85 protein-coding genes and 6 tRNA genes are annotated in these 98569 nt (G+C 44.5%); 55 read left to right on the top strand and 36 right to left on the bottom strand.

Annotation, left to right across the window (positions count from 1 at the left end; translation table 11 throughout):
* Positions 1-580: 580 nt before the first annotated feature.
* Positions 581-1393 carry an AraC family transcriptional regulator gene (locus BB427_RS22970; protein WP_039491539.1) on the bottom strand — a complete coding sequence of 271 codons (813 nt, stop codon included), beginning with the start codon at positions 1391-1393 and terminating at the stop codon, positions 581-583.
* 80 nt (positions 1394-1473) lie between these two features.
* Here BB427_RS22970 and BB427_RS22965 point away from each other — a divergent pair, with 80 nt between their 5' ends.
* On the top strand, positions 1474-2646 hold the full coding sequence (locus BB427_RS22965; RefSeq protein ID WP_069023504.1) for an MFS transporter: 1173 nt from the start codon (positions 1474-1476) through the stop codon (positions 2644-2646).
* Positions 2647-2680: 34 nt separating this feature from the next.
* Here BB427_RS22965 and BB427_RS22960 read toward each other — a convergent pair whose 3' ends face one another.
* Positions 2681-3334 carry an XRE family transcriptional regulator gene (locus BB427_RS22960; RefSeq protein ID WP_010604302.1) on the bottom strand — a complete coding sequence of 218 codons (654 nt, stop codon included), beginning with the start codon at positions 3332-3334 and terminating at the stop codon, positions 2681-2683.
* A 272-nt stretch (positions 3335-3606) separates the two neighbouring features.
* Here BB427_RS22960 and BB427_RS22955 point away from each other — a divergent pair, with 272 nt between their 5' ends.
* Positions 3607-5019, top strand: a complete 1413-nt coding sequence (locus tag BB427_RS22955; protein WP_045989492.1) for a glycosyl hydrolase family 18 protein — start codon at positions 3607-3609, stop codon at positions 5017-5019.
* 125 nt (positions 5020-5144) lie between these two features.
* On the opposite strand, the gene BB427_RS22950 is transcribed toward BB427_RS22955, so the two are convergent.
* The gene (locus BB427_RS22950; RefSeq protein ID WP_010374359.1) at positions 5145-5345 is read right to left on the bottom strand and encodes a hypothetical protein; all 201 of its coding nucleotides are present in this window, start codon (positions 5343-5345) and stop codon (positions 5145-5147) included.
* Positions 5346-5460: 115 nt separating this feature from the next.
* On the bottom strand, positions 5461-7494 hold the full coding sequence (locus BB427_RS22945) for a glycoside hydrolase family 97 protein (RefSeq protein ID WP_069023508.1): 2034 nt from the start codon (positions 7492-7494) through the stop codon (positions 5461-5463).
* Positions 7495-7695: 201 nt separating this feature from the next.
* Here BB427_RS22945 and BB427_RS22940 point away from each other — a divergent pair, with 201 nt between their 5' ends.
* Together BB427_RS22940 and BB427_RS22935 are read left to right on the top strand one after the other, a co-directional pair.
* A complete protein-coding gene (locus BB427_RS22940; RefSeq protein WP_069023502.1) occupies positions 7696-8343 on the top strand; it encodes a methylamine utilization protein in 648 nt (215 codons plus the stop codon).
* The gene (locus BB427_RS22935; protein ID WP_069023501.1) at positions 8324-9565 is read left to right on the top strand and encodes a hypothetical protein; all 1242 of its coding nucleotides are present in this window, start codon (positions 8324-8326) and stop codon (positions 9563-9565) included. The genes BB427_RS22940 and BB427_RS22935 overlap by 20 nt, the downstream gene beginning before the upstream one ends.
* 50 nt (positions 9566-9615) lie before the next feature.
* Here BB427_RS22935 and sthA read toward each other — a convergent pair whose 3' ends face one another.
* Both sthA and BB427_RS22925 read right to left on the bottom strand, forming a co-directional pair.
* On the bottom strand, positions 9616-11052 hold the full coding sequence (sthA, locus tag BB427_RS22930) for a Si-specific NAD(P)(+) transhydrogenase (protein ID WP_069023499.1): 1437 nt from the start codon (positions 11050-11052) through the stop codon (positions 9616-9618).
* A gap of 35 nt (positions 11053-11087) precedes the next feature.
* Positions 11088-12215, bottom strand: coding sequence for an acyl-CoA desaturase (locus tag BB427_RS22925; protein WP_010374369.1), 1128 nt, complete (start codon positions 12213-12215; stop codon positions 11088-11090).
* A gap of 125 nt (positions 12216-12340) precedes the next feature.
* On the opposite strand from BB427_RS22925, the gene fabR reads away from it, so the two are divergent.
* The 6 genes from fabR (at position 12341) to BB427_RS22895 (ending at position 18657) form a co-directional block, all read left to right on the top strand.
* Positions 12341-12964, top strand: a complete 624-nt coding sequence (fabR, locus tag BB427_RS22920) for an HTH-type transcriptional repressor FabR (RefSeq protein WP_010374371.1) — start codon at positions 12341-12343, stop codon at positions 12962-12964.
* Between the two features lie 376 nt (positions 12965-13340).
* Positions 13341-14888, top strand: coding sequence for a 2-isopropylmalate synthase (gene leuA, locus BB427_RS22915; RefSeq protein WP_069023497.1), 1548 nt, complete (start codon positions 13341-13343; stop codon positions 14886-14888).
* Positions 14885-15961, top strand: coding sequence for a 3-isopropylmalate dehydrogenase (gene leuB, locus BB427_RS22910; RefSeq protein ID WP_010604310.1), 1077 nt, complete (start codon positions 14885-14887; stop codon positions 15959-15961). Before leuA ends, leuB begins: the two co-directional genes overlap by 4 nt.
* 15 nt (positions 15962-15976) lie before the next feature.
* Entirely contained in the window at positions 15977-17380 is a 1404-nt protein-coding gene (leuC, locus tag BB427_RS22905; protein ID WP_069023495.1) for a 3-isopropylmalate dehydratase large subunit, read from the top strand.
* Positions 17377-17976 carry a 3-isopropylmalate dehydratase small subunit gene (gene leuD / locus BB427_RS22900; protein WP_069023493.1) on the top strand — a complete coding sequence of 200 codons (600 nt, stop codon included), beginning with the start codon at positions 17377-17379 and terminating at the stop codon, positions 17974-17976. Before leuC ends, leuD begins: the two co-directional genes overlap by 4 nt.
* An 87-nt stretch (positions 17977-18063) precedes the next feature.
* Positions 18064-18657, top strand: a complete 594-nt coding sequence (locus tag BB427_RS22895; protein ID WP_069023491.1) for a hypothetical protein — start codon at positions 18064-18066, stop codon at positions 18655-18657.
* A 211-nt stretch (positions 18658-18868) separates the two neighbouring features.
* Here the strand turns inward: BB427_RS22895 and BB427_RS22890 are convergent, their stop codons facing one another.
* Positions 18869-19243, bottom strand: a complete 375-nt coding sequence (locus BB427_RS22890) for a hypothetical protein (protein ID WP_039494777.1) — start codon at positions 19241-19243, stop codon at positions 18869-18871.
* Between the two features lie 54 nt (positions 19244-19297).
* On the opposite strand from BB427_RS22890, the gene BB427_RS22885 reads away from it, so the two are divergent.
* The gene (locus BB427_RS22885; protein WP_069023489.1) at positions 19298-19747 is read left to right on the top strand and encodes a TerB family tellurite resistance protein; all 450 of its coding nucleotides are present in this window, start codon (positions 19298-19300) and stop codon (positions 19745-19747) included.
* Here the strand turns inward: BB427_RS22885 and BB427_RS22880 are convergent.
* Complete coding sequence (locus BB427_RS22880; RefSeq protein ID WP_069023487.1) at positions 19744-20277, bottom strand: RNA polymerase sigma factor; 534 nt, start codon at positions 20275-20277, stop codon at positions 19744-19746. The two genes, BB427_RS22885 and BB427_RS22880, sit on opposite strands and share 4 nt — an antisense overlap.
* A gap of 349 nt (positions 20278-20626) precedes the next feature.
* On the opposite strand from BB427_RS22880, the gene BB427_RS22875 reads away from it, so the two are divergent.
* The 8 genes from BB427_RS22875 to BB427_RS22840 are packed head-to-tail and all read left to right on the top strand — an operon-like array spanning position 20627 to position 33075.
* Complete coding sequence (locus tag BB427_RS22875) at positions 20627-22279, top strand: (2,3-dihydroxybenzoyl)adenylate synthase (protein ID WP_069023485.1); 1653 nt, start codon at positions 20627-20629, stop codon at positions 22277-22279.
* Positions 22280-22298: 19 nt separating this feature from the next.
* A complete protein-coding gene (locus BB427_RS22870; RefSeq protein ID WP_069023484.1) occupies positions 22299-23183 on the top strand; it encodes an isochorismatase family protein in 885 nt (294 codons plus the stop codon).
* Positions 23180-27511 carry a non-ribosomal peptide synthetase gene (locus tag BB427_RS22865; RefSeq protein WP_069023482.1) on the top strand — a complete coding sequence of 1444 codons (4332 nt, stop codon included), beginning with the start codon at positions 23180-23182 and terminating at the stop codon, positions 27509-27511. The genes BB427_RS22870 and BB427_RS22865 overlap by 4 nt, the downstream gene beginning before the upstream one ends.
* Positions 27508-28329: a siderophore-interacting protein gene (locus tag BB427_RS22860; protein ID WP_045989420.1), complete on the top strand. Its 822-nt coding sequence runs from the start codon at positions 27508-27510 to the stop codon at positions 28327-28329. The genes BB427_RS22865 and BB427_RS22860 overlap by 4 nt, the downstream gene beginning before the upstream one ends.
* Entirely contained in the window at positions 28330-29103 is a 774-nt protein-coding gene (dhbA, locus tag BB427_RS22855) for a 2,3-dihydro-2,3-dihydroxybenzoate dehydrogenase (protein ID WP_039494764.1), read from the top strand.
* Between the two features lie 14 nt (positions 29104-29117).
* Positions 29118-30371, top strand: a complete 1254-nt coding sequence (locus tag BB427_RS22850) for an aspartate aminotransferase family protein (protein WP_052258272.1) — start codon at positions 29118-29120, stop codon at positions 30369-30371.
* Positions 30371-31903, top strand: coding sequence for an amidohydrolase family protein (locus BB427_RS22845; RefSeq protein WP_052258270.1), 1533 nt, complete (start codon positions 30371-30373; stop codon positions 31901-31903). Before BB427_RS22850 ends, BB427_RS22845 begins: the two co-directional genes overlap by 1 nt.
* Positions 31900-33075 carry an MFS transporter gene (locus BB427_RS22840; protein ID WP_045989418.1) on the top strand — a complete coding sequence of 392 codons (1176 nt, stop codon included), beginning with the start codon at positions 31900-31902 and terminating at the stop codon, positions 33073-33075. The genes BB427_RS22845 and BB427_RS22840 overlap by 4 nt, the downstream gene beginning before the upstream one ends.
* 5 nt (positions 33076-33080) lie before the next feature.
* On the opposite strand, the gene BB427_RS22835 is transcribed toward BB427_RS22840, so the two are convergent.
* Positions 33081-34055 carry a helix-turn-helix domain-containing protein gene (locus BB427_RS22835; protein WP_045989417.1) on the bottom strand — a complete coding sequence of 325 codons (975 nt, stop codon included), beginning with the start codon at positions 34053-34055 and terminating at the stop codon, positions 33081-33083.
* A 133-nt stretch (positions 34056-34188) separates the two neighbouring features.
* On the opposite strand from BB427_RS22835, the gene BB427_RS22830 reads away from it, so the two are divergent.
* Entirely contained in the window at positions 34189-36333 is a 2145-nt protein-coding gene (locus BB427_RS22830; RefSeq protein ID WP_069023480.1) for a TonB-dependent receptor domain-containing protein, read from the top strand.
* A 102-nt stretch (positions 36334-36435) separates the two neighbouring features.
* Here the strand turns inward: BB427_RS22830 and BB427_RS22825 are convergent, their stop codons facing one another.
* A complete protein-coding gene (locus tag BB427_RS22825; protein ID WP_052702673.1) occupies positions 36436-37656 on the bottom strand; it encodes an isochorismate synthase in 1221 nt (406 codons plus the stop codon).
* Between the two features lie 201 nt (positions 37657-37857).
* Here BB427_RS22825 and BB427_RS22820 point away from each other — a divergent pair, with 201 nt between their 5' ends.
* The 7 genes from BB427_RS22820 (at position 37858) to BB427_RS22790 (ending at position 47993) form a co-directional block, all read left to right on the top strand.
* The gene (locus BB427_RS22820; protein ID WP_069023478.1) at positions 37858-38538 is read left to right on the top strand and encodes a DNA-3-methyladenine glycosylase I; all 681 of its coding nucleotides are present in this window, start codon (positions 37858-37860) and stop codon (positions 38536-38538) included.
* Positions 38522-39976 (top strand): protein adenylyltransferase SelO, encoded by a 1455-nt coding sequence (locus BB427_RS24275; protein ID WP_254663691.1) that lies wholly within the window; start codon positions 38522-38524, stop codon positions 39974-39976. Before BB427_RS22820 ends, BB427_RS24275 begins: the two co-directional genes overlap by 17 nt.
* Positions 39977-41755, top strand: coding sequence for an ABC transporter ATP-binding protein (locus BB427_RS24270; RefSeq protein ID WP_069023474.1), 1779 nt, complete (start codon positions 39977-39979; stop codon positions 41753-41755).
* Between the two features lie 151 nt (positions 41756-41906).
* Positions 41907-42962, top strand: a complete 1056-nt coding sequence (locus tag BB427_RS22805; protein ID WP_069023473.1) for an OmpA family protein — start codon at positions 41907-41909, stop codon at positions 42960-42962.
* A gap of 311 nt (positions 42963-43273) precedes the next feature.
* On the top strand, positions 43274-45871 hold the full coding sequence (gene acnB / locus BB427_RS22800; RefSeq protein ID WP_045965778.1) for a bifunctional aconitate hydratase 2/2-methylisocitrate dehydratase: 2598 nt from the start codon (positions 43274-43276) through the stop codon (positions 45869-45871).
* Between the two features lie 244 nt (positions 45872-46115).
* Complete coding sequence (locus BB427_RS22795) at positions 46116-46748, top strand: 2OG-Fe dioxygenase family protein (protein ID WP_069023471.1); 633 nt, start codon at positions 46116-46118, stop codon at positions 46746-46748.
* Between the two features lie 9 nt (positions 46749-46757).
* Entirely contained in the window at positions 46758-47993 is a 1236-nt protein-coding gene (locus tag BB427_RS22790) for a cysteine desulfurase-like protein (RefSeq protein WP_069023469.1), read from the top strand.
* Between the two features lie 33 nt (positions 47994-48026).
* On the opposite strand, the gene BB427_RS22785 is transcribed toward BB427_RS22790, so the two are convergent.
* From BB427_RS22785 to glnA, 5 genes are all read right to left on the bottom strand, one after another.
* Positions 48027-48488, bottom strand: a complete 462-nt coding sequence (locus tag BB427_RS22785) for a cyclic nucleotide-binding domain-containing protein (protein WP_010374445.1) — start codon at positions 48486-48488, stop codon at positions 48027-48029.
* A gap of 22 nt (positions 48489-48510) precedes the next feature.
* Positions 48511-49908, bottom strand: coding sequence for a nitrogen regulation protein NR(I) (gene ntrC, locus BB427_RS22780; RefSeq protein ID WP_069023467.1), 1398 nt, complete (start codon positions 49906-49908; stop codon positions 48511-48513).
* Positions 49905-50987, bottom strand: a complete 1083-nt coding sequence (gene glnL, locus BB427_RS22775) for a nitrogen regulation protein NR(II) (protein WP_039494750.1) — start codon at positions 50985-50987, stop codon at positions 49905-49907. The genes ntrC and glnL overlap by 4 nt, the downstream gene beginning before the upstream one ends.
* Positions 50988-51534: 547 nt before the next feature.
* Entirely contained in the window at positions 51535-52041 is a 507-nt protein-coding gene (locus tag BB427_RS22765; RefSeq protein ID WP_069023464.1) for a DUF4124 domain-containing protein, read from the bottom strand.
* 266 nt (positions 52042-52307) lie between these two features.
* On the bottom strand, positions 52308-53714 hold the full coding sequence (gene glnA, locus BB427_RS22760) for a glutamate--ammonia ligase (protein ID WP_069023462.1): 1407 nt from the start codon (positions 53712-53714) through the stop codon (positions 52308-52310).
* A gap of 596 nt (positions 53715-54310) precedes the next feature.
* Between glnA and typA the strand changes: the two genes are divergently transcribed.
* Entirely contained in the window at positions 54311-56131 is a 1821-nt protein-coding gene (typA, locus tag BB427_RS22755; protein ID WP_069023460.1) for a translational GTPase TypA, read from the top strand.
* 106 nt (positions 56132-56237) lie between these two features.
* Here typA and BB427_RS22750 read toward each other — a convergent pair whose 3' ends face one another.
* From BB427_RS22750 to BB427_RS22730, 5 genes are all read right to left on the bottom strand, one after another.
* Positions 56238-57086, bottom strand: a complete 849-nt coding sequence (locus BB427_RS22750) for a CZB domain-containing protein (RefSeq protein WP_039494743.1) — start codon at positions 57084-57086, stop codon at positions 56238-56240.
* Between the two features lie 41 nt (positions 57087-57127).
* Entirely contained in the window at positions 57128-58132 is a 1005-nt protein-coding gene (locus tag BB427_RS22745) for an ABC transporter substrate-binding protein (RefSeq protein ID WP_254663690.1), read from the bottom strand.
* A gap of 73 nt (positions 58133-58205) precedes the next feature.
* Entirely contained in the window at positions 58206-60275 is a 2070-nt protein-coding gene (locus BB427_RS22740) for a GNAT family N-acetyltransferase (protein WP_069023456.1), read from the bottom strand.
* Positions 60253-62418, bottom strand: coding sequence for a DNA helicase II (gene uvrD, locus BB427_RS22735; protein ID WP_069023454.1), 2166 nt, complete (start codon positions 62416-62418; stop codon positions 60253-60255). The genes BB427_RS22740 and uvrD overlap by 23 nt, the downstream gene beginning before the upstream one ends.
* Before the next feature lie 145 nt (positions 62419-62563).
* On the bottom strand, positions 62564-63508 hold the full coding sequence (locus BB427_RS22730) for a chemotaxis protein CheV (RefSeq protein ID WP_010374479.1): 945 nt from the start codon (positions 63506-63508) through the stop codon (positions 62564-62566).
* A gap of 122 nt (positions 63509-63630) precedes the next feature.
* Here BB427_RS22730 and BB427_RS22725 point away from each other — a divergent pair, with 122 nt between their 5' ends.
* Positions 63631-64710, top strand: a complete 1080-nt coding sequence (locus BB427_RS22725; RefSeq protein WP_017219340.1) for a potassium channel family protein — start codon at positions 63631-63633, stop codon at positions 64708-64710.
* On the top strand, positions 64710-64892 hold the full coding sequence (locus BB427_RS22720) for a hypothetical protein (RefSeq protein WP_010374482.1): 183 nt from the start codon (positions 64710-64712) through the stop codon (positions 64890-64892). Before BB427_RS22725 ends, BB427_RS22720 begins: the two co-directional genes overlap by 1 nt.
* On the opposite strand, the gene BB427_RS22715 is transcribed toward BB427_RS22720, so the two are convergent.
* Positions 64889-65350, bottom strand: a complete 462-nt coding sequence (locus BB427_RS22715; protein ID WP_069023452.1) for an EVE domain-containing protein — start codon at positions 65348-65350, stop codon at positions 64889-64891. The genes BB427_RS22720 and BB427_RS22715 overlap by 4 nt on opposite strands.
* 153 nt (positions 65351-65503) lie before the next feature.
* On the opposite strand from BB427_RS22715, the gene tesB reads away from it, so the two are divergent.
* From tesB to BB427_RS22695, 4 genes are all read left to right on the top strand, one after another.
* On the top strand, positions 65504-66361 hold the full coding sequence (tesB, locus tag BB427_RS22710; RefSeq protein WP_010374484.1) for an acyl-CoA thioesterase II: 858 nt from the start codon (positions 65504-65506) through the stop codon (positions 66359-66361).
* Between the two features lie 334 nt (positions 66362-66695).
* Positions 66696-67364, top strand: a complete 669-nt coding sequence (locus BB427_RS22705) for a CsgG/HfaB family protein (protein ID WP_069023450.1) — start codon at positions 66696-66698, stop codon at positions 67362-67364.
* A gap of 36 nt (positions 67365-67400) precedes the next feature.
* On the top strand, positions 67401-67745 hold the full coding sequence (locus BB427_RS22700; protein WP_017219344.1) for a DUF4810 domain-containing protein: 345 nt from the start codon (positions 67401-67403) through the stop codon (positions 67743-67745).
* A gap of 1 nt (position 67746) precedes the next feature.
* Positions 67747-68403: a DUF799 domain-containing protein gene (locus BB427_RS22695; RefSeq protein ID WP_069023448.1), complete on the top strand. Its 657-nt coding sequence runs from the start codon at positions 67747-67749 to the stop codon at positions 68401-68403.
* A gap of 4 nt (positions 68404-68407) precedes the next feature.
* Here the strand turns inward: BB427_RS22695 and BB427_RS22690 are convergent, their stop codons facing one another.
* Positions 68408-70252, bottom strand: a complete 1845-nt coding sequence (locus BB427_RS22690; RefSeq protein WP_240701578.1) for an Lnb N-terminal periplasmic domain-containing protein — start codon at positions 70250-70252, stop codon at positions 68408-68410.
* A 9-nt stretch (positions 70253-70261) separates the two neighbouring features.
* Positions 70262-70732, bottom strand: coding sequence for a DUF3015 family protein (locus BB427_RS22685; protein ID WP_069023445.1), 471 nt, complete (start codon positions 70730-70732; stop codon positions 70262-70264).
* A 180-nt stretch (positions 70733-70912) separates the two neighbouring features.
* Here BB427_RS22685 and BB427_RS22680 point away from each other — a divergent pair, with 180 nt between their 5' ends.
* Positions 70913-71713: a VOC family protein gene (locus tag BB427_RS22680; protein ID WP_069023443.1), complete on the top strand. Its 801-nt coding sequence runs from the start codon at positions 70913-70915 to the stop codon at positions 71711-71713.
* Here the strand turns inward: BB427_RS22680 and BB427_RS22675 are convergent.
* The gene (locus BB427_RS22675; protein ID WP_069023441.1) at positions 71710-72438 is read right to left on the bottom strand and encodes a transporter substrate-binding domain-containing protein; all 729 of its coding nucleotides are present in this window, start codon (positions 72436-72438) and stop codon (positions 71710-71712) included. The two genes, BB427_RS22680 and BB427_RS22675, sit on opposite strands and share 4 nt — an antisense overlap.
* A gap of 157 nt (positions 72439-72595) precedes the next feature.
* On the opposite strand from BB427_RS22675, the gene BB427_RS22670 reads away from it, so the two are divergent.
* From BB427_RS22670 to BB427_RS22660, 3 genes are all read left to right on the top strand, one after another.
* Positions 72596-73261: an SDR family oxidoreductase gene (locus BB427_RS22670; RefSeq protein ID WP_010607904.1), complete on the top strand. Its 666-nt coding sequence runs from the start codon at positions 72596-72598 to the stop codon at positions 73259-73261.
* An 87-nt stretch (positions 73262-73348) separates the two neighbouring features.
* Entirely contained in the window at positions 73349-73717 is a 369-nt protein-coding gene (locus tag BB427_RS22665; protein ID WP_069023440.1) for a hypothetical protein, read from the top strand.
* Positions 73718-76051 (top strand): fatty acid cis/trans isomerase, encoded by a 2334-nt coding sequence (locus BB427_RS22660; protein ID WP_069023438.1) that lies wholly within the window; start codon positions 73718-73720, stop codon positions 76049-76051.
* 38 nt (positions 76052-76089) lie between these two features.
* Here the strand turns inward: BB427_RS22660 and BB427_RS22655 are convergent, their stop codons facing one another.
* Positions 76090-76716 (bottom strand): peroxiredoxin-like family protein, encoded by a 627-nt coding sequence (locus tag BB427_RS22655; protein ID WP_069023437.1) that lies wholly within the window; start codon positions 76714-76716, stop codon positions 76090-76092.
* A gap of 114 nt (positions 76717-76830) precedes the next feature.
* On the opposite strand from BB427_RS22655, the gene BB427_RS22650 reads away from it, so the two are divergent.
* The gene (locus BB427_RS22650; RefSeq protein ID WP_017219351.1) at positions 76831-77451 is read left to right on the top strand and encodes a dUTP diphosphatase; all 621 of its coding nucleotides are present in this window, start codon (positions 76831-76833) and stop codon (positions 77449-77451) included.
* On the opposite strand, the gene yrfG is transcribed toward BB427_RS22650, so the two are convergent.
* A complete protein-coding gene (gene yrfG / locus BB427_RS22645; protein ID WP_045989426.1) occupies positions 77448-78107 on the bottom strand; it encodes a GMP/IMP nucleotidase in 660 nt (219 codons plus the stop codon). The two genes, BB427_RS22650 and yrfG, sit on opposite strands and share 4 nt — an antisense overlap.
* A 61-nt stretch (positions 78108-78168) precedes the next feature.
* Here yrfG and nudE point away from each other — a divergent pair, with 61 nt between their 5' ends.
* From nudE to BB427_RS22620, 5 genes are all read left to right on the top strand, one after another.
* Positions 78169-78732: an ADP compounds hydrolase NudE gene (gene nudE, locus BB427_RS22640; protein WP_017219353.1), complete on the top strand. Its 564-nt coding sequence runs from the start codon at positions 78169-78171 to the stop codon at positions 78730-78732.
* A gap of 1 nt (position 78733) precedes the next feature.
* Positions 78734-79537: a 3'(2'),5'-bisphosphate nucleotidase CysQ gene (gene cysQ / locus BB427_RS22635; protein WP_069023435.1), complete on the top strand. Its 804-nt coding sequence runs from the start codon at positions 78734-78736 to the stop codon at positions 79535-79537.
* 135 nt (positions 79538-79672) lie between these two features.
* A tRNA-Met gene (locus BB427_RS22630) sits at positions 79673-79749 on the top strand.
* A gap of 165 nt (positions 79750-79914) precedes the next feature.
* Positions 79915-79991 (top strand) — tRNA-Met (locus tag BB427_RS22625).
* 973 nt (positions 79992-80964) lie between these two features.
* Complete coding sequence (locus BB427_RS22620) at positions 80965-82554, top strand: methyl-accepting chemotaxis protein (RefSeq protein ID WP_069023433.1); 1590 nt, start codon at positions 80965-80967, stop codon at positions 82552-82554.
* Positions 82555-82608: 54 nt separating this feature from the next.
* Here BB427_RS22620 and BB427_RS22615 read toward each other — a convergent pair whose 3' ends face one another.
* The 6 genes from BB427_RS22615 to BB427_RS22595 form a co-directional block, all read right to left on the bottom strand.
* The gene (locus BB427_RS22615; protein ID WP_039494707.1) at positions 82609-83793 is read right to left on the bottom strand and encodes a dipeptidase; all 1185 of its coding nucleotides are present in this window, start codon (positions 83791-83793) and stop codon (positions 82609-82611) included.
* Positions 83794-83898: 105 nt separating this feature from the next.
* Positions 83899-84144, bottom strand: coding sequence for a YheU family protein (locus tag BB427_RS22610; RefSeq protein ID WP_010607914.1), 246 nt, complete (start codon positions 84142-84144; stop codon positions 83899-83901).
* Between the two features lies 1 nt (position 84145).
* Positions 84146-85153, bottom strand: a complete 1008-nt coding sequence (locus tag BB427_RS22605) for a hydrolase (RefSeq protein ID WP_069023432.1) — start codon at positions 85151-85153, stop codon at positions 84146-84148.
* Between the two features lie 247 nt (positions 85154-85400).
* The gene (locus BB427_RS24570) at positions 85401-85547 is read right to left on the bottom strand and encodes a hypothetical protein (protein WP_010374526.1); all 147 of its coding nucleotides are present in this window, start codon (positions 85545-85547) and stop codon (positions 85401-85403) included.
* Positions 85548-85720: 173 nt separating this feature from the next.
* Positions 85721-86170, bottom strand: coding sequence for a TIGR02444 family protein (locus tag BB427_RS22600; RefSeq protein WP_069023430.1), 450 nt, complete (start codon positions 86168-86170; stop codon positions 85721-85723).
* Positions 86164-88092, bottom strand: a complete 1929-nt coding sequence (locus BB427_RS22595) for an ATP-binding cassette domain-containing protein (protein WP_069023428.1) — start codon at positions 88090-88092, stop codon at positions 86164-86166. Before BB427_RS22595 ends, BB427_RS22600 begins: the two co-directional genes overlap by 7 nt.
* A gap of 130 nt (positions 88093-88222) precedes the next feature.
* Between BB427_RS22595 and BB427_RS22590 the strand changes: the two genes are divergently transcribed.
* Positions 88223-88423, top strand: coding sequence for a YheV family putative zinc ribbon protein (locus tag BB427_RS22590; protein WP_010374531.1), 201 nt, complete (start codon positions 88223-88225; stop codon positions 88421-88423).
* A gap of 28 nt (positions 88424-88451) precedes the next feature.
* Here the strand turns inward: BB427_RS22590 and BB427_RS22585 are convergent, their stop codons facing one another.
* A complete protein-coding gene (locus BB427_RS22585; protein ID WP_010374533.1) occupies positions 88452-88664 on the bottom strand; it encodes a SlyX family protein in 213 nt (70 codons plus the stop codon).
* Positions 88661-89674: a WD40 repeat domain-containing protein gene (locus BB427_RS22580; RefSeq protein WP_069023426.1), complete on the bottom strand. Its 1014-nt coding sequence runs from the start codon at positions 89672-89674 to the stop codon at positions 88661-88663. Before BB427_RS22580 ends, BB427_RS22585 begins: the two co-directional genes overlap by 4 nt.
* Before the next feature lie 268 nt (positions 89675-89942).
* On the opposite strand from BB427_RS22580, the gene fkpA reads away from it, so the two are divergent.
* Complete coding sequence (fkpA, locus tag BB427_RS22575) at positions 89943-90695, top strand: FKBP-type peptidyl-prolyl cis-trans isomerase (RefSeq protein WP_026001096.1); 753 nt, start codon at positions 89943-89945, stop codon at positions 90693-90695.
* Positions 90696-90771: 76 nt separating this feature from the next.
* Here fkpA and BB427_RS22570 read toward each other — a convergent pair whose 3' ends face one another.
* Positions 90772-91242 carry an Rsd/AlgQ family anti-sigma factor gene (locus BB427_RS22570; protein WP_010607921.1) on the bottom strand — a complete coding sequence of 157 codons (471 nt, stop codon included), beginning with the start codon at positions 91240-91242 and terminating at the stop codon, positions 90772-90774.
* A gap of 466 nt (positions 91243-91708) precedes the next feature.
* On the opposite strand from BB427_RS22570, the gene hemE reads away from it, so the two are divergent.
* Positions 91709-92773 carry a uroporphyrinogen decarboxylase gene (hemE, locus tag BB427_RS22565; protein WP_010374544.1) on the top strand — a complete coding sequence of 355 codons (1065 nt, stop codon included), beginning with the start codon at positions 91709-91711 and terminating at the stop codon, positions 92771-92773.
* 233 nt (positions 92774-93006) lie between these two features.
* On the opposite strand, the gene BB427_RS22560 is transcribed toward hemE, so the two are convergent.
* Complete coding sequence (locus tag BB427_RS22560) at positions 93007-94854, bottom strand: M1 family metallopeptidase (RefSeq protein ID WP_083229924.1); 1848 nt, start codon at positions 94852-94854, stop codon at positions 93007-93009.
* 180 nt (positions 94855-95034) lie between these two features.
* On the opposite strand from BB427_RS22560, the gene murB reads away from it, so the two are divergent.
* From murB to BB427_RS24025, 8 genes are all read left to right on the top strand, one after another.
* Positions 95035-96054, top strand: a complete 1020-nt coding sequence (gene murB, locus BB427_RS22555) for a UDP-N-acetylmuramate dehydrogenase (RefSeq protein WP_069023424.1) — start codon at positions 95035-95037, stop codon at positions 96052-96054.
* Positions 96041-97033, top strand: a complete 993-nt coding sequence (gene birA, locus BB427_RS22550; RefSeq protein ID WP_069023422.1) for a bifunctional biotin--[acetyl-CoA-carboxylase] ligase/biotin operon repressor BirA — start codon at positions 96041-96043, stop codon at positions 97031-97033. The genes murB and birA overlap by 14 nt, the downstream gene beginning before the upstream one ends.
* Positions 97030-97722, top strand: a complete 693-nt coding sequence (locus BB427_RS22545; protein WP_069023420.1) for a type III pantothenate kinase — start codon at positions 97030-97032, stop codon at positions 97720-97722. The genes birA and BB427_RS22545 overlap by 4 nt, the downstream gene beginning before the upstream one ends.
* A 124-nt stretch (positions 97723-97846) precedes the next feature.
* Positions 97847-97922, top strand: a tRNA-Thr gene (locus BB427_RS22540).
* Positions 97923-97970: 48 nt separating this feature from the next.
* Positions 97971-98055, top strand: a tRNA-Tyr gene (locus BB427_RS22535).
* A gap of 44 nt (positions 98056-98099) precedes the next feature.
* Positions 98100-98174 (top strand) — tRNA-Gly (locus BB427_RS22530).
* Positions 98175-98187: 13 nt separating this feature from the next.
* Positions 98188-98263: transfer RNA gene (locus BB427_RS22525), tRNA-Thr, on the top strand.
* A gap of 137 nt (positions 98264-98400) precedes the next feature.
* On the top strand, positions 98401-98569 hold a 169-nt coding region (locus BB427_RS24025), incomplete at its 3' end, for a GTP-binding protein (protein ID WP_254663692.1).

The raw sequence follows: 98569 nt of genomic DNA, 5'->3' as shown, positions 1-98569 counted from the left end.
AATAAGAGAAACCCGTTGCAGTAATGCAGCGGGTTTTTTGCTATTTGGGGTATAGAGATTTGATATATAGAAACCCTCACAAGCCAATCAACACATCGCGAGGTTTTCTAAACCTAAGTAAATGCGCTCCCACTCCCACCACAACATAAGCACAGTGCAACATGGTAGGAGGTTTACCCACCGATGGCTTGCAATTAAGGTTTCCAGTCGATGATAGTGTGGATTACCCATGTGACTCTCTATTTAAAAAATGAGAACATCCCACTTCGTAGCGAGCCAGGGCCAAATAAGAGGTTGATGAAAAGCGTTCATCCATGAACTTCATCGACATTCGAACATCCATGTACATCAAAACCCGTTGCAGTAATGCGACGGGTTTTTAGCTATTTGAGGTATAGAGATTTGAGATATAAAACCTCGCAAGCCAATCAACACATCGCGAGGTTTTCTAAACCTAAGTAAATGCGCTCCCACTCCCACCACAGTATAAGCACAGTGCAACATGCTGGGAGGCGGTTCACCCGCCGATTTGTGCATTTATAATATTTAGTGGGAAAGTATTTATTGATCCCAAATTACCTTACTTTTTAATGTACTGTCCCGGTGGTTTGCCAAAGACTTTTTTAAACGCATTGCTAAATGCGGCGGTAGATTCAAAACCCAAATATTCAGCTGCTTGTTGCTGAGAATATCCATCTTTCAACAGCTCAATTGCTTTGATAGCTCTTAATTTCTGGCGCCAATCACTGAACCCCATCATAAAGCATTTGTGGAATAAGCGGTTGAGTGTCCGGGTTGATGCACCGACTTGATCACTCCAGGCCTCCAAGCTTATTTTGCATCCTGGATTTGTATGTAGCTCGGTAACAATGGGTAAGATCCGAGCATCCTGTGCACTTGGAATAAAAAAGTGGCACGTTGTAGCTGATGTTAATCTATCAATAAAGACCGTAATAAATCGCTCTGTTTTTTCATCTAAGTGATACTCTTCCTGCCAAGTACAGATCTCCAGTATAAATTGCTTCAGTAGTTCATCTACCGCAATTAGCTTCGCTTTATTCCCTAGCAACTCGGTGTATTTATTGTCGATATAGACACTACGAAAATCTCCACCGTAGCGACAATACGTCTCATGCGGAAGGCCCGGAGGTAGCCACAAAGCTTGGTCGGGAGGGATCACGAAAGTGCCTTCAGGAGTTACAATTGTGATGACTCCATTGCTTGTATATGCAAGCTGCCCCCACTCATGTTGGTGCCGTTGAACATGCTCCCACTCCGCTTTTTTTACCGCTCTTGGCAGGATTGGCCGGCCAAGGGTTGGCTTTAAGAAGCGCTTATATTTGGGCTGAATACGCCAAGGAGAAGTTGTCTGTTTTGATAAAGAACTTGGCATAATTATGTATATCAGAAATTAATGTGTGGCCATATTATAGCCATAACTTTTTAATAGTTGTGCTTTATGTGGAGATAATCATGAAGAATGCTTCTCAAGGATGGCAAAGTCCTTTTAATTTCTTAGTGCTTGCTACCGTAGTTATGGCCGTTACGTTTGCAGGCTGGATGGCCATGCTCAATAACTTTGCGATTGAAGCCGTAAGCTTCAATGGCGCTAATATGGGAATGTTGCAATCCCTGCGTGAGATCCCCGGGTTTTTAGCGTTTACAGCGGTATTTGTTTTATTGGTGTTAAAGGAGCAAACCTTCGCACTGATCAGTTTATGTTTGCTGTCGCTTGGCGTCGCCATTACCGGCTTGTTGCCTACTATTTATGGTTTGTATGCAACTACAGTGTTAATGTCGATAGGTTTTCACTATTTCGAGACGCTGAATCAATCTCTCAGTTTACAATGGTTCAATAAAGATGAGGCACCGGCCAAACTAGGTATCTTGCTCTCTATTAAATCCATCGCTTCTCTGATCACCTATGCGGTAATATGGCTGGGTTTTAGCTACTTCTCCGCAGACTATCAGTGGATGTATCTGCTTATTGGAGGGGTTGGCTTTATCATTGCGCTATTTATGTTTATCGGCTTTCCAACCTTTGAAATGCATACTACGCAGCATAAAAAGCTCATTTTGAGAAAAGAGTACAGCCTATATTACGCCTTGATTTTCTTCTCGGGCGCGAGAAGACAAATATTTATGGTGTTTGCGGGTTTCTTAATGGTGGAAAAATTTGGTTTTGATGTTGCACAGATCACCGCGCTTTATATGTTGAATCATTTGATAAACATATTTATCGCCCCCAAAATTGGTCAAATGATTGGGCATATTGGTGAGCGTAAAACACTGACAATCGAATATGTGGGACTCATTTTTGTATTTATTGGTTATGCATTGGTAGAGTCAGCAAGCTTTGCAGCAGCGCTTTATGTCATCGACCATCTGTTTTTTGCGATGGCCATTGCACTCAAAACTTATTTTCAAAAAATTGCACGGCCAGAAGATATCGCAGCAACAGCTGGGGTTAGCTTTACTATTAACCATATTGCAGCAGTAGTGATCCCAGCAAGCTTTGGCTTAGTATGGTTATACGATCAATCCTTAGTGTTTTACTTTGGTGCTGCACTTGCGGTGTGCTCATTGGTGTTGAGTCAATTTGTGAATACAGCCAATGTGCAGGAAAAGCTGGCTAAATCCGTGTGATGCTCCAGCATCACACGAATAGTGACAGTGCAGTTTAGATACTGCGACCACACCAAACCACACGCCCTGCAATGCCGTGACTGTCGGCATTATCAGCGGTGATCTCCCAGCTCGGGTAATCAGGGTTATCACTGATCACTTTGAGCTGAGAGTGCTTTTGTTGCACTCGCTTAGCCATGAGACCCTCTTCTGTTTGAATGATATAAACCGCATCTTTACTGGGTTGATTCTGTGAAAGGTCAACGAGTACCATGTCGCCGTCTAGCAACGTGGGCTGCATACTATCACCACGGATAGAGACAAAGGCGAGCTTCTCTGAATACACGCCAAGATGGGAGTTTAGCCAACGACGGTTGAGTGCAAACTGCTCGGTAACTTCTTCATGACCAATTACACTGCCCATACCTGCACTGGCCTCAATATCAAGTTTAGGTATGAGGGTAAGTTCATCTTTAAGCTGACCTTGTGGTTTATCTAAGGGTTGTTCACCGGTAAGTAACCAGTTCAGATCAACGGCAAATAGGCTATAAAGGTGCTCAAGATATATCATTGAAGGGCGACTTAAGCCGCGACAAATACGGTAAATATGGGAAGGGGATTTACCTGTTAACTGGGCAAATTGGCGCTTATTGCCGCCTGCAAATTGCTCGACTAAGGTTACAAATCGTCTTGAAAATGCCGTACTCATCTCTTAATTATTCTCTTTATAGCGCCTAAACCCGCAAGCATACTGAGCTAAGCCTTATCTGTACAGTCTCGCTGCACTAGTTGGACATTTTATAAACGAGCATAATCAAGGACGAATAATGGCCTAAAGAGAGGGGTTATTTCATTAGACTAAGGTCGTAGTGAGTTGGGTTGTACGAAATTTGTCCATGCTGGTAGGCTAGAATCGCAAGTTAACATTTATTTAAACTCGGCACGACTTGCTTTAGCCGACATACAACATGGAAAAAGGTAATGAAATATACAAATTTATTAATTGCACTTCCGCTCTTGGGCGCGATGGAAGTTGCACTGGCGGTTGACTGTAGCAACTTAACACAATGGCAATCACAGCAGGTATATACAGGTGGCGACGCGGTCACCTATCAGTCAGCTAAATACACCGCGAAATGGTGGACACAAAACCAAAACCCAGCGCAAAACTCCAATACTTATGATGTCTGGCAAGCCAATGGCAGTTGTGATCCGGTAACGCCTGTGCCTTTAGTTTCGGTCACCTCTCCAAGCAGTAACGCACGAGTGTTAGTGGGTTCATCAGTTAGCCTAGCGGCGGCGGTAAGCCATCCGCAAAACACGGCAATCGACAGTGTTGAATTCTATCTCGATGGCACGCTTGTCGCCTCTGACAACAGTGCGCCTTATGAGGTGATGTGGCAAGCGCAGGGACTAGGTAATCGCGCATTAACTGTCTATGCAACTGATGTGTCTGGGGCACGAGGTGAATCGAGTGCGGTGAACTTCAGTGTCGTGTCTGACGAGGTTCCTCCTGGCGATCCTAATTTTAAAATTGTCGGCTATTTCCCAAGCTGGCAGGGAGCCGTGAGTGATATTCAGTTTGATAAACTCACCCATATCAATTACTCATTTTTACTACCTAATGCAGATGGTACACTGAGACCGCTTGAAAATTTAAGCAAAATGACAGCGCTAGTAAATTCGGCTCACGCCAACAATGTAAAAGTGGGGATTGCCATTGGTGGCTGGAACGGGGGCGACGACAGTGCATTTGAGACATTCGCCAGTTCACAGCAAGGCAGAGCCCGTTTCGTGCAAGAGGTCATTGCGTTTGTAGAGCAGCATAATCTAGATGGCGTTGATATGGATTGGGAATATCCAGATCCCGGTGCTTCGGCAAATAACTATGCATTACTGATGAAGGAACTAAGCGTTGAGTTACGCGCCAGAGGTAAATTCTTGACGGCAGCTGTGGTGGCGCTTGGCTATACCGGTGGTGGCGTGTTGGAATCTGTATTCCAAGATATCGACTTTTTAAATTTGATGGCGTACGACGCGAACAATACTGATCATGCTTCTATGCAATACGCCAAAGACTCAATAGCTTACTGGCAAGGTCGTGGGCTCAGTAAAGAAAAAACCGTATTAGGCGTACCATTTTATGCAAGACCTACTTGGAAAGCGTATCGCACCTTACTACAAGAGAACCCTGCCAATGCCTGTCGCGATAGTGATGGTAGCAGCTACTACAATGGTATCCCGACGATCCGTGCAAAAACGCAGTACGCTAAGCTCAATGCCGGAGGCATTATGAATTGGGAGCTATCTCATGACAGTAATGGCCCTGCGTCGCTATTAACGGCGAAATGGGAAGTTGCTAATGGTGTAACACCAAGCTATCAATGTCAGTAAATTATTACTTATAACTCAGCTCGGCGGCGAGTGAGAGCTGGCCGTTGAGCATATAGAGAGTTTGACTGAGAAATAGGCTAACTACATATTTTTATAATATCTAGCCTATATATGGTGGGAACTGATTATAAACAGCGCTCCATTACGCTGCAGGTAACAGCTGGCGAACTTGGACGTTGACACCAGTAATCGTTATTAGTCGTTTCACACATAACGCCGGTTTCTGGTCCTCTACCACCGGCTGCTTGCGGTGTGAGTTTTACGGCAAGTTGACTCTGTTGATAGTCTAATTGTTTTAGTTTTTTCTTTGCTAGGGTAAGTTTCATATTATTTTCCTTTGAAATAAGAATGTCTTAATAGACTATTTTACCCTACTGTATAGTTTATTAAATGTACAGAACAAAGCGGTGACTACCCAGCTGTTGGGTAGTCACCTTATGTTTAAAGCGCTTTAAAACGAATAGCAACGCCGCCGCCAGCAGCCAGTTTTAATATCAGCTTGTCGGCACTTGTTACCTTTTTACGGTAAATATTCATTTCATACGGGTTTTGTTTCCATTCGGCTTTATTACCGTCCGCGTAGATTTGCGCTTCAAAGGTTTTACCTGACTCAAGGAAATCTAAAGTAATAGGAATTTCTCTCGCTTCCTCATCAGTTACTGCGCCCAAGAACCAATCGTTACCACTATATTGTTTATGCTTGCGCTCCTTTCTGGCAAAGACAACATAATCACCCACTTCTCCTGCAAGTGCGATACTGTGCTCCCAGTCGGTGGGTACGTCTTTGATAAATTGGAAGGCGTCTGGCTTAGCGAGGTAATTTTCTGGTAAATCGGCCGCCATTTGAATTGGACTATAAAGCACAACATAAAGCGCTAATTGTTTGGCGAGAGTGGTTTGTGGGCGGTTGGTTTTATCGCCAAGGCCGTTAAAGCCCATGTCAAAAATACCCGGAGTAAAGTCCATAGGGCCTGCTAACATGCGGGTAAAGGCGAGCATTGGCACATGCTCTGGTGGGTTTGGTGGCGTGCCCCATGCGTTGAACTCTTGCCCTCTAGCCCCTTCTCTCGCAATCCAGTTTGGATAGGTACGGCGCAGGCCGGTATCTTTGATTGGTTCATGCGTGTTAATACTGATCTTGTGTTTGGCCGCGAGTTTGACGTTGTCTAAGTACTCATTTGCCATAAATTGACCGTCGTGCCATTCGAATCTGGCATTGCCCTCGGCATCAATGCGTTTGATGTTGCCGCCATCGGCTACGTAACCGGTTTTAACTTGGCGAACGCCTGCTTTTTCGTAGAGTGCGAAAGCCGCCTCCATTTGATTGCGATAGTTGCTGACGTTACCAGACGTCTCGTGATGACCTATTAAGCGTGCACCTACTTTTTCTCCGTGCTTGGCTATTTCATCAATATTAAAGTCAGCATAGGCCTCGGTAAAGCTAAAGACATCACCGTTGAAGAACCAGTCGCCATCCCAGCCTATGTTCCAACCTTCAACCAACACGCCATCAAAGCCATGGTCAGCGGCAAAGCTCAAATATTCTTTAGTACGCGCCGTAGTCGCTCCATGCTTATCGCCGCTGCCCCAGGTATTTTTGTTGATGTGCATGCCCCACCAAATGCCGATGTATTTACCCGGCTCAACCCAAGATACATCACCGAGCTTATTTGGTTCGTTGAGGTTTAAAATAAGGTGAGAGTTCAACAAGTCGGTGGCTTCATCGCCTATTTGCAGGGTGCGCCAAGGTGTATTGAACTTACCATTGGTTTTTACTGCAACGCCATCTGACCAAGGTGTTAGATCAGCAACAAATGTTCCCGGGCGACGCTGGTTTAAGGTCATGCCCGCATAGTCAATTAGGGCCGCTTCATGCACACTGATATGAACCCCGTCTTGATTCTTTAAGGTAAATGGGGTGTGCACATGTGGGGCATCGTGCAGTGGTGTGGTGTTGTATACATATTCATAGCGATTCCAGCCACGAGCAGGGATCCACCACGCGGTACTTTTATCACTTTGTGCAAAGGCGAATTCGGTTAATTCTCTGGTGATATAAAGCGCTTGATTTTGAGCAACCTCATAGCGAAAGCCGACACCGTCATCAAATACTTTTACACGCACAGTATATTGCGGCGACTTGTCTGTCTGCTTAGCAAAGGTGACAGCAAGCTCATTGTGCTTATCTTGGATCACTCGGGCTTCGCCCCAAGGCTGTTGCCAACTGCTATCGACGCTATTACGCTGATGTGTGGTGATACTTAAGCCATCGCGCATCGATGCAGCTGTTGCGAAATCAAAACCAAGTTTAGACGGTTGAATAATGGTTTTGTCGTTAAAGCTGACATGGTAGGTCGGCTGGCTATTCTCATCACTCAAGGTAAAAGTGATTTTTCCATCTGGCGAACTCACAGCTAAAGATGCGGCAAAGCTCGTAGTCGTAAACAAGCTTAATCCGATCAGGGAAAGTGACATGGGGCGCATAGTTTTTCCTTTTTGTTGTCGGCACGAAAATTCGTGTTCTTTTGCACATAAGCTAAGCTTACTGTTGTATGCTAACGTTCACGTAAAAGTTGCATACGTATTCATGCTGTAAATGCGATGAATGTAATAATTATTCCGCTCGGTCTAGTGTAGACAAGCTAAGAAAAATAATAAGGATAGGTTGAACTGCTTATGCTAAACCTAACAACTTTTGGGCGTATTGCTGTTGTGATGGCAATGCTACAAGCCGGTCTAGTCAATGCCCTTGAAGTGCAAATTGTCGATGCTGATAAACAGCCACTCGCGAATGCCGCGGTGTGGTTGCAAGGAGATGGCTTTGATAACAAAAGAACGACGCTAGATTATAAAATGGAGCAAAAGGATAAAGCGTTTGTGCCCCATATCTTGATGGTGCAAGCTGGCACACAAGTCTCGTTTCCAAATTTAGATCCCATTCTGCACCACGTCTATTCGTTCTCTGCTGCAAAGCCGTTCGAGCTTAAGTTGTATCGCGATGACCCGAAACAAGTATTATTTGATCAAACCGGTGTGGTTGAGCTTGGCTGCAATATTCACGATTGGATGCTGGGTTATATCGTAGTTGTAGATAGCCCATTATTTGCGGTAACGGATAGCAGCGGCAAAGTATCAATCGACCTAGGTGCTCAGCAAGCCAGCGCACTAAAGCTGAATGTATGGCATGAAAGATTTGAAAATATAGATAAAATAGAACAGCATCCGCTCTCCGTCGTGAACAACACTCAAGCAATTACCTATCAAATTAAGCAAACACTGGTTGCTCCACTTCAGGATTTCTCCGATGGCTTCGATGATTACTAAGCTAAGCGCCGCTTTGGCATTATTCGCCATAGGGCAAGCAGGTGCCGTTGAGATTTCTGGACAAGGGCAACTGCAAACGACCTGGCAGCATGATGATAATCGTAAAGCTTGGTATCAGCCTGGGTGGGGCGTTACGCGTTTTGGGAAAGGGGAGTCAGACATTACGCTTAGTCGAGGCGCTATTGATTGGCGTGCAGATTTTGCCAGCGCTTGGTCTTTGCACGGGGTAACACAGTATGTGCCAGACCCAGATGACAAGCTTGGTTTTACAGAACTGTATTTGCAATATCGAACACTACCCAAAAATGGCAGTCGCTTTATTGTTCGAGCTGGCGGCTTTTATCCGAAGTTCTCTATTGAGAACCCAGATATTGGCTGGTCATCACCCTATACATACCAGTATTCGGCCATCAATGCTTGGATAGGGGAGGAAGTGCGGGTATTTGGCGCTGAAGTCGCGATTGAGCAGCCGCAGACTCGTCGTAGCCGAGGTCAGGGATTCAAAGGTGTGTTTGGTGTTTTTAAGGGTAATGATCCGGCTGGCACTTTACTCGCATGGCGAGGCTTTACTGTGCATGATAGGCAGTCGGTGTTTAACGAAAGTCTCCCCTTTGCTGCGGTAGAGTCGTTGAACACACCGCAGCTACAACATCAAGCACAGCATGTTGAACCGTTTTCTGAAGTAGATGGCCGATTTGGTTATTATGTTGGGTATCATCGCGACTTTTCAAACCGCAGTGAGATCAATGTCTATTGGTACGATAATAATGGCGATCCAAGTAAGATCAACTACCGAACCGGTCAGTATGCGTGGGACACTAAATTTATTAGTGCAGCTTGGCGTTACAAGTTAACACCGCAGACGCATATACTCGCACAAGGCATGCTGGGTAATACCGCCATGGGTGTCAATCGCGGCGTCGATAATGACTTTAATAGTTGGTTTCTGCTACTCACACATCAGCGCGATGAGTGGCGCTTTTCCATGCGGGGGGAGCAGTTCAAAGTCATCGACAAAGATGATTGGCAGTTCGACCCAAATCAAAGTGATGGCCATGCACTGACCGCTACAGTGAAGTATCGAATTGATAGCAATTGGCTGGTGGGCGGTGAGTTTTTGAGCCTGACAACCACAGTTGCAAATCGCGAGGCCTTTAACGGAAAGCCCAAGCAAAGCGATAATGTGTGGCGGCTCAGCGCGGAGTATCGTTTTAATTTATAACAATAAGCGTGACGCCCAAGGTGTCACGCTTATTCATGCCATACGATACGTTAGTCCAGTAGACGATTAATGCCGTTTAAGGCTGCAACGCGATAGGCTTCGGCCATTGTTGGATAGTTAAAGGTCGTATTGATAAAGTACTCGATGTTATTACCCGCTCCTTTTTGTTCCATAATGGCTTGGCCGATATGGATGATCTCGGATGCACGTTCACCAAAGCAGTGAATACCTAATATCTCTTTGGTTTCTGCATGGAACAAAATTTTCAAGCTACCGACTTCAGTGCCGGTGATCTGTGCACGAGCCAAATGTTTAAACTGGGCACGGCCCACTTCATAGGGAATGCGCGCAGCGGTAAGCTCTTGCTCGGTTTTACCAACAGAGCTCATTTCTGGAATGGTATAAATGCCGGTAGGGATATCGGTGATCAAACGATCATCACAGGCACCATGCACAATTGCATTGGCCGCAATACGCCCTTGATCGAACGCTGCACTGGCTAGGCTTGGATAGCCAATCACGTCTCCTACAGCGAAAATATTATCCACTTCCGTTTGATAGTGCTCATTGACTTTAAGCTGACCGCGGCTATCAGCCTTTAGACCTACGCTAGCAAGGTTGAGTGTTTCGGTATTACCGGAGCGGCCATTGGCCCATAAAATGCAGTCTGCGCGTACTTTCTTGCCAGACTGTAGATGCACAATAACCCCTTTGTCATGAGTCTCTACTTTCGCAAACTCTTCGTTATGGCGAATAACAATACCATTATTCCAAAAATGGTAACTGAGTGCGTCAGAGATCTCGGCATCCATAAAGGCCAATAAGCGGTCGCGGGTGTTGATGAGGTCTACCTTTGCGCCCAGTCCTTTAAAGATTGATGCATATTCACAGCCTATGACCCCCGCGCCGTATATCAATACGCGCTGAGGATTATGCTCAAGGCTTAAAATAGTGTCGCTGTCGTAGACTCGAGGGTGGTTAAAATCAACGCCTGGTGGGCGGTATGGACGCGAGCCTGTGGCTATTACAATGGTTTTAGCGGTGAGTAGCTCTTGCGAACCATCTTGGTGAATGACTTGTACTGTATGCGCGTCAACAAAGCTGGCATCGCCTTGAAATAAGTGAATGCGGTTACGACCATAAAAGCTAGAACGCAATGTTGACTGTTTTGAGATCACATCACTGGCATGGTGCAAAATATCTTGAAAGGTATGGCGCTGCGGGCGCTCAGTAAAACGGTAAAGTGGATTCGCTTTATACTCAATTAAACGACTGACAGAATGGCGAAGCGCTTTTGAGGGAATGGTGCCCCAGTGAACGCAGCCACCGCCAACCGCATGCTGGCGTTCGATAACCGCGACTTTTTTACCACTTTTAGAGAGGTTCATGGCGGCGCCTTCGCCGCCAGGTCCGGTGCCTATAATAATGGCATCGTATTGATAGGATTGTGGAACAGTTTCGGTTTTTTCTGCAGCTTTTTTGCTCACGGCCTCACCCCTTTAGTTATTGAGGCCGCTGAACATTATGCCGTTTTCAGTAGCCTCGAATTTAGTGCAATCCAAGCTTGTTTTTGGCTTTCCCAAGCTTGTTCTAGCTCTTTATATTGTTGCATCAGTGCGGAATGTTCGCACTGTGCAAGTACTGCTTCCTTCTTCGCTTCGAGTACCTGTTTTTGCACAGTACAGTAGTTTTGAAGCTTTTTAAGAAGTAAATCATACTCTTGTTGTAACAATGTAAGCTTATCTTGCGCCAAAGGCAATTTTGCGAGACTGACTTTAGTCTTATTCAACAAGGTCTCCGCCTTGGCTTTTTCAATGCGTTCAACCGGAGTGCGTTTTAGCTTACTGGCAAGGCCTAGTGCTGCAAAAGTACGGATCAGCCATTTAGTTGGGTCATAGTGATACCAACGAATGCCATTACGGTAGTCGCTGGCAAAAATATGATGAAAGTTATGGTAGCCTTCACCGTAAGTGAAAAGAGCTAGCAAACCATTGTCTCGCGCGGTATTTTTTTCGGTGTAAGGACGACTACCCCAAATGTGCGCCAGTGAATTGATAAAGAAAGTAAAATGTTGACTGAGTACGAGTCTGAGTACGCCTGCAAGTAACAACATACCAAACACATTTCCGAGTAATAAACCTAGCACTAACGGGATGCCGATATTCGTAAGTAACACCAATTTCATATAGTGCTTGTGTTGCCACATCACGATAGGGTTACGTTGTAAGTCTCTGGCGTTATTATAATCACCGTAAGTCTCGCCTTGATAATCTCTCAGCATCCAACCGATATGGCTATACCAGAAGCCTCGTGTTGCAGCGTATGGATCTTTTACCGGGTCGTCGACTTGGCCGTGGTGCACACGGTGATCGCTACTCCAATGTAATATACTGTTTTGTAACGCGAATGCGCCACCCAACGCAAAAATAACTTGAATCACAGGATGGGCGTCATAGGCTTTATGTGCCCATAAGCGGTGATACCCAGCGGTGATAGACAGACCGGCGTAAAACATACAGGCAACAAAAGCTACCCAGTGGCTGGTGGTATAGCCGTATTCAAAGCCATACCAAGGCACCAAAGTGATCGCAGCTAAAAACGATAAGCTAAAGAACAGCACATTGGTCCATAAAATGGGTGGTTTTTTCATCAATTAATCTCAAAATCTAATTTCAGCGTACAACTGTACGCTAAAATAGTATTTCATTCTTGCTGCGTCAAGGTTTAGACTGCGGTTTATTGTTCTTATTTTTCGAAGCGAATTGGGGAAAGTCCATGGCTGGTGTACGCGCCCAACAAAAACAGAAGACCCGTCAAGCGCTTATCGAAGCGGCATTTAATCAACTAAGTGCTGAGCATAGTTTCTCGAATTTAAGCCTGCGTGAAGTCGCACGAGAGGCGGGTATCGCACCTACTTCGTTTTATCGTCATTTTAAGGATATGAACGAGCTCGGGCTGACTATGGTAGATGAAGCGGGTTTAACCTTGCGACAATTAATGCGCCAAGCAAGACGTCGCATCGCTAAAGGTGGTAGCGTGATCAATACTTCTGTGCACACCTTCATGGAATTTATTGAGCAGTCGAGCAACCAGTTTCGTTTATTACTGCGTGAACGTTCGGGTACTTCGCCTGCGTTTCGTGCCGCCGTTGCTAGAGAAATCAAACATTTTATCTTAGAGCTTGCTCATTACCTTGAAACAGAAACGGGAGTAGATACCCATCACGCCCACATGCAGGCTGAAGCAATGGTCACCTTAGTATTTAGCTCTGGTGCTGAGGCTTTGGATCAAGACCCCCCTCAACGCGCTGAACTGACCGAGCGTTTGAAGTGGCAGTTGCGGTATATCGCAAAAGGTGCCTCTGGTTATGCAAAACATCCAGAACCAATAAAAAAATAGCCTAAATTGGCTATTTTTTTATTGGTAATTAAAATTCAAAATTACCCTGCTCACTTCATATCCTATCTGTGTTCACTCTTATTATTGAAATATATTTTCTAAAGCTGGCATTTTTTTAATTTAAATTACCAATAAATTGAGGTTTAAACTCTATTTTTGGGATAATTTATGCTTGATTGTCGCTTTTGAAGCATGTTAAAACATAACCAATTCATCAACAGGAACACTTAGCTCAATGAAAATGACTGCGCGTATTTCACTCCTTCTTAACCTCCTACTGGTAAACCAGAGGGGTGGGGTGTAATTGCGCGAATTGAGCGACATTTACTGTAGACACCCCGCACTTGCGGGGTTTTTTTTGGCTGAGGATAAGGGTATGCAAGATAAAGTCTGGATTTTCGATACAACATTAAGGGACGGTGAGCAGGCGTTAAAAGCCAGCTTAACAGAAGAAGATAAAATACAGCTGGCGCATACCATTAGTCGTCTCAATGTGGATGTTATGGAAGTGGGTTTTCCAGTATCAAGTCCGGCTGATTTTCGTGCGGTACAACGCATTGCTGCTGAGGTAAAAGGTCCGGCGATTTGTGGCCTTGCGCGTGCGGTTAGTAAAGATATCGACGCGTGTGGTGAAGCCCTTAAAGGCGCTGAACAGCGCCGCATTCACACCTTTATCGCAACCAGCCCTCTGCACCTAGAACATAAGTTAAGAATGAGTCTAGATGATGCGACTAACATGGCGATTAAGGCCATTACTCAAGCTAGAAAGTACACTGATGATGTTGAGTTTTCATGTGAAGACGCCGGCCGTACGCCACACTCTGATCTGTGTCGTATTGTTGAAGCGGCGATTGATGCCGGTGCATCTACGATTAATTTGCCTGATACCGTAGGTTATGTCACACCAGACGAATATGCAGCGATGATTTACCATATTCGTAATAATGTGCCTAACATCGACAAAGCCAGACTAAGTGTCCATTGTCACAACGATTTAGGACTTGCGGTGGCAAACTCAATCGCGGCGGTACAAGCCGGTGCAAGACAAATCGAATGTACCATCAATGGTATTGGTGAGCGTGCAGGTAACTGCTCACTAGAAGAAGTGGCGATGATCATGAAGATGCGCCAAGACCACCTAAAAGTATACACAGATATTCGTAGCGAAGAGATTTATCGCGCGTCGCGCCAAGTTGCTAAAATCTGCAATATGCCGGTGCAGCCAAACAAGGCAATTGTGGGTGAAAATGCCTTTGCACATAGCTCGGGTATTCACCAAGACGGCGTCTTAAAAGCACAAAACACCTATGAAATCATGGCACCAGAAACCGTTGGCGTGCCGAGTAATCAGTTAAATATGACTTCACGCTCTGGCCGGCATGTTATCGAGCATCGTCTTACCGAGCTTGGCTATCAGAAATCGGATTATGATATGGATAGCCTGTATGAAAGCTTCTTGGCGTTAGCCGATCAAAAGGGCACGGTTTACGACTATGACCTTGAAGCGATGATTTATTTCAACCAAATCAAAGATAAAGACGAGCGCTACCAATTACAGTTCGTCAATGCATCTTCTAACTCTCAATCTATCGCGAGCGCGACTGTGGGGATTGCCTTGAATGGTGAGCTTAAGCAAGAAGCGGCAACCGGCAACGGTCCTGTGGAAGCGGCGTTTGTAGCTATCGAGCGTATCACTGGCATGGCGGTGGAAGTGGTGGAATATAACCTTGATGCGACGGGTAAAGGAGCAAGTTCACTGGGCCAAGTCGATATTATTGCCAAGTTTGATGGTAAGCAATATCACGGTATGGGACTTGCAGCCGACATTGTCGAAGCGTCAGTGAGAGCCATGATCCGAGTATATAACCTAATTGATAGAGCACAAAAAGTGTCTAGCCTAAAACAACAAAGGAAAGCAGGATGAGTCAAGCAAACTACAAAATCGCAGTACTAGCTGGAGATGGAATTGGTCCAGAAGTGATGCAAGCCGCTGAGCTGGTATTAGATAAAGTGGCGACTAAGTTCAACTTTGCTTTAGAAAAATCACCACAAGCGATTGGTGGTGCGGCCATAGACCAATTTGGCGAAGCCTTACCCGCGGCGACATTAGCCGCGTGTGAGGCCGCCGATGCGATTCTGTTTGGCTCTGTGGGTGGGCCTAAGTGGGAGCACTTACCGCCAAATGAGCAACCAGAGCGGGCATCCTTATTACCGCTTAGAAAGCACTTTCAGCTATTTTGTAATCTGCGTCCTGCGCAGCTATTACCCGCATTGAGCGCGGCCTCTCCACTACGCAGTGACATTAGCCAGCAAGGTTTTGATATTTTATGCGTCCGTGAGCTTACTGGCGGGATTTATTTTGGCGAAAAAGGTCGCCAAGGTGAGGGCGAAAGCGAGTCGGCGTTTGATACGCAAACCTATTCCCGCAAAGAAATTGAACGTATCGCCCGTTTTGCTTTTGATGCAGCGAGACTTAGAAGCAATCATGTGACTTCTGTAGACAAAGCCAACGTGCTGGCAACCAGTGTACTGTGGCGTGAGGTGGTCAATGAAGTCGCGAAAGAATACCCAGATGTGGCGCTTGATCACATCTATATCGACAACGCTGCGATGCAGTTGGTAAAACAACCAAGCCAGTTTGATGTGCTACTGTGCGATAACCTGTTCGGTGACATCCTTTCTGATGAATGTGCAATGATCACGGGTTCCATGGGGTTATTACCATCGGCAAGTCTAAACCAATCGGGCTTTGGCTTATATGAGCCTGCGGGCGGCTCAGCACCAGATATCGCCGGTAAAGGGGTGGCAAATCCAATCGCACAAATCTTAAGTGCAGCGCTGATGCTACGTTATTCATTGGGGCAGGATGAAGCGGCACGCGCAATTGAAAAGGCAGTAGCAGAGGCGGTGAAAGATGGTGTAGGTACACCGGATATCTATCCTCAAGCAGGGTTTACTACAATGGATGTCGCGCAAGCGATCGTCGACAGGGTTTAATAAAGGTAAGAGCAAGTGGCAAAAACATTATACGATAAAATTTGGCAATCCCATGTGGTTGCTAAATTAAATGAGCAAACCGATCTCTTGTACATTGACCGTCATCTAGTACACGAAGTTACCTCACCGCAGGCATTTGCGGGATTAAGAGAGCAGAACCGTTCGGTAAGATGTCCAGAAAAAACCTTTGCGACAATGGATCATAATGTCTCGACCAAGAGCCGTTCGATTGATGCTGCCAGTGAGGTGAGCAAAAACCAGCTACAAGCGTTGGCACAAAACTGTGAAGAGTTCGGCATTGTACTTTACGATTTGAATTCGATTAACCAAGGTATAGTGCACGTAATGGGACCTGAGCAAGGGATCACTTTGCCAGGTACAACGATTGTATGTGGCGATAGCCATACCTCAACGCATGGTGCATTTGGTGCGCTGGCTCACGGTATTGGTACATCAGAGGTTGAACATGTGCTGGCCACGCAAACATTACAGCAGAAAAAAGCCAAATCGTTAAAAATTCAGGTGAATGGCATCTTGCGTCCGACCGTGACTGCAAAAGACTTGATCCTCGCTGTGATTGGGCAATTAGGCACAGCTGGTGGTACTGGCTATGTGGCTGAGTTTTGCGGGACTGGGATCGAAGCGCTGTCGATGGAAGCGCGGATGACGCTCTGTAATATGAGTATTGAAATGGGGGCGAAAGCTGGCTTGATCGCACCTGACGAGAAAACCTTTGCGTATTTACGTGGTCGCCCATTTGCTCCTCAAGGCGAAGACTTTGATGCTGCTGTGCGCTATTGGCAAACCTTGCATAGCGACCCGGATGCTGAATTTGATCGTGTTGTGGAGCTGGATGCTGATAGTGTGCAACCTCAAGTAACCTGGGGGACAAGTCCAGAGCAAGTCATTGGTATTAATGACTTAGTACCTAACCCTGACGATGAACCTAATTTAGTCAAAGCAGATGCGATGCGCAGCGCGCTGAAATATATGGGCCTCACAGCAGGACAAAGGCTAAGCGATGCCAAAGTTGACACTGTATTTATTGGCTCTTGCACCAATAGCCGTATTGAAGATTTGCGTGCCGCGGCACAAGTGGTGGTGGGCAAGCACGTAGCGGCAGGCGTTGAAGCGCTAATCGTCCCGGGATCTGGATTAGTAAAACAGCAAGCCGAACAAGAAGGCTTAGCCGATATTTTCAAAGCTGCGGGATTTGAGTGGCGTGAGCCGGGCTGCTCTATGTGCTTGGCGATGAACGATGATCGTCTTGGCGCGGAAAAACGCTGTGCATCGACCTCAAACCGGAATTTTGAAGGACGCCAAGGGCGAGGTGGTCGTACGCATTTGGTGAGTCCTGCAATGGCGGCTGCGGCAGCAATTGCTGGTCACTTTACTGATATTCGAGGAGAGGCGTCATGAGCGTGTTTCATCAGGGCCTAGTTGCGCCATTAGACAAAAACAATGTTGATACAGACCAAATTATTCCCAAGCAGTTTTTAACTTCAACCAGCCGCGATGGGTTCGATAAAGCGCTGTTTTATGATTGGCGCTATCTTGAAGATGGTCAGCCAGATCCGAACTTTGTGCTTAACTATCGACAATATCAGGGCGCGTCAATCTTGTTAACCCGTGACAACTTTGGTTGTGGTTCGTCTCGTGAGCATGCTCCTTGGGCACTAAAACAATATGGTTTTACCGTGATCTTAGCCGAGAGCTTTGCCGATATCTTTTTTAACAATTGTGGTAATAACCAAATGCTTTGCATTGCGTTACCAGCCAGCACGTTAGATACGCTCTTCGATGCATGTGAGCAACAATCACAAGTGCATTTGAGTATTGACCTAGAAGCGCAGCAGATAAGCGGAGCGGGTATTGCACCAATTGACTTTGAGGTGCGTGAAGACATCAAAGCACGCCTCTTGAGTGGTCTTGACTTTATCGGTGAGACCGAATTATTGAATGCCCAAATTGATGCCTTTGAGCAGCAGCTTGCTACGATAAGACCTTGGCAATAATAGCGGTTTACTCAATTTGGTCGAATAATTTTGCCACAAAGCCAGAAGCTGATTAAGCTCTGGCTTTATTTGTTTTAGGTGTCTCCAATGAAAAAATTAACTTTAGCGCTACTCGCAACCTTGAGCTGCGCAGCCCTCGCGCGTCCTGCCCCGCTGGTTTCCATCCCAAGCCATGATGCATTTTTTGACGCTATTAAAGCGCATTGTGGTAAAGCCTACGAAGGTAAAGTAACGGTGGATAATCAAGGTCCAAGCAGCTTTAGCGATGCGCGTCTTGTGATGCACGTTCGTAAATGTGGCGACGCTGAGCTTCAAGTCCCATTTCATGTAGGAAAAGATGCTTCAAGAACTTGGATCATCACCAAAACAGGGAGTGGTTTGAGCTTAAAGCACGATCACCGCCATGAAGATGGCAGCGACGATGTTTCTACTATGTATGGTGGTCATACCCTAGATGCGGGATTTAGTACCGTGCAGTCGTTCCCAGCTGATGAATACTCAAAACAGTTATTTGTCCAACAAGGGATACCACAGTCAGTCGGAAATACATGGCAGATGTATATCTATCCGGAGCAGTTTACCTATCGTTTAGTGCGTGAAGGGCGAGAGTTCCGAGTGGACTTTGATTTAACAACACCGGTAACCGCACCAAAAGCGCCTTGGGGATACGATACCAATTGAATTAATTCTCTAATCAATTTGAAGGGTGAAATAGCATATTAGCTTCGTTAAAAATTTCTCATTTAGAATAACTAAATAGCAAAATTTTTGCCTAGCTACTAAAACTATTTCCCCGCTTCAAAATAGATCATTTACTTAATACAACTGGTATAAAGACTAAACCCAGAGCGGGTAACGAAAACAAATTTGTAGCGCTAATAAAAATGTGTGGCTATTTGGCCACACATTTTACGTCTACTGTTAAGTCATTTTGGTAAGGTCTTGGCTCTAATGGCATCTTATCAAAGCCTTGAACGCCACCAAGTAATGTCAATTGTGGGTTACTGCCTTGGCATAAGCGTTTGGCATGGCGCAGCAAAAATACGCTTTGTTGCCTAAAATGCGCATAACTATCTGGCTTAATTGCCAGTCGAAAGTGGTCATCGTTATAGGTGGTTTGCTCATAATGTACTTTGTGGTCAAAGTCATAGAGCTTTTCAGGTTCGCCTCGTGGAACCGGTGTATATTGGCATGCCGAGAGCAGTGTTGCACCTACGACTAGGGAACTTAGCTTTAATGAATTTAGTCTCAATGATAACTTACGCATAACTGTCCTTTTAGTCTGCTACATTACTAGTATATCACATGGGAGATTAGTCACTTGCTTAACCAACTTAAAAAACTATTTCAAAGCTTGAAGGAGTCATCACCGAAACAAGAAATCGACTTTAATACCGCGCTGGCTGCATTACTGGTCGAAGTGATGCGAGCGGACGGCAAACTACAACAGTCGGAGTTCGATAAAATTGCGGAGCTACTCAAAACACGTTGTGAATTGCCTGAACCACAAGTCAGTGCACTGATAACACAAGCGCAGCAATTGGTGGAACAGGCGGTAGATATGTATTCTTTTGCCAAACAAGTGAATAATCACACTAGCGACATTGAGCGCATCGAGGTCATTGAGCTATTGTGGCACGTTGCTTATGCCGATGGTGAACTCGACAGCCATGAAGACCATATCATTCGGAAAATAGCCGGGCTGTTTTATGTTGCTCACCCTGATTTCATTGCTGCAAAATTACGCGTTCAAGCTGGTTTAGATACCTAGTGTGCTAATACGGTTTGACACGTAACAATCACTTCTTGAATTATAAAGTTCACTAACGTCGGTGAAATTGCACATATTTTGGCAATATCCTTCTGCTTGTAATCACCACGTTTATACAGGCTTAGAATGTTCTGGTGGCGTTTTGATAGAGAGCTTACCGCTTGCATCATACGACCATCTAGATTTTGCTCAATTAAGGTTTCTTCAGCGTTGACTTGCTTATCAGTGTATTGTCCTGGCAGTGCGCTGTCTAAGCTAACCCAGCTTTCCTTTGATTTTTTCCTTACCATATCAATTGCGATATTTCTTGCTGTTTGATAGCAGTAAGCCAAATGATTGCTAATGGCTTGCTCTTGTTCATCAGGCATTTTTGACAGACGAATATACGTTTCCTGTAAAGCGTCTTCTGCGAGGTATTGGCAGTGAAGAATTGAGGTTAAATATGCAGTCAATTTCTCCCTTTGTACTTCAATTATATCGGCCCAACGACGAACATCTACCGTATTATCTGAGCGCAACACTGCTGCCATTTTATCCCTCTACGATTAATAATGAAAATAATTATCAATTAGATCCTAAGTTTTTTATCGGGTTTTTGTCAATAGCTAAATCGAATTTTAATTTACTTATTTGTAACGTTTGTGTCATCAAAAGGTGCGCAGGTAAAAATATGAACAGTTATGAGAATTATTTTAAATTTTTCTAAATTAATCTTAGGGGCAATCGTCATTAGGGGGTTAGTGGCAAATCGGCTCTCGGTGTTAGGTTTTAATGTGTTGATAATTAAGTGGTATTTCTAATTTCATTATTTGTCCTAAACGCCGAGTGGATCTTGCATAACGAAATAACCCACATAGGAAATTTCATAAGGTCGTATTTATGTTAAAAAGTTGTGTTAGTTGGCCTGTTGAGGATGCAGAGCGATATCGCAATCTTGGATATTGGATAGATGAAGAATTAAGTCAGATTTTAGAGCGTCAAGTACAGGAAAATCCGACTCAAATTGCAGTTATCGATAACGATATCGAGAAGTCCTATGCATGCTTGGAAAAAGAGGCGACGAGACTGGCGAGTTATTTGGCTGCGCAAGGACTTTGTGCCGGTGACACCGCGATTGTGCAATTGCCTAATTGTTACGAATTCTATGTGGTATTTTTTGCTCTACAAAAGCTGGCGGTGTTACCTGTTAATGCTTTGATGAATCATAACCAAGTCGAGTTAACACATTACGCAGCTGCTCTGCAGCCAAAGTTGATTATTGCGGACACAAAGCATTCTCTGTTTGGTGATAGTCAATTCTTTGAACAGTTACAAGTGTGTACACCGCAACTACAGCATGTGCTGCTGCGCGGTCAAAGTACTTGGGCTAAGGAGCTTGGTGAAAAGCTGCATGCTTCTGCATGCTTTGAGCATTTTGATTCTCTGCCATTTCGTAAGCATCAAGCGGACAATGTGGCATTCTTTCAATTGTCGGGGGGAAGCACAGGTACACCTAAGTTGATCCCTCGTACCCACAATGATTATTACTATAGTGTTCGCCAAAGTGTCGAAGTGTGTCAATGGAATAAACAAACGCGATACCTTTGCGCTCTACCTGCCGCACACAATTTTCCGCTTAGCTCACCCGGTGCATTGGGAGTGTTTTACGCTGGTGGTACAGTAATCTGTGCTCCAGATCCCTCACCAAGTAGCTGTTTTAGGCTGATCGAGGCCCATAAACCAAATTGGGCCGCTTTGGTTCCCCCTGCGGTTTCATTGTGGCTCGATTCCCGAGAGCGACAACGCTATGACCTAAGCTCGTTAGCTGTGCTCCAAGTCGGTGGAGCTAAGCTCAGTGCCACCCTCGCTGCCAGAATGGAAAAAGAGCTTGTTGTGACGTTGCAGCAGGTATTTGGCATGGCGGAAGGGCTTGTCAACTATACCCGTCTCGATGATGACGAATGGACGCGACATCATACACAAGGTCGACCAATGAGTGCAGCTGACGAAATCCGTATCGTCGACGAGAATAATCAACCAGTACCTCAAGGAGAGGCTGGGTTATTAACGACTAAAGGACCTTATACATTTCGTGGTTATTTAAACGCTGAACTTCATAACTTAGCTGCATTTACTGAAGATGGTTTTTACTGCAGTGGTGATGTGGTTAAACAAACTGCATCGGGCGACATAATTGTTGAGGGCCGCGATAAGGATCAAATAAATAAAGGTGGCGAAAAGGTCGCAGCAGAAGAAGTCGAGAACCAAATATTGGCACATCCTGCGGTTCATGATTGTGCGGTTGTTGCAATGCCAGATCCTCTGCTGGGTGAGCGTATATGCGCATTTGTCGTGCCGCGAGAAGATCTTGGCCAACCACTCACAAGGGCAATGCTCAATCGCTTTGTTCGAGGTCGTGGGCTCGCTGATTACAAGTATCCTGATCGCTTTGAATTTATTGCGTCACTACCAAAAACGAAAGTTGGAAAGATCGATAAACGCGCGTTGCGTGAGCATATCGCTAATCTACTTACCTCATCACAAACTGCATAATACTCAATAGGATAAACTCATGGCAATCCCACGTATTTCTTCATATCCATTACCATCAAGCCGCCCAGAAAATCGCACTGAGTGGCAAATTAACCCGAGCAAATCGGTGCTATTGGTTCACGATATGCAATCTTATTTTGTGAATTTCTATGATACAACGCAAGCACCGATGCGGTCTTTGATCCAACAAATTAATAGTTTAATCGTGGCAGCCAAAGCTGCTGGTGTCCCAGTTGTGTATACTGCACAGCCCGCAAATCAAGATCCGAAAGATAGAGCGCTGCTAACCGATTTTTGGGGAACTGGCCTGACTGAGCAAGACACAAGCATTTTACCTGCACTTGCTCCAACTGCCGATGATAAGGTTTATACCAAGTGGCGTTACAGCGCATTTAAACGTAGTACCCTACTTGAGGATATGCAGGCACAAGGTCGAGACCAGCTTATTATCTGTGGGATTTATGCCCATATCGGTATCTTATCTACGGCATTAGACGCCTTTATGTATGACATAAAAGCATTCGTTGTTGCGGATGCTGTCGCAGACTTTAGTGAAGCAGAACATCTCCATGCGATGGAGTATGTTTCGTCTCGTTGTGGGCAGGTGCAGTTGTTGGACGAGGTTATCGCTGCGTGCACACCACAAAATACACAACAGAAGTTATCTTTGGGCTCGATGCAGGAGGCGATTGCAGCATTGCTTTGCATTGATGTTGAAGAGGTTGATCCCGAAGAAAATTTACTCTATCTCGGATTAGATTCCATTCGCGTAATGACATTGATTGATCAGTGGCGGGCGCAAGGCATCGATATTACGCTAGCTGAACTTGCAGAAAGCACCACACTTAATGAGTGGTATGAAATTCTAGTGGGCAAAGCACCGCTGGCGATGGAACCTGCATGAGTAATTGGCCTTTAACCGCTGCGCAACTTGGGATTTGGCTTGGGCAGGCAAAACAGCCTACTAGTACGCGCTATAACACTGCTGAGTATGTTGAGTTAAACGTGCCAATAAATGCTGAAGATTGGCTGTTAACTGCTTCTAGAGTGCTACAAAGTACAACGGCAATCAATGTACGCTTTATTGAACATCAAGGCGTGCCGACAACTCAATTACTCAGCGAAGCTGAGCGAGTGGCAAAGTTGGGCGACTATATCGACTTGTCAGAAAGCGATGATGCAGCGTTTGCAGCACAGCAGCTTTTGATAAAGTGGCAAACTCAGCCTTATGACTTAGCCAATGGCGACTTATATCGTCATGTGTTAATCCGACTTGCCACTAACCACTACTATTGGGCACTTGGTGCGCATCATATTGCGATGGATGGCTTTAGTTTTGCGCTGGTTTCTAATCGAGTGATTCAGGCCTATGAGGGGGCTCAAGTTACGGCTGATGAAACTCAATATCAAGCTGTCATCACTGAAGATAGTCAGTACCGTCAAAGCAAGTGGTATCAGCAGGATAGGCTGTATTGGCAACAGCAGCTGCAAGGTCTGGATAATGCCGCAGCCCTGACAACACAAGTGTTAAATACAGAGGCGGACAAGGAAAAGGTTACGACGCAATTATCAGCAACTTTGCTCAATCAATTAGAGGCTCGAGCCAATTCGGTCGACGCCAACTGGTCTGAACTATTACTAACCGCGGTTAGCGCTATTGTTTATCAACACACTGGGGTGGCGAAAACGATCATGGGCATGCCTGTTGCCAATCGTATGGCATCAAAAGCCGCGAATACGCCCTGCATGCATATGAATATTGTACCGGTTCCAGTGGACTTTGTGCTTGTTGATAATTTTGAAGGTTTAATCCGTCAGGTCAGTGAGCAATTGCGTCAAGCTAGAAGGCATTTTCGATATCGTTATGAAGATTTAAAAGCTGAAGCTGCGACCTTGCAATTACCAACAAGATTGTTTGGTGCAGTTGTTAATATTTTACCTTTTGAACGTCATGAAATCTGCCAAGGTGAAGCGGTGATAAGTCATACTGTGTCTGCTGGGCCTGTTGAGGACATTGCATTTATTTTTATCAAGCAAATGGACGGCAGTATTCGTTTCGAGATTGAAGGTAACCAAAGTGGCTATAGTAAAGCTGAGTTGTTGAGTATACAAAGTGAAACGTTGCAGTTTCTCCATGCTGTTGCTGTGGACTTGCAAATGCCATTACGCGTTACCAATCGGGACTTTGCGATAAGTGAGACTCCGGCACCTGTGGCGCAGAGTGACGTACTTAGTTGTTTGTTGGAGTTATCAAGGAAGTCGCCTAAATCAATAGCGGTTCAGACGATAGATGGACATGCTATTAGCTATGAGCGGTTAGTACAGCAAGTGCTATGGTTAGCAAAACGCCTTAGAGTCAATGCTTCCGTCGTTGATGGTACCGTATTACTCGCACTGCCTCGTAGCCAATATACAGTGATTGCAATGTGGGCCGTATTTGCTGCGCAGCACCGCTTCGTCTTTATTGATAACGAGGCTCCTTCTGCGCGTAATCGTAGTATTATCGCTGATGCTAAGCCATGCCTAGCATTAGTGGATGATAGTAGTGAAGGGTTAGCTGAGATCCGCGATGCTGGCGTTACACAGCTTAATATTGCAAGCGAACTTGCAAATGCCCAGCTTGAAGCGTTGGCTGCCACCCCATCAATACTTCCTTTACTAGAACAAGCCTATTTAATCTATACCTCAGGTTCCACGGGTAAGCCTAAAGGGGTGCAGATAAGCCACGACGCATTGGCAGGTTTTGTTAGTGGCGCACGTCTGGCCTACCAAGTAGGCACTCAAGATAGAGTATTACAGTTTGCGCCCTTTCATTTTGATACCTGTATTGAAGAAGTCTTTGTTACTTTGACGGCCGGTGCGACGTTGATACTGCGTAATGACGCCATGTTGGAGTCTTTTGAGGATTTTCTTGCCGAACTAGAAAACCAACGTATTACTATACTCGATTTACCTACCGCTTACTGGCATGAGCTTTGTCGACACCTGTGCGCGACTCGCCGTATGCTTCCTGCGTCAATTCATACCATCATTATAGGCGGAGAGGCGGTTAATCGTCAGCGTGTAGAAGCGTGGCGTGAGCAGTTTAAACAGTCTGTACGTTTACTTAACACTTACGGCCCGACGGAAGCTACAGTCGTTGCTACTGCCATTGATCTCAGTAAAGCAACAAATCCAAGCTTAATTGGTTTGCCCTTACCCGGACGCGGTGCTGTGGTAATGCGTGAAAAAGGCCAGATCGCAAAATTTGGCGAGCGCGGAGAGCTCTGGCTTACGGGCGTGGGTTTATCGAGCGGTTATTTGGGTCTGGCCGAGCAAACTGCTGCTGCGTTTGTCTCATTTTGGGATCCGCAAGCTATGCGGAGCATAGCGGCTTACCGTACCGGAGACATTGTGCGGATGCATAAAAGTGGGCAACTTGAATATCTTGGCCGCGTCGATGCCCAGTTAAAAATCAGTGGCTACCGGATTGAAATTGGTGAGATTGAAGCTGTGCTATTGGGTGTTCCTGCCATTCTTGAAGCCGCGGTGACTGTGGTTAAGAATGCGCAAGGTAGTGCAACTGCTTTGGCGGCGCATATAGTGAGTACCACCGCATGGGCGTTAAATGATTTACGCACAGTGCTGAGTGAGCAGTTACCCGCTCCAATGTTACCAGCACAGCTTTATCAATATGAAGCTTTACCTAAAACACCGGCCAATAAAATCGATCGCAAGCGATTATCTGAGCAGCAAAATGCCGTCTGTGACGCTGAGGTTATGAGTGACTTTGAAACACAGATAGCTGCCGTTTGGCGGGAAGTTCTGGGCGTGAGTAATGTCCGGTTAGCTGATAACTTTTTCAGCATTGGGGGGCAGTCACTCCAATGTATTCAAGTTGCAGGGCGGCTAACACAACTACTTAATAAAACGGTGAATGTCGCATTTTTATTTGCGCATCCTAAACTCGTCGACTTGTGTAATGCACTTCAGCTTGGTGATGAATTAGCACACAAGACGAACACGGATATCGCGACAACGATAAAAGCAGACCTTGCTCAATTTAGAGATAAGCTGTTGCAGGTTCAACCGCATACACTACCTGAAACTAGTGAGGAAACGGTGTTGCTGACCGGTGCGACGGGATTTGTTGGTGCGCAGTTACTGGCGCATTTACTTGCGAAGCCGGATCTAAGTGTAATTTGTAGTGTAAGAGCTAATAACATAGAGCATGGGTTCGAACGGTTACAGCAAGCCTTCGACGTGCAAAACCTTGGTGAAATAGATAGTTCTCGGGTAACGCTGTTACTTGGAGATATTGCCGCGTCACAACTTGGGTTGAGTGATGCTGACTATCAACAGCTGGGCATGCGCGTGACTCGAATATTACACAATGCAGCGCATACCTCTGTGTTACGTGATTACAGTAGCTTAAAAGTGGCAAATACAGATGCGACAGCGGAATTATTGATGTTCGCGAAATATTTTAGTTTGCCATTTAATCACGTCTCGACTATTGCGGTTGCACCACAGTCCGGAGAGCCTCTTGATGAGGCGTTTATTCCTTATCATAGTGGCCTTCACGATGGTTATCAGCAATCAAAATGGGTTGCGGAAGCGATGGTAGAAACCGCTATTCAACAGGGGGTAGCAGCACAAGTATATCGCTTAGCACGAGTCACGGGGGCCAAACAAAGTGGCTATATTAACCACAATGACTTGGTATGGCGCATTTTGCGCTCTGGACTTAAGTTTCATCGTTTGCCTGAGCTTGCTGTGTCTGAGCCGTGGACGCCCGTAGATAGAGTTGCCAAATTTGTCAGCGCACAAACTTTAACGCCTACTACTGCGGCTGTCTTTAACGTGACACCGCAAACTTTAGTGTCGTTACCGGAATTGTATCAATGGCTTATCGATTTTGGTTTTGTTTTCAAAGTGGAATCTTTGTTGAGCTGGTTGGCTGTTCTTGAACAGTCAAAAGATGAAGAAGACCTAGCGATTGCAAGTTTCTTTACAAGTCAGCCGCAGCAATCACAAAAAGCGACGACATTGGTTGCGAGCAATCAGAATTTTATCTCAGCAAGTCTCCAACACGATGCGAGTTTGCAGTCTTTTGTAAAGGCCGACTTAGCGCGCTACCTCATTTATGCTTTTGCCAGCAACTTGCTAAAAATTGAACACCATCCTGAAGCGTATAAACGACTGCAGACATTACAGGCTAAATTTTCTGAATCGAAAGAGGAGTTGTCATGAAGCAGCGACAACCAGTTCCACCTAGCGGTCCTCGCCGTGTATTTTGTGTAGCTAAGCGCTATATCACGCCACACTTGTTGCGGATCACCGTTTCTGGCGAAGCGTTACATGGCTTCCCAAGCGGTTATGATGGTGCGCATATCAAGCTATTCTTCGCAAATAGAACAACCGGCACATTATCACTCCCAACACGTGATGATAGCGGTAAAATTGTTTGGCCGACGGATCGCCCGGTGACAAGGGCTTACACGGTGCGAGCTTATCGACCAGACAGCAATGAATTGGATATTGATTTTGTAGTGCACGGCTCCCACAGTCCAGCATCTGGCTGGGCGGTCAATGCCGACGTTGGCGCTGAACTTGGGGTTGCAGGGCCCGGTGGGCCAGATCCATTGCTAGCGGATGCGGATTGGCACGTGCTTGCAGGCGACCTTACAGCTGTTCCGGCGATTAGCGCGCTGCTCGAGGGGTTTGAGGCAGAGCGACGAGCTGAAGTCTTTATTGAAATAGATTCATTAGATGATAAGCATACTATTACTGCACCATCAGGTGTCAATATTCATTGGTTGCTGCGTCAAAGTGGTGACTGTGAACAACTTGCAAGAGCAATTGCAAATGTTGCAATACCCTCAGGTGTGGCTTCTATCAGTGCTTTTATTGCTGGCGAAAATGGTGCAGTACTGGCGTGTCGTAAGCGGCTTATTCAAGATTTTGGGTTATCAAAAAAACAACTGTATGCCATTCCATATTGGCGTCGCGGTCAGGATGAAGAAACCTATCATGAACGCCGACATGAAATCATGGATGAGGTGTACTAGATGTCCAATGAATGTGAATTTACAGGGCGTATCGCGTTGGTGACGGGAGCTTATCAGGGCATAGGTAAAGCACTGGTCGAGCAACTATTAGCACGCGGAGCGATTGTAGTTGCGGCAGATATTGCTACTGCCGCGAGTCAACTCCAAGAAGTAACGGCTAATCACTTCCAAATCCATCTTGATGTTACGAACAAAAACCTTGTGCAAACCGTAGTTGAGGAAATTGAAATCCAGCTCGGTGCAATAGAGTATGTTGCCAGTGTCGCTGGTATTTTGCACATGGGAACGCTGCTAGAACAAAGCGATGCCCAGTGGCTTGATACGTTTGCCGTAAATTGCCATGGGCCATTTTATTTATGTCAGGCGGTGGCGAATAAGATGCGGATAAGAAAGCGTGGTGCCATCGTTGCTGTGAGCAGTAATGCAGCTAGCACACCTAGAGTGAATATGGGCAGTTATTGCGCTTCAAAGGCGGCCTTGAGTGCGATGATTAAAACGCTAGCCCTAGAGGTCGCACCGTTTAACATTCGGTGTAACCTAGTTGCGCCGGGGTCTACCGACACTCAAATGCAGCAGCAGCTATGGCGCGATGAAAATGGTGCTGAGCAAACCATTCAAGGCGATTTAACGCAATTCAAATTAGGTATTCCACTAGGTCGTATCGCCTCAGCGACGGATATCGCAAACAGTATTTTGTTTTTACTCAGTGACCAAGCTCGACACATCACCATGGCTAATCTGTTGGTTGATGGTGGGGCGACACTAGGACATTAATTTTCGAGGAATATATGAATAATCAAACACTTTCTTTGACACAATCTCAGCAACTTCAAACCGAAGGTGAACAAGTGATCGCGGGTTTTACTCAATCAATGATGAAAAAGCCAGAGCAATTTGCACCAGGGGCTTTCCCGGTTTATCTGAGCAAGGGAGAGGGAGCCATTGTCACCGATGTTGATGGTAATCAATATATCGACTTTATTTGTGGTTTAGCGGCCAATACTTTAGGTCACAATCACCCTGTTGTTGTCAATACAATTACAGAGCACTTGCACAACGGCATTATTCATTCGTTGCCTACACCTATCGAAGTGCAGACGGCGAAAACCTTAATTGAAGTGATCCCAAATGCCGAACAAGTTCGCTTTTTTAAAACGGGTGCAGATGCTAACTCTGCAGCGGTAAGACTCGCCCGTCACGTGACAGGTCGAGATGAAATTATGACGGTAGGTTATAACGGTTGGCATGATCAGTACATGTTTGATACACCAGGGGTACCGGCTGTTATTGCTGGGTTAACTCATCGCATGCCATTATTTACTCCTGCAGATGAACCAAAAATCATTGAAAAGATCATTGCAAGAAAAGATGAACTTGCGGTGGTGTTGCTATCGGTTCCATATAATCGCGTCTTAGAAAGACCATTCCTAGAACAGTTACGAAATACTTGCAGTGAACACGGTGTGATCTTGGTGTTTGATGAAGTGGTAACTGGCTTTAGATTAGCACCCGGCGGTGCGCAAGAATACTTCGGTATTCAGGCTGATTTAGTGACCTTGTCTAAGGGTATTGCGGCGGGGATGCCTTTATCTGCTGTGGCAGGCAAGCGTGAGTTGATGTCGCGGATTAATGAGCTGCAAGTATCGACTACTTTTGGTGGCGAAATGCTCTCGCTAGCAGTGTGTGATGCTGTATTAAAGGAATATCAACGCACTGAATTCACTCAGCATATAGCAAGACTTGGCGCAATTTTAAAAGCAGAGGTTAATCAGGTTTCACTGCAGTTAGGTGTGCCACTCAAAGTAGTTGGTTATGACCCTATTCCGATGTTCTTATTTGCCAAAGATCCGCAAGAGCACGTAAAGTTTGCAGTACCTTTTCTAGCTGAAATGGCAAAACGTGGTGTGCTTATGCGCCGTGAAGTGAATTTTATTTGTGGCGCACATACTGAAGCGCATATCAACGAAACAATAGCCGCAGTTAAGGCATCACTAATAGCGATGAAAGAAGCAGGCCTTTTTGATCCTCAGGATGCCAGCTAATGGTTTGTTCTTGCTTGTCGACACAGCGCTTTGCAGCACTTGCTGGCGCTTCAGGAAGTGCTGCATTTGGTAGTGCTCAGGTTGGTGAACTTGAAAACTTAAAAGCGGTTTGTAACAAGCCGCAGAACAATGCACTGCGCACGCTAATTGATAATGTTTTTATCTACACTGCAGACACAAGAGATACTGTTTACCCAAAAGGTTGGTTACTTGTTCACGGCAAACATATTGAAGCGCTGGGTGAGGATGGAGAACAACCTAGTAACTTCGATCAACGGATTGATGGTCAAGGTAAGTTAATGCTGCCAGGGCTTATAAATCCTCATTGGCATGAAAGTTTTGTCGCGCCAAATGCTGAGTCACCTGATGACACCCACTTAGAGGCCACTGCGTATTCAAATGGTGGCAATATTCAAGCACTAGGTTCCATGTTTGGCTTTATCTCCACTGTGGGAGATAAGTTGACGCTAGAGGAAGGTCTAGCCATCGCCCGTTGGAGTATGTGGACGCAACTGCGTTCGGGTACAACTGCGCTGGGGGATGTTGGTTCGGCAAATAAAGCTGACGCAATGGCGCTTGCTGCGATTGATTTAGGTATGCGGTTAAGGGTGAGTCGTTGGGGATCGGATATAATGCTGGAAGCGCATAAGTCGACACCCACTATCATCGCTGATACCGAGCTACAAACAGCGGATTGGCTATCACTTATCGAAACTTGGGATAATCATAGCTCAGGGCTTGTGGGGGCGATGCCTTCCGTGATGGGGGCTTTTGGTAGTTCTGACAAACAGCTAGAAGCACTGGCTAGTATCGCCCAGCAATACCAAGTACCCTATGCCACACACCTAGCGCCGCTAAAAAATGAACGTGCTGAAGTTGAACGCGTATTTGGTCGCTCGCCTATCGCGCGCTTTGATGCCATGGGATTACTTACTGACAAGCTATTAGCTGTGCACACAGCTTATGCAAGCGAGGATGAGTATCAACGCCTTATTGAAACGGGTGTTAATATCTGCCATTCACCAGCGCATTACGGCATGCTTGGTGAGGCAACAATCAGTGAAACTGGGCAGATAGGGCGTTTTTTAAAAGATGGTGTATGGGTTTCTAGCAGTACCGATGGCGATATCTCGTTTATTGGTGGTATGTGTGAAGCCATGCGGGGGGCACATCTTGGGCACAACGAAGCACAAAATTGTAATACCGCCTGCCCACCTACCTTAGCCTTAAAAACAGCGTCTTTATATGCAGCAAAAGCGTTGGGGTGGGAGCAACAAATTGGCTCGATTGAAGTGGGTAAGCAGGCAGATTTAGTGTTAGTGAACAATGATGACTATCGATACAAGCTTTCTGGTCATCCACTGAGAACTTTTATTGTTACAGGGTCAAGTCTTGATGTAGATTCGGTAATGGTGGCTGGTGATTTAGTGGTGAAAGCAGGGCGTAGCACTCGGTTTGATGAGCATGAGCTTTTTGAGGATTATCTTAAAGCGGTGGCGAGCGCTCGCAAGCGTATTGGAGGTCCAGCATGAATCAAACGCGATTAGCGACTTGGTTTTTGCTGTTAGCAAGTACCATGACGGTGCTTGCTAGTGCGACTCTAGCGCCAGCATTACCAGCGATGACAGTGGCTTTCTCAGGTATTGAACATGCCGCATTTTGGACCAAAATGACCTTAGCATTACCTGGTCTCGTGATAGCACTTTGTGCGCCAATTGCAGGAAGTTTAGTCGACAAATGGAATAGTCAAAAATTACTAGTGAACGCACTAATATTGTTCGTACTTAGTGGTGGACTAGGCTATTACTGGCAGGATTCGTTGTGGCTGATCCTTGGTAGTCGAGCGATGATGGGAGTCGCTGTTGCCTTTATTATGGTGAGTGGCACAACGATCGCAGGACGATACTTCGAAGGGCCCCAATTTTCTCAGTTTATGGGATTGCAAGCTGCCTTTGGTGGCTTTGGTGGCGTACTATTCTTGGCGCTTGCAGGCTTTTTAGCAGAGCAGCATTGGACTTGGGTTTTTGCTATTTACTCACTCGCACTTTTGGTACTACCAGGGGTATGGCTTTGGGTAAAGGTGCCGCCAGTTAGCCTGCCACCACAAACTCAATCACTACCAAGTAGTTGGATGAACCGAACCTTTTTGCTGTGCTGTACACTAGCACTGGTAGAAATTATTGTACTGTATGGATTAACGATTCATTTGCCTTTTTATTTGTCTGCTCAGCAAGTATCAGCCAGCACTATAGGCTTAGTAATAGCGGGCTTTTTATTCGCGATGTCATGCGTCTCTATGGGTTATGGTCGTGTTAGACAGTACTTGAATATTAAGCAAGCACATATAGTTGGCTGGCTTATTGTTGCAACTGGATTTTCGTTACTTGGTTTTGTAAATACTTTTAGTAGCATTGTTTGTGCTAGCTTTATAATCGGCGCGGGTCTTGGCCTTATTCGACCAAACCTTGTAGTTTGGCTATTCGAATTTGTTCCGCCACCGATGCGAGGAAAAGCGATGGGGATTATGACAACCTGTTACTTTACCGGGCAATTTATTAGCCCTGTGTTGTTTGAACCGATGATAGCCAGTCTAGGGTTTCAGTTATTCTTCATTTATCTAGCAATGACTATCGCTTCAGTTGCAGTCTTGGTGGCAGGGATTTATCTATTAAATCAAAAAACATGGTTAAAGCAACCCGACTAGTTACTTTAACCTGAAGTTGCTCCCAAAGTGTCGCTGCGATGCGCTTTTACAAACTGCATCGGAGTGACACCGAATTGCTTTTTGAATGCAGCAATAAAGTTGGCAACATGGTCATAATGTGCCAAGTATGCAGCTTCTCCAATCGACAAGCCTTCAACTAACAACGCATGTCGTGCCTTATTGAGCTTGCTTTGTTTAACGTACTGTTTTGGTGTTGTGTTAAAGCTGCGTTTAAAGAAACGCTGTAAGCTGCTTAAGCTCATAGCAAGCTCTAATGCGACCTGCTCAACACTTTTTCCTTCCGACAATAAATCGATGATCTTATTTTTTTTGACCTCAATATCTGAGTGAAAGGGCTGTTTATACATCACATGGCTCTGGCTACTACTGTCTATCAGGTGAGGAAGAAAGAAGCTCAACCATTGCATCACAACACCTTCACACTCCAAACGTTCAGCTAAGCTTGGTTGTTTTGGGGTTTGAAGCAGTTGTTGTGACAGCGAAATTGCTTTTGTTTGTAGCGGTAACTCAATCACTTTCGTGGTGGTAAATAGAGATTGATATTGCTGCGACAGTCTCGCAACGAGCCATCGAGGACTGACGCTCAGTGTGACCTTTTCTACTTCTTGGTGTTTTTGCAGATAGCGAGTGAAAGGCTCGGGCTGAGTGATGAGGTTGACAAATGCCTGAGGTGCGTTTTCAGCGCTGAAACGGTAATATTTATTCGCAACTCTAAATTCCACAACACCTTTAAGCAATACGGTAATGTTCACACTTGGTTGCAATTCTGCACAGCTGCTAGTTTGCTGCTGCTCGATACATTGACAGGTATGAAGTTGAAGATCATCGCTCAATGGCAAAAAAGAGAGTCGACCAATCGCAATAAGTTGCTCAATATCAAAGCCGTTGATACGACTGTTTAATCCGCTCGCCAATAACAACTTGTTGTTGAGATCAGCGTTGGAAATATTCCCTTCCATAGTAAGTGCCACAATTTTCTAAAACGCATAATAGATTGACGATTTTGCATAACTAATATTCAAAATGCAACAAAAGTAAAAGTGTACAATATTGCGAGTGATTCGTATTAACATCAAAATTTAAAGGATACTTATGTTGGTTTCTCGCACTAAGCAGTTAGGCTTTCGCCCTTCAACCCTCGCTTTAGCACTCGCGGGGGTACTATCAGCACCAGCTTTGGCTGACTCAGGTGATGCAGGTAAAATAGAAAGAATAGAAGTTTGGTCAACTGCGGTAAAAACTTCTGCACTGTATTTAAAAGAACAAGAAATTGCGGATAAACAAGCAGACCATATTTCTGATTTACTTCGCTCTATTCCTGGCATTGATGTCGGTGGTGCACACTCGCTGAACCAGCGAATCACTATCCGTAGTATGGATGACAAAGATCTTAAAATTTCAATAGATGGTGCAGCACAAAATACTTACATGTACCACCACATGGGTAACCTTCAAATTCATGCTGATATTCTAAAGTCAGTAGATATTGAAACGGGCACTAACTCAGTAATTAACGGCGGTCTTGGTGGCTCAGTGCGGTTCGAAACAAAAGAAGCACGTGAATTGCTTTCTGGTGACGATCGCTTTGCCGCTCGTGTTTCAGCAGGGGCAGCAGACAATGCCGGGCATAATTACTCGGTAACGGGTTTTGGTTTGTTGACCGATGATGTCGACTTTCTTGCATATTACAACCATGTTGAGCGTGATAATTACGAAGTGGGTGGTGGCAAGATCTTAGACCAAAACGATGAAGTCGTTGCAGGTACTGATGGTGAGGTAAAAGGTCTTGAAGGTGAAGTTTCTGATGCGCTAATTAAATTTGGTTGGAATATTAATAACAACCAACGTCTTGCACTGAGTTTCGAGACTTATAAAGATGAAGGTGACTACAGTTATCGCCCTGATATGGGCTTAGCGACAGATGTTGCTATTACTAATAGCTTGCAGATCCCTTTGTTATGGCCGACAGAGTTTACAAGAGACACAATTACGCTGAGCTATGATCTTAACTGGGGCGAAAACTCTTCATTAAAGGCGAGCTTATATTCCAATACCAGTGAACTTTATCGCGACGAATCAGGTTGGTCTATGTCTCCTTCTCCTAGGTTCCAAGCGTACGCTGGAGAAGTGACGGGTGAAGCTGAAAATACGGGGTTAAATTTGCTTGGTGAAACACTGGCAACAGGGCTTTTTGCCGAAGAAGAGCATACCTTCACTTATGGTGCAGATTATGTGAAGCACGATACACAGTACGATCTAGCTATTGCGTCAGGTGGTTCAAAGCACTCTGAAGAAAGTGCGAAAAATCTAGCCTTTTTCATTCAGGACAAAATTGATTTTGGTAATGGTTTGGCGGTTATTCCTGGTGTTAGGCACGATAGCTACGATATAGATTCAGGCACAGTGAACAATGATTATTCGGAATTTTCTTTATCATTGGCTGCTGAGTATCAATTTAATGAAAATTTAATGGTGAAGTTAAGTTCGACTGAGCTATTTAAAGGCCCAGAAATAAGTGAGGTATTTGTTGGTGCTGGTTTAGGTGATAACCGCAATCAAGACATTGAAGCGGAAACGGGCGTTAATACCGAGTTTTCGATTGCCTATGATGGTGAAGTTGGGACCAACAAGACACTCCGTTTAGGCGCAACGATATTCAGAACGCAAATTGACGACTATATTTTTGATAATGCAGCATTGCCTGGCGGCGCACCTCGTGAAACGTGGAAAGACAACGTCGGTGATATGACTGTAGATGGGTTTGAAGCTTATGCTGGTTTTGCGCTTGATGCGTTTTCTTTTCAGTTAACTTACTCTAACTCTGAGAGTGAACTTGATGCATTTACACAGTATGCCTCGTTAGATGGCGCGCGTTTAGAGCGAGAGCAGGGTGATACTATTTCAGCTGACTTTACTTACCAAATTACGGCGTATAACTTGACGCTGAATTGGGATTTTATGGTTGTTGATGATGTGGCACAAGGTACCGATCTCTATGGCGCAGACTTAGACAACAGTAAAGATGGCTTCACCGTGCATAATATCAGCGCACACTGGCAGCCTGAATCAGTACCTAGTTTGCATGTTCGTCTAGGTGTAGATAATTTGTTTGATGAGTTTTATTCTTCACAATCTTCTAAAAACGGGGTTTCTTTTCACCCAGTATTTGGTGAATTATTCCTAATGGACTATGAACCAGGAAGAAACATTAAAGCAAGTGTATCTTACCAGTTTTAACTGGGTTAGCACCTGCTGTTATAAACGTGTAATACCGCAGGTAAGTTAATTCCGAAAATTAAAATGCCCAGTAACATGCTGGGCATTTTTATCGTTTTGCCGTTAAGCAGTTGCGCGCATCTTGATTTGGCTAAGTTGATGGTAAGCCTGATTGGATTCAAGCGCATTTAGCATAGTTGAAAGTTTTGCTTCAGTTTCTAGCCATTCAGCAGTCGGATCAGAAGCTGCGACAATACCAGCTCCCGCAAATAGTCTGGCATGATTCGCACTTATCTCACCACTGCGGATAACCACCACCCATTCACCATTTCCATGTTTGTCACACCAACCAACGATCCCTGAGAAAAAGTCACGACTTTCTCCCTCTAGTGAGTGGATCCAAGGATAGGCATCGGCAGTCGGTTTACCGCATAGTGCAGGCGTAGGGTGTAGACGATTGGCTAGTGCTAATACATGAGTGTTAGCGTCGGCGAGTTGACCTTCAACCTCTGTGGACAAGTGCCACATCGTTGCTGTACTCAGCAATGAGGGCGAGCTGGGTATGGTAAGCTTTTGACACCAAGGTTGTAAAACCTGTGACATTTCTACCAATACAACAGCATGTTCATACCGATCTTTCTTTGATGCCATTAATGCTTGTTTGAGTTTAAACTCCATAGCCTTATCATTTGAACGTTTAGCTGAGCCAGCAAGGGGATTACTGAGAACCGCTTGCCCATGTTTGCGTAAGAGTAATTCTGGACTCACGCCCATCAAGGTGGAATTTTGTTCCGTTGGAAAAGAGAAGTGAAAACCGCTAGGGCTTTGGGTTAATAGATTTGTCAGAATGGTTTCCGGTGAAAGTGGTGCATCAAAATAGAGATCTACTTGTTTGCCAAGAACAATTTTTTCTAATTGTTCGTTGGCAAATAGCTTTTTGGCTTCACGTATCGCACTCTCATAGTGATGCTGTGATTGTCTATGCGAGATACGTTCAAGCGATGGCATAGTGTCCTGCTTAAGCGTGCCTTTGGCGTTTAACCATTGCTTGAAAGTCTCTTTATCATATTGGTGCGCTTGCTCAGTTACAATAAATTGAGCTTGTTGAGTTTTGCAAAATGGTAGCACACCGAATGCTATCGCATCATTGCTGCTGCACTTTGCTAGCTCTCGTTTTAACTGGCTCACTAATACATCGTGATCTTTTATCTGAGTGGTGAACCTATGATGCGGCCGTTGAGTTAAGAAGCACCGTGTGCCCGAAACAAAAAAAGCTTGTTGTGATAAGTCAATGGACTCAAGTGTTGTATTGGTGGATTGCAAAGCAGATATTTCACTCAACATGGTTTGTCCTCATTTCCCAGCGCTGCGGCGCAATTTTAGATACCTAGTTGACGAAGCTTGGCTGTAAATATTTAGTAAAAATGCAATAAGAAGGTGCGTATTTTTAGCCTACGATTCAAAGGTAATTTGCGCTAAAAACCTCACATCCAACCTCGAGATAAGTTACTCTGTAGGGAATGCAAATCGGACGTATATACGAGCATGAAAGTATTCGAAAAAATTTATCATAGGGCTGCCGAGCGTAAAGGCTCTGAGGCGGCGTTAAAAGCTAAGCTTAGTCAACCATTGAGTACCGCATCGCTATTGGCATTAAGTGATGATCAATGGTTAGAAGAATTTACGCGCAAGATATTTCAAAGTGGGTTTTATTGGGCGGTGGTTGATAATAAATGGGACGGCTTTAGAGAAGTGTTTTGGCAATTCTCAATCGAGAAGTTGTTAATGATGTCTCCTGAAATGTACGAGCAACGTAGTCAGGATGAACGGATCATTCGTAATGCTAAAAAGGTAAAAAGTATCGCTGATAATTGCCAGATGATTTTTGAAGTGCAACAACAGCATGGCCGCTTTAGTGAATTCGTCGCAAACTGGCCGGAAGACAATATTGTTGGTTTGTGGCTGTACTTGAAAAAGCATGGCTCGAGACTTGGAGGGAATACTGGCCCTTACGCGCTTCGTGTGTTAGGTAAAGATACGTTTTTACTGAGTAAAGATGTCGAAACGGTACTACGTGCCGAGGAGATCATCGATGGTGGCTTGCAAAGTCAGAAGTCGCTGCAAGCGGCGCAGCAATTTTTCAATGAAATGCGTCAATATAGCGGGCTTAGCTTACAAGAGTTAAGCCAAATTGTGTCAATGAGTGTTGGTGACAATATTCGCTAAAAATGGAGATGACCGCATGGTATTTTTTCAGCCTTATCAAGGCTCTGCTCTGCTCTTTAAGGAGCAACCAGCAAGATTTAATCAGCCCACATTACTATTATCCAATACGCAGTTGCTAGTTAAGCTTGAGCTAGAGAAATACGACACCACTGCGCTTGCTGAGCTGTTAAGTGGTCAGCGCCCTTTAGACAATATTGAGCCTACGAGCTTAGCCTACAGTGGTCATCAGTTTGGGCAATTTAACCCATTACTTGGTGATGGCCGAGCGCATTTAATTGGTGGGGTGAAACTTGGTGACGGACGTCAATACGATCTGCACTTGAAAGGCTCTGGAGCGACGCGATTTTCTCGAGGCGGTGATGGTTTTTGTGCGCTAGGACCTGCGGTACGTGAGTTCATCATGAGCCAAGCTATGGTTGGCTTGGGTGTTCCAACTACAGAATGCCTTACTGTTGTAACTACTGGACAGCATGTTTATCGTCAAGGTGAAGTACCTGGCGCGGTTGTATGTCGTGTGGCAAAAAGTCATATCCGCATCGGCACCTTACAATATCTGGCTACTCAGCAAAATAAAGATGAGCTATGGAGCCTACTTAACTTGCTGGGCGAGCAATTATTTGAGGGGTTTACAGTTGAGACCGAACAGGATGTGCTCGAATTGTTCCGTGAAGTGTGTGAGCAGTTGGTTGACTTAGTTGTCGAGTGGATGCGGGTTGGCTTTATTCATGGCGTGATGAATACCGACAATATTTTGCTCAGTGGCGAAACGATAGACTTTGGCCCTTGTGCAATGATGGAAAAGTTTGATTTTAACGCCGTGTTTAGCTCTATCGACCGCCAAGGCCGTTATGCGTTTGGTAACCAGCCAAACATCATGAATTGGAACTGTGCTCGACTTGCCGAGGCCTTGTTGGTGTTGTGGCAAGATGAGCAAGCGGGAATTGAAGCATTTAGTCAAATTTTGGCGGAGTTTTCTGAATCGTTTAATCGCAAGTATAAAGATATGTGGGCGGCTAAGCTTGGTATTGATGAATGGAGCGACGCAGACGACATTCTCCTTAGTGACTTACTCAAGTTGATGACGGAGCATGAACTAGACTTTACCAATACCTTTGCGGCACTAACCAATAGCTTGCTTGGTCATCCAAACAAAGCTTTATCCGTGCCAACGGAGTTGGAGAGCTGGCAGCGACAATGGGCGCAAAGGCGTGCTCTTGATGACGTTGCGGCTAACTTGATGAGCCAAGCTAACCCGATACTTATCCCCCGTAATGCGTTGGTGGAGGCTGAGATTGCGCTATTTAATCAGCAAGGCATGAGTCAAACACTAGAGGATTGGCTAACTGCGTTGACGTCGCCCTATGATTACAAAGACTATCCTGAATCGTGGACCAGCGCGTCTACACCGGCCCACTATCAAACTTTTTGTGGAACCTAAATGGCAGAACAGCAGCTTTCTTGGCAAGAAATTAAACGTAAAGTCCTTGAGCACAAACGGCCGCTTATTAAGGCGCATATCATCGCCTTGTTTGCCGCGTTGGTGAGTGTCCCTATCCCTTTGATGATGCCGTTGCTGGTCGATGAAGTCTTACTAGACACACCTGGTAGAGCAGTGGCTTGGATGAACTCAGTATTGCCCGAGCAATGGCATGGCCCCAGTGGCTATATCGTGGTTATTTTGTTGGCTGTAATAACCATGCGCTTGGCCAGCTTGGTGTTAGGGGTGATGCAGTCACGCCAGTTTACTATTATTGGCAAGGACATTAGTTATCAAATCCGTGAGCGCTTACTTACGCATTTACCTAAAGTTCAACTGAAGGAGTACGAAAGCCAAGGCGGTGCAGCAATTAGTTCTCGCTGTATTACCGATGTGGAAACCTTGGATAAATTTATCAGCCAAACCTTGTCACGCTTTTTAATCGGTTTACTCACAATCATTGGCACTGCGGCGATTTTGCTTTGGATTGATTGGATGTTGGGGTTGGTGATCCTGTTGCTCAATCCGGCGGTCATTTATTTTTCTCGGCAGTTTGGCAAACATGTTAAAGAGCTGAAAAAGGAAGAGAATGCTGCATTTGAAGCACTGCAAACCTCACTAGTCGAGACGCTAGATGCTATTTCTCAACTAAAAGCCGTTCGTCGAGAGGGTAACTACTTTGCACAAGTTAAAGTAGCCGCCAAAGATCTCAAACATTACGCGGTGCAGTCACAATGGAAAACGGATGCCGTTAACCGCTTAAGCTTTACCGTGTTTTTGGTCGGGTTCGAGTTTTTCCGTGCTGTCGCTATGTTTATGGTGGTGTTTTCTGATTTAACGGTCGGCCAGATATTTGCGGTATTTGGTTACCTTTGGTTCATGATGGGGCCTGTACAGGAAATTCTTGGTATTCAATATGCGTACTATGGTGCCTCGGCGGCGCTTAGTAGGTTAAATCAAGTTTTTAATTTTGCGACAGAAGCACAATATCCTGCTACGAAAACCGTCTTTGATTCATCTCAGGTTGATATCAAATTTGCCAATATAGACTTCGCTTACGTTGCAGAGCAACCCGTGCTCAAGCAGGTATCTTTGCATATTCCAGCAGGGAAAAAAGTAGCGTTAGTAGCGGTGTCTGGAGGTGGTAAATCTACTTTGGTGCAATTGCTTTTGGGATTGTATGAAAAGCAAAGTGGCGAGATTCATATAAATGACACGCCAGTAGAGCAAATTGGTTACGAAGCAGTGCGAGATAATATAGTGACCGTATTGCAGCAGCCGATACTCTTTAATACCAGCATTCGTGAAAATCTAGCAATGGGACGAGAGGTATCTGACCAAGTAATGTGGCAGGCACTCCGAGTTGCAGAGCTAGCTGATACCGTACTTGCTCTGGCCGATAAGTTAGATGCGCAAGTTGGTCGCAACGGGATTAAATTGTCCGGAGGACAGAAGCAAAGATTAGCTATTGCAAGAATGGTTGTTGCCGATCCTAAAGTGGTGGTGCTGGATGAAGCAACCTCGGCACTTGATATTGAGACTGAGGCAAAAATTCATCGCAATTTGCAAGCGTTTTTGGCTGATAGAACGACTTTGATTATTGCACATCGACTGAGCGCAATAAAACAAGCCGACTTAATTTATGTTTTAGATGATGGTGAAGTGTCCCAGTATGGAGAACATAAGGATTTGTTAAAGGAACAAGGTCTGTATCAAATCCTATTTGGTCATCAAAATTAATTCATAAATAGCAAAAATTCCTTATGTAACGTTAAGTAAACATTAATAGACGAGCTAATATTATCTATGCAACGTAATCGGTAGACGCATTTTCTGATAGACTATCCGAGTCGATACTCAATGCGTAAACTAACAGAGATGGGAAGGAATGATGAAAATTAAAACTTTGAGCTTACTAGTTGCGATGGCAGTGACAGCCAATGCAAATGCAAACACTACTGAGCCTACAGAAGGTGTATATCTTGGTGTGTTTGGTGATTACTATGATGCTGATTGGCAGAATCACCGTGATATGGCTGGTCTAGACGTAGAAGACTCTACAGGCTGGGGTGCTGAAATTGGCTACCGCTTCGACAAGTTTTGGAGTGGTCGTATCGAGTATGCAGATATGGATTTTGACCTTGGTGGTATCAGCAATGGTTCTCTGGACGCCGAGCGTTACGGTATCGACGGTTTGTACCACTTTGATGGTGGTCCATTCTACGGTCTAGTGGGTATCAAAAAGATGAACCTAGATGTGATCTCAGATAACACCTTTGCTAACGTAGGTGCTGGTGTTCGTCATTACTTCACCGATCACTTATTCGTGAATGCAGAAGCTGCGATTTATCAAGGTTTAGAAGCCGGTTACACAGACGTTGGTGGTAAGATTGGTCTTAACTACTCATTCGGTAGCGCTGGTAAATCGGAAGAGGTTGCGCCAGCCCCAGCCCCAGCTCCTGTAGTTGCAGAAGCACCGCAAGACAGTGACAAAGATGGTGTTGTGGATAGCGAAGACAAATGTGCTAACACACCAATGACGGATGCTGTTGATGCGTCTGGCTGTACTTTGTACGAGACTAAAGAAGACAAAGTAAGCCTGTTAGTCCGCTTCCCGCATGACGATGCAACTTTCTCACAGCAATATGTTGATGATATCAACGCGGTTGCTAAGTTCTTGAAAGAGCATAAAAATGCAGATGTTGTGATTGAAGGTCACGCGTCAGCTGTGGGTGATGCTGATTACAACCAAAAGCTTTCTGAGCGCCGCGCGAAAAACGTTGCTGAGAAACTCGTTGATATGGGTGTAGATTCAATGCGTATTACCACGGTTGGTTACGGTGAAGAGCGTTTGAAAAATCCAGCAAACACGCTAAAAGCACATGCGGAAAACCGTCGTGTAGAAGCGCACGTTTCTTCTAAAGAGAAAGTAAAAGTTAAGCGTTAATTTTCAACTTAGCTTATGCAAAAAGGCTCCTTCAGGAGCCTTTTTTGATCCCACCAAGTATACCTTTTCGCAAAATTAAAATGATTCTCGTTTGACTAATATTCATCAAAATATACTTGTTTCGGTATGCTTATTCATTGTATTTATAGTGACTATAAGGCGAGGTATCGCATGCAAGATTTTCATCTATACTCAAAGACCTTATAATTGTTCATTATATTTTATGGTCAAGGGAATGGTTCAGCCGATTGCATCAATAATCGCAGCCAGATCATTTACTTGTCTGTCCACGTCACCAAGAGGGCAATATTGTGCTTCAAGAATATCGTAAACACGTAGAAGAGCGTGCCGCGCAAGGTATCGTGCCTAAGCCGTTAGACGCGCAGCAAACTGCTGACCTTATCGAATTACTAAAAACTCCACCAGCAGGTGAAGAAGAGTTCATCGTTGATCTATTTATCAACCGTGTACCGCCTGGTGTAGATGATGCCGCATACGTAAAAGCAGGCTTTTTGGCTGCAGTAGCGAAAGGCGAAGCGGAATCACCGCTCATTTCAAGAGAGTATGCAGCTGAACTACTTGGCACTATGCTTGGTGGTTACAACATCGCGCCGATGATCGACCTACTAGACGATGCCGCTATCGCGCCAATCGTTGCTAAAGGTTTGTCTCACACGCTACTGATGTTTGACGCATTCTACGATGTAGAAGAAAAAGCAAAAGCAGGCAATGAGTTTGCTAAGCAAGTAATTGAGTCATGGGCAAATGCAGAATGGTTCCTTGAGAAGCCAGCCGTTGCAGACAAGATTTCAGTGACTGTATTTAAAGTAACTGGCGAAACAAATACAGACGACTTGTCTCCTGCACCAGATGCTTGGTCTCGTCCTGATATCCCATTACACGCGTTGGCTATGCTTAAAAACGAGCGTGATGGTATCAACCCTGATAAGCCAGGTGAAGTAGGTCCAATTGCACAACTTGAAGCGCTTAATGGTAAAGGTTTACCGCTAGCATATGTGGGTGATGTTGTTGGTACGGGTTCATCTCGTAAATCTGCAACTAACTCTGTACTTTGGTTCATGGGTGATGACATTCCATTCGTACCAAACAAGCGCGTTGGCGGTGTGTGTCTGGGTGGCAAGATTGCGCCTATCTTCTTCAACACCATGGAAGATTCTGGTGCACTACCGATTGAGCTTCCAGTTGACGAACTAAACATGGGCGACCAAATCGACATCTTCCCTTACGAAGGTGTGGTTAAGCGTCACGGCACTGACGAAGTTATCTCAACGTTCTCACTGAAATCAGACGTAATTCTTGATGAAGTGCGTGCAGGCGGCCGTATTCCTCTAATCATCGGTCGTGGCCTTACGGACAAAGCTCGTACGTCTCTTGGTCTTGAAGCTGAAGATATCTTCCGTAAGCCTAAGTTAGTGGCTGATTCTGGTAAAGGCTTTACGCTTGCACAGAAGATGGTTGGTAAAGCGTGTAATATGGCAGGTGTACGCCCAGGTCAATACTGTGAGCCAACAATGACAACGGTAGGTTCTCAGGATACTACAGGTCCAATGACGCGTGATGAGCTTAAAGACCTTGCTTGTCTTGGCTTCTCTGCTGATCTTACTATGCAGTCATTCTGTCATACCTCAGCTTATCCTAAGCCTATCGATGTAAACACACACCACACACTTCCTGATTTCATCATGAACCGTGGCGGTGTATCGCTACGCCCTGGTGACGGTGTTATCCACTCATGGCTAAACCGTATGCTACTGCCTGATACGGTAGGTACAGGTGGTGACTCGCATACTCGTTTCCCTCTAGGTATTTCATTCCCTGCAGGTTCAGGTGCGGTAGCATTCGCAGCTGCAACGGGTGTAATGCCGTTGGATATGCCTGAGTCAATCCTTGTTCGTTTTAAAGGTGAAATGCAGCCGGGTATCACATTACGTGACCTAGTACACGCTATCCCTTACTATGCAATCCAGCAAGGTCTATTGACGGTTGAGAAAAAAGGTAAGATCAACGAATTCTCTGGTCGTATCCTTGAAATCGAAGGCGTTGAGCACCTAACGGTTGAGCAAGCGTTCGAACTATCTGACGCATCTGCAGAGCGTAGTGCGGCAGGTTGTACCGTTAAGCTTTCACAAGCGTCTATCGAAGAGTACCTAAACTCTAACATCGTTATGCTTAAGTGGATGATCTCTGAAGGCTATGGTGATGTACGTACTATTGAGCGTCGTATCACTAAGATGGAAGAGTGGTTAGCAAACCCTGAGCTAATGACTGCTGACGCGGATGCAGAATACGCGCATACCATTGAGATTGATCTTGCTGATATCAAAGAGCCAATCCTTTGTGCACCGAATGACCCTGATGACGCACGTCTACTTTCAGCGGTAACAGGTGAGAAGATCGATGAAGTATTCATTGGTTCTTGTATGACTAACATCGGTCACTTCCGTGCAGCGGGTAAACTACTGGATAATTTCGGTGGTCGTCTACCAACGCAACTATGGGTTGCTCCACCAACGAAGATGGACCGCGATCAGTTAACTGACGAAGGTTACTACGGTATTTACGGTCGTGTAGGTGCACGTATCGAAACTCCAGGATGTTCACTATGTATGGGTAACCAGGCACGTGTTGCTGATAAAGCAACGGTTGTTTCTACCTCGACTCGTAACTTCCCTAACCGTTTAGGTACAGGTGCAAACGTATTCCTTGCATCAGCAGAGCTTGCAGCGGTAGCTGCGATTCTTGGTAAACTACCAACGCCTGCTGAATATCAAGAGTATGCAGAGAAGATCAATGCAACGGCTGCGGACACTTACCGTTACTTGAACTTCCACAAGATGCCTCAGTACACTAAAAAGGCAGACTCAGTGATCATTCAACAAGCGGTTTAATCACTCGCTCTAGAGTTCATTGAAAGAAAAAGCCAGCGCATGCTGGCTTTTTTTATGCACATAAAATGCTCATTTTAAATGGTGTTATCATGCATTATTTTAATTATAGATAAGTAATCCATTAAAGTGGTTAGAAATGGGTTTTTATTGCGTTTTGGTTGTTAAAATCCCGTTTTTTTAAACAGTAATTTTCTCTGGTTTTATTAGAATTATCGGCAAATTCTCATCAATGGGCGAGAGGATCATGACAACAGTAAACAACCAGAATTTATTACAACTACGCTTTTTACCGCAGTCACATATCGATGCAGTTAAGCCTTTTTTCAATCAACTTCCAGATAACCCTTATGCCGATGGTGCATTCAGAAAGCGCCGTTATTCTGTGGTTAAATTCACTGGCGGTGAAGTGACATTGCAGCCGACGAAAGCTTTCGTTCAAGACGATTCAATTAATACTTTCCAAGGTAATATTGAGCGTGTTTACGAAAACCTTGAGCTGGACATGTTAAACACCGATGGCTTTAAGCATATGCTTGCTGAATTCAAAGCCATGACAGGAGTTGCAGACGATACCAGCATAGAAGTGCATCAGTTTCGCATGTTAGCGATTGAAAGCGATACCCCTCCTGCGCCAGAAGGTGTGCACCAAGATGGTTTTGATCATGTGTGTGTTTGTGGTGTTTCTCACGAAAATATTGCCGGTGGTGAGCTGTTGGTATATGAGCATAAAGAAGCCGAACCTTGCTTCAAAATGGAAATCAAAGATGGTTTATTTGCGCTCGTAAATGACCGTGAAGTGTGGCATAACGCAACACCGATGAACAAGCTAGATGCCGAGCAAGTCGGTTACCTAGACTGCTTCGTATTTACAGCCTAAGAGGGTAGTATGGATTTAAATCAAGTGCGTCGTCAGTTCCCTGCGCTTATGCAAAGTATCGGTGGAACCGCGCCAATTTTCCTTGATGGTCCGGGTGGCTCTCAAGTACCGCAATCCGTATTGAGCGCGATGTCTGCTTACCTTGGTTATTTTAACTCTAACTTAGGTGGTGCATTTTTCTCGAGCGATAAGACCGTCAGTTTGATGAGTGAAGCGCGCCAAGCGGTTGCGGACTTACTCAATGCGCCAAGTGCAGATCAAATTGTATTTGGTGCCAACATGACCAGCTTAACCTTTAGCTTTAGCCGTGCACTATCTCGCGAATGGCAAGCGGGTGATGAAGTCATTGTGACTAATGCCGATCACTATTCAAACGTTTCTTCATGGCGTCAAGCTGCCGAAGATAAAGGTGCGGCGGTGCATGCGGTGCGTATTAATGAAACCGATTGCACGCTTGATCTTGCGCATTTTGAATCACTACTAAATGCCAAGACTAAGTTAGTTGCGGTGACGTATGCATCGAATACAACTGGCTCAATCAACGATATCAAACGCATTGTGGAGCTTGCGCACCAAGTTGGTGCGTTGGTATATGTTGATGCTGTGCATTATGCACCTCATGAGCTAATCGATGTACAAGGTTTGGATTGCGACTTCCTTGCGTGCTCTGCTTATAAGTTCTTTGGTCCGCACGTGGGCATTGTGTATGGTAAACGTGAGCATTTAGAAGGTTTTACTCCGTACAAGGTGGAGCCGGCAAAAGACATTATCCCAGGCCGCTGGGAAACTGGTACGCAGAGTTTTGAAGGACTTGCGGGTGTTGTTGCGGCGATTGACTATATTGCTTCACTTAGCGAAATGAGTGCAGATACACCACGTCGTGAGAAACTGGTTGAGGCATTTGCACGCACAAAAGCGCATGAGATGCAGCTTAGTCAGCACTTTTTAACGCGTTTAGCCGAGTTTAAAAAGATTAAACTTTTTGGTATCGAGTCACGTGAGCGACTCGCTGAGCGTACACCAACGTTTGCTTTGACATTTGATGGCATCGAGCCACGTACCGTGTCGGAATTCTTAGGTAAAAAGCACATGTGCGTATGGGATGGCAATTTCTACGCCCAAGGGCTTTGCGAGCAGCTAGGGGTGATGGATAAAGGTGGAGTTGTTCGCATCGGTTGTATGCATTACAACACCATAGAAGAACTAGATAGCTTGTTTGATGCATTCAGTGAGCTATTAGCATAATAAGAAGTGGGAGCTACGGCTCCCACTTCTTATTTAGGTTTCTTGCCCTTCAATAAATGCATTGAGCTTTGCAATGCGATGGCTCATACCTTCAATAAGCTTGTCTTTGATTTTTTCCCGGATCACATTGGGCAAGCGTGTTAGTGCATCTGGGGTTATTGCCAAGATGATGCTGTCTTTTAACGCTTGTGCGCTAGTACTGCGTTCTCGGTTAGTGATAAATGCGCCTTCACCTAAAAATTCACCAGGACCAACCTTACCTAAATCATGGGCCGCATCTTGTTTAAAAATCAAAAATTCACCGCTTAATACAATATACAGGCGATTGTCTTTTTCAAAGCGTTTGAAGGCATGACGCTCTTGCTGCACCAGATATAAGTGACCAAAAGACTCGAGTAACACCTGGCGCTCGGCAAGCGTAAACTCTTTAAAAAACGCTAAGCGATTGATGATCTCTAGTTGTTTAAACAGTGGGACATTTTCAAGTAACTTCATGCAAACTATTCACAAATCAAACTTATTCTTGAATATTGCGTTCTTTTAGCTTTCTGGTCAACGTATTGCGTCCCCAACCTATCTTTAACGCCGCATCTTGCTTATGACCATGACAGGCATTGAGTGCGGATTTGATCAGTCGTGTTTCTAATTGTGCCTGTACATCGGGCCAAATATGGTCTTTTCCTTTACGTAACTCTGAGTCTAACCACGTTTGGAATGCGTCCAACCAATTGCCATGTTCTAAGGCGTCAATCTGTTGTGGTTTTTCTAGCTCTTCGGGCAGATCGGCTGGGGTGACAAGTTCGCCCGGCGCCATTACCGTTAACCAACGGCAGGTGTTTTCCAGTTGTCTAACGTTACCTGGCCAATGATAGGCTTGCATTTTTTGCAGAGCATGTTTAGAGATGATTTTTGGCTCGGCTTTTAGTTCCTTTGCGCTTTTTGCAAGAAAGTGATCGCACAGGGCGGCGATATCTTCAGGGCGTTCACGTAAGGCTGGTAGTTTTAACCTGACGACATTTAGACGGTGAAACAAGTCTTCACGGAATTTACCTTGCTTGACCAGTGTCTCTAAGTCTTGATGGGTAGCCGCGACGATACGGACATCGACCTTCACGCTGTTGTGACCACCAACCCGATAAAACTCACCATCGGCGAGTACGCGCAATAGCCGAGTTTGTACGTCCAGTGGCATATCACCGATTTCATCTAAAAATAAGGTGCCACCGTCGGCTTGCTCAAAGCGGCCACGGCGCATGCTGTCAGCGCCAGTAAAAGCGCCTTTTTCATGACCGAACAACTCAGACTCGACGAGATCTTTGGGGATGGCGGCCATATTGAGCGCGATAAAAGAAGCGTCTTTGCGCGGGCTGTGATTGTGCAGCGCGCCTGCCACAAGCTCTTTACCCGTACCAGATTCGCCGTTAATCAATACACTCATGCTTGAAGCGGAAAGTTTACCGATGGCGCGGAACACTTCCTGCATCGCTGGGGCTTCACCAATAATGTCGGGGCTATTGGCTTTTTCACTGTGGCGCTTTTGCTTTTTAGTTTGCTGGCCTGCGCGAAATGCACGTTGCACAAGGGAAACGGCCTCGTTTAAGTCGAAAGGTTTGGCGAGGTATTCAAATGCCCCTTTTTTAAATGCGTTGACCGCAGAGTCTAAGTCCGAGTGCGCGGTCATAATGATCACTGGCAGGTTTGGGTAGAGCCCTGCAATTTTATCTAACAAGGCCATGCCATCGATACCTGGCATACGTACATCTGAGATCAGCACTGCGGGTTGCTCATATTCAAGCGCGGTCAATACATCTTGACCGCTGGCGAAGCTCTCGGTTTCAAACTCAGCTCGCTTTAATGCCTTTTCTAAAACAAATCGGATTGAAGCGTCATCATCGACTAACCAAACTGATTTCATTGCACGTTTCCTGTTTCGGTGTTGTCAAAGGGAAGGTAGATACTGAACTCAGTGTGTCCTGGCCAACTATCGCATTCGATAAATCCTTGGTGTTGCTCTACCAAAGTTTGCGCGATAGAGAGCCCAAGTCCAGAGCCTCCTTCTTTATTCGTGATCATCGGAAAGAACAATGTCTCTTTTACCTCATCGGCGATCCCTGGACCGTTGTCGCTGATACGGATGAGTAATGCTTTTTTCAATAGTCGCTCACCATGATGAAGACGGTGTTTAATGCGCGTTGTGATGGTGATCGTACCGTCATGCTGTAGTGCTTGTTGAGCATTGCGCAGCATATTCAGCAGAACTTGCTGAATTTTGGCTTGATCTATCACGATAGCCGGAATACTGGGATCATAATCTTTTACCAAGGTAATATCGGCATCGCGCTCCAAGGTGGTTAACTTAATCACCGATTCTAACGCCTGATGGATATTACACGGCTCTTTTTGTGGTAACTGATTGGGTCCAAGCAATCTATCTACCAATTCGCGTAATCTATCTGCTTGCTCAATAATGAGCGTGGCACATTCTTCCCGTTCTTGTTGATCAGTTTCGTACTGCAATAATTGCGCCGCACCGCGGATCCCACCAAGTGGATTTTTTATTTCATGGGCAAGACCGCGAATGAGGTTTCGAGCTGCCTGAAATTGGTGCATTTGATTGGATGCTTGGTCATAACGCAGGGCATCATCAACACGGCGACATTCCACTAAAATATACGCCTTGTCTGCAAGATAAACTCGTCTGGCATGTAGACTTAGTGTCGCGACACGATTATCTACAAATACCACGTCTACCCTGTGTTGCTGGCAGTCTACGCCATCTTGTAGCACGTATTTAGAGAGCCGTGGCAGGTCTATATGATGATGATTAAACACACTATCAATCGCCAGTCCAACAAGCCGCTTTGTGCTGAGTCCCAGTAGTTCACTACTGCTGTAATTGGCATAGTGGATCATTAAATTTTGATCGAGCACTAAAATCGCGGTTGAGAGAGATTGCCAAACTTTATCCAAGTCAATCGAGTTATGTTGATCCATATATGTTCACCGTGCACCAATGTGGTGCAATGAGAATAGCATAGCTTTGCATCCATTGAAGTAAATTATTACCTAAGCTCAGAAACTAGGGGTTTTCGAACTCGTATCCTAAACTTGTTATTAATAAAGCATGCCAACTTTAAGGTGCTGAGACTATTAGGGCTTTGTGTCAAAAAATACATCTAGCTCGTTTTTGTGGGGGGAGCCTTTTTGTCACGTTCTGTATGAGCGGGTGTGACTTTCAAAGCGCTAAGTATGTTACCGAACAGATTAACTGCTTTCCTCCTCAAGCCGCGAGTGTACATCGAGCTACGAATGGCGAGAAAACCACCCTTACAGGTGTGATGCGGGTCGTCCAACCTAACTGGCGAGATAAATATTTATTGCGAACAAAGGCTGAGGTCTACTATAAAGTTCAGGTTGGTGAGCAAAGGTTGTGGATTGAACACAATGAAATGTCGAATTTGGCTTTCTCAATACCAGAGGAAATGAGCGCGGTGTGTTTGCAACTACTGGTTGCAAGCCAGTGTAGGTAAGCAATATCGGTTTAATTATTTACGGTATTGCGGTGCAAAAAGAACTTATGAACATCACTTTGGGCGACTAACATACCTTTGTGATTAAACACTTTCATAACCACAGAATGCTCGCCGCGATCAATGCCACGCAAAGCAAACTGAGTATTACTTTGTTTTGGCCCTGTGGCTGTTCCATTGAGAAAGAGTTGCACGCTTAATCCTTGGGTAAACCTTGGCTCTATAGTGCCTGTTACGTATACGCTGCCGCTATTATCACGGATAGTTTGCTCATGCTCAGGAGAAGTGATTTTAGCTGTATATTGAATAGTTGGTGTCGTATCCGTTTGCTCGAGAATTTTAGTATCAACACTTGGCATGGTTAAGGCGCTGGCGTTGAGTTTGACTTCTTTCGAACCAGGCTGCGGGACATCAGAATAGACCCAATGACCGTTTTTGTCTTTCCAGCGATAGATTTTTGGATTGGACTCTGCTGCAGCATCAATGCTTGTTAGGGCTAGCGTCATGCTAACCGACATTATAAGAAACCACTGACGCACCACAAATCTCCAGAGCAAACTACTGTTCATACTGTAGTATAGAGCAGTTGGAATTGCGAGTTACAAATGAATAATTCCCATAATGACAACATAAAAGCGACTTTCTTTAAGCTTTTGAATTGCATTAAAAAAGCCCGTAACAACGGGCTTGAGAACACATATGATTAAGAGTGCCAGAAACGCATAATGAGTTTTGGCTCTACAAGCTCAATACGGCAGTATTGAGCGTAGTAGTCGGTTAGCGATTAAACGCTGTAGTACATTTCGAACTCAACTGGGTGAGTTGTCATGTTTAATTTTTCAACTTCTTTCGACTTAAGTGCGATATATGCATCGATTAGGTCGTCAGTGAATACGCCACCTTGAGTTAAGAACTCACGGTCAGCATCTAGAGAAGCAAGCGCTTCATCAAGTGATGCTGCAACAGTTGGGATTTCTGCTGCTTCTTCCGCTGGTAGGTCGTATAAATCTTTATCCATTGCATCGCCAGGGTGGATCTTGTTGCGGATACCGTCAAGACCAGCCATCAACTGAGCTGCGAAAGCTAGGTATGGGTTAGCCGCAGGATCTGGGAAGCGTACTTCGATACGACGACCTTTCTCTGATGGGATCACAGGGATACGGATTGATGCTGAGCGGTTACGTGCTGAATATGCAAGCATAACTGGCGCTTCAAACCCTGGTACTAGACGCTTATAAGAGTTTGTTGCTGGGTTAGTGAATGCATTGATTGCTTTAGCATGCTTAATGATACCACCAATGTAGTAAAGTGCTTCTTCAGATAGGCCGCCGTACTTGTCGCCTGCGAAGATGTTCTTGCCGTCTTTAGCAAGTGATTGGTGACAGTGCATACCTGAACCATTATCACCAACAATTGGCTTAGGCATAAAGGTTGCCGTCTTACCATATAGGTGAGCCATGTTGTGGATAACGTACTTCATCTCTTGGATTTCGTCTGCTTTAGTCACCATAGTATTAAAGCGAGTCGCAATCTCATTTTGACCAGCAGTTGCTACTTCGTGGTGGTGTGCTTCAACAACATGGCCCATTTCTTCAAGTACCAAACAAGTTGCGCTACGCCAATCTTGTGAAGAATCAACTGGTGCTACTGGGAAGTAACCACCTTTTACGCCAGGACGGTGACCTGTGTTGCCGCCTTCGTAGTCTTTGTCTGAGTTCCAAGATGCTTCTTCAGCATCGATTTTGTACATAGAGCCAGACATGTCAGTTTTAAATTTAACATCGTCAAACAAGAAGAACTCTGGCTCTGGACCGAATAATACGGTGTCAGCGATACCAGTTGAACGCATGAACTCTTCAGCGCGCTTAGCTACTGAACGTGGGTCACGCTCATAACCTTGGTGTGTGTTTGGTTCAACTACGTCACAACGAACGATAAGCGTTGTTTCTTCTGCGAATGGGTCTAGCTTAGCGCTTTCTGCGTCAGGCATAAGTACCATGTCAGATTCGTTGATGCCTTTCCAACCAGCGATAGATGAGCCATCAAACATTTTGCCGTCTTCAAAGAAGTCTTCATCGGCTTGATGATGTGGGATCGATACGTGTTGTTCTTTACCTTTTGTATCTGTGAAACGTAAATCAACAAATTTTACGTCGTGCTCTTTAATAAAATCTAAAACCGATTGTGACATGTGTCCTCCGACTCGTTGGGTTATTTTTTGCTGCAATGTACTGCAATTGCACACAGATAAGCTTGATCTGTGCCATGTTTTTAAGCTTTTGATAAATAGTGACTTTTAACTTTCTGGAAATTTAGGAGTTAGCTTGGTGCACTAATTTGGTGCGTAAATGTTTCATTATGGTGCGCAATGTTGGTGCAAGCGATTCCCTGTGATAGCCGTTTTCGCTTAAAGTTAAGCATTGGTATAGTTTAAGAGCACAGATAAAGCAAAAGCTACTTTATTGGAGCTGTGAAGTAAAAGCCCAAAGTTACAGGGACCAAATTTGCAAACAGATGAAACCCCTCTTTTGGCGTTGAAACTCTTACATATATAGTGGCAATGACAAACCCTCTGCAAAAGCTTAAAAAGTAGTGCTGAAGCCATACTAGGTTGTTGATTTATGCGCGCACCAATCAGGATTATTGAAAAAAATGTTGGATAAACTTTCATCTGTCACATTAATAGTAGATAATACGCGACCTTTAATTCTCAATCGGGCAATCTCAACGCGCATTTTTGCGTAGATCGACTAGGATCACTGAGGGCCAACTTCACTGAGTAATAATATGAGCATCGAAAAGTTAAGAAATATCGCGATTATCGCGCACGTAGACCACGGTAAAACAACGCTTGTAGACAAGCTACTTGAGCAATCAGGTACACTACAGCAGCGCGGTGGTAATGAAGAGCGAGTGATGGACTCAAACGATCTTGAAAGAGAGCGTGGTATCACCATCCTTGCAAAAAATACCGCAATCAAGTGGAACGACTACCGTATCAATATCGTAGATACTCCGGGACACGCCGATTTCGGTGGTGAAGTAGAACGTGTTCTTTCGATGGCTGACTCAGTATTACTACTAGTTGATGCGCAAGAAGGTCCGATGCCACAAACGCGTTTCGTAACGCAAAAGGCGTTTGCTCAGGGTCTTAAGCCAATTGTTGTAATCAACAAAATCGACAAGCCGGGCGCTCGTCCTGATTGGGTAATGGATCAAGTTTTCGATCTATTTGATAACTTAGGTGCAACTGACGAACAGCTAGACTTTAAAGTGATCTACGCATCAGCAATCAACGGCTGGGCAACACTTGACCTAGATGAGCCGTCTGACAACATGGAACCAATGTTCCAAGCTATCGTAAACGAAGTTGAAGCGCCTAACGCGGATCCTGAAGGTCCGTTCCAGATGCAAATTTCTCAGCTTGATTACAACTCATATGTTGGTGTTATCGGTGTTGGCCGTGTCACACGTGGTTCAGTTAAACCTAACCAACAAGTGACTATCGTGGGTGCTGATGGTAAGACGCGTAACGGTAAAGTTGGCCAAGTACTGGGTTACTTAGGTCTTGACCGTCACGAAGTTGAGCAAGCAACGGCGGGTGATATCATCGCAATCACAGGTCTTGGTGAGCTGAAAATCTCTGACACTATCTGTTGTCAGAATAATGTTGAAGCATTACCGCCACTGTCTGTTGATGAACCAACAGTAACAATGACTTTCTCTGTAAACACGTCGCCATTCTCAGGCCAAGAAGGTAAATACGTAACTTCTCGTAATATCCTTGAGCGTCTAGAAGCTGAGCTTGTGCACAACGTTGCATTACGTGTTGAAGAAACGGATAACCCTGATAGCTTCCGTGTATCTGGTCGTGGTGAACTTCACTTAGGTATTCTTATCGAGAACATGCGTCGTGAAGGCTACGAGATTGCTGTATCTCGTCCAGAAGTAATCTTGCGCCATGTTGATGGTCAGCTAGAAGAACCATACGAAACAGTAACAATTGACTGTCAAGACGAGCACCAAGGTTCTATCATGGAACAGCTTGGTCTGCGTAAAGCAGAAATGACTGACATGTCTCCAGACGGCAAAGGCCGTGTGCGTATGGATTTCATGATGCCTGCACGTGGTCTAATTGGTTTCCAAACTGAATTTATGACGTTAACGTCTGGTTCTGGTTTGATGTACCACACGTTCTCACATTACGGTCCACACAAAGGCGGTAACATCGGTCAGCGTAAGAACGGTGTACTAATCGCTAACGCAGCAGGTAAAGCGCTAACAAACGCACTATTTAACCTACAAGAGCGTGGTCGCCTATTTATCGGTCACGGTGTTGAAGTGTACGAAGGTATGGTTATTGGTATTCACAGCCGTGATAACGACCTAACGGTAAACGCGCTTAAAGGTAAGCAGTTAACCAACGTACGTGCATCTGGTACTGATGAAGCACAAAACCTTGTGCCACCTGTTGTTATGTCTTTAGAGCAAGCACTTGAGTTCATCGATGACGACGAGCTTGTAGAAGTAACGCCTGAAAGCATCCGTATTCGTAAGAAACTATTGACTGAAAGCGAGCGTAAACGCGCTAGCCGCCAAGCTAAGTAATAGTTGACCTGGACTTGAGATAACAACTTATCTCGAAGGCAGGTTATTTAGAATACAAAAAACGCCGCAATTTTTGCGGCGTTTTTTTGTGCTCCATTTGCTAACTCTAAAATAAGCCGTACTCTTCCGTTTCTTCTGGCTCATAATTTTGTAAATGTTCAGGGCGGAAAATGGCGCTAGGGTCAATCAATACGCTGTGGCGTTTTCCCATCTTGACCAAGCCTTTCATCAATTTTTTGGTTTGCGCATCTATTTCAAAACCAATACTGGTCATTTCCTGCAGTGATTTAATATCGCTTTCATCACAGTGAACGTTATCTTCTACCTTATCGACAAGCAAACCGATATGCGGACTTTGGCCATCTTGAGTGGTAAAGACGATGATAGGTTTATGGTCGAGCATGATCTGATCACGAGCGGATTCAAATAATCGCATGAGTTTATTAAAAGTGGTGCTCTTTTCGCGAGCGAGAGTATCTATAGCCTCTTGTTTGTGTCCCTGTGCACACATCACTAATAGTTTATCTGCTAATGAATGTAGTTTTGCATGCGGTTCTTCGAAGCGTTTTAGAAGCGCTTTGAGGTCGTCATTTTCAGTTTTGAAGCCGTAATACCACTGCCCGAAAGCACATTGTTTTGGATCTTTGGCTTTAGTGAAGGGGACATCGTTAAAAATGCTTGCTTCGAGTGCGACAAGCCATTCTTTATGATCTTGCTCTCGCTGCTTGAGCATGCTGACCAATTCTTGATTGGTTTCGTAGGACGAGCGCTTGTTCAATATGATCCCTAAATCAAAAATAGGGGTCGGTACGCCCATGTAATCTTTGACACCCAAAAAGCTGGGGTTGTCATTGGGTAAATCCGTTAAATTTTCTTCGTAGCGTTCAGTTAATAGAATATCGAGGATTTGCAGTGATATTGTTTTTTTCCCGACGCGAAAGTTAATTAAATCCATGTCAGCCTCGCATATGGTCAGTATCAACTAAGCATAGAACATTATTGGAAAAAGGAGCGGTAAACTGGCAATTTCTTTTGCGCTGGCTGGAGCATAAATACCTCTCGAATAACGGAGTTATGCTCCAACTCCTGTTGTAATGCGTTTAGCAGACAATCGCTATCAATGGGCAGCTCACATTGCTGGATAGCAGTCGTCAATAAGTAGGCATTGAGATAGCCCTCAAAAACCTGTTCGTTATGGGAAAGTGTGGTATTGCGAACTGCCTCGCGAAAAGTATCACAAAGCTTGCCCTTGCAAATCGCAGGGTCGGGTACAACTTCGGTGACTAAAACTTTGGGTTTGCCTTTGAGTCTGGCAAACAGCTCATTTGAGGAAGCAAATGAAACCGTTGCGTATTGTGTTTCAAGGCCAACCTCCATCGCACGATTAATAAACTTAGACAGTGGCGTGTAAGTGCCTACCATCGCGAAGCCTTCTATTTTATGCTGCTGTGCTTGTTCAAGGGCTCGTTCAATATCATCGGTATTACGTCTAAAACGCGTTATCACAACGGGTTTTAATCCATGTTCCGCAAGCGCTCTGGTAAGGCTTTTTTCTACGGTTAGACCAAATTCATCGGCTTGAATGAGTAAACCCACCCGCTTTAGCTTTTGTTCATCGATAAAGTAGCGGATGATATCTTGTGCTTCTTTATTGTAGCTAGTGCGGAGGTTGAAGACATTAAATGTATGTGGTTCTTGAAGAAACTCAGCGCCAGTATATGGCATAAGAAAGGGAACCTTAGAGTGCTCTAAAATCGGCTTTATGGCATAAGATGTGGGGGTGCCCATTACGCCAAACAATGCATCGACCTTATTTTCGTAAACGAGCTTACGAGCATTGGTTACGGTTTTGTGTGGCTCATAGCCATCATCCAACACCTGCAACTCAATCGCAGCTGCACCGTTCGCTTTGTGCTGATTATAAAAGTTAAAGTGTAGCTCGGCACCCGCTTTCAGTTGTTGACCGATCTCTTTTGCGGGCCCTGAAAGGGCAGTAGACATGCCAATTTTCACCACAGATTGAGCGGATACTGTAAAATTCAGTACAGCAGAAGCAAAAACGAATAGTAAAAACTTAACACCGAAAATACTCATATACTTGCTGCACTGTCTCTCTTAGCGTTGTGGTGAAGGCCTTTTTACCAGATAATCCAAGCAAATTAAGTACGGCTTGGGTCGAATGTTGCTGTAATATTAGACGAATTACTAATGCTTTGGAAACTTTAGTTAAGTTTTTAAGTAATCGAGGATCGGTTGTGATCAGCTGCCATATAAAAGGACATACTTGTTGCTCAACCGGATTGCTGTTACGTAAATAGTGCAAATAATCCAGCTGCTCATTAGCTATATGTTCAAAGGGTAAGGTCGCTAATAGTGCGCTCACCACCTCAGTATCTAGTTGTTGATAGTGCGAGCGTAACTGATAGAAAAAAGCTTGTTTGAATACTCGAGTATAAGTGTTGTCTAAGTCGCCTCGGACTTTTTTGAACATCAAAAGCGCATACTCACCACTGGCCTTATCTTGCTTAAACCCCAGTTTCATTGGCTGATAGTGACGTTGTGACCAAAACGAAAGCAATGGCGCTGTAAGGCCAAAACTGGTTCCTATGTAACTGATATCTTCTGGTAATGTGGTTTCAAAGAACGCCAGTAGGCGGCGGCCAATCCCTTGCTGTTGTATATCCGGGTGCACGGCTATTCTAACGATCCTTACGCTTTTTTCGGTGACAAACCGACTATCACCAAAGCTTGTTGTTAGCTGCTGCGCCATGAGATGGCCTGCGGGTCTTCGCTTTCCCGCTAGAATATCTTCTGCGAGATCTGAAGCGAGTCCGCCTTCGATGACAGCAAGGCAAATTCCCACTAGCTTGTTGTTGCAAAATGCACCTCGTAAATGCAGATCGGGTGCATCTAACAATTGCCTTAAATCATCCACGCTGGTTTGATAATGCGCTAATACGAGCAGTGAAAAAACTTGCTCAAGTAACGAGCTATTTTCTATCAACTCACTCTGGGAAATAGCACGCATTGTGGTTGATGAAGTAAGTATGGATGATGTCGCTTTACACTCGAGTACAAACAAATCCCTGATCTGCTGCTCCAGTGGATCATTCGATGCGTAACGAATAGGAGTCGATAAGGTGAAATCAAGATAACTTGGGTAATGTGATTCTAAGTAGCGTTTAAACCGTAAGGTGTAGCCTCTACCATTACCCTCATAACCAACCAAGGTGCTGGAAAAAATGCAGCGAAAGCCAAGTTGAGCGACTTGTATTAAAAATGGAACTGGCAGGGCGGCTGCCTCATCTACCAAAATAACCGTATTGCTATCAAGTGCAGAGGCTTGTTGTAGTAACGCATCTGGTGCCACATAGCTGAGATTAGCCAGCTTCTTCGTTTTTACATCAACCTCGGTATTGAGTGCTTGAGCAAGCATGCTAAAGCAACTATGCAGAGCATGAAGGTGACGGCTACAAATAACAAATTGTTGCGTAGGATGCTTTGATGCCAAGAGGCCTAATAGCGCACTCTTTCCCCTGCCTCTGTCAGCACTTAGTAATACAGGTGTTTGCTGGTTTTCCAATGCTGTGGAGAGTTGTGTCAGTACGTTTTGTTGCTCCTCAACACCACAAACCGCTGAACTTGCAGCAAGATACGCTGAGGGCAGTTGAACCCCAAAGTGCTCACTGATATGCCAAGCTGGTTGTTGCTGCCAGAGTTGTTGCCACCTTTTTAAAAAGTAGCTACGTATGGGCGTTTGCCCCTCTGAGCACCAGCGGGTCATTGCAGGGTCTAGCCAGTGATCGAGTTCATCTAACTCGGGAAGTAACAATAGCAGTAAGCCGCCTGCCTTTACCGTGCCCGCAGCAGCTGCGATTTTATTAGGCACAATACCACTAAAGCCGTCGTAGACTAGATTGCTAAATTCTTGCCCGAGTATTTGGTGTAAATGCTCGGGCCAAATGGCATTTTCTAATGTCTTACTGCTACTTAGGATAAGGTTATCGTTTGAGTTTGCTAATAGCTGCTGACACTGCGCGTAACACCAAGCTTGACTGCCAGTGATAAGCAAGAGTTGCCGATGGTGGGCATCGGCAAGTTGAGAACGTAATAGCGGCAGATTAGAGAGCTTGAAGTCTTGCATAGGCGGTAACTAACCACTTACTACCAACATCATCAAAGCTAACTTGGATGCGTGATTGAGCTCCAGCTCCTTCATAGTTAAGCACTGTGCCTGCACCAAATTTGGCATGGAGGACACGCTGGCCTAAATTAAAGCCGCTATCTTCAAAGGTCGCGTGACTGATTGATGGGCTGAATCGACCCGAGTTAGCCGGACGAGAGATTTGCGTTTTAATCCGGATTTCTTCCATGCAGTCTTCAGGAATTTCACGTAAGAACCTTGAAGGGCTGTGATGTTTTTCTTGACCATACAAGCGGCGACTTTCTGCGTGGCTAATGTAAAGCTTATCCATGGCACGCGTCATACCGACGTAGCACAAACGGCGCTCTTCTTCCAAGCGGCCCGATTCTTCATTACTTTGTTGCGATGGGAACATGCCTTCTTCCACCCCAACCATAAAGACCAATGGGAACTCGAGACCTTTGGCCGAGTGCAGCGTCATCATTTGTACCGCGTCTTCGTGCTCGTCAGCCTGGCCTTCGCCTGCCTCCAAAGAGGTATAGGCTAAAAAGCCTTGTAATGGTGAAGTAAAATCTTCATCGATAGGCAGCTCATACTGACCACAAGCACTGATCAATTCTTCCAAGTTTTCCACTCGAGCGCGGCCTTTTTCGCCTTTTTCGGCTTGATACATTGCCATGAGGCCTGACTGTTCAATGGCTGTCTGCGCTTGTTGTGCCAGTTCAAGCTCGGCAATTTTATCGTCGATCTGCTCGACTAATTCAATAAATTTTGTCACCGCCGTAGCAGCTCTTCCAGCTAAATGCTTTTGCGCAAGCACAGCTTTGGCTGCATCCCAAAGTGAGAGTGATTCGTGACGTGCACAATCGCGAATATGACTTAATGTTTTATCACCAATACCACGGGTAGGCGTGTTTATCACACGCTCAAATGCCGCATCGTCATTACGATTACTAATAATGCGCAGGTAAGACAGGGCATCTTTAATCTCTTGGCGCTCGAAAAAGCGCATACCGCCATAAATACGGTATTTTAGCCCTTCTTGAAGTAAGGCTTCTTCTAACACCCGGGACTGTGCGTTGTTTCTGTAGAGTACGGCGCTGTCGCTGAGCGCATTGCCAGCCTGTAACCAAGATTTAATTTTGCCAACCACAAAGCGTGCTTCATCAAGTTCATTAAAAGCGGCGTAAATTGAGATCGGCTCGCCTTGGTTACCGTCGGTCCAGAGACTTTTACCCATTCGTTCGGCGTTGTTTTCAATAAGCGCATTGGATGCTTTTAGAATGGTTGCAGTAGAACGATAATTTTGTTCAAGTCGGATCGTTTCGGCGTTAAAGTCGTCCAGAAAACGTTTGATGTTTTCTATTTTTGCACCACGCCAGCCGTAAATACTCTGGTCGTCATCCCCTACGATCATGATATTGTTGTCACTACCTGCAAGCAGGCGTAGCCACAAATATTGAATGCTGTTGGTATCTTGGAACTCGTCCACTAGCATATGGCGGAAGCGTTGTTGATAGTGACGTAGCAAGGTAGGTTGTTGCTGTAATAGCTCGTAGCAGCGCAATAGGATCTCGGCAAAATCAACAAGACCGGCTCTATCACAGGCATCTTGGTATGCACTATATACATTCAACATCAGTTGTTCATTGACATCGTATGCTTGAATATCTTTGGGTCTTAATCCTTCGTCTTTACGCGCGCTGATGTACCAGCTTAATTGCTTAGGTGGCCACTTTTTCTCGTCGATATTCATGGCTTTGAGCAAACGGCGGATCATCCGTTGCTGATCATCGCTATCTAGAATTTGAAATGATTCTGGTAATTTAGCTTCACGGTGATGGGCGCGTAACATGCGGTGGGCAAGGCCGTGGAAAGTACCTATCCACATGCCACCAACAGGGCCATTGAGCGTCGCTTCAACACGAGCACGCATTTCTTTGGCTGCCTTATTGGTAAAGGTTACCGCGAAAATACTAAATGCAGAGGCGTGCTCAACTTGCATAAGCCAAGCAATACGATGAACCAGTACTCGTGTTTTACCTGACCCCGCACCTGCGAGCACTAACATGTTTTGCAGAGGCGCGGCGACTGCATCGCGCTGTTTGTCGTTGAGGCCGTCGAGTAATTCTGATACGTCCATTGCTTTGCCTATTTGCTCAAATGATGGCAAGTATACCGAGTCGTTGCCGTAAATCCCAGCATATCGCAAAGCAAACCTAACCGAGTAAAGGTAACATTATGATTTATAAAGAAACATAAACTGGTTTTTTATACAGTGTTTATATTTATTTTTGCAAAACGTCCTTCAACCGATTTTGTACCTCTGTTACCAATAAATCGGGTTGGAATTTTGATAGAAACGCATTACAACCCACTTTTTCGACCATGGCATTGTTAAAGCTGCCACTGAGTGAGGTATTGAGAATGACATAAAGGTCTTTCAGGCGACTGTCATTGCGAATTTCATAGGTGAGTCGATAACCATCCATAACTGGCATTTCTGCATCGGTGATCACCGCAAGTAATTCTTTTTGTACGTCGATACCTTCGTCGGCCCAGTGCTTTAACACATTGAGCGCTTCTTGGCCGTCAGTTGCTGGGATGATTTCTATGCCTAATTGTGCCAAGGTATCGGCAACTTGACGACGAGCGGTCGGCGAGTCATCGGCATGTAAAATTTTGCGGCCATGAAACTCGTTGATGATATCTTTATCTAGAATGTCTTGCGGGATCTCAACTTTGTATTCAACGATTTCGGCAAGAACTTTTTCTACATCGATAATTTCAACGATGTGCTCAACGCCGTCACGTTTGATTTTAGTCAGTGCGGTGAGGTAGTGATTGCGGCCAACAGACTTAGGGGTTGGCATAATATCGGACCACGTAGTATTGACGATTTGGTCAACTTTACCAACTAAGAAGGCCTGCACTGAGCGGTTGTATTCTGTGATCACTAGGTTGCAGTCTTTGTCTCGGTCGCATGGCGGCATGCATATCGCTTGTCGTAAATCGATAACCGGAATTGACTCGCCACGAATATTGGTTACGCCACATACTTTAGGGTGTGCATTGGGCATTTTATTGAGATGAGGGAGCTTAACAACTTCTTTTACCTTGAAGACGTTGAGCGCAAAAAAGTGGCGGCTATGAAGATGAAACAATAGCAACTCAAGGCGGTTTTCACCCACCAGTTGTGTGCGTTGATCTACTGAGGCCAATACGCCAGCCATGTTAACCCCTCATTACTTCTTGTAACCTTTTCTAAGACTATATCAAAGAAGTCGATATGTCGTGTTGTTTTTTGGCTAAAATCTGCAGTAAGGTAGCAGTATGTATTTGATAGGGAAGCAATATGCCTATAATTTTTAAGCGTTTAGTTGTTTTGATGCGGGCTCATGTGGATAAGGCCAGCTGGCAACTGTTATTTATGGCAACGCTCATTCATATGTCGGTGACTTGGGGGTTGTTATGGCTCAGCAATGAATCGGCATTATTGCCACTGAGCACGTTCTTTTATTACTACGTAGTGACGACTTCAACAGTTGGCTACGGAGACTTTAGTGCAACAACGGATTTTGGCCGTTTAGTCGTTGCCATTATACAGATCCCATTTGGCCTTGCGCTATTTGGTGTGTTATTGGGAAAAGCTGGACAATTTGTGACGTATTGGGTGAGAAGAGGCATGACAGGGGAAAAAGACTTTGCACATTTGCAAAACCACATCGTAATTTTTGGTTGGCATGATGTGAGAACGAAAAAAATGGTGGACTACATTTTAGGTGACAATAAACGCGAAGATAGAAAAATCGTATTGGCCGTCACCGAGGCCATGGAGCATCCGCTGTTGAGTTATCCAGAAGTCGCATTTGCGCGGTTAACCAGCTTTACTGATGACGAACAGCTAAGTCGGATTAACATCGAGCGGGCTGACAAAATCATCATTGATGGCGATGATGATAACCAGACATTTACCACCGCGCTAAAGCTTAGCCGAGTAGTAAAGCCCGAAGCACATATTAGCGCGCACTTCTTGGACGATAGCAAAGCACTGCTTTTAAGAGAGCATTGTAAAAATGTTGAATGCTCAGCATCTATGTCTGCGGAAATCTTAGTGCGAGCAATGCAAGACCCAGGTTCAAGCCGAGTACAAGAGGAATTGCTGTCGACGCTACACGGCGATACGCAATTCAGCTTAGCCTTACCTGCAGAGGTAAGTTGTTTAACCTTTGGTGATATTTTTGGTTATTTTAAACAGCATCATGATGCGACGTTGCTTGGTGTTGCGCACGATATAAATGCGCTAAATATGGATCTAAACCCACCTTTGGATTACAACATCACAGGAGGAGATATTTTGCACTATATTGCACCACAGCGAGTGCTTGCATCAGAGGTTGACTGGTCATCACTATGTTCGAAGAACTCTTCTTGATGATTGCTGTTGTGTGCGCTTACTTACTTCCTGTCGCTTTAGTTGCAGGAAGCAAGCGCAGCAAAGGGCATGAAAAAAACGGCTGGCTGATAGGAACGCTACTATTTTCTTGGGTCGCTTTGCTGCTATATATCAGCATTGTGCCTAAACACGGGCGACAAAAAGGCAAAGCAAAACGTTAGCTTTGCCCCGACATCTCTAAAATAATCTGCCACTCAAGTTCGATGATGGGCATGATGGATAATCGCCCCCCTTTTTTTAAAGCCAGCTCGGTGAGCGCAGTGTTGGCTTTTATCGCCTGCAGGGTCACCGGGCGTAGGTGCTGCTCGTATGCTAGAGTGACGCCTACCCAGCGAGGGTTATCGGTGCTTGATTTGGCATCATAATAATCACTGCTTAAGTCAAATTGGTGTGGATCTGGCTCTGCTGCTTTCACCACTTTAGCAATACCGACAACCGCAGGCACTTTACAGCTTGAGTGGTAAATAAATACTGAGTCACCCACCTTAACCTCGTCGCGCAGGAAGTTTCTTGCCTGATAATTACGAATTCCCTCCCAAAAAGTTTGCTGCTCAGGCGCGTTTTTTAAGTCATCAATGGAAAATGCATTGGGTTCTGTTTTAAACAGCCAATAAGCCATATGGGTTAGTCCAATAGTTTGAGTTATGATGTATTATACTCATTTGAGCAATATACTTGGTTTGCTACCAGTCCGAGTCTTACTTGGATTTGGTAAAAGTATTATCTCATTATAACGACTATCGCCAGTTCTACTAGACGTTCGGAGTGCAACATGAGTCAAGTGTTACAAAATCTGTTGGATTTACTCAGCCTTGAAGAAATTGAGCAAGGGATATATCGAGGTCAAAGCCAAGACCTTGGTTTTCCTCAAGTGTTTGGAGGTCAGGTGATGGGGCAGGCGTTGTCCGCAGCAAAATACACCTTACCAGAAGGGCGCTTTGTTAACTCGCTGCATTCTTACTTTTTGCGTCCTGGTGATGCGAGCAAACCCATTGTCTACGATGTCGAAAACATTCGTGATGGTCGCAGTTTTAGCACTCGTAGGATCAGTGCCATTCAATATGGTAAGCCGATATTTTACATGACTGCCTCTTTCCAAGGGGATGAGCCGGGCGTTTCTCATCAATCTTTGATGCCGGATGTGCCAGAGCCTGAAACGTTAAAGTCATCACTCCACTTTTATCAAGAACATGCGGACCTCATTCCAGAATCACTTCGAGCGAAATTTACGCAAGAAATGCCGCTGGATATGCGCCCTGTAAACTTTCAAAATCCATTTAAACCTAAAAAACAGGACCCGGTGAGAAATGTTTGGTTTAAAGCCAATGGTGAGATGCCGGACGACAGAAGGATCCACAACTATTTGCTGGCATATGCCTCAGATTTTGAATTTTTACCAACAGCACTACAACCACATGGTTTGTCGTTTATGCAGTCAAATATGCAAGTCGCGACAATTGACCATGCGATGTGGTTCCATCGTCCGTTTAGAATGGATGAATGGATTTTATATAGCGTTGATAGTCCGAGCGCGTCTAATGGCCGAGGCCTAGTACGAGGTCAATTTTTCAACCGTCAAGGTGAGTTAGTTGCGTCGACTATTCAAGAAGGCGTGATGCGTCAACGCTAATTTGTTGGAAAGTGTATGGCGCTTTTTAACAGTAATCTTGCTTGGTGCTTTGTGCAGTACTAAGCAAATTACAAACTTATAAATTCATATCCACTTGTTTTTGAAGGGGTTTTAGGTTTGTTGATGGCCGCTTCTAAAGTCGTTTGCACTACTTTTTCCGGTGCTGTATTCGGTTTGATTTTGCACTATCTTTAAAATTCTAACTAGATGTAGCGTTATTGCATTTTTCCCAAACAAAAATTAACACTAAAGTCAGCTAAATTTATCTACATTGTTATTTACAAAACGAATCGTCGCGTCACAGCAAGGCGCATATGACTCTAGGAGAATGATAATGAATAAACCGCTCGCCACTGTAATTGCATTGACGTTTGTCGGATTAACCGCGGGTTGCGCAACGGAAGCATCAAGAACGGTAGAAGCACCAAAAGTGGCCTCATATAATCAGGCTTACAATGGGCCAAAAAGTCAGTTAGCGGTTGGTAAATTGCAAAACCGTTCAGCTTTTCACAATGGTGTGTTTAGTTCTGGGCCGGACCGCTTGGGCTCTCAGGCTAAAACTATTCTGACCACCCATTTACAGCAGAGTAATCGCTTTATTGTTTTAGATAGAGAAAACATGACAGAGATTGCCCAAGAAGCTGGATTTGCTGGTACAAAACAAAGTATTAAGGGTGCTAACTTTGTGATCACGGGAGATGTTTCTGAGTTTGGCCGAAAAGAAGTAGGTGATAAACAATTATTCGGCATTTTAGGTAAAGGAAAATCGCAAATTGCTTACGCTAAGGTAAATCTGAATATCGTTGATGTGACTAGTTCAGAAGTCGTGTACTCGGTGCAAGGAGCTGGAGAATACAGCTTATCTAATCGCGAAGTGGTTGGTTTTGGTGGCACTGCAGGGTATGACTCAACGCTAAACGGCAAGGTACTTGATTTAGCTATTCGCGAGGCTGTCAATAACTTGGTTAGCGGCATCGAGAAAGGCGATTGGAAGCCTTTATAGGCAATCCCCACAGCTAATCTAAACCTCAGGTAAATTATGAAGCAAACGATATTTGTGGCGACTTTACTATTGATATTGTCTGGGTGTCAGAGTACGACACCACAATATTATTACGGTTCTTACGAACGTAACCTCTATGAGTTCTTTCGAGGTGATGGGCAGTCGCTTGAGCAGCAGATCAGTCAGTTAGAGTCAAGCATTGCGCGCGCCGAAGTAAAGCAGATAAGTCCAGCACCAGGCATGTATGCGCATCTCGGTTACTTATATTTGATGCAAGGGGATGACAGCAAAGGGTTTGCGTATTTTGAACAGGAAAAACAACTGTATCCTGAGTCCAGGCAATATATCGACTTTTTACTAAAAAATGCACAGGGAGAATAAGATGAAATGGATTAAAGCGAGCTTGGTGCTTTTGACTTTTGCCTTATTGAATGGCTGTGCGACAGCACCTAAACAGGATTATAGTGCCTTTATCCAAAGCGATCCTAAGTCGATACTGGTGTTACCGCCTATCAATAATTCCAATGAAATTGTTGCACCTTTTGGGGTTATGGCGACGGTTGTAAAGCCACTTGCAGACTCTGGCTATTATGTTTTTCCAGTATCTTTGGTCAATGAGACTTTTAAAAATAACGGCTTAACTGTGGCTCAGGATGTTCACAATGTTGCGATAGACAAGCTTTATGAAATCTTTGCTGCCGACGCTGCTTTATACATAGAGGTTCAAGATTATGGTACGTCATACGTTGTATTAGATAGTGATACTACAGTCGCACTATCGGCAAGGTTGGTTGATTTAAAAACTGGCCAAGTAATTTGGCGTGGTAAGTCAAAAGCGTCAAGTAGTGAAGACAGAGATGACCGTGATAACAGTTTGGCTGGCGCATTGATTGGCGCGGTACTAAATCAGGTGATTGAAAGCACTTCAGATAAAGGATTTGAAGTTTCACAGAAAGCATCACAGAGATTATTATCAGCGGACTCAAGCAATGGTTTGCTTTATGGCGTGCGCTCACCTAAGTATGGGCAGCCGAAGTGAGCCACTAATCCCAATAATAATTGAACTGCAATGAAAGTCGGGATGTTTCTGCATAGTCCCAACCAATCCTTACATCGGATTGAGGCGAAAGCTGGTTTGCGAGCTCAAGTTTGATATGTGCTGCGTGATGAGTGTTTTTCGAGATAGAGGTTCTGAATGCAAAAGAATTATTTAGCCTTGAAAGTAAGCCAACTTCAATACCTGGGCTGAGATAGTAATTGTTATTTATAGAAAAAGTTTCTATTGTTGCGAGAGCAAATGTGATGCTGCTAGCATTTAGCAGATGGGCGTAGCCTGCAGCAGTATTTAATCCAACAAAAGCGCAATCATTACAATAAGCCTGCTGCTTTTCATAGCCTAAGCGTAGGCGCCAAGCCCAGTTTTGGTTATCAAACCCTTTTGCATAGCTTGGATTAAAGGACTCTAAATCCAGCACGTCAAACTTGTAAATATCAATGTCGTTATCAGTTAGCGCAAGTTCTACATCCAGCATTTCTAAGTTTGAAAATTTAACTCTAGCAGTGTCTGGAGAAAGCGAATCAAAATATGTCAATCTAAAGCCAAACCTCGCGGTATACTCTGAATCGGACTGTGACTGAATGGCTAGGCTTACTTTCGACGGTTTTGTTGCTAAGTGTGGTGCTTTGTCACTTGGTGTTATAGCCAAGAGAGATTTCGCCTTACTGATGCCTGCTGGAAGCTTTATTCGTTCTTTTAGCAATACACGTTTAAACTCGCTGTTGCGTTTCTCGTCTCTTTCTAAGGTAAGTTGCAGCTGTATAAAGCTCATCAATACTTCAAGTAATATTACTTTTTGCTCAGTTGGAAGCTGTTGATACTTTTCATTATTAAAGTCTTTTTGATGGTGATAAAGATGGATTGCCAACGATCTGAGCTCAGGACTTAATTTTTCATATAGGTTGTAGAACTCACTGCTTGTTGAAGGAATATAATGAATCGCTGACACTAAAGAATTATCTTGGTGCTTAGCTTGATTCAATCTATCAAAAATAGTGACAGGGATCACCCAAGGCGGTAGGTCAGCCGTTAATGGCTTATCAAGCACAAGTTCAATAAGTTGTGCGATATGAAATGCGCAATTTTCGTCAGCAAAGTAATAATCAAATTGAGCGTTTAGTAATTCCCAAAGGTGTTTTGTAATAAGTTCGACTTCATCTGATGTTAAATTTAATTTGTACTCCCAAAGGTCACGTAGTTCATCTGCACTGTAGTTGTGGTGATGATGAAAAAAGCGCTGATCTGAAAAGCCAGCCTGATAGCCGCCAAATAATCCTTTAGTTATATAAACTAACCCATTTTCGTCCTCTGGAACGATTGCGCCATAATTGACACTCCGGTCTAACAGGATATTGTGAGCTGATTCAGAGCCGATTTTAAGTAACATATGCCCATACAGCGAGGCCGGGTTGCTCATGTATCCAGAGGCAAACACTAAGCTGATAGAATTCCAGTCACCTTCATTTTTCCATTCATCCAAAGCCACGCAAGCTGGCGCTTTTGGCAACGGAACGCCTTGGGATCTTAGCCACTTGGCTCGAGCCGGAAATTGGCACTGTGAACTAGGCTCACGTTGAAAAGCTGCAATAGTTGCATTAAGTTCGTTAGCTGGTGAAAATTGGGTGTGATCAGATAGAAAAAAAGAAGCTGATTTTATTAAACTGTGGCCATCTTTCTTTAGATGGAGAAGTTTTTGCCACGTTGTGTTTTGGGCCAGCTCGTTGGTATCAAAGCTTAATGTGGCTGTACTATAAAACAGTAAGCTGTAAGCTGAATATTTAAGAACGGTCTTCATCAAAAAAGTGAGCACAGCGCTACTAGATGTGCTCACCTATGCTATTTAGCTTGCGTTACACTGAGCTGAGTAGCTAGTCGAAACGCGAGTTTCTACGATGTTGTATAGTGCTTCAGCGTTATTCGCAGGCTGCGCTGCGTAGTCATTTCTGATAGCGGTTACAATGTCAGCTGTTGCTGCTGCGTCACAGCCACGTACTGCTAACATCGCAGATACGTATTCACCTTGACCTTCTGCAATTTCTTGCTCAAGTGTAGGGAATGTTTGCTGAATAAACATTGCAGTTTTTACTTCACGACCAGCACAAGATTCTACAGATGAAATCTTTGTAGAAACAGCGGTCGTACCAAGGTCCCAAATGATATTCGAAATTGCAGCAGCAGCACCATTATCTGGGAAGATAATTGCACCGATACCACATTCTTGCCAAGGGTTTACAGAATCAGAAGCGTGTGCAGCTAGAGGGGCAGTCATTGCACCAACGACGATTGCTGCAGCTAGAGTAGTTTTAAACATTTTACATCCTATAGTTGTTTTTATTTCGCCTAGTCTTCAAAGGCGGAACGGAATTCTATAGGTTAATTTTTAATTCCACAACAATAAACCTCTCACACTTGTAAATTTGTGTAAATGCCTCAGGCGGCTTTAGGCTACTGCTGCTATATTCAATACACTTGAATGAGTTTGGTGCTTATCATGGCAATAATTAGTGAATTTAGACCCGGTTATTTTTGTTGGATTGAATTGTGTTCAAGCGACTGGCAGTCAGCAAAACCCTTCTATAGCCAACTATTTGATTGGCAAATTCTTGACCAACCCATCGGTGAAGATTGTTATTACACCATGTTGCAAAAAGAAGTCGATGATGTCGCTGCTATGTATCAGATGACCGCTGAGCAACAACAAGAAGGTATGCCTAGTCACTGGCTTGCTTATGTAGCGGTAGACAATGTCGATGAATGTTTAAACAAAGCCAACGAACTCGGTGCTGAAGTGCTTGCAGGCCCTCATGATGTCCCAGGGGCAGGGCGGATGGTGATGTTAAAGGAGCCAGGTGGAGCGGTGTTTGCGTTATGGCAAGAGGGTGGCCATATTGGGACGCAGCGTCATCTTGAAGCGAATACTCCTTATTGGTTTGAGCTAGTGAGTAAAAACAGTGCCAAAAGTCGTGACTTTTATTCAGCATTATTTGGGTGGCAAGTCGAAGTCAAAGACATGGGAAATATGGACTACACCTTGTTCAAAGTAAATGAGCAACCCGTCGCTGGCATGTTAGAAATGACGGCTGAATGGGGTGAAGACATTCCTCCGCACTGGATGGTTTACATTGCGGTATTGGACTGCGATAGTAAAGCTGAATATGCCCAAAAGCTTGGCGGAGAAATTTGTGTACCGCCGACAGATATACCAGAAGTAGGTCGCTTTAGCGTGATAACAGATCCTCAAGGGGCGGTATTCTCTATCATAGAATCTGCCATGGATGATATTTCAACTTAATGCATTTCTAATTCAATCACTTTGCCATGGCAAGTGGCAAAGCTCTCAGAGAGCCGGTTTAGAATAGTATCGCGCTCTCCACTACTATTTAGCTGCTTGATAGACGCTGTTAATTTCGGCAGTAGGTCTTGGTGTTTACGATTGATATAGTGATAAATAGGATAACTCGCATCTCGTAGCCTACGCACATAAACTGCGGCGAGTCCTGACTGACATAGCGCACCAAGCGCAAATAAGTCATCAGCTAAAATTTGTTCTACATGACCTTTTTCAAGTGCTTGAAACGCAGAAACATCGTTAGAGACCGCGTTACAGGTCAACTTTTTACGCTGACAAACTTGCTCCGTTATTAAACTGCCTTGTATTACTACATAGTCTTGCTGGGTCGACAAAGTACAATGCTCCTTCTTGAGACAAAACACCGCCATTTGCACGGTTGCAAGTGGTTCGGGTATTTGCAGTAAGTTAGGATAGGCATTTGCAATAGCGCTAGTGCGTCCTGCTTCCGCATCATAAAACCCTTGATCTACATATTCTAATCCGCGCTCACTGGGTAACACGACAAGTGTGGGGGTGATATTCAAAGGTGCGTATATCTTTTGCATGAGTTGTGCGATTTGCTGTTGGCCAAGTTGATAAGCGACCAGCTCGCTGACATTGATTTGGTAGGCGAACGCCGCCTTGTGGATGAAGAAAAGCAAGAAGGTGCTAAGTGCGAGTTTCACAACATATCCTTACGGTTGTCAGAGTTATAACTGTAGCAAAGTTGTCAGAAAGTGAAAAAGTACATCATAAAAATGAATTCAGTCGAGATTGACCTTGAGTTTAGTAAACTCATACCAATTGTAATAGTTTGAGCATAGAAATCGTGAGGAGAAGGATATGACACTACATGTTTTGGTGACCGGTGCTAATCGTGGGATCGGATTAGAGTTTTGTAAACAATACTTATCTCTAGGCTGCAAAGTAACTGCGGTTGTTCGCAAAGCTTCGGCAGAACTAGAATCTCTAGGCGTGGATATCATTGAAGATATAGATGTTGCGACGGAAAATGGCGCGAAAAAGTTATTGGCGGCATTGGGCTCGGAGAAAATAGACATTCTTATTAATAACGCTGGAGTATTTCACAATGAAACGCTAGCGGAAATGGATTTTGAAAATATCGACCACCAATTTAACGTTAATGCGTTAGGGCCAATTCGAGTTACTCATGCACTGCTCGATAACCTCAAAGCAGGTAGTAAAGTTGCCATGATCACAAGTCGTATGGGTTCGATTGCAGATAATGGTTCTGGTGGTTACATTGGTTATAGAATGTCGAAAGCAGCACTGAACGCGGCGAGTGTGAGTATGGCTCACGAGCTGAAAAACCAAGATATCGCTGTTGGACTATTCCATCCTGGCTTTGTACAAACGCAGATGGTGGGATTTGCAGGTGATATTGGTCCAGATGTTGCGGCGGAACGTTTAATTAAGAGAATTGAACACCTAACTATCGAAAACAGTGGTGGTTTTTGGCACTCCAATGGTGACACGCTTCCTTGGTAATCAAGCTGGGCGCATCGTCGCCCCCTTTTCAGCCATCAGCCATCTAACTGTGCTAATATAAAGCAAATACTCAGATGGTAACCTTTGATGGAATTACAACAAGATACCCCATTATCACTGCCGCTTTTTTTGTTAGACGACAACATCGAGAATCGCGATATCGACTCTCCAGATGCTGAAGTATCAGTGATGTTGAGTGAGAACCTCCTTGCTCATTTGTGCCAAAACCCAAAAGAAGATGAGAATATTAGCTTGCATATTGATGACTATGCGCTCAACAACATTAGTACGACAGTGACTGAGTTGATAGGTGCGGAACATCAGTTGCAATTGCTCATTAATCGCGGGCCTATTCTTAGTGCTGTGCTGAGCACCAGTAGCGATGCATTGTTTGTCTCGCCTCCAGTAGAAATGATGCCGACTTTTGATCTAGGGTTAGACGACGAGGGCGAGTAAATGTCTAAACGTGCACTGTTTTGTGCGGTGATTGTCGCCGTGCTTTCTGGCTGTGTGGCTTTGGGGGTGTCTAAATATGATGATATGTTTGGACCGGAACAACCCCAAGCACGAATCGAACAATATCACCAAGGCGGTGCACGTTACTTACAAAGCGTGAAGCCCATTTTGGAGTCGCGTTGTGTGGTTTGTCATGGTTGTTATGACGCACCCTGCCAGCTCAAATTGTCATCTCCAGAAGGAATAGATAGGGGATTGTCGAAGGAATTAGTGTATGACGGTACACGGTTGTTAGCACAAACACCAACCCGGCTGTTGTTCGACGCCCAAACCACAACACAGTGGCGTGAGCGTGGTTTTACCCCAGTGCTGAATGAGCGCAATCAATCTGAATACAGCAATCTAGCTGGAAGTGTGCTTTATAATAGCTTGCTGTTAAAAATGTCTCATCGTTTTCCTGAGCAAGGCATCTTGGGTAAAGAGTTTGATTTCTCTTTAGATCGAACGCAGTCTTGTCCAACCATGGATGAATTCACTACCCTTGCGAAACAACAGCCTCATGCGGGTATGCCCTACGGCTTACCAGCGCTTTCACATGATGAATTCAAAACCTTGGAAGCCTGGCTGCAAAGTGGCAGTAAAATGAGCCAGATTGCAAAGCCAAGTGTTGCAGCACAAAAAGAAGTGAAAAAGTGGGAACAATTTCTTAATCAGGACTCCAATAAGCACCGCCTTGCCGCGCGTTATATTTTTGAGCATTGGTATTTAGCTCATATCTACTTCCCTCATCTGGATGATCCTGCGTTTTTCCAATTGGTACGCTCAAGCACGCCGCCTGGCCAGCCAGTCGCACTGGTGAGCTCGGTACGTCCGTTTGACGATCCTAAGATCGATAGGGTGTATTATCGATTGATGCAAGTGCGCAGTACCATTTTGTCAAAAACTCACATGCCACTGGCATTGAACGACGCCAAACTATCACGGTTACATCAGCAATTTTATGCAGCGGATTATCACGTGGATGAACTGCCAGGTTATGAGCCAGAGCTTGCAGCAAATCCATTTAAAGTATTCAAAGATATTCCTGTCAATTCTCGTTATCAATTTATGCTGGATGAGGCCGAGTTAATTGTAAAAGGCTTTATCAAAGGCCCTGTATGTCGAGGCCAAATAGCGCTTAATGTCATCAACGACCATTTTTGGGTGGCGTTTGTTGACCCTGAAAAAAATAGCAATGAAGCGGTGAACCAGCTGCTGCTTAAACATGATGAAGATTTGGTGCTACCTGCGGCTGAGCAAAGTAATGCGTTACCGCTTTCCAGTTGGGCTAAATACGCCACTAAGCAGCAGGATTACTTACGTGCCAAAACAGAGCTTGCAGATAAGATGTTCGCCGATGGGCAGCGTCTCAATATGGACTTGATTTGGCGTGGTGAGGGGGAAAATCCGAATGCAGCATTAACTATCTTCCGTCATTTTGATAGCGCAACGGTGGTTAAAGGTTTTATTGGTCAGCCTCCCAAAACAGCTTGGGTATTAGACTATGCCTTGTTCGAGCGTATTCACTACTTGCTGGTGGCGGGTTTTGACGTGTATGGCAACATTGGTCATCAGCTTATCACACGCTTATATATGGACTTCTTGAGGCTTGAAGGTGAGCAAAACTTTTTAAATCTGCTGCCACTTAGTCATCGTCAGGAAATTAAACGCTATTGGTATCGTAAGTCACACTTGAGCTTAAGTGAGTTTATCAATCGCAAATCACTAATCGGTGCGCCAACGGGGATAAAATACGAAACGGACGATCCAAAGCAAGAGCTGTATGACAAACTGCATGCTGTGCTTAAGCCGATTCTAAATAAAGATTATGACTATCAAGCCGTCGGCAAGCCACTGCAGACATTGAATAGCATGTCCGTTAGGGCGATTAATTTGCTTCCACAGGTCTCGTTTATTATTACTAAGCAAAGTGACGGTTCACATCAAGCGTTCTCGCTATTACACCATAATGCCCACTACAACATCTCCAGTTTGTTAAATGAAGAAGGGCAAAGAGCGTATACCGAAGATACAGCGACGATTGTGCCAGGTTTTATCGGAGATTACCCAGAGGCAATTTGGTATTTAGAAAGCGAGGCAGCACAAGAAGACTTCGTCTATTCATTTAGCCAAATGAATAGTGAGTCTGATTACCGAGCGCTACGAGCGCAATATGGGATCCGCAGGACTCACCCAGAGTTTTGGCGTTATAGTGATTTAATCCACGATATTGCCAAGCAAACACGTGGTGTTGAATATGGTTTATTTGACTATAACCGTTTAGAAAACCGCTAAAAATGGAGTCTTCGGACTCCATTTTTTATGTGCTTTTTCTATAGTTGACTAGCTGCTTTTACCGCGGCTAGTAGCACGCTTTCATCCAGTCTCACTTTGTAATTTGGGTTTGCGTATTGAAATTGGATCAAGCCTTTCTTATCGACTACAAATACCGCTGGCACCGGCAAGGCAACTTTATCGTTTCCCTCAAAATCAACAAAATTTACGCCCAACTTGTTGCGATAAGCAAGGGCTGTTTTATCATCTAGGAAATAGGCGAGACCTAACGCTTGGCTCATACGCATTTCGTTATCAGACAACAGTTGGTAGTGAGGGGATTCAATTGTACTTTTTGCCAGCGCCTCAGGTGAGTCTGGTGCGATTGCAATAATTTGTGCTCCCATTTTAACAAGCTGTGGTTCAATTTCTTGGATACCCGCGAGCTGTCTTGAACAGTACGGACACCAGCCACCACGATAAACCACCAGTACGGTGATATTTTCTTTATAGCGTGTCGCGAGGTCGACAGTTTTACCTGACTTATCTTTGAGTTGTAATGCAGGGGCATCAATGCCTGGAAGGAGTGGACTCACTTGCTCAGGTGCTGCGGCGATATTAGTGATTTCAGCTGCGCTGACAAAGGCTGAACAAGCCAAAGCGAGCGATAAAATAAAATGGCGCATAAAAAGTTCCTAGGGTTTCAAGTTGATATCGACTCAGAAGACCTAAGCGCTGGCGAAAATCTTTCACTTCGGTATGATATCGCTCGTAATTGATTTCCATGAAGAGAGAGCACAATGTCTGCAAACATCACTAAGCTTGTGGTTATGCTAGAAATGCAACATGCCATGAACACCAAAGTACACCAACAATGGTTTGAACAAGGGTTTGAATGGTACCGCGCAATTTGGGTTGAGTGTGCAGAAATGCTAGATCACTACGGTTGGAAATGGTGGAAAAAGCAAACGCCAGATACTGAGCAAGTGATTTTAGAGCTAGTGGATATTTTTCATTTTGGCTTGTCTTTACGTATCGATGGCGAAACGTCATTTGAGCAACTAGCGACTCAATTAGAGGCTGAATTGGCAAAGCCAACTACCGCAGAAGACTTCAAGGAAACCCTTGAATTACTTGCAAGTGCGGCTGTGACCAAACGTGAGTTTGATGCCCATGCGTTTGCGGGATGTATGCAGCAAATCGGGATGTCTATTGACGATCTATACCGTGGATATGTCGGTAAAAACACGCTTAACTTCTTCCGCCAAGATCATGGCTATAAAGATGGCTCTTACATCAAGGTATGGAATGGCCAAGAAGATAACGAACACTTAGTCGAAGTGGTGAAAAGTCTAGATACAGCGCACCCAGACTTTAAAACACACGTGTACGACGGCTTAAAAGCTCGCTACCCAGCTTAATCTATAATAGGTAGCAAGGTACGGTAATCGGAGACTGAAAGATATTCAGTGATCTCTCGCTCTGGTTGCCGACTATCAGGATTAGCAACAGCAAGTAAATGGCCAATACCAAACTCTTGCGCAGCATTTAACACGCTAATGCTATCGTCCACAAATAAAGTGCGGGACTTATCAAAGCCCAAATCACGCTCTACCTGTTGCCACAACATTTGACTTTCCTTACTTACGCCATATTCATGGGTTGAAACCAATTTGTCGAGATACTTATCGAATTGGGTACGCTCAATTTTCAAACTTAGACTGTTTGGGTGAGCGTTGGTCAACAAGATAAGCTGTTTTCCACTCTCTCTTAAGGCCTCTAAAAACGCTGGTACATCCTCACGAATTGAGATCAAGTGTTGTACTTCACGTTTAAGCTCCATAATAGGGAGCTGTAGTTGCTCCTGCCAATAATCTAGGCAATACCATTCTATCTGGCCCATTACCGCGTCATAACGGGCGAGGATGTCGGCCCTTGCAGCCTCAAGGGTTAAGCCTTGACGTTTTGCATGTGCCTTAGGCACGACGTCGAGAAAAAAGTGATTATCAAAATGGAGGTCGAGTAATGTGCCATCCATATCTAACAAAACGGTATCGATATTTGACCAATTTAGCATAGGCATTTAACTTCAAAGGCTTTATGATTAGGTTATTCGCCATGATAGCAAATAATGATCTATGTCACATAAAAAGCATCCCACACCACCAGAAATTTTAGCTTGCGACGTCGTGGCTAAAAGCAAATTGTTCACGGTAGAAGCACTTTCGTTATCTTTTTCGAATGGCGAGCAACGAGAATACGAAAGAGTCCGTGGCGGTGGCCGTGGCGCAGTAATGATCGTGCCCATAACTGCTGATAATGAGCTATTATTAGTGAGAGAATACTGTGCAGGAACACATGACTATCAACTCGGTTTTCCCAAAGGGCTAATTGACCCTGGCGAAACCCCGGTGGAAGCGGGTAACCGAGAGCTAAAAGAAGAAGTGGGTTTTGGTGCAAATGCTTTCTCTGAACTCAAAGTAGTGTCACTGGCACCGAGTTACTTTAATGCCAAAATGCATATTTTGGTCGCTAGTGAACTTTACCCTGAACAGCTTGAAGGTGATGAACCAGAGCCACTGGTAGTAGTGAAGTGGCCGCTAGATAAATTATATGATCTGTTACATCAAGAGGACTTTACCGAAGCAAGAAGTGTCGCGGCACTACTGTTATTAAAAGCACATTTGAATCTGGAGGCGTAAATTGCAGTCCTATTTAGAGCCTTGCATCGCACTGGCAAAACGTGCCGGTGAAGCCATTATGGCAATTTATCAAGCCGATGATATTGGTAAAAAAGAAAAGTCTGACCACACTCCTGTCACTGCAGCTGATTTGGCATCTAATGAGATCTTAATGGCGGGTCTTGCTGAAATAGCACCTGACATTCCGGTAATGTCTGAAGAAACACCAATTCCACCATTGAGTGAGCGACAAAGTTGGCAACGATACTGGTTACTCGATCCTATGGATGGCACTGGGGAGTTTATTCTTGAAAGCGGTGACTTTGCCGTCAATATTGCGCTCATCGAAAATAATTATCCTGTGTTAGGCGTCATTTACTGGCCATCTCAAGGGCTGACATATTACGCCAGCAAAGATGAAGGTGCGTTTAAACGTAGTGACTCAGGCGAAAGTAAACGTATTTTCGTCTCGCCAAGAGAAACGCTTACATTGGCTGTAAGCCGTAGACAAAAGCTTGAAGCGGTAAGCCAGTACTTAAATAGTCAGTTCGACACTGTGGCACTTGGGTCATGTTCATTAAAAGCCTGCATTATCGCAGAAGGTAAGGCGGATTGTTTTTTACGAGTAGGACCAACGGGAGAGTGGGATACTGGCGCGTCACAGATCATCGTCGAAGAAGCCGGGGGTTGTATTACCGATGCTGAGTTTAACCCGTTGACCTACAATCGACGAGAAACTACCGAAAACCCAGACTTTATTGTTATGGGGCATCCCGATTGGCAATGGCAAAAGTTGATCAGTCCACATCATCGAACGATAGAATAAATAACGGTTTAAGTTGAAGGTTGTGGGATTTTTGCGCACTTAAATTGTTTTAAGCGTTAAATCCCTTGCAATAAAATTTTAATCCATTATTATAGCGGCCTCTTGAAAAGGAAGTCCTTTTTAAGAATATACAGGCGCGGGATGGAGCAGCCTGGTAGCTCGTCGGGCTCATAACCCGAAGGTCGTCGGTTCAAATCCGGCTCCCGCAACCAACATCCGTTGGATGTATAAAGTCTCAAGTACAAGACTTAAAATTAAGTACAAATACAGGCGCGGGATGGAGCAGAATGATAAATCATTCGTCGGACTCGCTAAACCTGGAAAGAATCGAAGGTCGTCGGTCCCCGACGAAGAATAGATTCACAAAAATATGCAGGCGCGGGATGGAGCAGCCTGGTAGCTCGTCGGGCTCATAACCCGAAGGTCGTCGGTTCAAATCCGGCTCCCGCAACCAATTCTTAATTAGACTGCACAATCTAAAGAATTACTCCGAAACTCGTCGGTTCACTCTTCATAAACTAATGGCTCCCGTAACCAATTCTTAATTGGACTGTAAAATCTAAAAAACTACTCCAAAACTCGTCGGTTCACTTTTCATAAATTAATGGCTCCCGCAAGCAATTTTTAATTGGACTGTATAATCTAAAGAACTCTCCCGAAACTCGTCGGTTCACTCTTCATAAACTAATGGCTCCCGCAAGCAATTTTTAATTGGACTGCACAATCTAAAAACTACTCCAAAACTCATCGGTTCGCTCTTCATAAATTAATGGCTCCCGTAACCAAGTCTTAATTAGACTGCACAATCTAAAGAATTACTCCAAAACTCGCCGGTTCACTCTTCATAAATTAATAGCCCCCGCAACCAATTTTTAATTGGACTGCACAATCTAAAGAATTACTCCGAAACTCGTCGATTCACTCTTCATAAACTAATGGCTCCCGTAAGCAATTCTTAATTGGACTGTAAAATCTAAATAACTAGTACAAAACTCGTCGGTTCACTTTTCATAAATTACTGGCTTCCGCAACCAATTCTTAATTGGACTGCAAAGTCTAAAGAACTACTCCGAAATTCGTCGGTTCACTCTTCATAAATTAATGGCTCCCGCAACCAATTCTTAATTGGACAGCACAATCTAAAGAACTACTCCGAAACTTGTTGGTTCACTTTTCATAAGTTAATGGCTCCTGCAACCAATTTTATTGGCACTGAAGTTTAAGCTTTGTTCTATAGTTAGCCTACCTTTCCTACACAATCTAAAACTTCATACTATTGATTCTGAAGCTGAGTATTTACTCTCTAGGTCATCGCCTCAATTTTCATCTTTTCAGCATTAAACTCGGTAGCTATATGCTGCGAATATTTGTCTATAAATCTTTATATGGTCTAGGCTTTTACTATCTCTTATTTGAGGTGTATGAAGATGGATTTACATAGTATTCGAGTCAAAAGTTCGTTGCCAACGGCTATGTTGACGATCGTGCTGTTATTTGTGTTTTTTGGTTTTTCAGTGTTGCTCAATAAGGTGCAATCGGCACTTGAGATCCAAACTGAAAACTATTTAAAAGCGGTGTCAGTGGTACTCAATGCGGATAGAGACTTTTATCAAGCTCAAGAAGCCTACCTCAAATTATTAGCAGGTGAAGATAAGTGGGCGGATTTTGAAGAAAACGCCGAGCAGGTCAAACAGCGCTATCAAAAGTATCTTCAGTTTATGTCACTCCACCAGAGTGAGCTGGGTAGTTTTGCAACTTTTGATGCGGACTTTCAAAGTTGGTATCGCGTGACGGTGGCGAGTATTAAAACTCCAACAGATAAAGCGCTTCAAACAGAATCTGCTAAGTTATTTGGTGCAGTTCGTGATGTGCTTGATAAAGCCGGTGAATTAGCCGATGGAAAATCTGCTGCAAGTCGTGCGGTAGTCGTTGCTGAGGTTACTCAGATAAAGTGGGGTCTTGGTGTTGGTGCCTTGCTCCTACTTGGTATTGCTTGTTGGATTGCTTATCGGATCCCTCGTCAGCTAGCAAAGCAGATAAACTTTGTGTCAGATAGGATCTCTGAAATTGCCTCTGGAGACGGAGACTTAACTGGTCGCATTGAAATCAAAGGAAATGATGAGTTTGCAAAGCTATCGCTAAACTTTAATCATTTTCTCGAGAGTTTACAGGCGATGGTTAAAGCACTTGTGAAAGATGGTGGCGAGCTGTCGAGTTTGTCGTCAAAACTCAGTCATTATGCCACACAGTGCCATGACTTAATCGACTCGCTTGGTAAGTCATCACATACCATTGTTAGCGCGGTGAATCAGCTAAGTCACTCAAGTCAAGAAGTCTCGTCGGTGGCTGAAAACTCATTGAAAGAAGCTGAAGCTTCACATCGCTACGCAGCACAAGGTAAAACGGTGTTGGCTGATTCAAAACAAAAAATCACTCATCTTGCTGATAATATGGAAGCGGCACTCTCCAGTTCGTTAGCTTTACAAAAAAACTCTGAAAACATTACGCAAGTGCTCGATGTTATTCGCGGGATTGCTGAGCAAACCAATTTATTAGCGCTCAACGCGGCAATTGAAGCGGCAAGAGCAGGTGAACAAGGTCGTGGATTTGCAGTGGTAGCTGACGAAGTCAGGTCACTGGCCACTCGAACACAAGACAGCACTAATGATATTCAGAAGATGTTAGAAGCATTCTCACATAGCGTAGAGGACTCACAAAAGACCATTGAAGATGGTAAGCAGTATGTTGATGTAGCGGTAGAAAGCTTTACGAAGGCAACGGAGCTATTGGAGTTAATTGCACAAAGTGCGGTGAAAGTGACTGAGCTTTCAGAGCAAACCGCTCATGCGACTCAGCAGCAAAATGCAGTATCTACTGAGATTAGCAGTAATCTAACCGATTTAAATGACAAAACATTGGATGGTGAGCGATTGTCTGGAGAAACGCATCAAATTTCGGATGATGTGCTGCGAGTCACCAGTAAATTGGTGGATGAATTATCCCAGTTTAAAGTCTAAGGTCTTGTAAGGTGTGCTGTGCAGCACACCTTATGAAATCAGTCTTTTGAACAGTTATTTAGCAAACTTCTTTGCATAAGCCTCAGCTTGTTTCCACACGCGCAGGGTATTGCCACCTAAAATCTTTTTGATATCAGCGTCACTGTAGCCTCTATCCAAAAGACCCTGCACAAGATTTGGATACGTTGATACGTCTTTCAGGCCAACCGGTAGTGAGTCACCCACACCATCGTAATCTGAACCAATCCCTACATGATCTATCCCTATCAACTTAACGACGTGGTCAATGTGATCTAGCACTTGATCAAGTGTGGCAAATGGAAACGGATTTTTTGCTCTAAACGCCGCTCTAAAATCGGTGCGATCTTTGTCTTTGGCTTCTTTTTGTGCTTCGTCACGCTTGTCATACCAAGCACCAGCTTTTGCCGTCACAAAGCTCGAGCCAAAGTTAATTTGGATCACGCCGCCATTTTTTGCCAAGGCTTTCAGCATTTCGTCATCCATATTGCGCTCGAATCCTGGGGTGTATTTACGCAGGGATGAATGTGAAGCAACGACCGGTACCTTTGAAATGTCCATAACCTGATAAAAGGCGTCATCGGAAATGTGTGATACATCAATGAGCATACCAATTTTGTTCATTTCAACCACAAGCTCTTTACCAAATGGGCTTAAGCCTTTCCATTTGCGGCGTACGTCATAAGAAGAGTCAGAAATATGGTTGCTTTGCGAGTGTGCTAAGGTGATATAGCGCACGCCACGGTCATAAAAATGCTTAAGGTTTTTCATCTCACCTTCAATGGGCGAGCCATTTTCCATGCCCATCGCGATAGACATAATACCACTGTCAAATTGCGCATAAATGTCGTCGGTATTGTAAGCCATCGCAAATTTATCTGGTGCGCGATGTGCTAGGGCTTCCATACCGTCAATCAGTTGATTAGCGAGTTGATAGCTTTTACCTTTACCTTCAAATTCTAAATTAGCAGGAATATAAATAGACATAAATGGCGCATTAAGACCGCCTTTTACCGCGCGAGGGTAATCAAAATCACCGCCTTCGGTTGCTTGGCTAACATCATCCCATTTACTTTGGATGCGATATGGAACGTCGATGTGTGTATCAATTAGGATGTTATCGTGAGCGAGTTTAACTGCGCGCTCAGAGGCTTTGTATTCAGTTGCATAAGCGGTAGAAACAGCCAGCGCGAGGGCGCAAAGAGCAGTGCCGAGCTTCATAAAATTGCCTTTCCTTTATAGTTATAGAAATTTGATTGTAACAACTCCTGTCACTTCGACAACTGTTTACGATTAGCGCTAAATACAAAGAAAGCTGAAGGTTTTTTAATACTCGTAATCTTCCTGTGCTTGCATTGCTTGAAATTGTTGTTTGCTAACAATATTCACCGATTCGTGTAATTCCGAGAACACGATCAGTGCTTCTCCGGATTTTAGCTGTGCTTTCACTTGCGCGACTTTGCTCTCGGTGCTGACTTCAGTATCGCCATAGTCTGTTCCTTCACGCAGCACATAGTGCTCAATAAGGTTGTCCAGCGTCTCTTGCGGAAGTTGTTGATAGGGAATGAGCATACTACTTAGCCTTACTATAAATTTGCTGTAAATATTGTGGGATAACGCTTTCTAGCCAAAACCTAGGTTTAAAGGGGTTACTTCCCGAAATAAACCCTACGTGACCACCGTGTGGGCTCACTGCAAGCGTCACCGGTGAGTTAACCTGAGCGGCTGTAGGCACGGCTTGTGATGATAGCATGGGGTCATCTTCGGCATGGATCAGGAGTGTTGGTGTCGTGATCTGGGTTAAGTAGGGCTGCGAACTTGCTTGTGCGTAATAGTCTTCCGCGCCGTTAAAACCATGCAGCGGTGCCGTTATCTTATCGTCAAACTGCCATAGGTCATCAATGGCATAAAGGGCAGGCTTGTCTATCCTAATTTGCGACTGGATGGTGTCTAGCTTACGTGAAAAAGACTTTTTCATCCTGTCTAGCAAGTATTTTTGATAGAGCTTAAAGCAGCTCTTTCTGATCACCTGACAAGAGGAAGAAAGGTGATAAGGCGCTGAGACGACAACGCCAGCCTCAAGACCGCTTTGCGATTTGGTTTCTCCCAAGTATTTGGCAAGTACATTACCGCCAAGCGAAAAGCCAACTGCAAACAATGGCCGTTTAGGAAAACGGGCTTTTAGCGTGTCTATAAAAAAGCCAAGATCTGAAGTTTCGCCGCTATGATAAGCCCTGGCTTGGCGGTTCACTTCACGTGAGCAGTTGCGAAAGTGCATCAGTACGGCATCAAAACCATGGTGTACCAACGCTTTTAATAGGCCTTTTGCATAAAAGCTGTTGATATTGCCTTCTAGCCCATGCAATACCACAACCAAAGGTGCCGATTTGTCGCCGTGTTGTGCCCATGCAAGTTCTAAAAAGTCATCGTCTGGTGTGTCTAGTGTTTCATAGTCGACGGGCACCTGTAATCTCGGCCTAAAGAATCGCGGAAGTATGGTTTGGGCATGGCGGTTGCGCATCCACCAAGCGGGTTTAAATTCGTAATTATCGGCTGTTATTGTTTTCATGGCTTGATTCATAATAGAAACTGCGTCTTTTTGGCGGTTGCTCGCAAAGCAAAGAAAGGAAGCTATCCAGTTGCAAAACACGTTTTAGCCAGTTTAACGTATTATCAGGTGAGGGTTAAGCAAATAAAAAGCACCCGACCAGTAAACTGATAAGGTGCTTTGTGCGTCGTGCTTAATTCTGCAAGTTGGGGAACTACGTCGAGCCGATCTTCTACTACTTGTTCTTCAATCGCCCCAAGGTAATACATTTAAATCTGTTCTATTGTTCGTTAGGTACTTCAGCGTCCATGACTTTTTTAATGAAAAAGTAGACGTAATAACAGCACAGCAAAATTACAATCCCTAAAAAGCCAAAAGACAGAAACAACACAGGGTCGGAAAAAAAGTCTCTAAAGAATACGTTCATGGCTGTGCCTCCTAATTTGTCGATGAGTAAATAGTAGTGGAGGTCTGAGGGGCTTGATATGATCAAGATCAAGTTTCAATCCTGAGTGAAATCAAACCTAGGCAAAGGCTTGATCTCGATCAGGTTTTATATCTAAGTTGGGTAAATAACAGGGCTTATATTGATTTAATGGCTTAGAAGTCAGTCGTATTGAATAAAGCGTCGTACTCACTCTGACTCAAATAGAGCAGCACATTGTTACTTGATTGCAGTGGTGCAGACGAAAAGCGCTTTAATGTCTCCAGCAATAGCGCTTGTTGACGCTTTTCAAGCTCAAGCTCTGCTGTCAGCATCGCAGCTCGTAACTTTTTATAGTCTTGGTAGTCTTTATGATGTGTTTTTAGGGTATGGCGGATCGCGCGTTGGGGTTGTAGCACCGCTTGGTCAAATTGCTTAGCAGTCTTTACCAGTGCGGCTAGGGTGTCGGGGGTAATCGTCAGTGCTAAAGTGTCTAGGTAACAAAGTAACAAACACAGGTTGATATTTTTGCCTGCAGCATCTTGCAAGTTCAGCAGCCGCGATTGCATCTGCGGGCGGCTGTAGAATTCACAGGCAAACTGCCAAAAGTCTTCACGACTTAGCATATCTCTCCAGTCTCATCGAAATGGTTTTGCTTTTCTTCTAACTCTTCCAGTGCCATTAATAAGTTTTCTTCTGTGTCATTAAGCTCTGGGTTTATCTTGGCTTGTTTTGCTAGTAAGTCACTTAATTTTGCCTTGTTTTCGTCCGTATATAGGCTGTTGTCAGCCAAAGCTTGCTCAATTTCGTCTGCTTGCTCAGTGAGCTTGTCGAGCTGTTTTTCGAGCTTTTCAATCGACTTTTTCAACGGCTGAATGGTTTTTCTGAATTCGGCTTCAAGACGCTTTTGCTCTTTACGATTGGCATTAGAGTTTTGCTTTGGTTCAGCCTCTGATCCACTTGATTTCGCTTGCTCTTTATTGGCATTCATAAGCCATTGGTAATAGGCATCTAAGTCATAGCCGAACTGAGAAACGGTCCCATTATCAACTAAATAGTACTCGTCAGCGGTATTTTTCAGCATGTGGCGATCGTGGGAAACCGTGACCATTGCACCCTCAAAACCTTGTAAGGCCATCACAAGTGCGTGTCGCATTTCTAAATCTAGGTGGTTGGTTGGCTCATCGAGTAACAGCAAGTTCGGCTTTTGATACACCAACATCGCTAGTACGAGTCGTGCTTTTTCGCCACCAGAAAACGGCGCAACGGGTTCGAGGGCCTTATCACCATGAAAAGCAAAACCGCCCAAGAAATCACGAATAAGCTGCTCTGGTACTTTAGGGTCTAGACGTTGAATATGGGTAACCGCACTGGCCTCAAGATCGAGAGACTCAAGCTGATGCTGAGCAAAATAGCCTACATTTAATCCTTGGTGTTGAAACACTTCTCCAGCTTGTGGGGTTAAATCGCCGGCAAGTAACTTGATTAGGGTCGATTTACCAGCACCGTTACGACCAAGTAACGCAATACGGCTACCTGGGACCAGATTAAGCTTGATGTCATGCAAAATGGTAACGTCACCATAGCCCGCTTTGGCTTGCTCTAGTGTCATCAATGGATTAGGCAAGCTTGTTGGATCTGCAAATTCAAAATTAAATGGTGAATCTGCATGAGCGGGCGCGAGCATTTCCATGCGTTCAAGGGCCTTCACTCGACTTTGCGCTTGTTTTGCTTTACTCGCTTTCGCTTTAAAGCGGGTAATAAACTTCTCTAAATGTGCAATCGTTTCTTGTTGCTTCTCGTAAAGCGCTTGGTGCTGTGCCATGCGCTCTGCTTTTTGACGCTCAAACTGAGAATAGTGACCTTTATAGACGTTGATCTGCTGTTGGTCGATATGCCAAATCTCGCCAACAACCGCATCTAAAAATTCGCGGTCGTGAGAAATAAGCACTAATGTACCCTGATAGGCGCGCAAAAAGCGTTCTAGCCAATAAACAGCGTCCAAATCCAAGTGGTTGGTTGGCTCATCCAAAAGCAATAAATCGGCATCGCGGATCAGCGCTTGCGCAAGGTTCAAGCGCATGCGCCAACCACCAGAAAAGTCGCTAACGGCAAACTCAATCTGTTCATTGCTAAAACCAAGGCCATGGAGTAGTTCTCCCGCTTTGGCTTCAATACTATACCCTTTGATGTTCTCTAGCTGTTGGTGTGCTTTTGCTTGTAGCTCCCCATCACCGTCCCGCTCCGCTTGTTGTAGCTGAGTTCTCAATACATAGTATTCAGGGTGTCCCTGTAGTACATACTCGAGGGCGCTAATGGAGAGTGCTGGGGTTTCTTGTTTTACCGATGCAATAGACCAATCTTTTGGAATAGAAAAATCACCTGAATCGAGTTGCAGCTCACCTTTTAGCAGCGCAAAGAGAGATGATTTACCACAGCCATTGGCACCGACAAGGCCCGCCTTATGTTGTGGATAAAGCGTTGCATTAGCTTGTTTTAGCAGTGTTTTACTGCCACGAAGTAGCTCGATATCAGAAAGTTGGATCATAATTCTAAAAGTCTGTCTAAATTGCGCGCATCATAGCATGGATCCAATCCCTTACTCCAAGCGTATCATGACAAATAAAATTAGGATAAAATGACAAACCTTAAACTCGGTGTTCATTAGAGGTGTAGAGTTGAAAGTTAAGAAGCGTTTTATTGCAGGGGCAAGTTGTCCAGAATGCCAAAAAATCGACGTAATGATGCTCTACAAAGAGCATGATGTTGAAAAAGTTGAATGTGTTGAGTGTGGCCACGTAATGTCACAGCCGAAAGACGCGGTACAGGCTTCCACCCGCCAGTTTGAGCAAGTTATTGGGGTGTTCAAACCGGAGTGAGTGATCACCCCGGTTTTCAATTAATTTGTTAGTAGTGCGGTGGTGGTGGCTCTTGATGTTGAGGCATTAAACCTGGGTCGCGGCCTTCCTTCATTTTCTCTGCCAATAGCTCAATTTGTCGTTGCATTTTAGCCAAGCGCTGCTGATGTGCCTTTAGCTCTTCATTTAAGGTTTCGATTGTATCTTCTTGAAAGGCAAGCTTAGCCTCAAGCTCAGTAATTCTGTTTTCGATTTCGTTCATGGCTTTTTCACCTGCGCAAATTTTTCCAGTAGTCCGCTGGAACTCTCGGTTAACAATGCAGTGTCTTGGTCTTGAAAAGCAACGTCAAATACAACCGCAGACTTGGGGCGGCTGCCTTCTCGGGGTTGTACACGCCAAGTTTGCAATCGTTCGCCATCACTCACTTGCCATAAAATAAGCTCGCGGTTAGGTGAGCCGGTAGCCAAGAGCGTTGCGTCTTGATTAAAGCGCACTGCACTGAAAATTTTCTGGCGAGCAATATACTGTAATTGTGCTTTGAGATCACCAGAAGTTAATTGCCAAATGCTCGCTTTTTTCATGCTATCTGCGGTAAAAGCAAATCTTCCTTGGTCATCTAATGCAACTTTGGTCACGCGACTTGGGTGGTTAAAGCGATGGATCACTTGCCCTGTTCTAGTATCCCAAAAGTAAGCGGTATAGTCGTTGCCTCCGGTTAAGGCAAAGTGGCCATTGGGAGACATGGCAATAGAATTGATATTTTCTTGATGTCCAAGGAACTCTATCCGCCTTCCACTCTCTAAGTCGAGGTGAACGACAACGTTATCACTGCGGGCATAGAGTAAATATCGGCCCGCATTGCTAATTGCGATATCTCGAATAGTGCCAGACTCGATCTCAAAATATCCTAGGTTTTGACCGCTTTCGATGCTCCAGATGGCGAATGTTTTATCAGTGGCAGTGACGGCCGTGGAGTTGTCATTAGCTAAAGCCAGTGAGTGAATGAGATCGTCGGGGGCATCGGAGTGACGCCATTGAAATTTGAGGCCTTGCTCTTGATTATCCCAAAGTACGGCCCCATGCTCTATGGAAGAAACAAGGCTGTAGTGACCGTCCGCAGAGATAGCAGCAGAAAATGCCCCTCTGCTGGCATGTTCTACGGTCATAACGGCTTTTGAAGTGTCAGGGCCACAGCCGGTTAAGGTGAAGCAACTGAGCATCGCGCATGCAAAGAGGAGGCTTGTCCACTTAATGTTGACGAGTTTGACCATAAATTAGGTAAATCCTCCTTAACTCCGAAGTCTACAACAGGTAGACTAAAGGCACTAAAAACAAGATATTATTTTGATATTAGCGTATTAAAAGCGTAATGTCGTTACGCGATAATGGCAAGCAAATGCATATTGGCATTCTGATCAGAGAATGTTAATGTGGCTAGCACCTTTTCTTATTAATATAAAATTAACAATGGCACCGCATATCAAGCTCTCTTGCGCGAGCATTGGTGTTTTGATAGTAGGGACTGTCGGAGAGTTGAGAATGAAACAGACAATTAAACTGTCACTCGTTGCTGCTTCAGTGTTAGCACTAGTAGCGTGTAATAAAAAAGCAGAAGAGCAGAAGCCTGCTGAAGTTAAGCTAGATACAGAGGTGCAACAGCAAGCATACGGTATCGGTGCTTCAGTTGGTAACTTCTTGCAAAAAGACTTAGCGGATAAAAAAGAGCTAGGCATTGAACTTGATCAAGAGTTACTTATGCGTGGTTTTAAAGACGCTCTGGCTGGTGAAGCTAAGCTGGATGAAGCAAAAATCCGTGAAGTACTCACTTCACTAGATTCTTCTGTTCGTGAAAAGCAAGCTGCTAAAGTTGAAGCTGACGCGAAGAAGAATAAAGAAGAAGGCGATAAGTACCTAGCTGAGAACGCGAAGAAAGAGGGCGTTCAGGTGACTGAGTCAGGTCTTCAGTATGAAGTGCTAAGCGAAGGTGATGGTAAAAAGCCAGTCGCAACAGACAAGGTGACAGTACATTATAAAGGTACTTTGTTAGATGGTTCTGAGTTCGATAGCTCTTATGCACGTAATGAGCCTGCCACTTTCAACCTAAATCAAGTTATTGCAGGTTGGACTGAAGGTCTGCAGTTAATGAACACTGGCGCTAAGTATAAGTTTACGATTCCTGCGGAGCTTGCATACGGCACTCGTAACCTTGGTAAAATTCCAGCTAATTCAACACTGGTATTTGAAGTTGAGCTGCTAGGTATCGAAGACGAAGCTGAAGAAGCTGCTGAATAATTTGGCAGTGTCTGCAAAGAAAAAGGTGAGATAGCTATCTCACCTTTTTTTATATTTTGGTGCCCGCAAATTTAGACTATTCAGTGTGATTAGAATAAAGGTTATCGATCAGTTCGTCTTCCAATTGGAAGCGCAACTCAAGCGTTTCACCTAACACAGACAAGTCGTTATCGAAGTCTGCTAATTCTTGCGTTTCTTGATTTACTTCAGCGTATTTGTCGTTGAAATCAAGTGCGGTATCAGTCGTATCTGTGATCCGAGGGTACAGTGACTGAGCCAATTTTGCGCTTTCAGGGCCTTTTTCTTGGCAGGCCTCAACAATGTTGTCATAAATTTCAAAATGACCAGCTGAAAGATAATCCATCAAAATCTGGCAGAATGACTGAATGTCAACTTGCTCAGGAAGTGCTTTACCATTTCGAGTTGGTGAGCATCCTGCAACTTTATAATATAAAACCAATAGTTCCTGACGCTCTGCTAACCATGCATCAATTACACTATGGCTGCCTCCCCATTTCTGTTGGGCTTGTTCTAACTGCGAAAGCATAGTGATTCTCCTTAAGCGGGTTACCTACCTCTATGGAAAGGGAAACGGGGCAAAAGGTCAACCAATTTTTTCTGTAAAAGCGTAAAAAGATCAAAAGATTATTGGTTTGATTATCGGGAATGTTAACAAATTCAGGAGGATAAAAATAAAAAAACCACCGAGAGAAACTCAAGGTGGTTCAAAATAGCAGTTTAGCTTGTTGCGTAATGTTGTTATTTTTCTAATTGAAGGTGTTTTGTTGTTATTTTTCTAACGCGGTAATTTTATACCAACCTTTTAATCGTGTTGCAAACAGTTTAATCGCTTGTTTCGGTAATTTTTACACAAGCTTATGAATTTGTTCCTAATAAAGTGAGGTTTAATCTAGATCATAACGAGGCGTTGGCAAGGATAGTTTAGATAGTGCCCATGTGCACTTAGTGATACAATCCGCACAATTGAATTTAAGTATTGGAATAGAGACGCTATGAGCGAATTAAAAAACGATCGTTATTTACGAGCGCTATTAAAACAACCAGTTGACGTCACACCAGTATGGATGATGCGCCAAGCTGGTCGTTATCTACCAGAGTATCGTGCCACCAGAGCACAAGCTGGTGACTTTATGAGCCTTTGTAAAAATGCAGAACTGGCATGTGAAGTGACATTACAGCCGCTGCGTCGTTATCCACTAGATGCGGCGATTCTGTTTAGCGATATTTTGACTATTCCAGATGCAATGGGACTTGGACTTTACTTTGAAACTGGTGAAGGTCCAAAGTTTGAGCGTCCTATCCAATCGTTAGATGATGTTAAAAAGCTACCAAAATTAGATCCAACCGATGAGCTTGGTTATGTAATGAATGCGGTGAGCACAATTCGTCGTGAGCTTAAAGGTGAAGTACCACTTATTGGTTTCTCCGGCTCACCATGGACGCTAGCGACTTACATGATTGAAGGCGGTAGCAGCAAAACATTCGGTAAGATTAAAAAGATGGCGTTTGCGGAGCCGCAGACACTGCACCTACTGCTAGATAAAGTGGCTGATTCGGTTATCGACTACCTAAATGCGCAAGTAAAAGCGGGTGCTCAGTCGCTAATGATCTTCGACTCATGGGGCGGGGTGTTAAGCCCACGTGACTACAAAGAGTTTTCACTACAATATATGCACAAAATTGTAGATGGCCTGATCCGTGAAAATGACGGTCGCAAAGTACCCGTGACATTATTCACGAAGAACGGCGGTCAATGGATTGAAGCAATTGCAGCTACTGGATGTGATGCAGTTGGCCTTGATTGGACGATTGATATCGCCGATGCAAAACGTCGTGTAGGCGATAAAGTTGCACTACAAGGTAATATGGATCCTTCAATGCTACACGGTACCCATGAGCGTATTCGTGAAGAAGTTCAGCATATCTTAGCTGGTTTTGGCGAAGGTAATGGTCATGTCTTTAACTTAGGCCATGGCATTACGCCTGATGTTGACCCTGAAAATGCAGGTGTTTTCATCAATGCGGTTCACGAATTTAGCCGTCAATATCACAAGTAATTTAAGTTTGAACTAAAACTTAAAATAGCAAAGAGCGCTTATTGAAGCGCTCTTTTTGTTTTTGAAATGTATTATACCAATTGCACTAAGTCTCCAATCAATTTGAAGGGTGAAATACCATATTAGCGTCGTTAAAAATTTCTCATTTAGAACAACTAAATAGCAAAATTTTTGCCTAGCTACTAAAGCTATTTCTCCGATTCAAATAGCTCATTTATCTAATACAATTGGTATTATTCAAATAAGGCGTCGATGGTGCCTTGAGCAAGTGGGTGGTATCCCGGACGTGCTTGTTGATAAACACGGTAAGCCCAGTCACGTTTGCCATTCTTAATGAGAGACTTGTATAAATTCACAATAAGCTTGCGACGACCAATACTTACTAGATGCTTTTCAAGGTCTGGGTAAATAGCTTGGTAGCCGTTACCTACTGCTAGCATATACCAAGCAAATGCGCGTTCAGCGTTGGTCGATTGCGTCAGCTTAAATGTCTTGTCCAATGCTTCCATACGCTCGATGGCGAGATCTCTTGGTAGGTTATTGATAAAGTGCAGCCACTCATGTACTGTCCAAGCGTCGGTCGGTAAATCTGCAAGTGTTTTCTCGTCTTTTAACCAAGCTTGAGTTAGCGCATCCACTTTTTCAAAGGCATCAGAAGTTGGGTTCGGTGCGTCGCTTGGCAAGCCAGGCTCATAAATCCACTCTTTGGCTTTTTCCAAGCTCACGATACCAGGATATTGCTGTAGCAAGTTTTTGTCTAAGTACGCGACGAATTCATCAGTAGTCAGAGATTTAAAAGAGAAAGTGTTAAAGTAGGTTTTAACAAACTTGTCGAACTTGTCACGACCAAACTTTTCTTCTAGATAAATAAGGAATAATTGACCTTTAGTGTAAGGTACAGAGCTAAACGCATCGTCAGGATCGCGGCCATTAAGCTCTAAATTCATGCGTGTATCAGGAGCGGCAATAGTTTTAAGTTGTGCGCGTAGGCCTGCAGCGTCAAGTGCTTGCTCCATCACCGCGCGGTCGCGGCCAAACACTTCTTCCATAATACGGTTTTCAACGTAAGAGGTGAAACCCTCATTTAGCCATAGGTCTTCCCATGTTGCGTTGGTCACTAAGTTGCCAGACCAAGAGTGCGCTAGCTCGTGGGCGATTAGGTTTACTAAACTTTTGTCACCGGCAACTACAGTTGGCGTGATAAATGACAGGCGTGGATTTTCCATACCACCAAACGGGAAGCTAGGCGGCAACATGAGCAGGTCGTATCTACCCCAAGCGTATTCACCATACATGGCATTGGTTTTGTCGATCATCGCTTGTGTATCGTTAAACTCTGCAACAGAGGCATCAAGGATTTGCGGTTCTGCAAAAATCGCAGTTTGGTGCGACATCTCTTTATATTCAAGATTACCTGCACCAATTGCAATTAGGTACGGTGGGATAGCTTGCGGCATATCAAACCAATAATCGCCATCTTTGATCAATGCGCCGGTATTGTCCGCACTCATTACCGCACGTACATCTTTAGGCGTATGTACGCGAGCAGAGTAAGTCACACGCATTGCTGGCGTATCCTGCACGGGGATCCAACTACGAGCATGAATCGCTTGAGACTGGCTATACATAAATGGGTGAGATTTACTTGCGGTTTGCTGCGGTGTTAACCACTGCAGACCTGATGCTACTGGCAAGCTGTTGTAATAAATACGTGCTTTTTTTGCTTGCTCTTTAAAGTGAATAGTTAACTTAGCACCTTTCACATCATCGCGCTTGGCAAGATCAAACTTGGCGGTATGCCATTTATCATCTTTACCTTGATACATCACTTTGTCGATTTCGAGGTCACGCGTATCTAGTACCAGTGTTTTTGCTTGGCGATTTTGCCAATCTAGTGTGTGTTCAACAAAACCTTCTAGCTGCTTATCTTCAAAGTCAACGTCTAGGTCTAAATGCAAGTGTGTGGTAATAACATCGTTAAGATTGGCGTAAGTGTGTTGGTCAACGGCTGCGTTTACATCAGCAGTGTGGACAAGGCCAGCCATGGCAAGGCTGAGCGTAAGTGCCGAAAGTTTAATCATAATGCTGCTCTTATAAAAAGAATATTCCCAATTAGAACGGCTAACATAACTAATTTCTGACCATTTAAACAGTATAAGCCGATGGGTTACATAAAATGATGGGTAAGATGACGTTAATGCGTAAGTCAGGGCAATGCGCTACACTAGCGCCAGTTTAGTTAATATTGGCAAGGTGCTGCAGTGACTAGTTTGCAGTCTTATCACACTTTTTCGCTGCCGTCGGGCTGCGAGTCCCTTATTGTTATCACAGATCCACATGCGCTGGTTGAGCTCGATTTCAGTCGTCCTTTCTTTTTAATTGGGGAAGGGAGTAATACCATTTTTCTGGAAGACTATGCTGGAACCGTTATTAAGCTTGCGACCTTAGGTGTCGATATCGAGCAACAAGATGATGATTATATCGTTACAGTCGCAGCTGGAGAAAACTGGCATCAGCTCGTTATAAAGCTGCTTGATAACGGAATTGACGGGTTAGAAAATCTCGCGCTGATCCCTGGTACTGTTGGTGCGGCGCCGGTACAAAATATCGGCGCTTACGGCGTTGAAGTATCACAATTTATCACCGCCGTTAGAGGATTTGATATCGCTGAGCGGCGCTTCATGACATTAACAAATGCCGAGTGTGAATTTGGCTATCGAGATTCAGTCTTTAAACACCGTCTAAAAGATAAGTTCGTTATTACTGAAGTGACATTGACATTGCCTAAACGTTGGCAGCCAACGTTAAGTTATGGCCCTCTACAAAGCTTGAGTGATACAGCAACCGCGCAAGAGATTTGTGAAGCGGTGATAGTTACTCGAAACAGTAAATTGCCCGATCCTGCGACGCTTGCAAATGCTGGGAGCTTTTTTAAAAATCCAGTAGTTGATAGGGCGTTTGCAGCTCAGTTGCAAAGTAAATTTCCAGAGATGCCAGCGTTTGATGTGGATAATGACAATGTAAAACTTGCGGCTGGCTGGTTAATTGACAAAGCGGGTCTAAAAGGCTGCCACCGTGGAGCCATTCGTGTGTATGAGAAACAAGCACTGGTACTTGTTCATAGTGGTGGCAGCACCGGTGAAGATTTAACACAGTTAGTGAGCCATATTCAGCAAACCGTTTGGCAAAAATTTGCTGTGTTACTCGAGCATGAAGTGCGCCTTATAACAAAGCATGGTGAATGTCAGTTACAAAGTGTGGAATGCCATGAAAACGTCTGATCATAAAAAGCAAACGATTTTAGCGGCCTTGAATAAAGGAGAATTTATCTCAGGGCAAGAACTTGGCGAGCAATTAGGTATTAGTCGCGCGGCTATTGCGAAGCATATAGCGGCGTTGCAAGAGATGGGCGTGGATATTTTTCGAGTCAATGGCCGCGGTTATAAACTCAATTATAGCTTACCGCTTATTCATCAAAGTAAGTTGAATACTCTATGGCAACAGCAGTTTCAAAGTGAGTGTCCAATCGAATATCACGCAATTATAGACTCAACGAATAGCGAGCTAATGCGTCGTTTGCAGGAAAAACAGAATATGGGCTCAGGTCATGTCTTGGTGGCTGAAATGCAGCAAGCTGGCAGAGGGCGCAGAGGTCGGGTATGGCAATCGCCCTTTGGTGCTAACCTTTATTACAGTTATTACTGGCAGTTTGACGCTGGTATGCAAGCCGCGATGGGCTTATCTATTGCTGTAGGACTTGCAGTATATGATGCGTTAAAGGTTCTTTATGGTATTTCCGTTGAACTAAAATGGCCAAACGACATTTATCTCAACCAGCAAAAATTGGCGGGTATCTTGGTTGAGCTAGAGGGGCAGGTGGAAGGGCCTTGCCATCTTGTGATTGGGATTGGGCTAAATATATGCATGCCAGAATCTGCCTCTAAACACATCGACCAAGCTTGGACAGATCTGCAAACGCACTTAGGCCAAATTGATAAAAATCAGTTAGTGGTGCAGCTCACTCACTCCTTGTCTGAGCGTCTTGCCCAGTATAAAGAGTCTGGACTGAGCGAAATGGTGACCGAATGGAATAGTCTAAATGCCTTTAAAGGTGACGCAGTGACCTTGAGTACAGGACAAAGAGAATGGCGCGGGATCTGTGAAGGCATCGATATGCAAGGCGGCTTATTGCTTAGGCAAGATGGTGAGCTTAAAGCTTTTTATGGCGGTGAAATTTCGTTAAGAAAGGTGATATCGTGAAACTGCTAATCGACGTAGGTAATACTGCAGTTAAATATGCACTTGAGCATGAAGGCCGTATTAGTCCAGTAAAAGAAAGTGATATTGAATGGCAAAAGCTAACCGCAATTATCTGCTCTCAGGTTGGTAAGGGAGCGGGATTACAGTGGGTGGAAAGTCGCGCCTCTGAGTTTGGTCTTGTGTTAGAGCAAGCACAAGTATCGCCAAGGCGAGCTGGGGTAACTTGCGCCTATCCTAATTTTAAAAATTTGGGAATTGATAGGTGGCTTGCGGTACTTGCCGCGCATGCTCTATATCCAACACAAGATATTATCGTAGTTGATTCTGGCACTGCGACCACAGTTGATGTAGTGACTGCACAAGGGATACACATGGGAGGGTGGATTTTACCAGGTATCGATCTCATGATTTCCAGTATTACCGCGCGTGCAGAGCGGGTATTTTGTGATGACAACACGCCGTTTGCCGCAGAATTTGCTAAAAATACACCAGAAGCGGTGAAAAATGGTGCGTTAGCCGCAACACTTGGGCTCGTACATAGTGCAAAACAGCAACTTAATAATGAGTCTGCGTTGGTATTGTGCGCAGGTGGATATGGCGAGTTAATAAAAAACCATATTGCGTCAGCGGTTTTTGATGACCTTTTGGTATTCAAAGGGCTGTCAGTTTGGTGGAAAAACCCACAATAACTGTAAAAATGTCATGGGATTGGCTTAAAACTGAGCGTTTGAACAATAAATTTAAATTTTTTTGCATATTCCTGTTGCATCAAGTCAATGGTTGCTCTAATATCTCGCCCCGTACTAAAGCAGTGCCGACTTAGCTCAGTTGGTAGAGCAACTGACTTGTAATCAGTAGGTCATCCGTTCGACTCGGATAGTCGGCACCATCTTTTTACCCTATCTTGTATAGGATGCTTTAGGAAAGAATTTTACGTGGAGGGGTTCCCGAGCGGCCAAAGGGATCAGACTGTAAATCTGACGGCTCAGCCTTCGCTGGTTCGAATCCAGCTCCCTCCACCACTTTATTCTTGACGGTTAGAGGTAGTTAAGAACAGGTTCCTAAAGCGGGCATCGTATAATGGCTATTACCTCAGCCTTCCAAGCTGATGATGCGGGTTCGATTCCCGCTGCCCGCTCCAGTTCGTCTGGCGTGCTGATATAGCTCAGTTGGTAGAGCGCACCCTTGGTAAGGGTGAGGTCGGCAGTTCAAATCTGCCTATCAGCACCAGTCTCCGAAGAATCTTCTCAAATACTTCCTTTGAATTGTCGAAAAAATATTTATAATAGACTGAATAATTCTAATCCACACTCGTCGTGGATTATTTTTATATGTAATCTAGATACACAAAACTTATAGGTTTCGTCATGGCAAAAGAAAAGTTTGAACGCGTAAAACCGCACGTAAACGTTGGTACTATCGGCCACGTTGACCACGGTAAAACAACTCTAACTGCAGCAATCACTAACGTACTTGCAAAAGTATACGGTGGTACAGCAAAAGACTTCGCATCAATCGATAACGCTCCAGAAGAGC

It is taken from the genome of Pseudoalteromonas sp. BMB (assembly GCF_001709235.1).
Classification (GTDB): Bacteria; Pseudomonadota; Gammaproteobacteria; order Enterobacterales; family Alteromonadaceae; genus Pseudoalteromonas; species Pseudoalteromonas maricaloris.
Note: the sequence above shows the minus strand (reverse complement) of the source record. Positions and strands in the feature narration are given on the sequence as shown.

Coding starts and splice junctions, on each gene's coding strand:
- BB427_RS22970 (WP_039491539.1), bottom strand. CDS start 1,393: ATGCCAAGTTCTTTATCAAAACAGACAACTTCTCCTTGGCGTATTCAG.
- BB427_RS22965 (WP_069023504.1), top strand. CDS start 1,474: ATGAAGAATGCTTCTCAAGGATGGCAAAGTCCTTTTAATTTCTTAGTG.
- BB427_RS22960 (WP_010604302.1), bottom strand. CDS start 3,334: ATGAGTACGGCATTTTCAAGACGATTTGTAACCTTAGTCGAGCAATTT.
- BB427_RS22955 (WP_045989492.1), top strand. CDS start 3,607: ATGAAATATACAAATTTATTAATTGCACTTCCGCTCTTGGGCGCGATG.
- BB427_RS22950 (WP_010374359.1), bottom strand. CDS start 5,345: ATGAAACTTACCCTAGCAAAGAAAAAACTAAAACAATTAGACTATCAA.
- BB427_RS22945 (WP_069023508.1), bottom strand. CDS start 7,494: ATGTCACTTTCCCTGATCGGATTAAGCTTGTTTACGACTACGAGCTTT.
- BB427_RS22940 (WP_069023502.1), top strand. CDS start 7,696: ATGCTAAACCTAACAACTTTTGGGCGTATTGCTGTTGTGATGGCAATG.
- BB427_RS22935 (WP_069023501.1), top strand. CDS start 8,324: ATGGCTTCGATGATTACTAAGCTAAGCGCCGCTTTGGCATTATTCGCC.
- BB427_RS22925 (WP_010374369.1), bottom strand. CDS start 12,215: ATGAAAAAACCACCCATTTTATGGACCAATGTGCTGTTCTTTAGCTTA.
- fabR (WP_010374371.1), top strand. CDS start 12,341: ATGGCTGGTGTACGCGCCCAACAAAAACAGAAGACCCGTCAAGCGCTT.
- leuA (WP_069023497.1), top strand. CDS start 13,341: ATGCAAGATAAAGTCTGGATTTTCGATACAACATTAAGGGACGGTGAG.
- leuB (WP_010604310.1), top strand. CDS start 14,885: ATGAGTCAAGCAAACTACAAAATCGCAGTACTAGCTGGAGATGGAATT.
- leuD (WP_069023493.1), top strand. CDS start 17,377: ATGAGCGTGTTTCATCAGGGCCTAGTTGCGCCATTAGACAAAAACAAT.
- BB427_RS22895 (WP_069023491.1), top strand. CDS start 18,064: ATGAAAAAATTAACTTTAGCGCTACTCGCAACCTTGAGCTGCGCAGCC.
- BB427_RS22890 (WP_039494777.1), bottom strand. CDS start 19,243: ATGCGTAAGTTATCATTGAGACTAAATTCATTAAAGCTAAGTTCCCTA.
- BB427_RS22880 (WP_069023487.1), bottom strand. CDS start 20,277: ATGGCAGCAGTGTTGCGCTCAGATAATACGGTAGATGTTCGTCGTTGG.
- BB427_RS22875 (WP_069023485.1), top strand. CDS start 20,627: ATGTTAAAAAGTTGTGTTAGTTGGCCTGTTGAGGATGCAGAGCGATAT.
- BB427_RS22870 (WP_069023484.1), top strand. CDS start 22,299: ATGGCAATCCCACGTATTTCTTCATATCCATTACCATCAAGCCGCCCA.
- BB427_RS22865 (WP_069023482.1), top strand. CDS start 23,180: ATGAGTAATTGGCCTTTAACCGCTGCGCAACTTGGGATTTGGCTTGGG.
- BB427_RS22860 (WP_045989420.1), top strand. CDS start 27,508: ATGAAGCAGCGACAACCAGTTCCACCTAGCGGTCCTCGCCGTGTATTT.
- dhbA (WP_039494764.1), top strand. CDS start 28,330: ATGTCCAATGAATGTGAATTTACAGGGCGTATCGCGTTGGTGACGGGA.
- BB427_RS22850 (WP_052258272.1), top strand. CDS start 29,118: ATGAATAATCAAACACTTTCTTTGACACAATCTCAGCAACTTCAAACC.
- BB427_RS22845 (WP_052258270.1), top strand. CDS start 30,371: ATGGTTTGTTCTTGCTTGTCGACACAGCGCTTTGCAGCACTTGCTGGC.
- BB427_RS22840 (WP_045989418.1), top strand. CDS start 31,900: ATGAATCAAACGCGATTAGCGACTTGGTTTTTGCTGTTAGCAAGTACC.
- BB427_RS22835 (WP_045989417.1), bottom strand. CDS start 34,055: ATGGAAGGGAATATTTCCAACGCTGATCTCAACAACAAGTTGTTATTG.
- BB427_RS22830 (WP_069023480.1), top strand. CDS start 34,189: ATGTTGGTTTCTCGCACTAAGCAGTTAGGCTTTCGCCCTTCAACCCTC.
- BB427_RS22825 (WP_052702673.1), bottom strand. CDS start 37,656: ATGTTGAGTGAAATATCTGCTTTGCAATCCACCAATACAACACTTGAG.
- BB427_RS22820 (WP_069023478.1), top strand. CDS start 37,858: ATGAAAGTATTCGAAAAAATTTATCATAGGGCTGCCGAGCGTAAAGGC.
- BB427_RS24270 (WP_069023474.1), top strand. CDS start 39,977: ATGGCAGAACAGCAGCTTTCTTGGCAAGAAATTAAACGTAAAGTCCTT.
- BB427_RS22805 (WP_069023473.1), top strand. CDS start 41,907: ATGAAAATTAAAACTTTGAGCTTACTAGTTGCGATGGCAGTGACAGCC.
- BB427_RS22795 (WP_069023471.1), top strand. CDS start 46,116: ATGACAACAGTAAACAACCAGAATTTATTACAACTACGCTTTTTACCG.
- BB427_RS22790 (WP_069023469.1), top strand. CDS start 46,758: ATGGATTTAAATCAAGTGCGTCGTCAGTTCCCTGCGCTTATGCAAAGT.
- BB427_RS22785 (WP_010374445.1), bottom strand. CDS start 48,488: ATGAAGTTACTTGAAAATGTCCCACTGTTTAAACAACTAGAGATCATC.
- ntrC (WP_069023467.1), bottom strand. CDS start 49,908: ATGAAATCAGTTTGGTTAGTCGATGATGACGCTTCAATCCGATTTGTT.
- glnL (WP_039494750.1), bottom strand. CDS start 50,987: ATGGATCAACATAACTCGATTGACTTGGATAAAGTTTGGCAATCTCTC.
- BB427_RS22765 (WP_069023464.1), bottom strand. CDS start 52,041: ATGTCGGTTAGCATGACGCTAGCCCTAACAAGCATTGATGCTGCAGCA.
- glnA (WP_069023462.1), bottom strand. CDS start 53,714: ATGTCACAATCGGTTTTAGATTTTATTAAAGAGCACGACGTAAAATTT.
- typA (WP_069023460.1), top strand. CDS start 54,311: ATGAGCATCGAAAAGTTAAGAAATATCGCGATTATCGCGCACGTAGAC.
- BB427_RS22750 (WP_039494743.1), bottom strand. CDS start 57,086: ATGGATTTAATTAACTTTCGCGTCGGGAAAAAAACAATATCACTGCAA.
- BB427_RS22745 (WP_254663690.1), bottom strand. CDS start 58,132: ATGTCTACTGCCCTTTCAGGGCCCGCAAAAGAGATCGGTCAACAACTG.
- BB427_RS22740 (WP_069023456.1), bottom strand. CDS start 60,275: ATGCAAGACTTCAAGCTCTCTAATCTGCCGCTATTACGTTCTCAACTT.
- uvrD (WP_069023454.1), bottom strand. CDS start 62,418: ATGGACGTATCAGAATTACTCGACGGCCTCAACGACAAACAGCGCGAT.
- BB427_RS22730 (WP_010374479.1), bottom strand. CDS start 63,508: ATGGCTGGCGTATTGGCCTCAGTAGATCAACGCACACAACTGGTGGGT.
- BB427_RS22725 (WP_017219340.1), top strand. CDS start 63,631: ATGCCTATAATTTTTAAGCGTTTAGTTGTTTTGATGCGGGCTCATGTG.
- BB427_RS22720 (WP_010374482.1), top strand. CDS start 64,710: ATGATTGCTGTTGTGTGCGCTTACTTACTTCCTGTCGCTTTAGTTGCA.
- BB427_RS22715 (WP_069023452.1), bottom strand. CDS start 65,350: ATGGCTTATTGGCTGTTTAAAACAGAACCCAATGCATTTTCCATTGAT.
- tesB (WP_010374484.1), top strand. CDS start 65,504: ATGAGTCAAGTGTTACAAAATCTGTTGGATTTACTCAGCCTTGAAGAA.
- BB427_RS22705 (WP_069023450.1), top strand. CDS start 66,696: ATGAATAAACCGCTCGCCACTGTAATTGCATTGACGTTTGTCGGATTA.
- BB427_RS22700 (WP_017219344.1), top strand. CDS start 67,401: ATGAAGCAAACGATATTTGTGGCGACTTTACTATTGATATTGTCTGGG.
- BB427_RS22695 (WP_069023448.1), top strand. CDS start 67,747: ATGAAATGGATTAAAGCGAGCTTGGTGCTTTTGACTTTTGCCTTATTG.
- BB427_RS22685 (WP_069023445.1), bottom strand. CDS start 70,732: ATGTTTAAAACTACTCTAGCTGCAGCAATCGTCGTTGGTGCAATGACT.
- BB427_RS22680 (WP_069023443.1), top strand. CDS start 70,913: ATGGCAATAATTAGTGAATTTAGACCCGGTTATTTTTGTTGGATTGAA.
- BB427_RS22670 (WP_010607904.1), top strand. CDS start 72,596: ATGACACTACATGTTTTGGTGACCGGTGCTAATCGTGGGATCGGATTA.
- BB427_RS22665 (WP_069023440.1), top strand. CDS start 73,349: ATGGAATTACAACAAGATACCCCATTATCACTGCCGCTTTTTTTGTTA.
- BB427_RS22660 (WP_069023438.1), top strand. CDS start 73,718: ATGTCTAAACGTGCACTGTTTTGTGCGGTGATTGTCGCCGTGCTTTCT.
- BB427_RS22655 (WP_069023437.1), bottom strand. CDS start 76,716: ATGCGCCATTTTATTTTATCGCTCGCTTTGGCTTGTTCAGCCTTTGTC.
- BB427_RS22650 (WP_017219351.1), top strand. CDS start 76,831: ATGTCTGCAAACATCACTAAGCTTGTGGTTATGCTAGAAATGCAACAT.
- yrfG (WP_045989426.1), bottom strand. CDS start 78,107: ATGCTAAATTGGTCAAATATCGATACCGTTTTGTTAGATATGGATGGC.
- nudE (WP_017219353.1), top strand. CDS start 78,169: ATGTCACATAAAAAGCATCCCACACCACCAGAAATTTTAGCTTGCGAC.
- BB427_RS22620 (WP_069023433.1), top strand. CDS start 80,965: ATGGATTTACATAGTATTCGAGTCAAAAGTTCGTTGCCAACGGCTATG.
- BB427_RS22615 (WP_039494707.1), bottom strand. CDS start 83,793: ATGAAGCTCGGCACTGCTCTTTGCGCCCTCGCGCTGGCTGTTTCTACC.
- BB427_RS22610 (WP_010607914.1), bottom strand. CDS start 84,144: ATGCTCATTCCCTATCAACAACTTCCGCAAGAGACGCTGGACAACCTT.
- BB427_RS22605 (WP_069023432.1), bottom strand. CDS start 85,153: ATGAATCAAGCCATGAAAACAATAACAGCCGATAATTACGAATTTAAA.
- BB427_RS24570 (WP_010374526.1), bottom strand. CDS start 85,547: ATGAACGTATTCTTTAGAGACTTTTTTTCCGACCCTGTGTTGTTTCTG.
- BB427_RS22600 (WP_069023430.1), bottom strand. CDS start 86,170: ATGCTAAGTCGTGAAGACTTTTGGCAGTTTGCCTGTGAATTCTACAGC.
- BB427_RS22595 (WP_069023428.1), bottom strand. CDS start 88,092: ATGATCCAACTTTCTGATATCGAGCTACTTCGTGGCAGTAAAACACTG.
- BB427_RS22585 (WP_010374533.1), bottom strand. CDS start 88,664: ATGAACGAAATCGAAAACAGAATTACTGAGCTTGAGGCTAAGCTTGCC.
- BB427_RS22580 (WP_069023426.1), bottom strand. CDS start 89,674: ATGGTCAAACTCGTCAACATTAAGTGGACAAGCCTCCTCTTTGCATGC.
- fkpA (WP_026001096.1), top strand. CDS start 89,943: ATGAAACAGACAATTAAACTGTCACTCGTTGCTGCTTCAGTGTTAGCA.
- BB427_RS22570 (WP_010607921.1), bottom strand. CDS start 91,242: ATGCTTTCGCAGTTAGAACAAGCCCAACAGAAATGGGGAGGCAGCCAT.
- hemE (WP_010374544.1), top strand. CDS start 91,709: ATGAGCGAATTAAAAAACGATCGTTATTTACGAGCGCTATTAAAACAA.
- BB427_RS22560 (WP_083229924.1), bottom strand. CDS start 94,854: ATGATTAAACTTTCGGCACTTACGCTCAGCCTTGCCATGGCTGGCCTT.
- birA (WP_069023422.1), top strand. CDS start 96,041: ATGAAAACGTCTGATCATAAAAAGCAAACGATTTTAGCGGCCTTGAAT.